Annotated in this window: 99 protein-coding genes and 4 tRNA genes (2 of these 103 cut by a window edge); 44 read left to right on the forward strand and 59 right to left on the reverse strand. The window is 63.5% G+C overall.

The features are described 5' to 3' along the window. On the forward strand, positions 1–832 hold the 3' portion of the coding sequence (gene recQ / locus AC19YR_RS01950; RefSeq protein ID WP_500596933.1) for a DNA helicase RecQ. The gene continues 1,295 nt to the left of window position 1, outside the view; 832 of the gene's 2,127 nt are visible here — the last part of the coding sequence; its start codon lies beyond the left edge, outside the window; it ends in the stop codon at positions 830–832. Between the two features lie 120 nt (positions 833–952). Further along, positions 953–1,387, forward strand: a complete 435-nt coding sequence (locus AC19YR_RS01955; protein ID WP_095107365.1) for a MarR family transcriptional regulator — start codon at positions 953–955, stop codon at positions 1,385–1,387. A gap of 56 nt (positions 1,388–1,443) precedes the next feature. Here AC19YR_RS01955 and AC19YR_RS01960 read toward each other — a convergent pair whose 3' ends face one another. Beyond that, the gene (locus tag AC19YR_RS01960) at positions 1,444–1,959 is read right to left on the reverse strand and encodes a cytochrome b (RefSeq protein ID WP_095107366.1); all 516 of its coding nucleotides are present in this window, start codon (positions 1,957–1,959) and stop codon (positions 1,444–1,446) included. Positions 1,960–2,354: 395 nt separating this feature from the next. Then, complete coding sequence (locus tag AC19YR_RS01965) at positions 2,355–4,544, reverse strand: patatin-like phospholipase family protein (protein ID WP_095107367.1); 2,190 nt, start codon at positions 4,542–4,544, stop codon at positions 2,355–2,357. 71 nt (positions 4,545–4,615) lie between these two features. On the opposite strand from AC19YR_RS01965, the gene AC19YR_RS01970 reads away from it, so the two are divergent. Next, positions 4,616–4,903 carry an Rdx family protein gene (locus tag AC19YR_RS01970; RefSeq protein WP_500596936.1) on the forward strand — a complete coding sequence of 96 codons (288 nt, stop codon included), beginning with the start codon at positions 4,616–4,618 and terminating at the stop codon, positions 4,901–4,903. Between the two features lie 41 nt (positions 4,904–4,944). Here AC19YR_RS01970 and AC19YR_RS01975 read toward each other — a convergent pair whose 3' ends face one another. Both AC19YR_RS01975 and AC19YR_RS01980 read right to left on the reverse strand, forming a co-directional pair. Next, positions 4,945–5,235, reverse strand: a complete 291-nt coding sequence (locus AC19YR_RS01975; protein ID WP_500596937.1) for a hypothetical protein — start codon at positions 5,233–5,235, stop codon at positions 4,945–4,947. 151 nt (positions 5,236–5,386) lie between these two features. Continuing rightward, positions 5,387–6,271, reverse strand: coding sequence for a DMT family transporter (locus AC19YR_RS01980; protein WP_500596938.1), 885 nt, complete (start codon positions 6,269–6,271; stop codon positions 5,387–5,389). A gap of 192 nt (positions 6,272–6,463) precedes the next feature. On the opposite strand from AC19YR_RS01980, the gene AC19YR_RS01985 reads away from it, so the two are divergent. Beyond that, entirely contained in the window at positions 6,464–7,285 is an 822-nt protein-coding gene (locus tag AC19YR_RS01985) for a UDP-2,3-diacylglucosamine diphosphatase (RefSeq protein WP_500596940.1), read from the forward strand. On the opposite strand, the gene AC19YR_RS01990 is transcribed toward AC19YR_RS01985, so the two are convergent. Then, the gene (locus AC19YR_RS01990) at positions 7,282–7,593 is read right to left on the reverse strand and encodes an Mpo1-like protein (RefSeq protein WP_095107372.1); all 312 of its coding nucleotides are present in this window, start codon (positions 7,591–7,593) and stop codon (positions 7,282–7,284) included. The two genes, AC19YR_RS01985 and AC19YR_RS01990, sit on opposite strands and share 4 nt — an antisense overlap. Before the next feature lie 166 nt (positions 7,594–7,759). Between AC19YR_RS01990 and AC19YR_RS01995 the strand changes: the two genes are divergently transcribed. Beyond that, positions 7,760–8,821 (forward strand): AraC family transcriptional regulator, encoded by a 1,062-nt coding sequence (locus AC19YR_RS01995; RefSeq protein ID WP_095107373.1) that lies wholly within the window; start codon positions 7,760–7,762, stop codon positions 8,819–8,821. On the opposite strand, the gene AC19YR_RS02000 is transcribed toward AC19YR_RS01995, so the two are convergent. Next, on the reverse strand, positions 8,778–10,232 hold the full coding sequence (locus AC19YR_RS02000; protein WP_095107374.1) for a TrkH family potassium uptake protein: 1,455 nt from the start codon (positions 10,230–10,232) through the stop codon (positions 8,778–8,780). The genes AC19YR_RS01995 and AC19YR_RS02000 overlap by 44 nt on opposite strands. Positions 10,233–10,352: 120 nt before the next feature. Here AC19YR_RS02000 and AC19YR_RS02005 point away from each other — a divergent pair, with 120 nt between their 5' ends. Then, complete coding sequence (locus tag AC19YR_RS02005) at positions 10,353–10,925, forward strand: nitroreductase family protein (RefSeq protein ID WP_500596942.1); 573 nt, start codon at positions 10,353–10,355, stop codon at positions 10,923–10,925. Positions 10,926–11,044: 119 nt separating this feature from the next. On the opposite strand, the gene AC19YR_RS02010 is transcribed toward AC19YR_RS02005, so the two are convergent. From AC19YR_RS02010 to AC19YR_RS02035, 6 genes are all read right to left on the reverse strand, one after another. Beyond that, positions 11,045–12,388, reverse strand: a complete 1,344-nt coding sequence (locus AC19YR_RS02010; protein ID WP_500596944.1) for a sensor histidine kinase — start codon at positions 12,386–12,388, stop codon at positions 11,045–11,047. A gap of 106 nt (positions 12,389–12,494) precedes the next feature. Beyond that, positions 12,495–12,932, reverse strand: a complete 438-nt coding sequence (locus AC19YR_RS02015) for an LTXXQ domain protein (protein ID WP_500596946.1) — start codon at positions 12,930–12,932, stop codon at positions 12,495–12,497. A 180-nt stretch (positions 12,933–13,112) separates the two neighbouring features. After that, complete coding sequence (locus tag AC19YR_RS02020; RefSeq protein WP_095107378.1) at positions 13,113–13,790, reverse strand: response regulator transcription factor; 678 nt, start codon at positions 13,788–13,790, stop codon at positions 13,113–13,115. A gap of 7 nt (positions 13,791–13,797) precedes the next feature. Continuing rightward, on the reverse strand, positions 13,798–14,208 hold the full coding sequence (locus AC19YR_RS02025; protein ID WP_500596948.1) for an SH3 domain-containing protein: 411 nt from the start codon (positions 14,206–14,208) through the stop codon (positions 13,798–13,800). Positions 14,209–14,317: 109 nt separating this feature from the next. Further along, positions 14,318–14,617, reverse strand: a complete 300-nt coding sequence (locus AC19YR_RS02030; RefSeq protein WP_095107380.1) for a YciI family protein — start codon at positions 14,615–14,617, stop codon at positions 14,318–14,320. Between the two features lies 1 nt (position 14,618). Then, entirely contained in the window at positions 14,619–15,215 is a 597-nt protein-coding gene (locus AC19YR_RS02035) for a septation protein A (protein ID WP_095107381.1), read from the reverse strand. Positions 15,216–15,302: 87 nt separating this feature from the next. Here AC19YR_RS02035 and AC19YR_RS02040 point away from each other — a divergent pair, with 87 nt between their 5' ends. The 8 genes from AC19YR_RS02040 (at position 15,303) to arfB (ending at position 23,016) form a co-directional block, all read left to right on the forward strand. Continuing rightward, positions 15,303–16,166, forward strand: coding sequence for a PHP domain-containing protein (locus AC19YR_RS02040; protein WP_095107382.1), 864 nt, complete (start codon positions 15,303–15,305; stop codon positions 16,164–16,166). Positions 16,167–16,179: 13 nt separating this feature from the next. Continuing rightward, on the forward strand, positions 16,180–16,809 hold the full coding sequence (locus tag AC19YR_RS02045) for an L-threonylcarbamoyladenylate synthase (RefSeq protein WP_095107383.1): 630 nt from the start codon (positions 16,180–16,182) through the stop codon (positions 16,807–16,809). Then, positions 16,810–17,628 carry a segregation and condensation protein A gene (locus AC19YR_RS02050; RefSeq protein WP_095107384.1) on the forward strand — a complete coding sequence of 273 codons (819 nt, stop codon included), beginning with the start codon at positions 16,810–16,812 and terminating at the stop codon, positions 17,626–17,628. It abuts the gene before it with no gap. A 12-nt stretch (positions 17,629–17,640) separates the two neighbouring features. Continuing rightward, the gene (gene scpB, locus AC19YR_RS02055; RefSeq protein WP_500596951.1) at positions 17,641–18,591 is read left to right on the forward strand and encodes an SMC-Scp complex subunit ScpB; all 951 of its coding nucleotides are present in this window, start codon (positions 17,641–17,643) and stop codon (positions 18,589–18,591) included. A 5-nt stretch (positions 18,592–18,596) separates the two neighbouring features. Beyond that, positions 18,597–18,788 (forward strand): DUF1289 domain-containing protein, encoded by a 192-nt coding sequence (locus tag AC19YR_RS02060; RefSeq protein ID WP_500596952.1) that lies wholly within the window; start codon positions 18,597–18,599, stop codon positions 18,786–18,788. Between the two features lie 142 nt (positions 18,789–18,930). Further along, positions 18,931–20,133: a 23S rRNA pseudouridine(2605) synthase RluB gene (rluB, locus tag AC19YR_RS02065; protein ID WP_500596954.1), complete on the forward strand. Its 1,203-nt coding sequence runs from the start codon at positions 18,931–18,933 to the stop codon at positions 20,131–20,133. An 874-nt stretch (positions 20,134–21,007) separates the two neighbouring features. Further along, positions 21,008–22,429: an amino acid permease gene (locus AC19YR_RS02070; protein ID WP_500596955.1), complete on the forward strand. Its 1,422-nt coding sequence runs from the start codon at positions 21,008–21,010 to the stop codon at positions 22,427–22,429. Positions 22,430–22,602: 173 nt separating this feature from the next. Next, positions 22,603–23,016 (forward strand): alternative ribosome rescue aminoacyl-tRNA hydrolase ArfB, encoded by a 414-nt coding sequence (gene arfB / locus AC19YR_RS02075; RefSeq protein WP_095107389.1) that lies wholly within the window; start codon positions 22,603–22,605, stop codon positions 23,014–23,016. Positions 23,017–23,078: 62 nt separating this feature from the next. Here arfB and AC19YR_RS02080 read toward each other — a convergent pair whose 3' ends face one another. The 5 genes from AC19YR_RS02080 to phhA form a co-directional block, all read right to left on the reverse strand. After that, the gene (locus AC19YR_RS02080; RefSeq protein WP_095107390.1) at positions 23,079–23,255 is read right to left on the reverse strand and encodes a hypothetical protein; all 177 of its coding nucleotides are present in this window, start codon (positions 23,253–23,255) and stop codon (positions 23,079–23,081) included. 71 nt (positions 23,256–23,326) lie between these two features. After that, positions 23,327–23,458, reverse strand: a complete 132-nt coding sequence (locus AC19YR_RS02085) for a hypothetical protein (RefSeq protein ID WP_256576508.1) — start codon at positions 23,456–23,458, stop codon at positions 23,327–23,329. 149 nt (positions 23,459–23,607) lie between these two features. Further along, the gene (locus AC19YR_RS02090; RefSeq protein ID WP_500596957.1) at positions 23,608–24,804 is read right to left on the reverse strand and encodes an amino acid aminotransferase; all 1,197 of its coding nucleotides are present in this window, start codon (positions 24,802–24,804) and stop codon (positions 23,608–23,610) included. Further along, positions 24,804–25,160: a 4a-hydroxytetrahydrobiopterin dehydratase gene (locus AC19YR_RS02095; protein ID WP_095107392.1), complete on the reverse strand. Its 357-nt coding sequence runs from the start codon at positions 25,158–25,160 to the stop codon at positions 24,804–24,806. The genes AC19YR_RS02090 and AC19YR_RS02095 overlap by 1 nt, the downstream gene beginning before the upstream one ends. Positions 25,161–25,266: 106 nt before the next feature. Further along, positions 25,267–26,052, reverse strand: a complete 786-nt coding sequence (phhA, locus tag AC19YR_RS02100; RefSeq protein WP_095107393.1) for a phenylalanine 4-monooxygenase — start codon at positions 26,050–26,052, stop codon at positions 25,267–25,269. 370 nt (positions 26,053–26,422) lie between these two features. Between phhA and AC19YR_RS02105 the strand changes: the two genes are divergently transcribed. Next, positions 26,423–27,973: a sigma-54-dependent transcriptional regulator gene (locus AC19YR_RS02105; RefSeq protein ID WP_095107394.1), complete on the forward strand. Its 1,551-nt coding sequence runs from the start codon at positions 26,423–26,425 to the stop codon at positions 27,971–27,973. A gap of 227 nt (positions 27,974–28,200) precedes the next feature. On the opposite strand, the gene AC19YR_RS02110 is transcribed toward AC19YR_RS02105, so the two are convergent. Next, positions 28,201–31,671: a hybrid sensor histidine kinase/response regulator gene (locus tag AC19YR_RS02110; RefSeq protein WP_095107395.1), complete on the reverse strand. Its 3,471-nt coding sequence runs from the start codon at positions 31,669–31,671 to the stop codon at positions 28,201–28,203. Between the two features lie 187 nt (positions 31,672–31,858). On the opposite strand from AC19YR_RS02110, the gene AC19YR_RS02115 reads away from it, so the two are divergent. The 3 genes from AC19YR_RS02115 to AC19YR_RS02125 all read left to right on the forward strand — a co-directional run bounded on the left by AC19YR_RS02115 (position 31,859) and on the right by AC19YR_RS02125 (position 35,386). Beyond that, entirely contained in the window at positions 31,859–32,170 is a 312-nt protein-coding gene (locus tag AC19YR_RS02115; protein ID WP_500596959.1) for a cupin domain-containing protein, read from the forward strand. 104 nt (positions 32,171–32,274) lie between these two features. Beyond that, the gene (locus AC19YR_RS02120; protein WP_500596961.1) at positions 32,275–33,426 is read left to right on the forward strand and encodes a TDT family transporter; all 1,152 of its coding nucleotides are present in this window, start codon (positions 32,275–32,277) and stop codon (positions 33,424–33,426) included. 85 nt (positions 33,427–33,511) lie between these two features. Beyond that, positions 33,512–35,386: an MFS transporter gene (locus AC19YR_RS02125; RefSeq protein ID WP_500596963.1), complete on the forward strand. Its 1,875-nt coding sequence runs from the start codon at positions 33,512–33,514 to the stop codon at positions 35,384–35,386. Positions 35,387–35,441: 55 nt separating this feature from the next. On the opposite strand, the gene sugE is transcribed toward AC19YR_RS02125, so the two are convergent. Beyond that, positions 35,442–35,759: a quaternary ammonium compound efflux SMR transporter SugE gene (gene sugE, locus AC19YR_RS02130; protein WP_095107399.1), complete on the reverse strand. Its 318-nt coding sequence runs from the start codon at positions 35,757–35,759 to the stop codon at positions 35,442–35,444. 116 nt (positions 35,760–35,875) lie between these two features. After that, positions 35,876–36,796 carry a recombination-associated protein RdgC gene (gene rdgC / locus AC19YR_RS02135; RefSeq protein ID WP_095107400.1) on the reverse strand — a complete coding sequence of 307 codons (921 nt, stop codon included), beginning with the start codon at positions 36,794–36,796 and terminating at the stop codon, positions 35,876–35,878. 160 nt (positions 36,797–36,956) lie between these two features. Between rdgC and AC19YR_RS02140 the strand changes: the two genes are divergently transcribed. The 9 genes from AC19YR_RS02140 (at position 36,957) to AC19YR_RS02180 (ending at position 40,418) form a co-directional block, all read left to right on the forward strand. Further along, positions 36,957–37,032, forward strand: a tRNA-Val gene (locus tag AC19YR_RS02140). A 19-nt stretch (positions 37,033–37,051) separates the two neighbouring features. Then, a tRNA-Asp gene (locus AC19YR_RS02145) sits at positions 37,052–37,128 on the forward strand. Positions 37,129–37,315: 187 nt separating this feature from the next. After that, positions 37,316–37,391: transfer RNA gene (locus AC19YR_RS02150), tRNA-Val, on the forward strand. A gap of 19 nt (positions 37,392–37,410) precedes the next feature. After that, positions 37,411–37,487 (forward strand) — tRNA-Asp (locus tag AC19YR_RS02155). Between the two features lie 251 nt (positions 37,488–37,738). Beyond that, on the forward strand, positions 37,739–38,452 hold the full coding sequence (bamJ, locus tag AC19YR_RS02160; protein ID WP_095107401.1) for a BamJ family beta-barrel-assembly machinery protein: 714 nt from the start codon (positions 37,739–37,741) through the stop codon (positions 38,450–38,452). A 285-nt stretch (positions 38,453–38,737) separates the two neighbouring features. Continuing rightward, positions 38,738–39,193, forward strand: coding sequence for a YkvA family protein (locus AC19YR_RS02165; RefSeq protein ID WP_500596965.1), 456 nt, complete (start codon positions 38,738–38,740; stop codon positions 39,191–39,193). A 113-nt stretch (positions 39,194–39,306) separates the two neighbouring features. After that, the gene (locus AC19YR_RS02170; protein ID WP_095107722.1) at positions 39,307–39,648 is read left to right on the forward strand and encodes a helix-turn-helix domain-containing protein; all 342 of its coding nucleotides are present in this window, start codon (positions 39,307–39,309) and stop codon (positions 39,646–39,648) included. Further along, entirely contained in the window at positions 39,645–40,016 is a 372-nt protein-coding gene (locus AC19YR_RS02175; RefSeq protein WP_003179080.1) for a hypothetical protein, read from the forward strand. Before AC19YR_RS02170 ends, AC19YR_RS02175 begins: the two co-directional genes overlap by 4 nt. Next, positions 40,017–40,418 carry an SEL1-like repeat protein gene (locus tag AC19YR_RS02180; protein ID WP_095107403.1) on the forward strand — a complete coding sequence of 134 codons (402 nt, stop codon included), beginning with the start codon at positions 40,017–40,019 and terminating at the stop codon, positions 40,416–40,418. It abuts the gene before it with no gap. On the opposite strand, the gene AC19YR_RS02185 is transcribed toward AC19YR_RS02180, so the two are convergent. Further along, positions 40,384–42,195: a bifunctional diguanylate cyclase/phosphodiesterase gene (locus AC19YR_RS02185; RefSeq protein ID WP_500596966.1), complete on the reverse strand. Its 1,812-nt coding sequence runs from the start codon at positions 42,193–42,195 to the stop codon at positions 40,384–40,386. The genes AC19YR_RS02180 and AC19YR_RS02185 overlap by 35 nt on opposite strands. Before the next feature lie 122 nt (positions 42,196–42,317). Then, a complete protein-coding gene (locus AC19YR_RS02190) occupies positions 42,318–44,393 on the reverse strand; it encodes a carboxy terminal-processing peptidase (RefSeq protein WP_176465046.1) in 2,076 nt (691 codons plus the stop codon). A gap of 139 nt (positions 44,394–44,532) precedes the next feature. Here AC19YR_RS02190 and AC19YR_RS02195 point away from each other — a divergent pair, with 139 nt between their 5' ends. Next, entirely contained in the window at positions 44,533–45,495 is a 963-nt protein-coding gene (locus AC19YR_RS02195; RefSeq protein WP_095107406.1) for a zinc-binding dehydrogenase, read from the forward strand. Between the two features lie 128 nt (positions 45,496–45,623). Here AC19YR_RS02195 and AC19YR_RS02200 read toward each other — a convergent pair whose 3' ends face one another. The 6 genes from AC19YR_RS02200 to AC19YR_RS02225 all read right to left on the reverse strand — a co-directional run bounded on the left by AC19YR_RS02200 (position 45,624) and on the right by AC19YR_RS02225 (position 50,943). Next, the gene (locus AC19YR_RS02200) at positions 45,624–46,277 is read right to left on the reverse strand and encodes an HAD family hydrolase (protein WP_500596968.1); all 654 of its coding nucleotides are present in this window, start codon (positions 46,275–46,277) and stop codon (positions 45,624–45,626) included. A 34-nt stretch (positions 46,278–46,311) separates the two neighbouring features. Beyond that, entirely contained in the window at positions 46,312–47,301 is a 990-nt protein-coding gene (locus AC19YR_RS02205; protein WP_095107408.1) for an ABC transporter ATP-binding protein, read from the reverse strand. Continuing rightward, positions 47,298–48,098, reverse strand: a complete 801-nt coding sequence (locus AC19YR_RS02210; protein ID WP_095107409.1) for an ABC transporter permease — start codon at positions 48,096–48,098, stop codon at positions 47,298–47,300. Before AC19YR_RS02210 ends, AC19YR_RS02205 begins: the two co-directional genes overlap by 4 nt. Then, on the reverse strand, positions 48,085–48,930 hold the full coding sequence (locus AC19YR_RS02215) for an ABC transporter permease (RefSeq protein ID WP_500596970.1): 846 nt from the start codon (positions 48,928–48,930) through the stop codon (positions 48,085–48,087). Before AC19YR_RS02215 ends, AC19YR_RS02210 begins: the two co-directional genes overlap by 14 nt. Next, positions 48,927–49,733 (reverse strand): alkaline phosphatase family protein, encoded by an 807-nt coding sequence (locus AC19YR_RS02220; RefSeq protein WP_500596971.1) that lies wholly within the window; start codon positions 49,731–49,733, stop codon positions 48,927–48,929. The genes AC19YR_RS02215 and AC19YR_RS02220 overlap by 4 nt, the downstream gene beginning before the upstream one ends. 142 nt (positions 49,734–49,875) lie before the next feature. After that, positions 49,876–50,943, reverse strand: a complete 1,068-nt coding sequence (locus tag AC19YR_RS02225; protein WP_500596972.1) for an ABC transporter substrate-binding protein — start codon at positions 50,941–50,943, stop codon at positions 49,876–49,878. 326 nt (positions 50,944–51,269) lie between these two features. On the opposite strand from AC19YR_RS02225, the gene AC19YR_RS02230 reads away from it, so the two are divergent. After that, positions 51,270–51,983, forward strand: a complete 714-nt coding sequence (locus tag AC19YR_RS02230; protein ID WP_095107413.1) for a UTRA domain-containing protein — start codon at positions 51,270–51,272, stop codon at positions 51,981–51,983. Here the strand turns inward: AC19YR_RS02230 and AC19YR_RS02235 are convergent. From AC19YR_RS02235 to minC, 12 genes are all read right to left on the reverse strand, one after another. Continuing rightward, positions 51,959–54,325, reverse strand: coding sequence for an efflux RND transporter permease subunit (locus AC19YR_RS02235; protein WP_500596973.1), 2,367 nt, complete (start codon positions 54,323–54,325; stop codon positions 51,959–51,961). The genes AC19YR_RS02230 and AC19YR_RS02235 overlap by 25 nt on opposite strands. Before the next feature lie 19 nt (positions 54,326–54,344). Next, a complete protein-coding gene (locus AC19YR_RS02240) occupies positions 54,345–55,526 on the reverse strand; it encodes a hypothetical protein (protein ID WP_500596974.1) in 1,182 nt (393 codons plus the stop codon). Beyond that, complete coding sequence (locus AC19YR_RS02245; RefSeq protein WP_500596976.1) at positions 55,523–56,326, reverse strand: outer membrane lipoprotein-sorting protein; 804 nt, start codon at positions 56,324–56,326, stop codon at positions 55,523–55,525. The genes AC19YR_RS02240 and AC19YR_RS02245 overlap by 4 nt, the downstream gene beginning before the upstream one ends. A 55-nt stretch (positions 56,327–56,381) precedes the next feature. Next, on the reverse strand, positions 56,382–57,677 hold the full coding sequence (locus tag AC19YR_RS02250) for an aminotransferase class I/II-fold pyridoxal phosphate-dependent enzyme (RefSeq protein WP_500596977.1): 1,296 nt from the start codon (positions 57,675–57,677) through the stop codon (positions 56,382–56,384). A 25-nt stretch (positions 57,678–57,702) separates the two neighbouring features. Beyond that, a complete protein-coding gene (locus tag AC19YR_RS02255) occupies positions 57,703–63,780 on the reverse strand; it encodes an SDR family NAD(P)-dependent oxidoreductase (protein WP_500596979.1) in 6,078 nt (2,025 codons plus the stop codon). Positions 63,781–64,258: 478 nt separating this feature from the next. Beyond that, positions 64,259–66,412 carry a mechanosensitive ion channel family protein gene (locus AC19YR_RS02260; RefSeq protein WP_500596980.1) on the reverse strand — a complete coding sequence of 718 codons (2,154 nt, stop codon included), beginning with the start codon at positions 66,410–66,412 and terminating at the stop codon, positions 64,259–64,261. Positions 66,413–66,487: 75 nt separating this feature from the next. After that, entirely contained in the window at positions 66,488–66,664 is a 177-nt protein-coding gene (locus AC19YR_RS02265) for a hypothetical protein (protein WP_500596981.1), read from the reverse strand. Positions 66,665–66,757: 93 nt separating this feature from the next. After that, positions 66,758–68,047, reverse strand: a complete 1,290-nt coding sequence (locus tag AC19YR_RS02270; protein WP_095107420.1) for a M18 family aminopeptidase — start codon at positions 68,045–68,047, stop codon at positions 66,758–66,760. An 85-nt stretch (positions 68,048–68,132) separates the two neighbouring features. Further along, a complete protein-coding gene (locus tag AC19YR_RS02275) occupies positions 68,133–68,768 on the reverse strand; it encodes an RluA family pseudouridine synthase (protein WP_095107421.1) in 636 nt (211 codons plus the stop codon). Positions 68,769–68,901: 133 nt separating this feature from the next. Further along, positions 68,902–69,156 (reverse strand): cell division topological specificity factor MinE, encoded by a 255-nt coding sequence (minE, locus tag AC19YR_RS02280; RefSeq protein ID WP_019693048.1) that lies wholly within the window; start codon positions 69,154–69,156, stop codon positions 68,902–68,904. After that, complete coding sequence (minD, locus tag AC19YR_RS02285; RefSeq protein WP_020295538.1) at positions 69,156–69,968, reverse strand: septum site-determining protein MinD; 813 nt, start codon at positions 69,966–69,968, stop codon at positions 69,156–69,158. The genes minE and minD overlap by 1 nt, the downstream gene beginning before the upstream one ends. Before the next feature lie 191 nt (positions 69,969–70,159). Further along, complete coding sequence (gene minC / locus AC19YR_RS02290; protein ID WP_095107723.1) at positions 70,160–70,897, reverse strand: septum site-determining protein MinC; 738 nt, start codon at positions 70,895–70,897, stop codon at positions 70,160–70,162. Between the two features lie 119 nt (positions 70,898–71,016). Here minC and AC19YR_RS02295 point away from each other — a divergent pair, with 119 nt between their 5' ends. From AC19YR_RS02295 to AC19YR_RS02305, 3 genes are all read left to right on the forward strand, one after another. Next, positions 71,017–71,946 carry a lipid A biosynthesis lauroyl acyltransferase gene (locus AC19YR_RS02295; protein ID WP_095107422.1) on the forward strand — a complete coding sequence of 310 codons (930 nt, stop codon included), beginning with the start codon at positions 71,017–71,019 and terminating at the stop codon, positions 71,944–71,946. Between the two features lie 30 nt (positions 71,947–71,976). Next, on the forward strand, positions 71,977–73,128 hold the full coding sequence (locus AC19YR_RS02300; protein ID WP_500596984.1) for a patatin-like phospholipase family protein: 1,152 nt from the start codon (positions 71,977–71,979) through the stop codon (positions 73,126–73,128). A gap of 95 nt (positions 73,129–73,223) precedes the next feature. Then, on the forward strand, positions 73,224–75,953 hold the full coding sequence (locus AC19YR_RS02305; protein WP_500596986.1) for an RHS repeat domain-containing protein: 2,730 nt from the start codon (positions 73,224–73,226) through the stop codon (positions 75,951–75,953). Between the two features lie 119 nt (positions 75,954–76,072). On the opposite strand, the gene AC19YR_RS02310 is transcribed toward AC19YR_RS02305, so the two are convergent. The 8 genes from AC19YR_RS02310 to puuE all read right to left on the reverse strand — a co-directional run bounded on the left by AC19YR_RS02310 (position 76,073) and on the right by puuE (position 84,159). After that, the gene (locus AC19YR_RS02310) at positions 76,073–76,858 is read right to left on the reverse strand and encodes an outer membrane protein OmpK (RefSeq protein ID WP_500596988.1); all 786 of its coding nucleotides are present in this window, start codon (positions 76,856–76,858) and stop codon (positions 76,073–76,075) included. A gap of 383 nt (positions 76,859–77,241) precedes the next feature. Further along, a complete protein-coding gene (locus AC19YR_RS02315) occupies positions 77,242–78,027 on the reverse strand; it encodes an outer membrane protein OmpK (RefSeq protein WP_500596989.1) in 786 nt (261 codons plus the stop codon). Positions 78,028–78,159: 132 nt separating this feature from the next. Further along, positions 78,160–79,518 carry a nucleobase:cation symporter-2 family protein gene (locus AC19YR_RS02320; protein ID WP_095107427.1) on the reverse strand — a complete coding sequence of 453 codons (1,359 nt, stop codon included), beginning with the start codon at positions 79,516–79,518 and terminating at the stop codon, positions 78,160–78,162. A 142-nt stretch (positions 79,519–79,660) separates the two neighbouring features. After that, positions 79,661–80,962: a urate hydroxylase PuuD gene (locus AC19YR_RS02325; RefSeq protein ID WP_500596991.1), complete on the reverse strand. Its 1,302-nt coding sequence runs from the start codon at positions 80,960–80,962 to the stop codon at positions 79,661–79,663. A 51-nt stretch (positions 80,963–81,013) separates the two neighbouring features. Next, a complete protein-coding gene (locus AC19YR_RS02330) occupies positions 81,014–81,517 on the reverse strand; it encodes an ureidoglycolate lyase (protein WP_095107429.1) in 504 nt (167 codons plus the stop codon). A 120-nt stretch (positions 81,518–81,637) separates the two neighbouring features. Continuing rightward, positions 81,638–82,633, reverse strand: coding sequence for an allantoicase (gene alc / locus AC19YR_RS02335; RefSeq protein ID WP_095107430.1), 996 nt, complete (start codon positions 82,631–82,633; stop codon positions 81,638–81,640). 87 nt (positions 82,634–82,720) lie between these two features. After that, on the reverse strand, positions 82,721–83,236 hold the full coding sequence (gene uraD / locus AC19YR_RS02340) for a 2-oxo-4-hydroxy-4-carboxy-5-ureidoimidazoline decarboxylase (RefSeq protein ID WP_095107431.1): 516 nt from the start codon (positions 83,234–83,236) through the stop codon (positions 82,721–82,723). Further along, positions 83,233–84,159: an allantoinase PuuE gene (gene puuE / locus AC19YR_RS02345; RefSeq protein ID WP_095107432.1), complete on the reverse strand. Its 927-nt coding sequence runs from the start codon at positions 84,157–84,159 to the stop codon at positions 83,233–83,235. The genes uraD and puuE overlap by 4 nt, the downstream gene beginning before the upstream one ends. A gap of 434 nt (positions 84,160–84,593) precedes the next feature. Here puuE and uraH point away from each other — a divergent pair, with 434 nt between their 5' ends. The 3 genes from uraH to AC19YR_RS02360 all read left to right on the forward strand — a co-directional run bounded on the left by uraH (position 84,594) and on the right by AC19YR_RS02360 (position 94,518). After that, on the forward strand, positions 84,594–84,947 hold the full coding sequence (uraH, locus tag AC19YR_RS02350) for a hydroxyisourate hydrolase (RefSeq protein ID WP_500596993.1): 354 nt from the start codon (positions 84,594–84,596) through the stop codon (positions 84,945–84,947). Positions 84,948–85,130: 183 nt separating this feature from the next. Then, positions 85,131–90,338 (forward strand): dermonecrotic toxin domain-containing protein, encoded by a 5,208-nt coding sequence (locus AC19YR_RS02355; protein ID WP_500596995.1) that lies wholly within the window; start codon positions 85,131–85,133, stop codon positions 90,336–90,338. 91 nt (positions 90,339–90,429) lie between these two features. Then, positions 90,430–94,518 (forward strand): dermonecrotic toxin domain-containing protein, encoded by a 4,089-nt coding sequence (locus AC19YR_RS02360; protein ID WP_500596997.1) that lies wholly within the window; start codon positions 90,430–90,432, stop codon positions 94,516–94,518. A gap of 6 nt (positions 94,519–94,524) precedes the next feature. On the opposite strand, the gene AC19YR_RS02365 is transcribed toward AC19YR_RS02360, so the two are convergent. The 3 genes from AC19YR_RS02365 to AC19YR_RS02375 all read right to left on the reverse strand — a co-directional run bounded on the left by AC19YR_RS02365 (position 94,525) and on the right by AC19YR_RS02375 (position 97,340). Beyond that, the gene (locus AC19YR_RS02365; protein ID WP_095107436.1) at positions 94,525–95,151 is read right to left on the reverse strand and encodes a LysE family translocator; all 627 of its coding nucleotides are present in this window, start codon (positions 95,149–95,151) and stop codon (positions 94,525–94,527) included. A gap of 78 nt (positions 95,152–95,229) precedes the next feature. Further along, complete coding sequence (locus tag AC19YR_RS02370; RefSeq protein ID WP_095107437.1) at positions 95,230–96,579, reverse strand: NCS2 family permease; 1,350 nt, start codon at positions 96,577–96,579, stop codon at positions 95,230–95,232. A gap of 326 nt (positions 96,580–96,905) precedes the next feature. Next, complete coding sequence (locus AC19YR_RS02375; protein WP_095107438.1) at positions 96,906–97,340, reverse strand: MarR family winged helix-turn-helix transcriptional regulator; 435 nt, start codon at positions 97,338–97,340, stop codon at positions 96,906–96,908. 83 nt (positions 97,341–97,423) lie between these two features. Here AC19YR_RS02375 and AC19YR_RS02380 point away from each other — a divergent pair, with 83 nt between their 5' ends. Then, a complete protein-coding gene (locus AC19YR_RS02380; protein ID WP_500596999.1) occupies positions 97,424–98,581 on the forward strand; it encodes an aminotransferase-like domain-containing protein in 1,158 nt (385 codons plus the stop codon). Between the two features lie 40 nt (positions 98,582–98,621). Here AC19YR_RS02380 and AC19YR_RS02385 read toward each other — a convergent pair whose 3' ends face one another. From AC19YR_RS02385 to AC19YR_RS02405, 5 genes are all read right to left on the reverse strand, one after another. Further along, the gene (locus AC19YR_RS02385) at positions 98,622–98,993 is read right to left on the reverse strand and encodes a glutathione S-transferase N-terminal domain-containing protein (RefSeq protein ID WP_095107440.1); all 372 of its coding nucleotides are present in this window, start codon (positions 98,991–98,993) and stop codon (positions 98,622–98,624) included. 101 nt (positions 98,994–99,094) lie between these two features. After that, positions 99,095–99,640: a GTP cyclohydrolase I FolE gene (gene folE / locus AC19YR_RS02390; RefSeq protein ID WP_003204506.1), complete on the reverse strand. Its 546-nt coding sequence runs from the start codon at positions 99,638–99,640 to the stop codon at positions 99,095–99,097. 76 nt (positions 99,641–99,716) lie between these two features. Then, positions 99,717–100,274: a Smr/MutS family protein gene (locus tag AC19YR_RS02395; RefSeq protein ID WP_095107441.1), complete on the reverse strand. Its 558-nt coding sequence runs from the start codon at positions 100,272–100,274 to the stop codon at positions 99,717–99,719. A gap of 73 nt (positions 100,275–100,347) precedes the next feature. After that, positions 100,348–100,668: a hypothetical protein gene (locus tag AC19YR_RS02400; RefSeq protein ID WP_095107442.1), complete on the reverse strand. Its 321-nt coding sequence runs from the start codon at positions 100,666–100,668 to the stop codon at positions 100,348–100,350. Between the two features lie 133 nt (positions 100,669–100,801). Further along, positions 100,802–101,392, reverse strand: coding sequence for a cysteine hydrolase family protein (locus AC19YR_RS02405; RefSeq protein ID WP_095107443.1), 591 nt, complete (start codon positions 101,390–101,392; stop codon positions 100,802–100,804). A gap of 236 nt (positions 101,393–101,628) precedes the next feature. On the opposite strand from AC19YR_RS02405, the gene prmB reads away from it, so the two are divergent. Beyond that, entirely contained in the window at positions 101,629–102,537 is a 909-nt protein-coding gene (gene prmB / locus AC19YR_RS02410) for a 50S ribosomal protein L3 N(5)-glutamine methyltransferase (RefSeq protein ID WP_095107444.1), read from the forward strand. A gap of 89 nt (positions 102,538–102,626) precedes the next feature. Here the strand turns inward: prmB and AC19YR_RS02415 are convergent, their stop codons facing one another. Then, positions 102,627–104,021 (reverse strand): class II fumarate hydratase, encoded by a 1,395-nt coding sequence (locus tag AC19YR_RS02415; RefSeq protein WP_095107445.1) that lies wholly within the window; start codon positions 104,019–104,021, stop codon positions 102,627–102,629. Positions 104,022–104,213: 192 nt separating this feature from the next. Here AC19YR_RS02415 and AC19YR_RS02420 point away from each other — a divergent pair, with 192 nt between their 5' ends. The 7 genes from AC19YR_RS02420 (at position 104,214) to AC19YR_RS02450 (ending at position 112,018) form a co-directional block, all read left to right on the forward strand. Further along, entirely contained in the window at positions 104,214–104,729 is a 516-nt protein-coding gene (locus tag AC19YR_RS02420; RefSeq protein WP_095107446.1) for a DUF2059 domain-containing protein, read from the forward strand. A gap of 8 nt (positions 104,730–104,737) precedes the next feature. Beyond that, positions 104,738–105,037, forward strand: coding sequence for a BolA family protein (locus AC19YR_RS02425; protein ID WP_095107447.1), 300 nt, complete (start codon positions 104,738–104,740; stop codon positions 105,035–105,037). Between the two features lie 102 nt (positions 105,038–105,139). Beyond that, the gene (trhO, locus tag AC19YR_RS02430) at positions 105,140–106,078 is read left to right on the forward strand and encodes an oxygen-dependent tRNA uridine(34) hydroxylase TrhO (protein WP_095107448.1); all 939 of its coding nucleotides are present in this window, start codon (positions 105,140–105,142) and stop codon (positions 106,076–106,078) included. A 36-nt stretch (positions 106,079–106,114) separates the two neighbouring features. Next, on the forward strand, positions 106,115–106,717 hold the full coding sequence (locus AC19YR_RS02435) for a DsbA family protein (RefSeq protein WP_176465063.1): 603 nt from the start codon (positions 106,115–106,117) through the stop codon (positions 106,715–106,717). Next, complete coding sequence (locus AC19YR_RS02440; protein ID WP_095107450.1) at positions 106,710–108,521, forward strand: ABC transporter ATP-binding protein; 1,812 nt, start codon at positions 106,710–106,712, stop codon at positions 108,519–108,521. The genes AC19YR_RS02435 and AC19YR_RS02440 overlap by 8 nt, the downstream gene beginning before the upstream one ends. 207 nt (positions 108,522–108,728) lie before the next feature. Then, the gene (locus AC19YR_RS02445) at positions 108,729–111,188 is read left to right on the forward strand and encodes an EAL domain-containing protein (protein WP_500597002.1); all 2,460 of its coding nucleotides are present in this window, start codon (positions 108,729–108,731) and stop codon (positions 111,186–111,188) included. 77 nt (positions 111,189–111,265) lie between these two features. Beyond that, the gene (locus AC19YR_RS02450) at positions 111,266–112,018 is read left to right on the forward strand and encodes an iron-containing redox enzyme family protein (protein WP_371856218.1); all 753 of its coding nucleotides are present in this window, start codon (positions 111,266–111,268) and stop codon (positions 112,016–112,018) included. A gap of 18 nt (positions 112,019–112,036) precedes the next feature. On the opposite strand, the gene AC19YR_RS02455 is transcribed toward AC19YR_RS02450, so the two are convergent. Together AC19YR_RS02455 and AC19YR_RS02460 are read right to left on the reverse strand one after the other, a co-directional pair. Next, a complete protein-coding gene (locus tag AC19YR_RS02455; protein WP_095107453.1) occupies positions 112,037–112,963 on the reverse strand; it encodes a GGDEF domain-containing protein in 927 nt (308 codons plus the stop codon). A gap of 308 nt (positions 112,964–113,271) precedes the next feature. Further along, positions 113,272–113,658, reverse strand: the 3' portion of a protein-coding gene (locus AC19YR_RS02460) for a YciK family oxidoreductase (protein ID WP_095107454.1). The gene runs 354 nt beyond the window's last position; the window shows 387 of its 741 coding nt (coding positions 355–741); the start codon falls outside the window, past its right edge — the gene reads right to left on this strand; the stop codon is at positions 113,272–113,274.

Consider the following 113,658-nt stretch of genomic DNA (forward strand, 5'->3'; position numbering starts at 1 on the left):
GCTGGGCAAGGACAACGAGAAAATCCGCAGCTTCGGCCATCAGCATCTATCGGTGTATGGCGTCGGCAAGGCCCGCAGCGAAGGTGAATGGCGGTCATTGTTCCGACAGTTGGTGGCGCGTGGTCTGGCGGATATCGACCTGGAAGGCTACGGCGGCTTGCGCTTGAGCGACAGTTGCCGGCCCCTGCTCAAGGGCGAAGTGACCCTGGAACTGCGCCGCGACCTCAAGCCGCAAACCACCACCAAGACCAGCACCAGCCAGGCCAGCCAACTGGTGCGCGGCGAAGAGCGCGAGCAATGGGAGGCGTTGCGCGCCCTGCGGCGCAAACTGGCCGAGGAGCATGGCGTGCCGCCCTATGTCATCTTCCCGGACTCGACCCTGCTGGAAATGCTGCGCAGCCAGCCCACCTCCCTGGCGGACATGGCCCGGGTCAGCGGTGTCGGCGCACGCAAGCTGGAGCGTTATGGCGAAGCCTTCCTGCAAGTGCTGGGCGGCGCGGCCGAGGCGCCTGCGGTGGTCGCCGACATTCGCCACGAACTCATCACCCTGGCCCGCGCCGGGATGACGCCGACCCAGATCGCCGGGCAATTGCAGTGCTCGGAGAAAAACGTCTACACCTTGCTGGCCGAGGCCATCGGCAAGCAGCAGTTGAGCCTGGAGCAAGCGCTGGATCTGCCGGAAGACCTGCTGGGGGAAATCCAGGACGCTTTCCTCGACGGCGAGGGCGAGCTGCCCCCCGCGGCCGAGGTGATGGCGCTGTTTGCCGGGCGCGTGCCAGAGGGCGTGCTGTACTGCGTGCGGGCCGCGTTGCAGTCGGAGTTCGAGGTTTAAAACACCTTATAACCAAGATGTAACGATTCAGTACATACCCGACCTTGCCTCGGCTCGGAGGGCATGCTTAGCTGACTAATTATTAGTTTCTATTAATTTCAGTCAGATCATGAGTGTTCTATGCCGTTAACCGATCAACACCGTTTTGGCATGCAGTTGGCGCAGATGTCCCGGGGCTGGCGCGCCGAGTTGGACCGCCGCCTCGCGGGCCTGGGGCTGTCCCAGGCCCGTTGGCTGGTGCTACTGCACTTGGCGCGTTTCGAGGAAGCGCCCACCCAGCGCGAGTTGGCGCAGAGCGTGGGTGTTGAAGGGCCGACCCTGGCGCGGCTGCTCGACAGCCTGGAAAGCCAGGGCCTGGTGCAGCGTCAGGCAGTGGTAGAAGACCGCCGTGCCAAGAAGATTGTCCTCTGCGCCAGCGCACGCCCCCTGATCGAGCAGATTGAAACCATCGCCACCGCGTTGCGCCACGAGCTGTTTGTGGGCGTCAACGAAGAAGACCTGGCCGTGTGCATGCGCGTGCACGGCCATATCCTGGGCAACCTGGAAAAATCCTGAGGTTATGTGAGCGCGAGCTCTTGTCCTGGAGGCGGTACGCACGCAGCCGTATCGCCTCAGCGAAAGCGCATTCGCTCGAGAACGGGTTTGCCGCACATTTCGTGCTTAATCACAGCGGCGATGTGCAATAGAACCAGCAGTGCCAGTAACCCACAGGCCCAAATATGCAGGGTAAAAAACTGAGTGATGAGTACCCGGTCTTTCAAGGGGTGAGGAACCTGGAATAGTCCAAAGACGTTGATCGCCTGATCCATCATTAAGAACCCCGTCAGCATTACTGTGGCGGTGGTGAAATGAATCAGCATGTGGATACTCGATGCCAGATAATCGGCAAATTTTCGGTGCAAGCCTTTCATCTGGCGATAATAGGCCTGCGTCGCGTATAGCCTGGCAATGAAAAAAGGCAAATACACCGTTGTCAGTGAAATGTTAATAAATGACACCCATTCTTTTAATGTCGCCGAGACATTGAATAGCGATACATAAAAGCCACTTGTAAGCGCCCAGATAATCACCGCGGCCGACAGCCAGTGCAGAAATTTATGCACGCGTGAGTACTGCGGTTTACTCATGCTTTGATCCCCGATCGTTAGTAAATAGATGTCGCTTGCGCGGATACTCGTGCGCGATAAGTGCTCATTAGTTTTATGCGCAAGTCATGGTGTTAATGGGTGAGGGGATTCTGTATGAGGAAAATGATCTGGCCTACAGTAAGCATCTTCAGAATTTGTAGGTTGTTTCGTAGATTTTATTCAGAGGTGTGTGGCCTATATGTGGGGGATGTGTTTTCGGTGTCCCATTCCCGGGCGAGCGCAAACATAGCCAACTGAAATCAGGGAGGCTGTTCGGGTTTACGGTCGGCGGCGATTCCTGGAAAACGCCCGCGGGGGTAGTGCCTCGCCGCAGGTCACGCGGCGAGGGGGGGGGGCACGGCTATGGAGTGGGGAAGATTGCGGCAGTACAGCGCCTAGAACGTTTGCCCCAGGTTCAAGTAGAGGGCTTGCTGGTCATCATCGTTAAAGCCATAACTGAAATTCAACGGCCCCAGCGGCGTATCGAAACCCAGGAAAACACTGGCAGCATTGATGTAGCCGCTGTCGAACTCGTTGTCGTTGTTCCACGCTCGGCCCCGTTCCAGGGACGCGCCCAGGTACAGCGGGAAGTCCAGGGGCAGGTAGGCCCTGGGTGTGAGGCGTCGGTAGTAGACGGCGCGGGCGAGGCTGATGTTCTGCCCCGATAGCGCGTCCTGGCGAAAGCCCGACAACTGCCGCGCACCGCCCAACTGGAAGCTGGAAATCACCACCTCGGCGTCATCCAGGGTGCGCCCGTAGCGCCCGCCGAGGATGAAGGTGTTCGGCCCGCTGCTCAGGGCTTTGTCGAACTTGATTTCCCATTGGCGATAACGCTGGTCCGAGCCCAGTTCCGGCTCGTATTGGCGAAAGGCCACGCCCACATCCTTGCCCGCATGGGGGAAGTAGACGTTGTCCAGCGAGTCGTAGGAATACTTGAGTTCGTAGAAGGCTTCAGTGAAGTCCTCGCTAGGTTGGTCGTGGTCGCCGATGCGCACGTCTGCCTTGCCCCAGGTTTCGCCGACGCCAAAGCGTAGTTCGCCGTTGTTGCCGATCTGGCGGCCCAGGTTCAGGCCAAAGCCGTAGCGCTCGAGGCGATATTGGGCGATGGGGTCGTTGTCGAGTACCGCGTCGACGTTGCGCGATTCCATACCGGCATAGGGCGCGACGAAGTAGCGCGAGCCCACGTCCAGCGGCTGGTAGAACTCGCTGTACAGTTCCTGTTCGTTGCCGATCTGCACCCGGGTCAGCCATTCGGCGCCGAGGCGGTTGATGCCGTTGACGCGGTAGCTGGCGCCGATGTTGTAGGCGCTGTCGCCACGCATGTCATCGGACAGGTTGATGCCCAGGCGCAGGTAGTCGGTGCCGCTGCGCTTGCCCCGGGCGCTGATGACCAGGGTCTGTTGCTTGCCCTTGTGCGCCACGCGGTATTGCACCTGCTCGAAGTAATCGAGGCCGTACAGGGTGCCCATGTCGCTTTGCAGGCGCCCCAGGTCCAGGGGTTGGCCAAGCTGCTGGCGGATGTAGTAGCGGATCACGTCGTCGCCGACCTTGGAATCGTTTTCGATCTTGATCGCGGTGATGACCGGCGTGCGCTGGCTCGGCGTACGTGCGGCCACCAATTCGGCGTCCATGCCTTCCTTGGGCCGCAGGCCGGCCAGGCGTGCGTCGAGAATGCGCGTGGCGCGGTAGCCGGCGTCGATCATGTCCTGGGCACGGCCGAAGTCGGTGACGCCGAAACTGGCCAGTGACGGCTGGATCAGTACGTCCTCGGGGCGTAGGGCGGCCAGTTGTTCCTCGGAGTTGCGCCGGGTCATCAGGGTGATCGACTGGTTGAGTACATCCACCACCGTGGCCAGCTGTTTGCGGCTGCGCAGCGGGGTGCCGATGTCGACGACGATGGCCAGGTCCACGCCCATCTCCCGGGCGACGTCCAGGGGAATGTTGTCGGTCATGCCGCCGTCCACCAGCAGCCGCCCGTCCAGCTCCACCGGAGCGAATACAGCCGGGATCGACATGCTGGCGCGGATCACCTGGGGTAAATGGCCTTTGCGGAACACCACTTTTTCGCCGCTGGCGATGTCGGTGGCTACGGCGCGGAAGGGGATCGGCAGTTTGTCGAAGTCCCGGGTGTCGCTGGCGTGGGCGAGCATGCTTTCGAGCAGCAGCGCCAGGTTCTGGCCCTGGATCACCCCCAGGGGCAGGCCCAGGCTGCCGTCGTCGCGGAAACTGAGTTTTTGTTTGACCAGGAAGTCGCGGTCATCTTGCTTGCGGCGAAACGGCACGTCCTCACGCGGCGGGGCGTCGGACAGGGCCTGTTGCCAGTCGATGTTGAGGGCCAGTTTTTCCAGCTCGTCGATCTTGTAGCCGGAGGCGTAGAGCCCGCCGATCACCGCGCCCATGCTGGTGCCGGCAATGGCGTCGATCTTGATGCCTTGCTCTTCCAGGGCCTTGAGCACGCCGATGTGGGCCAACCCGCGGGCGGCACCGCCGGACAGCACCAGGCCGACTTTGGGCCGCGGCGCTTCGCCGGCGTGCAGGATCACGGGCAATAGGCACAAGAACAGGCAAGACAGCAGACGGCGCATCACGGGACTCGGGCTGGGCGAAAAAAGGCGGCTATTATAGCGGCCCATCGCGTCCAGGAGACTTCTCGAACATGAGCGCCCAAAAACCGCACATCGTCATTACTTACTGCACCCAATGCCAATGGCTGCTGCGCGCTGCGTGGCTGGCCCAGGAGTTGCTCAGCACCTTTGGCGACGACCTGGGAATGGTATCCCTGGTGCCGGGCACGGGCGGGGTGTTTCACATCCAGTGCGATGGCGTGCAGATCTGGGAGCGCAAGGTGGATGGCGGGTTCCCGCAGGCTCAGGTGCTCAAGCAACGGCTGCGCGACCAGATCGACCCCGAACGCGACCTGGGGCACAACGAAGCCAAGGTCTGAAGGGGGCGCGGCAGGGCCTTGGCTGGCCGTGCCGCGCACCTTTACTTGGGCGCGAGTTTGGACTTGATAAGGCCCACGACGAAGGTCAGCACCGCGCCGCCGATACCGCCGCCGGCGATGCTGCTGATGATGGCGGGTAGGTCCAGCGCGCCGCCGGCGGTGGCCGCCGTAGGCTCGCCGGTGATGGCGGCCAGGATCTGCCCCAGCACCACACCGCCCACGCCGCCGACGACAGAGTTGAGCGCCGGGCCCATGCCTTGTTTGCTCATGCCGGCCACGTTGCCGCCGACCACACCGCTGATGATCTGAATAATCAGGCTGACGATATCCATAGAAAACCCCTTGTAGAGCGTTGATGGAGGACGACTCGCATCCAGCTACTTCAAGGGGTGGCGCCGCTGTATCGAGCTGTCGGTATCCGGAGAACGACGGCGAACTGTTGCGGATGCCTGGAGTATAGGTATAGCAAAGTGCCTGCGCCAATCAGGTGGCGGCGGCCCCGCGTTTGCCCGGCCCTGCGGCGCTTTGGCGGCTGGAAATGACGATAGCGACTACGATCACCGCGCCGCCGATCAGCATGCGCAGGGTGGGATTTTCGCCAAACAGCAGCCAGGCCACGGTGATGCCGTACACCGGCTCCATGGCGAACACTACGGCCGCGGTGCGCGCCTTGACCACCGTGAGGCTGGCGACGAACAGGCTATGGGCCAGCCCTGTGCAAAAAACGCCGAGCAGGCCAATCCACAGCCAGTCAAGTGCACGCACCTGGGGCAACTGAGGCGCGGCGAAGGGCAGCAGGCACAGGGCGACCACCAGGTTTTGCCACAGTGCGGCCTGCACCGCCGGCACCTTGCCGGAGCCGGCGCGGTTGGTCAGCGACAGCAGGGCGAACAGCAGGCCCGAAGCCACGGCCCAGAGCAACCCGGCAGTGGCTTCGCTGGCAAGGTCAAAGGCCGGGGTGACCAGCACCAGGCCCACGCTCACTGCCAGCACCAGGAACAGTTCATTGGCGCGGATCCGCTCGCGGAAAATCAGCCCTTCAAGCAGCACAGTAAAAGCCGGGAAACTGGCAAAGCCTAAGGTTGCAATCGCCACGCCGGCCACCTTCACGGCAATGAAAAAACTCACCCAGTGCCCGGCCAGCAGCAGGCCACCGAAGGCCAGGCGCAAGCCGTCGGCCAGGGTGAGCCGATGCCAGCGGGTCTGGCGGGCGAAACTGGCGAAGCAGGCCAGGGCCGCCACGGCAAACGCGGCCCGGCCAAAGGTAATAACGGCGGGGGAGGCGGCGGCGAGTTTGCCCAGCACGCCGGTCAGGCCGAACATCAGTGCGCCAATGTGCAGGGCGCCAAGGGCGGTACGCGGCGTCATTGCAATCCTTACCGGGGGCGGAGCGACAGGGCGGCCATTCTAGAGCCTCGCACTGTTGCCGTCTGTCGCCATTGCGGTTTTTTTTGGCCAGGGGTTAAGGCCATGGCGCGCTGTCATCGCCGTGCCGCATTTCTGTCATGGGCGCTTCACCGCCCGGGTGCAAGCTCGCGAAAACCAGCCCGGAGCCTGCCCATGACCAGTGCCGAACGTGCCAGACCCAGCCGTAAACAGCGGGTGCGCACCCTGTGGATCTCCGATGTGCACCTGGGTACCCGCGATTGCCAGGCCGAGCACCTGTCGCAATTCCTCAAGGGCTACCACGCCGACCGGGTGTACCTGGTGGGCGACATTATCGACGGCTGGAAACTGCGCAGCGGCATGTACTGGCCCCAGGCCCACACTAACGTGATCCGCCGCCTGCTGACCATGAGCAAGCGCGGCACCGAAGTGATCTACGTCACCGGCAACCACGACGAATTTCTGCGCCGCTATTCCAAGCTGATCCTGGGCAACATCCAGTTGGTGGATGAGGCGGTGCACGTGACCGCCGACGGGCGCCACTTGCTGGTGATCCACGGCGATCAGTTCGACGTGATTACCCGCTATCACCGCTGGCTGGCGTTTTTGGGCGACTCGGCCTACGAACTCACCCTGACCCTCAACCGCTGGCTCAACCATTGGCGCGCCCACTATGGCTACGGCTACTGGTCGCTGTCGGCGTACCTCAAGCACAAGGTGAAAACGGCTGTCAGTTTTATCAGTGACTTCGAAGAAGCCATCGCCCACGAATGCACCAAACGGGGCCTGCACGGGGTGGTGTGCGGGCACATCCACCATGCTGAGATGCGTAAGGTCGGCGAGGTGGATTACCTCAATTGCGGGGATTGGGTGGAGTCCTGCACGGCGTTGATCGAACACTGGGACGGCTCGATTGAATTGTTCCGCCTCGCCGACGCCCAGGCCCGGGCGGCGCAGTTGCTGGCCCAAGCGCTGGAAGAAGCCCAGCCGAGCTAGAAAGGCACCTTGCCCAGGATCATGTCGCGGTACATCACGAAATCCCCCAGCAGGCTGTAGAACGGGTGCTGAAAGGTGGCGGGGCGGTTCTTCTCGAAGAAAAAATGGCCGACCCAGGCAAAGCCGTACCCCGCCACCGGCACGGCCAGCAGCCAGGGCCAGGCACCCTTGCCGATGACAAACGCCAGAATCACGATCACCAGGGTGGTGCCGATAAAATGCAGGCGCCGGCAGGTGCTGTTGCCGTGCTCCCTGAGGTAGTACGGGTAAAAATCCTTGAAGCTATTGAAATGCTTGGTGTTTTCCACGGTCGGCGTCTCTGCGGTTATTGTTCTGATTGCCAGATGCTCGGCGGGTAGCCTGAATGAGTCTAGAGTCATCGGGGGCTGTGGCCAGTGACAATGGGCGCCACTTTAGTATCCTTGCAAATCCGCCGCATCCGGCGGTTCACCTGTCATAAGTTAAGCAAACACCATGAGTGAACGAACGACCTCTGCAAGCTGGGCGATGGGAATTGTCAAAGCGCTGGAAATGGACGGCCTGGATTGTCGTGTGCTCTTCAAGCAATTGGGGCTCGATTACGCCGCGCTGGACGACCCGGACGCGCGCTTTCCCCAGGACTCGATGACGCGCCTGTGGCAGCGGGCGGTGGAGTTGTCGGGCAACCCGGCGATCGGCTTGAACATGGGCAAGGTGGTGCGCCCGGCGTCTTTTCATGTGGCCGGCTATGCATTGATGTCCAGCCAAACCCTGGCCGAAGGCTTTCAGCGTTTGGTGCGGTACCAGCGAATCATTGCCGAAAGCGCCGACTTGAGCTTCCGACTTTTACCCGAAGGCTATGCCCTGATTCTGACGGTGCACGGCGATCACCTGCCGCCGACCCGGCAAAGCGCCGAAGCCTCGCTGGCCTGTGCCCTGGCGCTGTGCGGTTGGTTGACCGGGCGCAGCCTGCAACCGCGTAAGGTCATGCTGCAAGGCGACCAGCCGCTGAACCAGGAGCCCTACAAACAAGCCTTCCATGCGCCGCTGGTGTTCAACGCGCCTTACGACGCGCTGATTTTCGAGCGCGCCGACATGGAAGCGCCGCTGCCCACCGCCAACGAGGCCATGGCCCTGCTCCACGACCGTTTTGCCGGGGAATACCTGGCGCGGTTTTCCGAGAGCCGGGTGACCCACAAGGCCCGGCAGGTGCTGTGCCGCTTGCTGCCCCAAGGCGAGCCCAAGCGCGACGCGGTGGCGCAGACGCTGCATCTGTCCCAGCGCACTTTGCAGCGGCGTTTGCAGGAGGAGGGCACCAGTTTCCAGACGTTGCTCGACGATACCCGCCGCGAACTGGCCGAGCAGTACCTGGCGCAGCCGCGCATGACTTTGCTGGAAATTGCCTACCTGTTGGGCTTTGCCGACCCGAGTAACTTCTTTAGAGCGTTCAGGCGCTGGTTCGACGTCACGCCCGGCGAGTACCGGGCGCGGTTGACAGGCACGCCCGAGGCTATCAATGACGCCAGAACGCCGGAATACACAGCACGAACACCGTGATGATCTCTAACCGGCCCAGCAGCATGCCCAGGGACAGGATCCACTTGGCGGCGTCCGGCAAGGTGGCGAAGTTGCCCGCGGGGCCGATTGTCTCGCCCAGGCCCGGGCCTACGCCGGACACGGTGCTGGCAGCGCCGGTCAGGGCGGTCATCCAGTCCACGCCCAGCAGCGACAGGGCCAGGGCGATCACGCAGATGGTGATGGCGAAGAAGAATGAAAAGGTCAGGATCGAGCGCACGATCTCTTCGTCGAGGCGATGGCCGTTGTACTTCTGCTTGATGACCGCCCGTGGATGAATCAGTTGATTCAAGTTGGCCTTGAGCAGGATGTAGGCCACCTGGAAGCGGAAAATCTTGATCCCGCCGGCCGTCGATCCCGAACAGCCGCCGATGAAGCCCAGGTAGAAAAACAACATCAGTGAGAAATTGCCCCACAGGCTGTAGTCACCCAGGGCGAAACCGGTGGTGGTGACCACCGAGGTCACGTTCAGCGCCACGTGGCGCAGGGCGTCGAGCCAATGCAGTTGGGTGGTCCACCAGTACCAGGTGCCGAGCACCAACCAAGTGGCCAGCAGCAGTGCCAGCAGGCCCTGCACCTGTTGGTCCTTGATAAGCGCCCGGCGATGGCCGCGCAGGGTGGCCACGTACAGGGTGAAGGGCAGGCTGCCGAGGATCATCACCACAATCGCCACCCAGTGCACCGCCGGTTGGCTCCACTTGGCCAGGGACTGGTCGGAGGTGGAAAACCCGCCCGTGGAAATCGCCGACATCGCGTGGTTGATCGCGTCGAACAGGCTCATCCCCGCCCACCAGAACGCCAGGCTGCCGAGGATGGTGATGCCCACGTAGGTGGCAACGATCAGCCGCGCCACCATGTGCGAGCGCGGCATGACCTTCTCCGAGCGGTCCGAGGACTCGGTCTGGAACAGGCGCATGCCGCCGATGCGCAGCAGCGGCAGGATCGCCACCGCCATGCCGATAAAGCCGATGCCGCCCAACCAGTGCAGCAGCGAGCGCCAGATCAGGATGCCCGGCGACATGTCGTCCAGGCCGCTGAGCACGGTGGCGCCGGTGGCGGTGATGCCGGACATGCTCTCGAAGAAGGAGTCGGTGTAGCTGATGTGCTGGGTCAGCAGGAACGGCAGCGCGGCGAACACACACACCACCACCCAACTGCTCACCGTCAGCAGGTACATGTCCCGCGGGCGCAGGTGCACATGCTCGGGGCGCCCGGGGATCACCAGTGCCAGGCCGGCGAGGAAGGTAATCAGGCTGGCCCACAGGAAGGAGGGCAGTTCGCGGGTGCGCTCGAAGAACACCAGTGTCGCCATGGGCACGACCATGGCGACGGCCAGGGTAATCAGGAAGATGCCGATAATGAAACCGATGATGCGTAGGGTCGGCAACGCCATGAAGTGGGCTCGGGCTGGTGGGCAAGGGCGCCATTCTACCTGCGGGGCGAGGCATGTAAACCGGCACCTTGCGCGGCGTTGCCGCTAGAATGGCGGCACATTTTTCTCAGGAGGTGGCCGATGCAGGCTCTCGACGCTTTGCTCAACCGTGTTTCCGTACCGCGCCTGCTCGACCCGGCGCCCAGCGCCGCCCAGCGCGAAGTGCTGTTTGCCGCGGCGTTGCGGGCGCCGGACCACGGCCAATTGCGGCCGTGGCGCTTTTTGACCGTCGAGGGCGCGGCCCGCGAGCAGATGGGCGAATTGTTGGCCCAGGCCGCGTTGCTCAATGACCCCCAAGCCCCCGAAACGGTGCTGGACAAGGCCCGCAAAGGCCCGTTGCGCGCGCCTTTGGTGGTGGTGGTCGTGGCGCGCCTGCAAGAGCACTTCAAGGTGCCCAAGGCTGAGCAGCTGTTGGCGGCCGGTTGCGCGGCCCATGGCATTCTGCTGGCGGCTTATGCCCAAGGCATTGGCGCGGTGTGGCGTACCGGCGAGTTGTGCTACTCGCCCCACGTCGCCAAAGGCCTGGGCCTGGCGCAAGGGGAAGAAGTGATCGCATTCCTGTACCTGGGCACCCCGCAGAACGAACCGCGTGTGGCGCCCAAGGTAGACGTCGCGCCATTCGTCAGTGCCTGGTCGGGCCGTTCCGACACCTGAACCCCTTGGGAGCCTTCGTGGGAGCGAGCCTGCTCGCGATGACGGTCGTTGGGCCGGTGGCTGTGCCGGGCCCATCGCGGGCGGGCCCGCTCCTACACCGGGCTTAGTGCAGGCCCCATTCAGGGTTGGCCGGCGGCCTTGGGTGTGAGAGGCAGTTCCAGGCTGGCGACAAAGCCGCCCTCTGGGTGGTTGGCCAGGACCAGGCTGCCGCCATGGCGCTCTGCCGCCCGGCGTGCGATGGCCAGCCCCAGGCCATGGCCGGCCGCGGTCTGCCCCGGCGCGCGGTAGAAGGGCTCGCCCAACTGGCTCAAGTGCTCGTCGGCCACGCCTGGGCCGTGATCGCGCACACTGATGACGATTTTCTCGCCCTCGCGCCATGCGCTCATCTCGATCGGTTGCCCGGCCGGGTTGAAGCGCTGGGCGTTGCGCAGCAAGTTATCCACAGCCCGCTCGATCATGGTGGGCCACCCCTTGAGCTGCAATGGCGACGGCGCCTGTAACTGCACGTTGGCGTCGACGGTGTTGAACTGCGCTTCTTTTTGCAGGGTGGCGAGCAGGGCGCTGAGGTCGATATCTTCGGCGCTGGCGTTGTCGGCATCGACCCGCGCCAGAACCAGGATTTCGCTGATTAAGGCTTCCAGGCGATCGCATTCGCGGGTCAGGCGCGGCCAGAGTTTTTCCCGCTCCTGGGGGCTGGCCCGCTCCGCTAGGGCCAGGGCGATGCGCAGCCGCGCCAGGGGCGAGCGCAGTTCATGGGATACGTCGCGCAGCAGTTGGCGCTGGCTGCCGATCAGGCTTTGCAGGCGTGCGCCCATGCGGTTGAAGTCGTTGGCCAACACGCCGAATTCATCGCGCCGGTTGGCCAGGCGCGCCAGGCTGTTTTGCTGATACGTGGTCTGGCCCAGGTCATGCACGGCGCCGCGCAAGCGGCTCAAGGGGCGGGTGATGGACAGGGTCACCAGCAGGCTGAACAACGTCAGCACCACCAATGCAATCCCCAGGGCACTGAGGGGCCAGAGCAGGCTTTCGCGATGCCAGGCGTCGAGTTCCGGGTGGGCGATGCGGTAGATCAGCAGGTAGGTGTCGCCGGTGGAGGGGCTGGTGTATTCGGTGGTCAGGCGCCGCCAGGGTAGGTTGCGGTCGTTGTGGTCATTCTGGCGGGCTTCGAACGCCGCCGCGCGGCGCGGGAAAGTGCCATGCACCACCGGCTCGCCGCTTTCGTTGAGTACCTGAACGTCAATGCGATAGCGCCGCTTGCGGTTTTCCAGCAGGCGTTGGGCGGCGTCCTCGCCCTGCGTTTCGTAAACCTGGGTCCACTTCTGGGCCAGGGTGCTCAGGCCCGGGTGGCGGCTGAGAATCCAGGCGTCCTGGTTGAGCATGTGCCCCAATGCGATGGATAACCCTGCGACCAGGGCAATAGCCAGCCAGAAGCTGGCAAGGATGCGCCAAAACAGTGATCGCACGGGGTGTCCTCAAGCAGAGAAAGCCCGATGGCGGGGACCATCGGGCTCTGGGGGGGCTGTGTCGCCAGGGAGGTCAGCCGACGTGGCTGGCCGACCCGGTGGCGGGTTATTGCGCCTTTTGCGCTTGCTGAGCTTTCCAGGCCTTGAACTGGGCCCATTCGGCGCGGCGCTCGGTTTGCTTCTTCTGGATTTCGTCGAACTGCTTCTGCTGTTCAGGCTTGAGCAGGCCACGAATCGCTGTGTCGGTTTTCTGGTGGGTGGCGGCCAATTGGTCCTTGAGGGCCTTTTGCTCGGCGGCCGGGAGTTTTTCCAGGTAGGTGTCGACCAGTTGCTTGCGCTCGCGCATTTGCTCGCCCATCAACTTGCCGATCTGCTGGCGCTGTTCGCGGCTCAGGTCCAGTTCGCTGTAGGGGCCTTTGCCGTGCATCTGGCCGCCGTGGCGCGGGCCGTCATGGCCGGTCATCGGGCCTGCGCCTTCAGGCATGGCCATGGCAAGGGTGGGCAGTGCCGCGGCGAACATCAGAGCGATCAGGGTCTTGCGCATGGTGTATCTCCTTGTCTCGTTCCCGGTCAGTTCCGGATGTCTGCAGATTACGCAGATCAAGGTCAGCGGCGGTCAGGGCAAGGTAAAGATAGGGTAAAGAGGAGGGCAAGGGGTAAGCGGCAAGCTTCAAGCTGAAAGAGGGAGAGGTCATGCTTTTACTTGCCGCTCCCAACTTGTCGCTCAAGGGCTGTAATAGTAGCCGCGGCTGCGCAGGGCGACGATGCGCGGGCGGCCGTCGGCGTGGGGGCCGATTTTTTTGCGCAGGTTGCTCACGTGCATGTCCAGGCTGCGGTCATAGAGGGTCAGTTTGCGGCCCAGGGCGATCTGCGCCAGTTCCTGTTTGTCCAGCGGTTCGCCCGGTTGCTTGAGCAAGGCTTCGAGCAGACGGCTTTCAGAGAGGGTCAGGGTGAATTCCTGAGCGTCGATGTTGACCACGCCACGCACGGGGCTGAAGCATAGGTCGCCCAACTCCATCTGGCTGGACACGGCGGCGGGGTGGCTGCGGCGCAGCACGGCACGCAGGCGTGCGGTAAGTTCGCGGGGGTCGCAGGGCTTGGCCAGGTAGTCGTCGGCGCCCAGTTCCAGGCCGAGGATGCGGTCCAGGGGTTCGCCGCGGGCCGAGAGCATCAGCACCGGCAGCTCGGGGTGGTCGTGGCGCAGTTGCTTGAGCAACTCCAGGCCGCTGCCGTCGGGCAGCATCACGTCCAGCACGACGGCGGCCGGGGCGGCCTCGGCCAATGCCGCGCGGGCGCTCAGGCCATCATGGCAGGCGCGTACCGCAAAGCCTTCCTGGCTGAGCCAGCTCGACAGCAGTTCGCACAGCTCCTGGTCATCGTCAATCAGTAACAGGTCGCTCATGACTCACTCAATTTAGCCATTGTCGGCGTTGTCTACGCCCGCCACTGGCGAAGATACCGCACAGCAACGCCAACAGCGCTACGCCGCCGCCCGTGACGAACCACTGCTGCTGATCGGTCAGCAGGCGCGGGCCGGCATTGGCCTGCAACTCTTTGAGTTGCAGCTTCAGGCGCTGGTTCTCTTGGCGCAGGCGGGCGAGTTGGGCGCTTTCGCGCTCGCCATCGGCTCGTTGCAGTTGGATGTTTAGCTCATCGCGCAGCCGTTCGCTTTCTTTCAAGCGCTGCTGCAACTCGGTGATCTGGGCGCCGGCGCTCAGGGACAGGGGCGTCGAATTGCCCGCATCCGTACCGGGTTCGGCTTGGGCGTAAGCCCCGATCGACAACGTGACCAACAGCAGACACAACGGACTTAAGCGCATCGGAACTCCTGATTCCAAACGAGTGTTGGGCAGGTTGTCGGCCGCGGAACGAGAATAATGAGCGATTGAGAGGCCGATGAGCCCATAAGGTTCATCGGCCAGTGTTTTTTTACGGCAGCACTTGCTTGAACGGTTTGACCGTAACGCTGGCGTAGACGCCTGCGCTGATGTACGGGTCGGCGTCCGCCCAGGCCTGGGCCGCGCTCAGGGAATCGAACTGGGCCACGATCAGGCTGCCGGTGAACCCGGCGGCGCCGGGGTCATTGCTGTCCACGGCCGGGTTGGGCCCGGCCAGTACCACGCGGCCTTCGGCCTTGAGCTGTTGCAGCCGTTCCAGGTGGGCGGGGCGGGCAGCGAGGCGGTTTTCCAGGGAGTTGGCGACGTCGGTGGCAACGATGGCGTAGAGCATGTCAGTCCTCGGTTTTTGGCGTGGTGGGGTCGGCGTCATGCAGGTGGCGCGACAGGTAGATGCCCTGGCCGACCAGGAACAGCACGGTCATGCCCAGGCTGCCGAACACCTTGAAATCGACCCAGATGCTCTGGAAGGTGAACGCGACGAACAGGTTGGCCGCGCCGCAGAACAGGAAGAATGCGATCCAGGCCAGGTTCAGGCGCACCCAGACTGGCTCCGGCAGGGTCAGCGCGTGGCCCATGATGCGTTTGATAAGCAGGCGGTCGCCGATGAAATGGCTGCCGGCAAAGGCCAGCGCGAACAGCCAGTTGACCACCGGCGCCTTCCATTTGAGGAAGGTTTCGCTGTGGAAGGCCAGGGTCAGGCTCCCGAACACCAGGCAGGCGATCAGGGTCAGCCATTGGCTTTTTTCCAGTTTGCGTTGGGAGATGAACAGCGCGCCGTAGACCACCAGGGAACTGACGATCAGCATGGCCGTGGCGCTGTAGATGCCACCGACCGTCAGCTCATGGCCGGCAATATCGACGACCCGTGGGTCGATTTTGTAGACGATGAAAAACAGGAGCAGCGGGATGAAGTCGATGAATTGTTTCACAGTGGCAGCCAGAAGCAGGATGTGGCGGCATAATAACAAACATCCATGACAGCGATAGCGCTGGCTAATTTAAGGTTGAACCCTCCCGTGAATGTTGATTTGCACTGCCATAGCACGGCCTCCGATGGCGCATTGGCGCCTGAAGTTCTGGTGGCGCGTGCCTTTGAAAAAGGCGTGCGAGTGCTGGCCCTGACCGACCACGACACCCTCGAAGGCCTGCACGAGGCCCGTGTGGCGGCCCAGGCGTTGGGCATGCAACTGGTCAACGGCGTTGAGCTGTCGTGCACCTGGGGCGGTGCCACCATCCACATTTTGGGCTACGGCTTTGACGTCGATGCGCCGCCGCTGGTGGACGCCATTGCCCAGTTGCACGACGGCCGCTGGCTGCGTTCCGAAGAGATCAGCCGCAAGCTCGCGCTTAAGGGCATGCCCGGTGCGCTCGACGGCGCCCGCGCGATCCAGCAGGAACTGGGCGACAGCGGCAATGCCCCGGCCCGCCCGCATTTCGCCGACTGGATGGTGCGTGAAGGTTTCGTCAAGGATCGCGCCGAAGCGTTCCGCAAGTGGCTCGGCGCCGGTAAGCTGGGGGACGTCAAGCAGCACTGGCCGACTCTGGAAGATACCGTCGCGACCCTGCGTGCCGCCGGCGCCTGGGTCAGCCTGGCCCACCCCTGGCATTACGATTTCACCCGTAGCAAGCGCCGCAAGTTGATTGGCGACTATATTCAAGCGGGCGGCCACGCGATCGAAGTGGTCAATGGCCATCAGCCTGCCGAACAAGTGGGCAGCCTGGCCATCCTGGCCCGCGAGTTTGGCCTGCTGGTCAGCGCCGGCAGTGATTTCCATGGCCCTGGGGGCTGGTCGGAGATTGGGGAGTACCGTCCGCTGCCAGACGATCTGCCACTGCTTTGGTCCCGTTTCAAACATGAGCCAGCCGTTATCGCCGTCTGAACAGGTAGACAATGTGAGTCAATTTTTCCAGATTCATCCGGAAAACCCGCAAGCGCGCCTGATAAAACAGGCGGTGGAGATCATCCGCAAGGGCGGTGTGGTCATCTATCCAACCGATTCCTCCTACGCCATTGGCTGCCAGATCGGCGACAAGAACGCCGTGGAGCGGGTGCGGCGCTTGCGCCAACTGGACGATAAGCACAACTTTGCGCTGATCTGCTGCGATCTGTCGCAATTGGGCTTGTTCGCCAAGATCGATACCGGCACCTTTCGCCTGCTCAAGGCTCACACGCCAGGGCCCTACACCTTCATTCTCAACGCCACCCGGGAAGTGCCGCGCCTGTTGCTGCACCCGAAAAAACGCACCATCGGCCTGCGCGTGCCCAGCCACCCCATTGCCCTGGCGCTGCTGGCGGAACTGGGTGAGCCTCTGATGAGCGTGACCCTGATCCTGCCCGGCGAGACCGAGCCCCTGGAAGACCCCTACGAAATGCGCCAACTCCTGGAAAAACAGGTCGACCTGATTATCGACGGCGGTTTCGGCGGCAATAAGGCTTCTACCGTCATCAACCTGGCCGACGGCGAGCCCGAGGTGATTCGCGTCGGTTGCGGCGACCCGGCGCCGTTTTTGGTCGAGGCCTAGATGTCGGCGGCGGAAACTGTCGATAGCCAGGCCGGCGCCCAGCAGGAACTGCCGTTCGCCATGGTGTACGGCCAGGCTGTCCTGGAAATGCCCCTGGACCTGTACATCCCGCCCGACGCCCTGGAGGTGTTCCTTGACGCCTTCGAGGGGCCACTGGACTTGCTGCTGTACCTGATCCGCAAGCAGAACATCAACATCCTCGACATCCCCGTGGCGGAAATCACCCGCCAGTACATGGGCTATGTCGAACTGATGCAGTCGGTGCGCCTGGAACTGGCCGCCGAGTACCTGGTAATGGCCGCCATGCTGGCGGAGATCAAGTCACGCATGCTGCTGCCGCGCTCGGCCGAAGTGGAGGCCGAGGAAGACGACCCCCGCGCCGAACTGATCCGCCGCTTGCAGGAATACGAGCGCTTCAAGGCCGCCGCCGAAGGCATCGATGGCCTCAGCCGGGTCGGCCGCGACGTGGTGGTGCCCAAGCTCGACGCCCCCGAGGCGCGGGCGCGTAAGCTGCTGCCGGACGTCAGCCTGGAGGAGCTGCTGATGTCCATGGCCGAAGTGCTGCGCCGTGGCGATATGTTTGAAAGCCACCAGGTCAGCCGCGAGGCGCTGTCCACCCGCGAGCGCATGAGCGATGTGCTCGAACGCCTCAAGGGCGGCGGTTTCGTGCCCTTTGTCGAGCTGTTCACCGCCGAGGAAGGGCGCCTGGGTGTGGTGGTGACCTTTATGGCGGTGCTTGAACTGGTCAAGGAATCCCTGGTCGAGCTGGTGCAGAATGACGCCTTTGCACCCATCCATGTGCGGGCGCGAGCCGAATAACGAGCCAAATCCATGAACCTGAACGAACCCCGCGAGCTGGCGCCCCTGCTTGAAGCCTTTCTGCTGGCCTCGGGAAAACCCCAATCCCTGGAACGCCTGTTCGAGCTGTTTGAAGAGGGCGAGCGGCCCGAGCCGCCGGTATTCAAGAAAGCCCTGACCCTGCTGGCCAAGTCCTGCGAGGGGCGTGCCTTCGAGCTTAAAGAGGTGGCCTCGGGCTATCGCTTGCAGATCCGCGAGAAATTCTCGCCCTGGGTCGGCCGCTTGTGGGAAGAGCGGCCGCAGCGTTACTCGCGGGCGATGCTGGAAACCATGGCGCTGATCGCTTATCGCCAGCCGATCACCCGGGGCGAAATCGAGGACGTGCGCGGCGTGGCGGTCAACAGCCACATCGTCAAGACCTTGCTGGAGCGCGAGTGGATCCGCATCGTCGGCTACCGCGACGTGCCCGGTAAACCGGCGATGTTCGCCACCACCAAGGGCTTTCTCGACCACTTCAACCTGAAGAACCTCGACGACCTGCCGCCCCTGGCCGAGCTGCGCGAGTTGGAGCCCGACCCGGTCCTGGACTTCGACGACGCCCCTGTGCCCCAGGCCCTGCAGGCCTTGGCCGACGCCAGCGCCGAGGCGGACGAACCCAAGGACGAAACCAGTTTCCACACCCTGTTGCTGGAACTGGACTCGATGGAAGAGGGGATCAAGACCGATTTCGACGACTTGCTGCGCGATGGCGCGGGCGAGGCGCAGGCCGAGGTGGACGTGGCTGAAGTTGAACATCCGGCCCCGGCCCAAACGCCACAGGCGCAGGAAGACGACGTGCTGGGCGTGGCTCAGGCCCGGGAACAACTCCTGGCCGCCGTCGCCGCCCTGGAGCAACCCAAACCCCAGCTGAGCGACGAAGAAGCCGAAGCCTTGGCGCTGGCCGAAGCTATCGAAAACGAACGACGCCAGTTCGACGACGAATGACCTCCATGACCTCAACCAAAGACCCGTGCATCAGCGTCTGCAAGTTCAGCGACGATATCTGCGTGGGCTGCGGGCGTAGCAAGCGGGAAATCAAGGCCTGGAAGAAACTCGACAAGGCCGGCAAACGCGCGATCCTCGCCGACGCCGCGCTGCGTCTGCTGGCCCTCAAGGCCACCGGCCGGCGGAAAAGCAAATAAGCCGGCGCTTATCCACTAGTCTGTGATGCGCATAGGCCTGCATGGGCGTATGATTCGCGACCCTTTGGCGATCCCTTCGCCAGACGACCAGATTCCAACGCTTCAGGCCAGGCCTGAACAGACCACACCGGGAGGTGCCCAGATGAGTATCAACGACCAGAAAGACGACCAGGAAATCGGCCCCGCAGGCGAAAAACTGCAGAAGGTATTGGCCCGTATCGGCGTCGGTTCGCGCCGCGACGTCGAAGCCTGGATCAGCCACGGCCGCATCAAGGTCAACGGCAAAGACGCCACCCTGGGGCTGCGCGTTGACATGCACGACGCCATCACCATCGACGGCAAAGTCATCAAGCGCGAAGAGGCTGCCGAATCGGTGCGCCGCGTCATCATGTACAACAAGCCCGATGGCGAGATCTGCACCCGCGACGACCCGGAAGGCCGCCCGACGGTGTTCGACAAGATGCCGCGCCCTAAAGAAGGCCGCTGGATCAACATCGGTCGCCTCGACATCAACACCACGGGCCTGTTGATGTTCACCACCGACGGTGAGCTGGCTAACCGCCTGATGCACCCCTCCTATGAGATGGACCGTGAGTACGCGGTGCGTGTGCGTGGTGAAGTCGACGACGAGATGATCGAACGCCTGAAGGCGGGCGTGGTGCTCGAAGACGGCCCGGCCAAGTTCACCGACATCAAGCAAGCGCCGGGTGGCGAAGGCTTCAACCACTGGTACCACTGCGTGGTGATGGAAGGCCGCAACCGCGAAGTGCGGCGCCTGTGGGAATCCCAGGGCCTGGTGGTCAGCCGCCTCAAGCGCGTGCGTTTCGGCCCGGTGTTCCTCAACTCCGACCTGCCGATGGGCCGCTGGCGCGAAATGAGCCAGTACGAGGTGGACATCCTCGCCGCCGAAGTGGGCCTGACCCCCGTGGCCATGCCGCAGATGAACGCCAAGAGCAAAGACAAGCTTGAGCGGATGCAGCGTAAGTCGTCCCGCCCGGTGGGCAAGAGCGAGCGTCTGCGCACGCTGCGCCCGGTGGCCGGAACGCCGGCGACTGGGCCACGCCCAAGCCGCGAGCCGCAGATCGAAGGCGAGCGGCCGGCCCGCAAGCCCGCGCCACGCCAGGACGGCGAACGCGCACCACGCCCAGCCAAGGGCCGCGGTGCCCCGGCAACCGGGCGCGGCACGCCGGTGGCCGATCGTCCCGCCGACACCAAACGCCCGGCCAAGCCAGGTGCCAAGCGCCCAGGCATTGCCCTGGTCGACCGCGACGCACCGTCCGGCAAGCGCCGCGGCGCACCGGCAGGCTCCGGCCAGCGCCCGGGGTTTGGGCGTAAGAAGCCTTGAGGGCAGCGGCTAGGGTTTAGCGGCAAGCGGCAAGAGAGAGCGCCAACCTTTGGGTTGGCGTTTTTTTTGGGCTGGCGCAATGGCTTTTGCCAGCCAGATATGTTCTCCGGTGGGGCACTTCCCCTCTGTGGGCTGGGTCCGGGCGGCGATCCGAGGTTGGCGCTGGTATACCCGGCAGTGATATTGGCCGAACTGGCGCCATCGCGAGCAGGCTCGCTCCCACGGGTGTGGGCGATGGAAAGTTATCGTGACGCCCCGTAAAGGCTGCTTGACGAAGCTCCCCGCGCTGCCAGGTCGCTGCGGCATTTGCGCGCAGCTGTAAGCAAAAGCTGCCAGATATGACCTTCAGTAAAGTTCCGCGCCGCTCGGGCGTGCTTGTTTCACCGGGCCTTCCCCGGTCTGATGCGCGCTAAGCCTGGTGTGCAGGCATATAACAAGAAGGAGGCGCAATGAACGCCGTGTATCCATTTCCTCTCTCCCCGTGGGGCCGCTCGTGCGTGGCTCCCGTCCCCGGCTCGCAAGGGCCTGACTGCGTTTTTGCAGGTGCCCGAGGCTGTCGTGGCGCCCACAGGCAATCCCGGCAAGGGCCGCGCTGATTTAGCGAGGCCTGGCAACAGGGGGTTACAGGTGTACAATGCGCCGCGTTTTAGCTGTGACCCTCTGCGTTTTCGCCAAAACTCAGGCTACCCGCCTTGGTAACTCCGCCGCGCCACAAGCGTGACGGGTTCGATTTCGTCACAGATAAAAACAAACAGGTGACGTATGACCGTTAGAAAAACGTTGGATTCCTGGTGCCTGCGCTGGGGTTTGAGTCGCTTCTCTGTCAGCGGCGACGTGAAGCGATCCTCATCAAACCTTGCGTGAGACTCTTTCCATGAGTGGACAAAATGCCCCTTCAGGCGAACTGAAACGCGGCCTGAAAAATCGTCATATTCAACTGATCGCCCTCGGTGGCGCGATCGGTACAGGCTTGTTCCTGGGCTCGGCGGGCGTGCTGAAATCGGCCGGCCCTTCGATGATCCTGGGCTACGCGATCTGCGGTTTCATCGCGTTCATGATAATGCGCCAACTGGGCGAAATGATCGTCGAGGAGCCGGTGGCCGGCTCGTTCAGCCACTTCGCCCATAAGTACTGGGGCGGTTTCGCCGGCTTCCTGTCGGGCTGGAACTGCTGGATTCTCTACATCCTGGTGGGCATGTCGGAGCTGACCGCGGTCGGCAAGTACGTGCACTACTGGTGGCCGGAGATTCCGACCTGGGCCTCGGCGGCGGTGTTCTTCCTGATGATTAACGCCATCAACCTGGCCAACGTCAAAGTGTTCGGCGAGGCGGAGTTCTGGTTCGCCATCATCAAGGTGGTGGCCATCGTCGGCATGATCGCCCTGGGCAGCTACCTGCTGGTCAGCGGCAGCGGCGGCCCGCAGGCGTCGGTCAGCAACCTGTGGGAGCACGGCGGGTTCTTTCCCAATGGCGTCAGTGGCCTGGTGATGGCCATGGCGATCATCATGTTCTCCTTCGGCGGCCTGGAAATGCTCGGCTTCACCGCTGCCGAGGCGGACCAGCCCAAAACCGTGATCCCCAAGGCCATCAACCAGGTCATCTACCGCATCCTGATTTTCTACATCGGGGCCCTGGTGGTGCTGCTGTCCCTGACCCCATGGGATAGCCTGCTGGCGACCCTCAATGCCTCCGGCGATGCCTACAGCGGCAGCCCGTTCGTGCAGGTGTTCTCGATGCTGGGCAGCAACACCGCGGCGCACATCCTCAACTTCGTGGTCTTGACCGCAGCCTTGTCGGTGTACAACAGCGGCACCTATTGCAACAGCCGCATGCTCTTGGGCATGGCCGAGCAGGGCGATGCCCCCCGTGCCCTGGCCAAGATCGACAAGCGCGGCGTACCGGTGCGTTCGATCCTGGCCTCGGCCGCGGTGACCTTCGTGGCGGTGCTGCTCAACTACCTGATCCCGCAGCATGCCCTGGAGTTGCTGATGTCCTTGGTGGTGGCCACCCTGGTCATCAACTGGGCGATGATTAGCTACTCGCACTTCAAGTTCCGCCAGCACATGAACCGCACCGCGCAGACGCCGCTGTTCAAGGCCCTGTGGTACCCCTACGGCAACTACGTGTGCCTGGCGTTCGTGGTGTTCATCCTGGGCGTGATGCTGCTGATCCCGGGTATCCAGATTTCCGTCTACGCGATCCCGGTGTGGGTGGTGTTCATGGGTGTCTGCTATTGGATCAAGAACAAGCGCAGCGCACGCCTTGCGCTGGAGGCGGCGGTGCCGGCCATGAAGTAACGGCCCCACACCTCCCGGCAAACCCCCTGTGGGAGCGGGCTTGCTGGCGATAACGGACCTCCAGTCAACCTCAAGGTTGGCTGGCAGGCCGCCATCGCCGGTGGGTCCGCTCCCGCATTCGTTTTACCTGCGGCTCGCGCTATCCTGTGCACCCTTCACCCGGACCCTCTTCCATGCTGGTGATTTCCAACAACGTGCATCTGCCGGATGCCGAGATCGAGTTGACGGCCATTCGCGCCCAGGGCGCGGGTGGGCAGAACGTCAATAAGGTCTCCAGCGCCGTGCACCTGCGCTTTGATATCCCGGCGTCGTCCTTGCCCGAGTTCTACAAGGAGCGCCTGCTGGCGCTGCGTGACAGCCGTATCACCAGTGATGGCGTGCTGATTCTCAAGGCCCAGCAGTACCGCACCCAGGAGCAGAACCGCGCCGATGCCCTGGAACGGTTGGTGGAGTTGATCCACAGCGCCACCAAGGTGGAAAAGAAACGCCGCCCGACCAAGCCCACCCTGGGCTCGAAAAAGCGTCGGCTGGAATCCAAGACCAAACGCGGCAGCATCAAGGCCGGGCGCGGCAAGGTGGATTTTTAGCCATCGGCGCGCAGCCCTGGCTTGCTACAGGGAGGCAGTGTTTTTTCGGGCGTCTACAACGCCTACAAAGGCGCGAGGAGACGGGTGGCGATGAGGGCGGCCAGGGCGTTTTCCGGGGTGCCGAAGCGCTGGAGCAGGGCGGTTTGTTTTTCTGTGCTGAGGCGGCTCCAGATCTCGACCATTTGTTGGGCGGTGTCGATCAATTGGCTGGCCTGGGTGTCGCTGAAGGTATCGGTCATGGGGCGGGGTCCGGCGGGGTTCAGGCGGTGTGGAAAGCGCGTAATACAGCGCTTTCCACACGGTCTGGGTTTCACTCTTCGCTGTCGGCCTTGTGGCTGTCGGCTGCTTCTTTACGCTCGGGCTGTTGGGCGCCGGCTTGTTGCGGGGTTGTCTGCTCAGTCTCGTGCAGGCTTGGGAAGGGGAGATTAGGGATTTCGTGCATCGTCGTCGCTCCTCGCAAGGTCTGTTTTTAAATCGCTGGTAGATCCGCGCTTTTAAAAAGCTTGGGCAGGATACAGCAGCGAAGATGACAAACAGACTTTTATCTTGGTGGGGGAGATGAAAGGGTCAGCGGCCACGGCCGCTGACGATTCAGCTCACGCAGACGTCAGCAATGGCCACGGCCAGCAGGTCCAGGCGTGTGGCGTCGATGCCGGCGACGTTGGCCCGCCCGGAACTGACCATGTACACGCTGTGTTCTTCTCGCAGGCGTTTGACCTGTTCGGCACTGAGGCCGGTGTAGGAAAACATCCCGCGTTGCACGCCGATATGGGCAAAACGTTCGCCCAGGCCGTGTGGCCCCAAGGCCTCCACCAAGCCGCTGCGCAATTGTGCGATGCGCAGGCGCATGGCTTCTACTTCGTCGGCCCACAGGCTTTTCAGCTCGGGGTCGCCGAGGATGGTGGCCACTACTGCGGCGCCGTGATCCGGTGGCGTGGACCACAGGTTACGGGCCAGAAACGCCAGTTGGCTGCGGATATCCAGCAGCTTGTCGGCGCTGCCGGCGCAGACGATCAGCGCGCCGGTGCGGTCGCGGTACAGACCGAAGTTTTTCGAGCAGGAGCTGGTGATAAGCAACTCGGGCAACTCCCGGGCAAACAGGCGCACCGCCCAGGCGTCTTGCTCCAGGCCATCGCCGAAGCCCTGGTAGGCGAAGTCGATCAGCGGCAGCAGTTCGCGGCGGCGCACCACGTCCAGCACCCGGTGCCAGTCGTCCTGGCTCAGGTCGAAACCGGTGGGGTTGTGGCAGCAGGCGTGCAGCAGCACCACGTCGCCCTTGGGGATCAGCTCCAGGGTGGCGAGCATCGCCTCGACGTCGAGGCGGTTGTCGCTGCCTACGTAGGGGTAGTGGCTGACCTTGATGCCGGCCGCCGCGTAGAGGGTTTCGTGGATCGGCCAGGTCGGGTTGCTCAGCCAAATGCCACGGCCCGGCAGGCAATGGGCGATGAAGTCGGCGCTCAGGCGCAAGGCCCCGGTGCCGCCCGGGGTCTGGGTGGCACCGGCGCGTTGCTGGCCGATCAAGGCGTTGTCGGCGCCCAGCACCAGGTCATTGATGACCTTGCCGAACGCCGCATCGCCGTGGCCGCCGATGTAGGTTTTGGTGGTCTGGCGTTCTACCAGGCGCTGCTCGGCGAGTTTCACCGATTGCAGGATGGGCGTCAGGCCCAGGGCATCCTTGTACACGCCCACGCCCAGGTCGAACTTGCGCGGGTTGCTGTCGGCCGCGTAGGCCTCCATCAGGCCCAGGATCGGGTCGCCAGGCACCCGGCCAATGGCATCGAAGTGCATTATTTACGGCCCTCGGCGTCCTTGGCCACGTCATCGGTGCGCGCGGCCATGATGAAGTCGTTGCGGTGCAGGCCTTTGATGGAGTGGCTCCACCAGGTCACGGTAACTTTGCCCCACTCGGTGAGCAGGCCAGGGTGGTGGCCTTCGGCCTCGGAGATTTCGCCCATGGCATTGGTGAAGGCCAGGGCAAATTTGAAGTTCTTGAACAGGAAGACTTTTTCCAGCTGCATCACGCCATCGCGTACTTCGATGTTCCAGTCCGGGATCTGCTTGATAAGGCTCGGCAGTTCTTCGTCGCTGACTTGGGGCGCATCGGCACGGCAGGCTTCGCAATGGGCTTGGTTGAGTGTGTTCATGGTGTATTCCTGAATTCGATTGTTATGGGTGCAGCAGGGGCCGGTTGCCCACGCTAGAGCAAATCGGCCCGTTAAAAAAGACTCACCCGCAGGTGAAAGTCGCGGTTCACGCCGCCTTGGGCGGGAATTTCGGGCTGTGCAGGCCCAGGGCGCGGCCTTGCTGGACCATCCCCATGATGTCTTCGTGGGCCAGGTCGAACAGGCGTTTCATGTTCGGTAGCACGAAATACAGGGGCTGGAGGATGTCGATGCGGTAAGGCGTACGCATCGCTTCGAGTGGGTCGAAGGCTTGGTGCTCGGGCTCGGAGGAGAGGCTGTAGAGGGTCTCCTTGGGCGAGGAGAGGATGCCGCCGCCGTAGATGCGCAGGCCCTCTGGCGTGTCCAGCAGGCCGAACTCGATGGTCATCCAGTACAGGCGCGCCAGGTAGACCCGTTCTTCCTTGCTGGCTTGTAGGCCGAGTTTGCCGTAGGTGTGGGTGAATTCGGCAAACCACGGGTTGGTCAGCAGGGGGCAGTGGCCAAAGATCTCATGAAAAATGTCCGGCTCTTGCAGGTAATCCAGCTCTTGGGGCGTGCGAATAAAGGTCGCCACGGGAAACTGCTTGTTGGCGAGCAATTCAAAGAAGGTCTGGAAGGGAATCAGCGCCGGCACCCGGGCCACTTGCCAACCGGTGGTGGCGCCCAGCACTTGGTTGATTTCGTCCAGTTGTGGGATGCGGTCGTGGGGCAGGGCGAGTTTTTCGATGCCGTCCAGGTATTCCTGGCACGCGCGGCCTTCCAGCAGTTTGAGTTGGCGGGTAATCAGGGTGTTCCACACGGCGTGTTCTTGCTCGCTGTAGTGGATAAAACCCTGCGCATCGGGCTCGCGGGCCACGTAGTGCGTCTGTTTCATGCTGCTCTCCTGCAAGGGATACGTTCTTGTTATGTGCCGCTATGGCTATTACAGATACCGCAGTGGTGAACGGCTTGCAGTGGGGCGTCAGTCTTGGGTGTAGGATAAATCTGGTTTTTTCGTAAAGTAATCGTTACGTTTTGCCAGGCGGCCATCGGCTATGGGGCGTTGCGGGTTTGGAGGGTGGCTCGTTCGTAACGTAATATTTACGACTAAATGTGCGGGTGGCCAAAAAATTTGGCAAACCCGCCTTCCCCCTTCCTGTGGGAGCCTGCTCGCGATAGCGGTGTACTTGACGTTGCGCCATCGCGAGCAGGCTCGCTCCCACAAAGGAGACGGGTTGTTTCTCTCACCTTTGCCAGGCCTTTTTATGCGTATCAAAGTTCATTGCCAGAACCGCATCGGCATCCTGCGCGACATCCTCAACCTGTTGGTGGAATACGGGATCAACGTCGCCCGTGGCGAAGTGGGGGGCGAGCACGGCAACGCCATCTACCTGCTGTGCCCGAACCTGGTGAACCTGCAATTCCAGGCCCTGCGCCCCAAGTTCGAGGGGATTGCCGGGGTGTTTGGGGTCAAGCGTGTGGGCTTGATGCCCAGCGAGCGCCGGCACATGGAGCTCAATGCGCTGTTGGGGGCGCTGGAGTTTCCGGTGCTGTCCATCGACATGGGCGGCTCCATCGTCGCCGCCAACCGCGCCGCCGCGCAATTGCTGGGGGTGCGGGTGGATGAGGTGCCGGGCATTGCCCTGTCGCGCTACGCCGAGGATTTCGACTTGCCGGAACTGGTGCGCGCTAACAAGTCGCGGATCAACGGTTTGCGGGTCAAGGTGCGGGGCGACGTGTTCCTGGCCGATATCGCGCCGTTGCAGTCCGAACACGACGACAGCGAAGCCATGGCCGGCGCCGTGCTTACCCTGCACCGCGCCGACCGCGTCGGCGAGCGCATCTACAACGTGCGCAAGCAGGAGATGCGCGGCTTCGACAGTATTTTCCAGAGTTCCAAAGTGATGGCCGCGGTGGTGCGCGAGGCCCGGCGCATGGCGCCCCTGGATGCGCCGCTGTTGATCGAGGGCGAGACCGGCACCGGCAAGGAACTGCTGGCCCGCGCCTGTCACCTGGCCAGCCCGCGCGGGCAATCGCCGTTGATGGCGCTCAATTGCGCCGGGTTGCCCGAGTCCATGGCCGAGACCGAGTTGTTCGGCTACGGGCCTGGGGCTTTTGAAGGCGCGCGGGCCGAAGGCAAGCTCGGGCTGCTGGAATTGACGGCGGGCGGCACGTTGTTTCTCGATGGCGTAGGGGAAATGAGCCCCCGTTTGCAGGTGAAGTTGCTGCGTTTCTTGCAGGACGGCTGCTTTCGCCGTGTGGGCAGCGATGAGGAGGTTTACCTGGACGTGCGGGTGATCTGCGCCACCCAGCTCGACCTGTCGCAGTTGTGCGCCGCTGGCGAGTTCCGCCAGGACCTCTACCACCGCCTCAACGTGCTGTCGCTGCATATCCCGCCGCTGCGCGAGTGCCTCGATGGCTTGGAACCGTTGGTGGAACACTTTCTCGACCAGGCCAGCCGCCAGATCGGCTGCGCCTTGCCGGCCCTGGCCCCGGCGGCGATGGAGCGGTTGCGCCACTACGACTGGCCGGGCAACGTGCGGCAACTGGAGAACGTGCTGTTCCAGGCGGTTTCGCTGTGCGAGGGCGGGGTGGTCAAGGCCGAGCATATCCGCCTGCCGGATTACGGCGTGCGCCAGCCCCTTGGCGATTTTTCCCTGGAGGGCGGTTTGGACGCGATTGTCGGCCGCTTCGAGAAAGCCGTGCTGGAGCGCTTGTACGCCGACCACCCGAGCAGCCGGCAACTGGGCAAGCGTTTGGGGGTGTCCCACACGACCATTGCCAACAAGTTGCGTGAGTACGATTTGGGTAAGTGATTGGGGAGCCGCCATCGCGAGCAGGCTCGCTCCCACAGAGGAAAGATCAAAATCCCCCCACACCACTGTTCAACTGTGGGAGCGGGCCTGCCCGCGATGAGGCCGGTACAGCCGATGCCCCTCTAGCGTTTGCAAGGCCGCCATCGCGGGCGGGCCCGCTCCCACAAAAAAACCGGCAACGCGGCCCCTGTGGGAGCGGGCCCTCACAAACCCTTGCACAGTGGGCCTCAGAGCGGTAAATGCCGGCTCAGCAGCGCCCGCAGGGCCGCCGGTTTCACCGGTTTGGCCAGGTAGTCCAGGCCGGCGGCGTGGACTTGGGCGATCATTTCCGGGCGCCCGTCCGCGCTGATGACCACGCCGGGCACCGGTTCGCCCAGTTCGGTGCGCAGCCAGGCCATCAGCCCGGTGCCGGTTTCGCCGTCGTCCAGGTGATAGTCCACCAGCGCCAGGTGCGGGCGCAGCCCATCGTTTATCAGTGCCGCGCATTCTTCGCGGTTACGCGCCGTCCAGACTTGGCAGCCCCAGCGCGTCAGCAGGCTGTTCATGCCGATCAGGATGCTGTCTTCGTTGTCCACGCATAGCACCCGCGCGCCATTGGGCAGTTGGCCGTTTTGCTCGGCGACTTTCGCCGGTGCGCTGGCCTGGCTGCGGGCCAAGGGCACGCTGACGCTAAAGAGGCTGCCCTTGCCCGGCCAGGAGCGCACTTGCAGGCTATGCCCCAGCACGCGGCATAGGCCGTCGGCAATCGCCAGGCCCAGGCCCAGGCCTTTTTCGGCGCGGGTCTGGTGGCTGTCCAAACGCTTGAATTCCTCGAAAATCACCTGCCGCTTGTCTTCCGGAATGCCCGGCCCGCGGTCCCACACTTGCAGGCTCAGCTCATTGCCGCGGCGGCGCACGCCTAGCAGTACCGGGCCTTTGGCGTAGCGGAAGGCGTTGGTGAGGAAGTTTTGCAGGATGCGCCGCAGCAACTTGATATCACTGTCCACGCGTAAACGGCTGCCCCGCAGGCGGAAGGTCATTTGCTGTTCGCGGGCCAGGGCCTGGAACTCGGCGCCCAAGGTGTCGAACAACTCGTTGAGGGCGAAGGGTTTGCGGTCGGGGTTGATCTTGCCGTTTTCCAGGCGGGAAATGTCCAGCAGGTCGCTGATGAGGTCTTCGGCCGAGCGCAGCGAACTGTCCAGGTGCTGCACCAGTTTTTGTGCTTCTGCCGATAAGCCGTCGTCCTGGTGGGAGAGGGCGGCGGAGAACAGCCGCGCAGCGTTCAACGGCTGCATCAGGTCGTGGCTGACGGCGGCCAAAAAGCGCGTTTTGGACTGGTTGGCGGATTCGGCGGTGCCCTTGGCTTCGGTCAGTGCCACGTTGAGTTGGGACAACTCGTGGGTGCGCTCGGTGACCCGTCGCTCCAGGCCTTCGTTGGCTTCGGTGAGGGCTTGCTCGGCTTCGCGGAACGCGGTGATGTCGGTAAAGCTCATGACGAAACCGCCGCCGGGCATGGGGTTGCCGATCAACTCGATCACCCGGCCATTGGGGAACAAACGTTCGGAGGTGTGGGCACGGCCCTGGCGCATCCAGTGCAGGCGGCGGGCCACATGCACTTGCGCCTCGCCCGGGCCGCATAGGCCGCGTTCGGCGTTGTAACGGATGATGTCGGCAATCGGCCGGCCCACGCTAATCAGGCCTTCGGGGTAGTTGAACAGCTCCAGGTAGCGGCGGTTCCAGGCCACCAGTTTCAGCGATTGGTCGACCACGCTGATGCCTTGGGTGATGTTCTCGATCGCCCCTTGCAGCAGGGCGCGGTTGAATTGCAGCACCTCCGAGGCTTCGTCGGCGATGCGCACCACATCTTCGAGCTGCATTTCCCGCCCTTCGATGGCGGCTTTCACCACCGCCCGGGTCGAGGAGGCACCGAGCACGCCGGCCAGCAGGCGTTCGGTATGGGCGATCCATTCGCCATCGGCGTTCTGGTTGGGGTTGAAGCCTTTGCCCTGGCGATAGGCGAAGCGGATAAAACTCTGCCGCGCGCGCTCTTCGCCGACGAAGCGGGCGGCGAGGCTCAGCAGGTCGTTGATCTGTACCGCGAGCATGGAGCGGGCGTTGGGCCGCGCGTGGATTTCCTGGCCGATAAAACGCCCGGCCTGCCAGTGCTCCGAAACCCGGGTGCGCGACAGCACCGAGACCCAGGCGAACAGGGTGAAGTTGCCCGCCAGCGACAGCACCACGCCTTGGGTTAGCGGGGTGATCGGCAGGTTCAGCGGGTTGCCATGCAGCCACGCCAGCCCGGGGAAGGTACTCAGCGACCAGCCCAGGCTGTGGGCGGCGATCGGCAGCACCAGGGTGTAGAACCACAGGAAGGTGCCCGCCGCCAAACCGGCGAACACGCCGCGGCGGTTGGCCTGTTTCCAGTACAGCGCGCCGAGCATCGCCGGGGCCAGTTGGGTGACGGCGGCGAAGGCGATCTGGCCGATGGTCGCCAGGCTTGCGGTCGAGCCCAGCAGGCGATAGCTGACGTAGGCCAGCAGCAGGATCACCACGATGCTGACCCGGCGCACCGAGAGCATCCAGTGGCGGAACACCTCGAACGGGCGCTCGGCGTTTTTGCGCCGCAGTAGCCAGGGCAACAGCATGTCGTTGGACACCATGGTGGACAGCGCCACGCTGGCCACAATCACCATGCCGGTGGCCGCCGAGGCACCGCCGATAAACGCCAGCAGGGCCAGCGCCGGGTGGGCCTGGGCCAGGGGCAGGCTGATGACGAAAGAGTCAGGCAGCACCGAACTGGGCAACAGCATTTGCCCGGCCAGGGCAATCGGCACCACGAACAGCGCGGCGAGGGCGAGGTAGGCGGGGAACACCCATTTGGCCAGGCGCAGGTCCGCCGGCTCGATGTTTTCCACCACCGTGACGTGGAACTGCCGGGGCAGGCAGATGATGGCCATCATCGCTACGCCGGTCTGTACCACCATGGAGGGCCAGTTGATGGTTTCCTTCCAGTACTGCTCCAGACGCGGGGCCAGCATGGCTTGGTCGAAGAGGTCATCGAAACCGTCGTAGAGGCCGTAGGTGACAAAGGCGCCGACGGCCAGAAACGCGAACAGCTTGACCAAAGATTCAAAGGCAATCGCCAGCACCATGCCCCGGTGGTGCTCGGTGGCGTCCAGGTTGCGCGTGCCGAAAACGATGGTGAACAGGGCCAAAATCAGCGACACGATCAGCGCGGTGTCCTGGGCGCGGGTGCCCATGGCGTCGGCACCGGCGCCGATCAACAGGTTCACGCCGAGCACGATGCCCTTGAGTTGCAGGGCGATGTAGGGCAGCACGCCCACCAGGCAGATCAACGCCACCACCACCGCCAGGGATTGGGATTTGCCATAGCGCGCGGCGATGAAGTCGGCGATGGAGGTGATGTTCTCTTGCTTGCTAATCATCACCATTTTTTGCAGCACCCAGGGCGCCAGCACCAGCAACAGGATCGGCCCCAGGTAGATCGGCAGGAACGACCACAATTGCTCGGCAGCCTGGCCCACGGCCCCGAAGAAGGTCCAACTGGTGCAATAGACCGCCAGCGACAGGCTATATACCCAGGCGCGCACTCGCGGCGGCAGGGGTTTGCTGCGCCGGTCACCGTAGAAGGCGATGGCGAACATGATGGCCATATAGGCCAGGGCGACGGCGGCAATCAGCCCGCTGGACAACGACATGGAAGCTCCCGGCAAAAGACACCGGGCCTCAAGCCCGGTCGGACAGTCTCGCACGGCCCCGGGCGTTCGTCAGTCTCGACCAAGGTCTCAGCGCGGTGTGGTGTCGCAGCGCTCTGGCCGGTGCGGTGTCGAGTAATTAGTAGCACAATGCCCGGCCCGGTTTCCTTCTTACTCGGCAGGCTTATTCATGCGCGTCATCCGTAGCAAATCCTTCATCGGCGAGCGCCCCTGGGCGGCGTTGGATATCGCCACCATGAACGGCATCACCACGCGCCTGCACTGGACCGACCAGCCTTATAAATGGCACATCAACGATGGCCAGGAAGTCTTCGTGGTACTCGACGGGCAAGTCGAGATGCACTATCGCGAGCAGGGCGTGGAACAACGGGTGATGCTGGACGTGGGGGACATTTTCTACGCCACTGTCGGCACCGAGCACGTGGCCCATCCACAGGGCGTGGCGCGGGTGCTGGTGGTGGAGAGCGAGGGCAGTGTGTAGGGCATATAGGTAAAACAGATAACAGTTAGAGAAATTACCCGTTATATAGATATTCGATTCGGGTCTAGCATGGGCGCTACCTCATCAGAGCAGCGGAGTCGCCCATGACGTGCCCCAATACCCTGGCTCGCAGCTATCGCCCGCTGCGCCATTTGCCCCATCCGCGCGAAGCCATTCGCCAATTCACCCCTAACTGGTTCGCCGCCACCATGGGCACCGGCGTGCTGGCCTTGGCGCTGGCGCAACTGCCGTTGCCTCTGGCGGGCCTGCACGCGGTGGCCGAGGGCCTGTGGTGGCTGACCATCGCCCTGTTCGTGCTATTTTCGGCGCTGTACGCCGCCCGTTGGTGGCTGTTCTTCGACGAAGCACGGCGAATTTTCGGCCATTCCACCGTATCGATGTTCTTCGGCACCATCCCCATGGGCCTGGCCACCATCCTTAATGGCCTGTTGTTGTTCGGCCTGCCACGCTGGGGTGCAGGCGTCGTGCCGCTGGCCGAGGCGATCTGGTGGCTGGACGTGGCCATGGCCCTGGCCTGCGGGGTGTTGATCCCGTTTCTGATGTTCACCCGCCAGGAGCACAGCATCGACCAGATGACCGCAGTCTGGCTGCTGCCAGTGGTGGCGGCGGAAGTGGCGGCGGCCAGCGGGGGCCTGCTGGCGCCGCACCTGGCCGATGCCCACGGGCAATTCGTGATGCTGGTGACCAGTTACGTGCTGTGGGCGTTTTCTCTGCCGGTGGCGTTCAGCATCCTCACCATCCTGGTGCTGCGCATGGCCCTGCACAAACTGCCCCACGAGAGCATGGCGGCGTCGAGTTGGCTGGCCCTGGGGCCGATCGGCACCGGCGCTTTGGGCATGCTGCTGCTGGGCGCCGATGCCCCGGCGATCTTTGCCGCCAACGGCTTGCCCGGTATCGGTGAAATCGCCGCCGGGCTGGGGCTGGTGGCGGGGATCACGCTGTGGGGGCTGGGCCTTTGGTGGATGCTCATCGCCGTGCTGATTACCCTCAAGTACCTGCGCAGCGGTATTCCCTTCAACCTGGGCTGGTGGGGCTTCACCTTCCCGCTCGGGGTGTATGCCCTGGCCACCCTGAAACTGGCCGAGACCCTGCACCTGGGCTTTTTCAGCGTGGTCGGCTGCCTGCTGGTGGCGGCGCTGGCGCTGATGTGGCTGGTGGTGGCCACCCGCACCGTGCAAGGGGCTTATCGCGGTGAGTTGTTCGTCTCGCCTTGCCTGGCCGGTTTGCCCCGCTAGAACGCCGGGGGGTTGGCGAAGTGTGTGGCTTGGGCCAGTATTCGACCCTCTAATAAGGCATCCAAGCCACTCAGGGACATGGACGATGAGTCACCCTTCGCAGTTCACCTTGCTTCGCACGCGGCGTTTCTTGCCGTTTTTCATCACGCAGTCCCTCGGGGCGTTCAACGACAACATTTTCAAGCAGTCGCTGATCCTCGCCATCCTCTACAAATTGGCCATCGAGGGCGACCGCTCGATCTGGGTCAACCTGTGCGCGTTGCTGTTTATCCTGCCGTTTTTTCTGTTCTCGGCGCTGGCCGGGCAGTTTGGCGAAAAGTTCGCCAAGGACGCGTTGATCCGCCTGATTAAACTCGGCGAAATCGCCATCATGGCCGTCGGCGCGGTGGGTTTTCTGTTCAATCACCTGTGGCTGATGCTCCTGGCGCTGTTCGCCATGGGCACCCACTCGGCGCTGTTCGGCCCGGTGAAGTACTCGATCCTGCCCCAGGCCCTGCGCGAAGAGGAGCTAGTGGGCGGCAATGGCTTGGTGGAAATGGGCACCTTTTTGGCGATCCTGGCGGGCACCATCGGTGCTGGCGTGATGATGTCGTCGACCCAGTACGCCCCCGTCGTTGCCACGGCCATTATCGCGGTGGCGGTGTTGGGCTACCTGGCCAGCCGCGCTATTCCGAGGGCTGCGGCCTCTACGCCTGACCTGCGCCTCAACTGGAACATCTTCAGCCAGTCCTGGGCCACCTTGCGCCTGGGCCTGGGGCAGACGCCTGCCGTGTCTCGTTCGATTGTCGGCAACTCGTGGTTCTGGTTTGTCGGCGCGATCTACCTGACGCAGATCCCGGCCTACGCCAAAGAGTGGCTGCACGGCGATGAAACCGTGGTCACCCTGATCCTCACGGTGTTTTCGGTGGGCATCGCCCTGGGTTCGATGCTTTGCGAGAAACTTTCGGGGCGCAAAGTGGAAATCGGCCTGGTGCCGTTCGGCTCCTTTGGCCTGACGGTATTTGGCTTGCTGCTGTGGTGGCACTCCGGCGGTATCCCGGCCAGCGCCTCGGGCCACGACTGGCTCACCGTGCTGGGCTTCGGCCAGGCCTGGTGGGTGTTGGTGGATATCCTCGGGCTGGGGGTTTTCGGCGGCTTCTATATTGTGCCGCTGTACGCTTTGATCCAGTCGCGTACCGCCGAAAACGAGCGGGCGCGGGTGATTGCCGCCAACAACATCCTCAATGCCTTGTTCATGGTGGTCTCGGCGATTGTCTCGATCGTGCTGCTGAGCCTGGCGAAGCTGTCGATCCCCCAGCTGTTTTTGGTGGTGTCGCTGCTCAACGTCGCGGTCAATGCTTACATCTTCAAAATCGTCCCCGAGTTCAGCATGCGCTTCCTGATCTGGCTGCTGAGCCATTCCATGTACCGAGTCGAGCATCGCAACCTGGAGCAGATACCCGACGATGGCGCGGCGCTGTTGGTGTGCAATCACGTGTCCTTTGTCGATGCCTTGCTCATTGGTGGGGCGGTGCGTAGGCCGATTCGCTTTGTTATGTACTACAAAATCTACAACCTGCCGGTGCTGAACTTTATCTTCCGCACCGCCGGGACCATTCCGATTGCCGGGCGGCAGGAAGATATCCAGATCTACGAAAAGGCTTTCACCCGGATCGCCCAGTACCTCAAGGACGGCGAACTGGTGTGCATCTTTCCCGAAGGCAAGTTGACCTCGGACGGTGAGATCAGCGAGTTCAAGGGCGGGCTGACGCGGATTCTCGAAGAAACCCCGGTGCCGGTGATTCCGTTGGCGTTGCAGGGGTTGTGGGGCAGCTTCTTCAGCCGCGACCCGGGCAAGGGCTTTTTCCACCGCATCTGGTCACGGGTGACGCTGGTGGCTGGGCAACCGGTGCCGGTTGCGGACGCCGCGCCTGAGCATCTGCGCGAGTTGGTGGGCGGGTTGCGCGGTAGCCTGCGCTAGGTTTTCGGCGCATACAAAAACGCCCGCGATTGCGGGCGTTTTCATGCCTGGCTACTTAGCTGGCGCTGACTTTCAACCCCACCAGCCCGGCGATAATCAACGCCACGCTGGCCAGGCGAAACAGCGCCATGGATTCGCCGAACAGGATGATCCCGGCGATTACCGTGCCGATTGCGCCGACCCCGGTCCAGATGGCGTAGGCCGTGCCCAGGGGCAACTCCTTCATGGCCAGCCCCAACAAACCGAGGCTGATGGCCATCGCGACGATGGTCAGTGCCGTGGGCAGCGGGCGGCTGAAGCCGTCGGTGTACTTCAGACCGACGGCCCAGCCCACTTCAAAAAGACCGGCGAAAAACAGAATGATCCAGGACATGATGCCCCCCTATCCAATGGTGGGGTCGTCCCCGGATTGAACGTTCGATAGAGCCGCGGGGTCGTCCCCGCGGTGGGTCGTATGGTGCCCGGCATTAATCCAGGGGGCAAGTTGGCCTAGATTCCCTGAGGCGTCTCTTCGCCGCCAAGGGCTTCGACCAGGGCCGGGAGGAACTCGCCGAAGGTCAGCATCATCAGGGTGAAACTGGCGTCCTGTTGGCCCAGGGCATCGTCGCCGCCGTCCTGTTCGGCCTGGTCTTGCAACAGGTCCTCGAATTTCAGGCGCTTGACCACCATTTTGTCGTCCAGCATGAACGACAGCTTGTCCTGCCAGGCCAGGGACAACTGGGTCACGACTTTGCCCGTGCTCAGGTGCAACTGGATTTCTTCGCCGGTCAGGTCCTGGCGCTTGCAGCGCACGATGCCGCCGTCTTCGTGGGTGTCGCGCAGCTCGCACTCGTCGAGGACGAAGAAATCGTCCGCGGCTTTCTGGGTCTTGACCCAGTCGGTAAGGGTGGCGCTTGGCGCAACCTTGACGGTCAACGGGCGCACCGGCAGGGAGCCGATCACTTCACGCAGGGTCGAGAGCAGGTCTTCGGCGCGCTTGGGGCTGGCGGAGTTGACGAGGATCAGGCCCTGTTTCGGCGCAATCGCGGCAAAGGTGGACGAGCGACGGATAAAGGCGCGGGGCAGGAAGGCCTGGATGATTTCATCCTTGAGCTGGTCGCGTTCCTTCTTATAGACCTTGCGCATTTGCTCGGCTTCGATCTCGTCGACTTTTTCCTTCAAGGCATCGCGCACCACGCTACCCGGCAGGATGCGTTCTTCCTTGCGTGCGGCGATCAACAGGAAATCCTGGCTGACGTGGACAAGCGGGGCGTCTTCGCCCTTGCCGAACGGCGCGACGAAACCGTAGGTGGTCAACTCCTGGCTTGCACAGGCACGGGCCGGTTTGGTCGCCAGTGCAGTTTCCAACGCCTCGGCATCAAAAGGCAGATCTTGGGTCAGGCGATAGATAAGCAGGTTCTTGAACCACATGGGGCGGGTCTCTCCTTTATACAAAGGTGCGCATTATTCGCTTCCAATTCCGATAGGCCAACCCTTCGCTAAGCCTTTGGAAGGCCTGAAAAAATTATTTTAAAAAGTGCTTGCCAGAGTAGGGGGTGCTCCGTAGAATGCGCGCCACACCGAACGTGAAGGGTGATTAGCTCAGCTGGGAGAGCGTCTGCCTTACAAGCAGAATGTCGGCGGTTCGATCCCGTCATCACCCACCATTCGCATTCAGTGTTACGCGCAGCGGTAGTTCAGTCGGTTAGAATACCGGCCTGTCACGCCGGGGGTCGCGGGTTCGAGTCCCGTCCGCTGCGCCATATTCGGTAACCTGGAACGCTGAACGCCAGGTCACCACAGAGAAGCCCGCTCACGCGGGCTTTTTTATGTTCGAGGTTTGTGTAGGGCGCGTCGATTCACGATTTTTCCGTTTTTTTAATAAATTTATTAATTAAATCAACACGTTATGAAAAACTGTGGCACAATGCGCCCCGCATCGAAGGTAAAGGGTGATTAGCTCAGCTGGGAGAGCGTCTGCCTTACAAGCAGAATGTCGGCGGTTCGATCCCGTCATCACCCACCACTTGCTTTCAACGCTACGCGCAGCGGTAGTTCAGTCGGTTAGAATACCGGCCTGTCACGCCGGGGGTCGCGGGTTCGAGTCCCGTCCGCTGCGCCATATTCAAGTTTCCTGGCCCTCTGAACGCCAGGTCACGCTAGAAAGCCCGCTCAATGCGGGTTTTTTTTCGTCTGTGGTTTGGCTTTTTCAGTTCGCTCCTAACGAAATTATCGCGATGCCCTCAAATGCGCGGCAATGCCTGAACTTATCAGCCATATCCGGCTCTTATGCCGGTAGCCATTGGTCGTGGCCGCCTGATAAGCTCGCGGCTTTACTCGATTGCCCTCTCGGCGCATGAACAAGGAAATAGCATGAAACAGCATCGGTTGGCGGCGGCGGTTGCCCTGGTTGGCCTGGTTCTGGCGGGTTGTGACTCGCAGACCAGCGTAGAGCTGAAAACCCCGGCGCAAAAAGCTTCCTACGGTATCGGCCTGAACATGGGCAAAAGCCTTGCCCAGGAAGGCATGGATGACCTGGACTCCAAAGCGGTAGCCCAGGGCATTGAAGATGCCGTCGGTAAGAAAGAACAGAAGCTCAAGGATGACGAACTGGTCGAAGCCTTTGCTGCCCTGCAAAAGCGTGCTGAAGAGCGCATGGCCAAGTTGAGCGAAGAGTCGGCAGCCGCCGGCAAGAAGTTCCTTGAAGACAACGCCAAGAAAGCCGGCGTGGTCACCACCGCTTCCGGCCTGCAGTATGAAGTGGTGCAGAAGGCTGACGGTGCCCAGCCTAAGCCGACCGACGTAGTGACCGTTCACTACACCGGCGCACTGACAAATGGCAAGGTGTTCGACAGCTCCGTCGAGCGCGGCAGCCCGATCGATCTGCCGGTCAGCGGCGTGATCCCAGGTTGGGTCGAAGGTCTGCAACTGATGCATGTCGGTGAGAAGTACAAACTGTACATTCCAAGCGAACTGGCCTATGGCGAGCAGAGCCCGAGCCCGGCGATCCCGGCTAACTCGGTGCTGGTATTCGACCTGGAACTGCTGGCAATCAAGGATCCGGCAAAGCCGGAGGCCGCCAAGTAAGCAGCCGCGTCTGAGTCCACGACAACGCCCCGTTCCTGCGGGGCGTTGTCGCATCCGGCGTATGGAAAAACGAACCGATGGCACGGATAGGAGTCACAGGGAGAACTGGCGCCGCGCTAGAGGGTGATGGGCGCCAAGTCAATGAAATATTGGATTTTTTTATGTGAGTGAAAAACGCCCGATCTGAGTCTGGCCCTTGTAAAACGGGGCTCTCAGCAGGTTTATGAGGCTCTGTTCACAAGGTTATCCACAATTTGTGTGGATAACATTTCAGTGGGAGAAATGATGAAAACACCCTGGAGTTTCGCCCGTTTCCTCCCTATGGCTGGTCGGCTCCTGAGCCGTGGCCGTTTGCCTACCCTGTTGTTCGCCGTGGCCAGCAAAGGCGCGAGCCAGGGCAATCGCCTGGGCAAGCTCAAGGACGATCTGCGCTTGCTGCAGGCGCTGTGCCTGGCCTACTGGCGGGGCGAGTACCGCGCCATTAGCCCCAAGGCTTTGCTGTCGGTGGTGGCGGGGTTGATGTATTTCCTGAGCCCGGTGGATGCGATCCCGGATTTCATTCCGATGTTTGGCATGCTCGATGATATCGCCGTGCTGGCCTGGCTGATGAAAACCCTCACTGGCGAACTCAATGCCTTCCGTGCTTGGCGCAGCCGTCAAGCGCCGGAAAAACTGGCGGTGGTGGAGCGGTTGCCTGATACGCCGCAGCAGTTGCAACTGGAGCGGCCGAAAAAAAATTGATGGGTTTTCGCAACGGTTTGGATTGATCCCCCATTACGCTCTTGGCCGCTGTTAGGATTACACTCCTAAGGAAAGTGCTGACGCGCTAAGTGTTGTTGTCCTACGGGGTGGTAATGGATATTCAGATAATCGCACGCGATGGCGAGCCCGAGTACGCAGTGGTGCCATGGGCTCAGTATCAGGCTTTATTGAAGGCCGCCGGCCAGGACCCGGCACCGCCACAACCCGCGCCGGCCCGTCAAGCGCCAGCGCCAGACCAGGTTCTGCCGAGCCTGGGTCAACTGCGCAGTCTGCGCGAAACCAAGGGCATTGCCATTGAGGCGCTCGCCCGTACCGTCGGTATCAGCCCGTCCTACCTGGCCTTGATTGAAAGCGGCGAGCGTCTGCCCGACGCGGCGATTCGCCGGAGCCTGGCGTGGGAATTGACGGTGCCAGGATGGAGAGACGAGCTATGAGCGTGCGCATCAGTCGACAGCATTGGGACGGTTTGCTGGGCGAGTTGGACCAGGCCCGCCGCCAGCGCCACTTACTGACTTACCGCGCCCTGTTGGAGCGTCTGCAACTGCCCAGCCCGGCGATGCAGACCCTGACTGCCGCCTTGGAGCATTTGGCGGCGCTGGACGCCCGGGCGGAGCAGCCGCTGCGCAGTTCCCTGGTCATCAGCCAAGGCGCCAGCCGTTTGCCGCGCACCGGTTTCTTTGAGTGTGTGGAGCGTCTGGGGCGGTTCTCCGGCCCTTCCGATGGTGTGGCTGCCGCGTCGTGGCACGCCTCGGAAGTGGTGCGGGTTTTTGAATATGAATATCCCGAATCGGCGGAGGCTTAAGTGTTCTTGCGACTCAAAGCACGTGTCAGCTATTGGCTGGCGCGCCGGCTGTTTCATTGGTCCTGGCTGGTTCGCCAGCCGCGCGGTTGGAGCTGGATGGAAGGGCAGTTCGCGCGCATGGCCAACCTGGGGGATGTCGGCGCCCAGAGTTTCTATGGCCATATCCTGGCCTTCCGTGGCCAGGGTTTGGGCGCACGGGAGGAGGGCGTGCGCCTGCTGCGCTTGGCAGCGCTGGCCGGTGACGGCAAGGCCGCGTATCAGGTGGGCGTCTTCAGCCTGGCGGGAACGCCTAGCAAAGCGCCGGACCCGGCCGAAGCCGCGCGTTTCTGGAGCCTGGCGGCCAAGGCCGGGCACCCGTTGGCTGAGCTCAAGCTGGCGCAGTTGGCAGCGTCCGCGCACTAGGTGCCGGGTGGCTGTCCCGCGGTTTCAGGGCCAGGCTGTCGATCACATGGATGCTATGGCCGGGTACGTTCTTGGCGTGGTGCTTGGCTTGTGACGCCAGCTCGGCCAATTGGCTGGCGTCGAGGTGCTCGCAGGCCTGCGGGTACAGGTGCACGACGCCGATGGACAGCGACAGCAGGGCAAATTCCTGACGCACGCCTTGGCGGTTGGGCGCGATAAAGCAGCCGGCCTCCAAGTGCTCGCTGCGATAGAAACGCCGGCACTGGCTGTGAAAATCCTCCAACAACTGGTTCAAGCGTTTGCGCCAGTCTTGCGGCCCCAACACCAGCAAGAAGTCATCGCCGCCAATGTGCCCGACAAAGTCGCGGCTGGGGTCGATGCGGTCGTTCAGGCATTGAGCGAGGCACAGCAGCACTTCGTCACCACGGCCGTAGCCGTAGATATCGTTGAAGGGCTTGAAGCTGTCGATATCCACATAACAGATCACCGATTCGCGTTGCTGCTGGAGTAGCCGCGTCAGGCACTGCTGGATCGGCACGTTGCCGGGTAGCAGGGTCAGCGGGTTGGCGTAGCGCGCCTGTTGGATTTTCAGCTCGGTAATCAGCTTGAGCACGTCGATTACCCGGCCCAGGCCCAGGTAACTGCCGTTGAGGGTGATGATGAAATCCTCCTCGATGCGCTGGCGGGCGCGGCTGGTTATCAGGCGGCTGACCTGTTGCAGCGACTGGCTCAGCTCCACGGCGAGAAAGTCGTCGTTCATCAGGCGGCTGATGGGCTTGCGGGCAAACAGGTCGGTGGCGAAGGGCTTGAGCAGGGCGTCGGACAGCGAATGGCGGTGGACGATGCCGCAGGGTTGGTCCAACTCGTCCAGCACCGCCAGGGAGTTGAGGTTGGCCTGGCGGCGAAAGGCCTCCAGTACCGTGGCGGTGGGTGTGTCGCGGGCCACGGCGGGTTGTTCGTTGAGCAGGGCGCTGAGGTCGCCGGCCTCTTCGGTCAGTGAGGCCGCCGGGTTGTCGAGCTTGGGCATCATGGGGTGGGCGTCCCGCGGCGGCTGTTCCTGGGGCCGGCAGAGCAGATACCCCTGGACCAGGTCCACGCCCATTTCGGTCAATACTTCCAATTCTTCCGGCAGCTCGATGCCTTCGGCGATCACCTGTGCCCGCGAGGCCCTGGCGATTTGCAGAATGGAGCCGACGAACTCGCGCTTGAGGGCGTCCTGGTGGATGCCGTCGATGAAGTGTCGATCGATCTTCACGTAATCGGGGCGTAGTTCCGACCACAGGCGCAGGCTCGAATAGCCGGCGCCCAAGTCGTCGAGGGCAATCGAAAAACCCATGGCGCGGTAGTGATGCAGGGCCTTTTGCAACAGTTGAAAGTCGTCGATGGGGGTTTGTTCGGTCAGCTCGATCACCACCTGGCTGGGTGGGATGCTGAAGTCCTGGAGCAATTGCAGGGTACGCCCGGGTTGGTGGGCGGCTTCCAGTAGGGATTCGGGGGAGACGTTGAGGAACAATTTGCCGGGCAGTTGCTGCTCATTGAACCGCCGGCAAGCACTGCGCCGGCAGGCCATTTCCAACTCGCTCAGGCGCTCGGCCTGGCGGGCCACGGCGAACAGGGCGATGGGGGAGTGCAATGGGCTGTTGGACGGGCCGCGGCTGAGGGCTTCATAGCCGACGATGCGCCGCGCCGACAGCGAGACGATGGGCTGGAACAGGCTGTGCAACGCCCCTTGCGCGAGAATTGAACTCAGGGCGCTCAGCTGTTCGGTCGTGGTCATGGCGATCTCTGTCGAAAAAAAAGGACCGGGCTCCTTGGGGAGCCCGGTCCTGTATTTCACGACAGGATGATGACTGTTTAATGACGCTCCACTGGAGCGCCAATATTAAATTGCCACTACTGTCAGTGCTTGGCGATCGCCGTGTTCAACTTGAGGTAATCGAGCAGGATGCGCCCGGTTTCGCTCAGGTAGGCATCGTCTTCGGGCTTGGTTTTATCAGGCTCGGCGGCGATCACGTCTTCGTCTTCTTTCTTCAGTTCCTTGAGCGGCGCTTCGCCCTTGGCCTTGCGCCGGATGTTTTCCATCACCAGTTGCTGGGCTTCGATATCGGTGTGCTGGGCGCGGCGTTCGGTTTCGTTGAGGCTGACGGTTTTTTCCGCCATCAGCTTCTGGGCCAGGGCCAGCTTGTCGCGGATGAACACGAACTCGGCGTCTTTGGCCGAACGGCTTTCATGCTCGGCCTTGAGCTGGGCCAGGAACGGCTTGAACGGGTCGAGCGCGGGGCGGATGGCCGGGCGGATGGTGTCCCACGGCATGGCTTCGGGCAGGGCGCTTTCGCCGATTTCCTTGGTGTCGATCAGGGACGGGAAGTCCAGGTCTGGCAACACGCCCTGGTGCTGGGTGCTCTGCCCGGAAACCCGGTAGAACTTGGCCAGGGTCAGTTTCAGCTCGCCATGGTTGAGCGGCTGGATGGTTTGCACCGTGCCCTTGCCGAAGGTCTGGCCGCCGATGATGAGCGCGCGGTGATAGTCCTGCATGGCGCCGGCGAAAATCTCCGAGGCCGAGGCCGAGAGGCGGTTGACCAGCAGCGCCATCGGGCCTTTGTAGAAAGCACCGGGGTTTTCGTCTTCGAGCACATCGACCCGCCCGTCGGCATTGCGCACCAGCACGGTAGGGCCCTTGTCGATGAACAGGCTGGTCAGCTCGGTGGCTTCCTGCAACGAGCCGCCACCGTTGTTGCGCAGGTCGATAACCACGCCATCGACCTTGTCTTTCTGCAACTCGGTCAGCAGTTTCTTGACGTCGCGGGTGGTGCTCTTGTAGTCCGGGTCGCCCGCGCGGAACGCCTTGAAGTCCAGGTAAAAAGCCGGGATCTCGATCACGCCCAGCTTGTAGTCGCGGCCGTCCTGCTTGAGGTTGAGCACCGATTTTTTCACAGCCTGGTCTTCAAGCTTCACCGCTTCGCGGGTGATGGGCACGATCTTGCTGGTTTGGTCGTTGGGCGCGTTGCTGGCGGGGATCACTTCCAGGCGTACCACGGTGCCCTTGGGGCCGCGGATCAGCTTGACCACTTCGTCCAGGCGCCAGCCGACCACGTCCACCAGCTCTTTGTCGCCCTGGGCGACGGCGATGATCTTGTCGGCGGGGGCCACTTGCTTGGTCTTGTCTGCGGGGCCCGCGGGCACCAGGCGCACAATCTTGACTTGATCGTTGTCGCTCTGCAGCACCGCGCCGATGCCTTCCAGCGACAGGCTCATGTTGATGTCGAAGTTTTCCGCGTTATCCGGCGACAGATAGTTGGTGTGCGGGTCGTAGGACATCGCGAAGGTGTTGATGTATGCCTGGAAGATGTCTTCGCCGCGGGTCTGGTCCAGGCGCACCAATTGGTTCTTGTAGCGCTTGGTCAGCAGTTCCTGGATGGCCTTGGGTTCCTTGCCGGCAATCTTCAGGCGCAGGACCTCGTCCTTGACGCGTTTGCGCCACAGGTCGTCGAGTTCGGCGGTGTTTTTCAGCCATGGCGCGTCCTTGCGGTCGATCAGCAAGGTTTCCTTGGCATTGAAGTCGATCTTGTCCACGCCTTTGTTCAGTTCGGCCAGGGCGAAGTCCAGGCGCGACTTGACGCGGTCCAGGTAGCGTTTGTAGATGGTGAAGCCCGGGTTCAGGTCGCCGCTTTTGAGCAGGTCGTCGAACTGGGTCTTCCACTTGTCGAATTCGCTGATGTCGCTGGCCAGGAAGTAGCTGCGCGAAGGGTCCAACAGCTTGATGTAGCTGTCGTAGATGATGACCGAGCGGGCATCGTCCAGCGGCGGTTTGCTGTAATGATGGCGTTTTAGCAACTCGACGACGTTAAGGCTGGCAATCACCTCGTCACGATCGGGCTGAAGTTTGTCCCAGCTGTTGGCTGCGAACGTTTGGCTGGGCAAAAGGCCCAGGCCAATGAAAAGAGCGAGTGCGGTGCTGGGGAACAAATGCTTCATGCTGATTCGACGCGGGGGCAATTGATAACGCATATTAGGCCGTCTTTGAAGTCGCCGGTTCCATAGGGGCCGGTCGCATAATGCAAAAAGCCCGACGCTACAGCGAACGGGCTCAGTCCAGACTCACTATGGAGGCACTGTGAAGGCATTGCAAGGCGTTGAAGGTCATGTGGAGTGGGTTCAAAGCCCGCGTCCTACCTGTGATGTAGGGCAAGTTCGCATCCGTGTGGCGGCGGCGGGTTTGAATCGCGCCGATTTGCTGCAACGCGCGGGGCTCTATCCGCCGCCGCCCGGCGCTAGCCCGGTGCTGGGCCTGGAATGCTCCGGGGTTATCAGTGAAGTGGGCGCCGGGTCGTCCTGGCAGGTAGGTGACCGGGTATGCGCGCTGCTGGCCGGCGGCGGTATGGCCGAGGAAGTGGTGGTGGACGGCCGCCATGTGCTGCCGGTGCCCGAGGGCTTGTCCCTGGCCGAAGCGGCGGCGTTGCCGGAGGTGTACAGCACGGCGTGGCTGAACCTGTTCCGCTTGGCGGCGTTGCAACCGGGCGAAAAAGTGCTGCTGCACGCCGGCGCCAGTGGCGTGGGCTCGGCGGCGATCCAGTTGTGCAAGGCGTTCGGCAACCCGTGCTGGGTCAGTGTCGGTTCGGCCGACCGTTTGGCGTACTGCGAAACACTGGGGGCCCAGGGCGGCGTGGTGCGCACCGATGGCCTGGAAGGCTTGGGGGACTTCGGCCCGTTCGACGTGATCCTCGACCCGGTGGGTGCCAACTACGCCCAGCTCAACCTCAAGTTGCTGGCCCAGGATGGCCGCTGGGTGTTGATCGGCCTGATGGGCGGCCGCGAAGCGCCGTTCGACCTGGCGCAGGTGCTGGCCAAGCGCGTGCAGTTGCTGGGCTCGACCCTGCGCAGCCGCGACGAGCAGTTCAAGGCAGACCTGCTCAGCGACCTGGGCCGCCAGGTCTGGCCGCTGTTCAGCGAAGGCCGCCTGAGCCCGCAACTGGCCCGCACCTTCGCCATCCACGACGCCGAAGCCGCGTTCGCGCAACTGGCGGGCAACCAGGTGTCGGGCAAGTTGGTGTTGGTGATTGACGATAGTTTGGTGTGAGTTAACCCCAGCGGTTGGCTGTGGGAACCGTGGGAGCGAGCCCGCTCGCGATAGCAATGGACCGGCCCCTTAAGAGTTGACTGACAGTCCGCCATCGCGAGCGGGCTCGCTCCCACAATGCACGCCAGCTACTTCCAGTGATGCACCGGCCACCCCGCCTGTTCGGCGTGGGCACGCAGTACCGGGTCGGGATTGACCGCGTGGGGGTGGTCGACCTTGCGCAGCAGCGGCAGGTCATTGCGCGAGTCGGAATAGAACGCCGCGCCTTCCAGGTTTTCCTCTTCCTCATCCAGCCATTGCAGCAAACGGGCGATCTTACCTTCGCGGTAGGTCAGGGTGCCGACCGTGCGCCCGCTGTAGACGCCCCTGGCCACTTCCAAGTCGATCGCCAGCACTTCGTCGATGCCGATGCGCGCGGCAATGGCGCTGACCAAGTGGGTGCCCGAGGCGGAGATCACCAGGATGCGGTCGCCGGCCTTGCGGTGGCGGGCGATGGTGGTGGTGGCGTCGCTGTAGATCAGCGGCTCGATGACGTCTTCCACCCAGGGTTCGACCAAGTGAGTGATTTCCTCGGGGGTGCGGCCGATCATGGGTTCCAGGCTGAACGCCATGTAGTCCTCCATGGCCAGTTCGCCGCGGCTGTAGGCGTCCATCAGCTCATTGTTGCGGCGCATGAAGGGCTCGGGGTCGACCCAACCCAGGCGCCCCATTTGCTCGCTCCATAAGGTGGCGCAGTCGCCGTGAATCAAGGTGTCGTCCAGATCGAAAATTGCCAACGCCATCAGTGCGGTTCTCTCTTAAAAAGCGCGAAGGCCATCAGGCTACCTCACACAGGGCCGAAGGATCGATGCTCAATGCCAGGCGCTGACCGTCGGCATAGAGGTCCGCCGCCGAGCGGTTGAGCACGTCTACCACCAGTTCCACGCCACGGGCTTCGATGCGGTAGCGGATGACGTTGCCCAGTAGGCTGTGGCTGCGTACCTGGGCATCGAGGTCGCCGTGCAGGCTCAGGGCGATGGCTTCCGGGCGTATCGCGATGCGGCTGGCGATGGGCCGTTGCAGCAGGCTGCTGGCGCTGGCGGCGTCGAGCAGGTTGTAGTTGCCGATAAACCCGGCGGCGAACAGGTCCACCGGCGCCGTGTAGAGGGTTTCGGCATCGCCGCTCTGGACGATGCGGCCCTGGTTCATCAGGAAGATACGATCTGACATGGTCAGGGCTTCTTCCTGGTCGTGGGTGACGAAAATCGTGGTCAGGCCTAGCTCACGCTGGATCTGGCGGATCTGTTCGCGCAGGTGCTTGCGGATGCGCGCGTCCAGGGCCGACAGCGGCTCATCGAGCAGCAGCAGGCGCGGGCGGGTCACCAGCGAGCGGGCCAGGGCCACGCGTTGGCACTGGCCGCCGGACAGTTGATGGGGGTAGCGGCTGGCGAAGTCGTTGAGTTCCACCAGGCGCAGCACCTCCTGTACCCGCTGGCGGCTGTCGTCGGCCTTGACCTTCTGCATGCGCAGGCCGAAGGCGACGTTTTGTTCCACGGTCATGTTGGGGAACAGCGCATAGCTCTGGAACACCATGCCGATCCCGCGTTTCTGCGGGCTCAGGGGCACCAGGTCCTGGCCATCGAGGAGGATCTGCCCGCCGTCCACCGCCGTCAGCCCGGCGATGCAGCGCAGCAGGGTGGATTTACCGCAACCGGAAGGGCCGAGCAGGGTGACGAATTCGCCCTTGGCGATTTCGCAATTGATGTCACTGAACACCGGGGTGCCGGCGTAACTTTTTTGCAGGTGTTGGACGCTGACAAAACTCATTGGCTTTTGTCCTTGTTCAAGATGTTCGCCGCCCAGGTCAGAACCAGCACGAAGAGGAAGTAGGAAATCACCACGGCACTGGTGAAGTGGCCGCTGCTGTTGCGCATGTTGTTGAGGAACACCTGCAGGGTTTCGTAGCGCGTGCCCACCAGTATGTTGGCGAACACGAACTCGCCGAACAGGAACGAGAACGACAGCAACAGCGCCACCATCAGGCCTTTGCGCAGGTTGGGCAGCACCACCAGAAACGCCGCCTGCCAGGTGCTGGCGCCGAGCAGTTGGGCGGCGTCCATCAGGTCGCGCAGGTTGATCGCTTGCAGGTTGTTGGTGATCGCCCGGTACATGAACGGCAACGCCACGGTGAAGTAGCAGCCGATCAGGATCCACGGCGTGCCCACCATCGCCAGCGGCCCGGAACCGTAGAGCTGCAACAGCCCCACCGAGGACACCACCGGCGGCACCGCAAAGGGCAGCAGGATGAGGATGTTCATCAGCGCATCGAGCCTGGGGAAGTGGTAATGCACCACGAACAGCAGCGGCAGGATCAGTACCACCGACAGCACCAACGCGCCGACGCACACCAGCAGCGACTGGCCGAACGCGGCGAGAAAGCGCGGGTCGCTCCACAACTGGGTGTACCACTTGAGGGTAAAGCCGCTGGGCAGGATGGTCGCCGACCAACTGCTGGCCAGGGAATACACCAGGGTGCCAGCCAGGGGCAGCAGCAGGATTATCAACAGCACATAGACCACGGTGCGGTGATACAGCGTGGCAGGGCCACCTTCAACGCGAGACATGGTAGCTCCTCTTCAACAGCAACTGATGGACGATGGTCACCAGGGTCATCAGCGCCACCAGTACCACGGCCAGGGCGCTAGCCATGTTCGGGTCCAGGGAGATATCGCCCGACACCATCGCCGCGATGCGGATCGGCAGCACGTTGAAATTGCCGGTGGTCAGGGCGTAGACCGTGGCATACGCGCCCAGGGCATTGGCCAGCAGGATCACGAAGGTGCCCAGCAGCGCCGGGGTCAGCACCGGCAGGCCGATGTGGCGCCAGAACTGCCAACTGTTGGCCCCCAGCAGGGCGGCGGACTCGCGCCAGTCCTCGTGCAGGGCGTCGAACGCGGGAAACAGCAGCAACACACCCAAGGGAATCTGGAAGTAGGTGTAGAGAATAATCAGCCCGGTCTTGGAGTAGAGGTTGAAGTCCTGAATGATCCCGGCCTGCTTGAGCATCAGGGTGAAGGTGCCGTTGAAGCCCAGCAGGATGATGAAGGCGAAGGCCAGCGGCACCCCGGAAAAATTGCTGGTCATGTTGGCGAACGCGGTGACGAAGTTGCGCAGCCGCGAATCGACCCGGTGCAGCGAATAGCTGCCCAGGATGGCGATGATGATGCCGAACAGGCTCGACCAGAAGGCCAGTTCCAGGCTGTACCGGATGGCCTGCATATAGAAGCGCGAACTGAATATCTTGCTGAAGTTGGCCAGGCCCCAGCCGAACGCTTCGGACTGCACGCTGTGGATCATCACCCAGGCCAGCGGCGCGATCTGGAACACGATAAAAAACAGGGCGAAGGGCAGCAGGCACAACACGGCCAGCCACTTGCCACGGGTGATGGCGTTCACTTGAGTAGCCCCCGGCATACAGGTTTGTCGTGGGTGACGCCCAGCAGTTCGCAGACCGTGCCGCACAACTCCACCTGCCGGGGCGCGGCGCCGGGGTCGAGGCTGAAGGCATCGCCCAGGACAAACAGCGGCACCTGGCGTTCCTCGGCCAGCAGGCCATTGTGGGAGCGGTCGTTGTTCATGCCGTGGTCGGCGGTCACCAGCACCTGGTAGCCGGCGTCGAGCCAGCCTTGCAGATAGTCGGCCAGGATGATATCGGCCGAGCGGGCGCTGTTGCGGTATTGCGGGGTGTCGAGGCCGTGCTTGTGGCCGGCGTCGTCGATGTTCATGGGGTGCACCAGCAGAAAGTTCGGCGCATGGCGCAGGCGCAAGTGCTCGGCGTCGGCGAACAGGTGGGCGTCGGGATAATGGTCGCTCCAGTAGAAGTGGCCGTGCTGGATCGCCAGGCTCGGGTCGTCGGTGTGGCGGTCCCGTGCGGCGTTGAAGGGCGAGCGGTTGTACAGCTCGCTGACCCAGTGATAGGCCGCCGCCGCTGTGGTCAAACCGGCCGCGCGGGCGTAATGGAAAATGCTGCGTTGGCTCGACAGGCGCGACACCTGGTTATGCACGATACCGCTGTCGATGGGCGCCACGCCGGTGAGGATGCACTCGTAGAGCGGTCGCGACAGGGCCGGCAATTCGCAGTCGAGCCGATAGAGCGCGGCGCGCCCGGCACCGACATAGGCCTGTAGATGGCCCATGGCATGGCGCGCGACCTCATGGTTCAAACCGTCGAGCACCACCAGGATGACGTTGTGCTGCATGGGTTGGGGGCTCCGTGACAAAAAGAGGAATCGCAGTAGCGGTGTGCGGGAGCGGGCCGGGCGGCGCCCGCGAGGGCGGTGTATATGACCCACCGCCCTCGCGAGCAGGCTCGCTCCCACGGGCTCGGTGTGGCTAACCGCCTTACGGCATTTCGACGATGACCTGTTCCTGCCATTGCTGCGGCAGGGCCTTGGAGGTTTTTTCCCAGGCGTCGGCGTCCTTGATCGGCGTGACTTTTTTGTACTGCTCGTTGGGCAGCAACTGCGCCTGGACGTCGGCGGGCAGGGTCAGGTGTTCGGCGCGGATCGGCCGGGCGTTGCCGCGGGCCAGGTTGGTTTGTCCGGCGTCGCTGAAGATGTACTCACGGGCCAGTTTCGCGGCATTGGGGTGCTTGGCGTACTTGTTGATGAGGGTGGTGTAGCCGGAAATCACCGAGCCATCGGCCGGGATCAATACGGTGTAGTCATCCGGGTTGGCCATTTTGGCTTTGTAGCTCAGGCCATTGAAATCCCAGACCACGCCCACTTCCACTTCGCCCTTTTCCATGGTCGCGATGGTCGGGTTGGCCAGGGACAGACGCCCCTGCTTGGCGATCTCGGCGAACATCAGCAGCGCCGGTTGGATGTTCTTTTCATCGCCGCCCTTGGCGATGGCCGCAGCCAGCACGCCGTTGGCCGCTTGGGCGGCGGTGCCGACGTCACCGATGGAAACCTTGTACTTGCCCTTTTCCAGGTCGGCCCAGTTCTTCGGCGCTTCGGAGCCGTGCAGCAACTTGTTGTTGATGATGAACGCGATGGTGCCGGTGTAGGCCAGGGCCCAGTGGCCGTCGGCGTCCTTGGCCCACGCCGGGACCTGCTCCCAGGTGCTCGGTTTGTACGCCTGGGTCACGCCCTGCTTGACCGCGATGGGGCCAAAGGCGGCGCCGACGTCACCGATGTCGGCGCTGGCGTTGTCTTTTTCGGCGGCGAACTTGGCCACTTCCTGGGCCGAGCTCATGTCGGTGTCGATGTGCTTGAGGCCATAGAGCTTGGCCAGGTCGTCCCAGGTGCCTTTCCAGTTGGCCCAGTTGTCGGGCATGCCGACGCTGTTGACTTCACCTTCGGCCTTAGCGGCGGCTTCCAGGGTTTTCAGATCGGTTCCGGCGGCCAGGGCGGCGGTGCTCATGGCAAGGGTCGTGCCTAACAGTGAAGCCAGGAAAAGCTGTTTCATCGAAAGCTCCTTTGGGCGTTTTCACGCGGCGTACTAGCGACAGCTGGGGTGGGGTTGGTCTAGGTCAGCAAACCTTGAGCCAATTTAGGCGTGTTGGATGACACTTTGATGTCGGCGGCCCGGCTCGCGGGCAATGCGAGGTAAGCGTAGACCATGGCCGCACGGCCGCAGCGCCTGGACTTGGCGGCGGTTTTGCAGGCAAATGGCGGGCGCCTGTCATGGATCAGTCACATGCCGTGCCTAGGCTGGCGGCAGGCCTTTCGGGGCATTCGAGAGGGCGAGGGTGCCCTGAAACAGTGCTGGTCTAGTCCAGATAGGTAACGTTGATGCGCGTCGATGCCAGTAAAACGGTGACAACCATAGGCCAAGCCCTGCAAGAGCAGATCGACCACGGCTTGCTCGCCCCGGCCAGCCAATTGCCGGCCGAACGCAAGTTGAGCGAGTTGTTCGCCACCACCCGCATCACCGTGCGCGAAGCGCTGTTGCAGCTCGAAGCCCAGGGCCAGATCTACCGCGAAGAACGCCGTGGCTGGTTCGTCTCGCCGCCGCGCCTGGCCTACAACCTGATGCAGCGCAGCCACTTCCACGCCATGGTCAGCGCCCAGGGCCGCAGGCCGTCCACCGAGGTGATTTCGGCGCGCCTGCAACCGGCGTCGGCGGCGGTCTGCGCCTGGCTACGGATGCCGGCGCTGTCGAGCGTGATCCAGATCCGCCGCGCCCGGCGCATTGACGAGCGCCTGGTGCTGTACGTCGAGCACTACCTCAACCCGCAGTATTTTCCCGGCATCCTCGATTTCGACCTTAACCAGTCCATCACCGAACTGTATGCCCGCCACTACGACCTGCACTACGGCCGCGTGCGCTTCGAGATCGTGCCCACTTCACTGCCGGTGGAGGCCGCCGCCGCGCTCAAGGTCTCGGCGGGCAGCCCGGGCCTGCGCATTGCCCGGGTCAATTACGACCAGCACGAACGCCTGATCGACTGCGACCTGGAGTTCTGGCGCCACGACGCCATTCACGTCGGTGTGGACGTGGTCTGAGCCGCGCCCCTGCGCCGACACACCAGCAGCACGCAGGGGATGAACAGCACGTCGAACACCAGGGCAATAAGGATGGTGATAGACGCCATCAAACCCATCCAGGCGTTGATCTGGAACCCGGAAAACGCCAGGCAGGCAAACCCGCCGGCCAGCGCCAGGGTCATGGCGATCATCCCGGCGCCAACCTGTTTGAAGGTGACGTGTAGGGCCTCTTCCACCGCCAGGCCCTGGCGGCGCAGGCGTGCATAAGCAGTGAGCAGGTGGATGGTGTCGTCCACCACCACGCCGAAGGTCACCGAAGCCACCGTCGCCACCGCCATGCCCACTTCGCCATTGACCAACGCCCACACCCCCAGGGTCGCCAGGGACGGCACGATGTTGGCGACGGCGCCCACCAGGCTCAGGCCCAGGGAGCGGAACGCGCCGAGGAAAATCAGCCACACCACCACAGCCGCCACGGCCATGCCCTGGTACATCTGCTTGATATTGCGGTTGCCGATGTGGGCGAACAGCACCGAGGTGCCGGTGGCCTTGGCGCTCGCTGCCAGCAACGGCGTGTGCTCGTTGGCCCAGGCCTGGGCGCTGGCCTGTAACGCGGCGATGGCGGCGGTGGACATATCGTTAAGGCCCACGCTCAGACGGCTGCTGCGCTTGTCGGCGCTCACCAGGTTTTTCAGGTCGGCGCCGGCGGGCAGGGACATTTCATACAGGGCCAGGAACTGCGCGGCGTTGTCCCGCGACTCGGGCAGGCGAAATTGCGCCGCGCCACCGCCGTGCAAAGCGCGGTTCACGGTTTTGAGAATGTCCGTCAGGCCATGCACGTGGGTCACCCCCGGTTGCTGGCGCAGCCATTGGCCAAATTGCTCGGTTTGGTGCAGGTACTCGGGGGCCCAGATGCCCTCGGCCTCCTGGGCATCGAGGGAAAACTCCAGTGTGTAGAACCCGCCCAGGGCCTGGTTCAAACGGTCGGTGGCCTGGCGAAACTCATAGCGCTGGTCGAAGTAGCGCACGTAGCGGTCATCCAGCGTGTTGGAAAACGCAAAAGCGCCTAACACACCGCCGGCCAGCACCACGCCCGCCAGCGCCTGGCGTGGCCGGCCCAGCACCTGGCGGGCCAGCCACAGGCTCAGGGCCTGGGCCGGTGCCGGGCGGGTCGAGCCTTGCCACGGCAACACGCACATCAGCGCCGGCAGAAAGCTCAGGCTCAGCAGCCAGGCCAGCAGTGCGCCGATGGCGACAATCGCCCCCAGGTGGGCAAACGGTGGCACCGCGCTGAACAGCAACGACAGAAAACCCGCCGCCGTGGTCAGGGTGGTCAGGGTCACCGGCCACCAGCACTCGACCAGCACCTCGCGCACCGCCTCGCGCCGGCTCAGGCCTTCACCGCGCAGGCGCAGCATGCCGGCGCACAGGTGCAGGCAATCGCAGCAGGCGATGGTGAGGATGATGTTGGGCGCGATCACGCTGGGCGACGACAGCGGCACCCCCAGTAGCGCCGCGGTGCCCAGCGCCGCCAGGGTGCTCATGAGAATTACGCTGAACGTGGCCAGGGCCCCGGCGAACGAGCGCAGCACCAGGACGATGATGCCCAGCAGCACCAGCACCATGATCGGCAACAGCACGCTGCTGTCGAAGGTGCTCGCCTCGACGAATGCCTGGTCCAGGGCCACCGAGCCCGACAAACCGATGTGCAGGTCTGGGTGCTCGGCCGCGAACCGGCCCATCAGCGCTTGGGCCGCGGCCATGGCCTGCGCAGCCTGGTCCGCACCCTGAGTGGCATCGAGGCGCAGGTTGGCGGCCACCAAGGCCAGGCGCGCATCGGCGGACAACAAGCGGCCGACTAGCAGGGGCTCATCGTTGATCTGCTGGCGCAAGTCGCGGGCCTGGTTGTCGCTCAGGCGATCGCCGGAACGCAGCAATTGGTCGATGTGGATATCGTCCGCCAGGGCCTGCACGCGTTGGAAATTGGTCAGCGAATCGACGCGTTTGACCTGGGGCAAGTGCCACGCGGCATCCGTCAATTGGCTGATGGCGTGTAGGCGCGCGGCGCTGAACAGGTCGCCGTCGCGGGCGCTGACCACGAACACCAGGGTGTCGTCGCGGCCGTAGGTTTGCTCGAACTGTTCCAGCGCTTGCAGGTCGGCGTTGTCCTGGGCGAAAAACACCCGGCTGTCGCTGCGAAAACTCAACTGCGCCATGCCTAGGCTCAGGGCGACGACCAGCAGCAACGACGCCGCCAGCACCCACCACGGGTGGCGGGTGACCCCGCTCGCGTAGGCGTGCAGGAGGGCGGTGAACCGGTGCTGCGCGCCGAGGGGCGCGGCTGCGGGGGGAGTGTGCATCGAAGGGGTTCCTAACAAATCAGAAGTACCAGGCCAATCCCAGCTTGAGGTAGGTGTCGTTGCCATAGCCGTTCAGCGCGGGATCGCGCCGGGCCTGGCTGGGCGCGAGCAACGCGGCGGAGAACACCGTGCTGGCGAACACCCGCCGGCTGGCGCGCAGTTCGAACAGGTGCGAGGACCACTGCAGGTCGTGGCTGGCGCGCAGTTCCAGGACGCTGTCCTGGGGGTCGTTGAGGCTCAGGCGCGCGCCAAAAAACAGGTCGCGCTGAAACGGCGTGACCGGTGCGTCGGCACTGCGGGCGTCGTAGTAGAACTCGCTGTAAAGGGTCAGGTCCGCCGTGCTCGCCCCGACACGGCTGAACGTCGTCTCGGCGCCCACGCCACCGCCCCAGAAGCGCTCGCCGGTGCCGCGCTGGTGGATGACTTCGCTCTTGAGCACGCTGTCGCCCACCACGTACTGGGCTTGCAAAGCGGTTTGCTCGATTTGCGCGTAGGTGGCGCGAAAGCCGCGCAGGCCCCTGGCATCGACCAGCGGTTGCAGCAGCGGCTCGCGGGCGTGGCCGCGGTAATGGGACAGCGCCAGCTCCAGGTCGCTGCCCAGTTTGAACGCGGCGCGGGCAGCGAAGCCGGGGGCCCAGCGGCCGTCCTCGAAGGCTTCTTCGCGCACGGCGGCCGGCAGGCTGCGCAAGCGGTCGCGGCCCTCGCCCAGGCGCTGGCCACGGGCGTAGGTCAGGGCGTACAGCGACAGCACCGTGTCGTCCAGGTTGAGGCTGACCATCGCCCCGGGTTGGCCCAGTTTGGCTTTGCCTTGGAAGTCTTCGGCGAGGTCGCGGACGTTGATGACGTCCACCGGGTTCCACGCTTCGAGCACGCCCCAGGTCTGGCTCAGCACCCCCACTTGCCAGTCGCTGGCATCGCTGCGCAGGTTCCAGGTGGCTTGGCGCAGGTCTGCGCTCCAGGCCTGTTCAGCATTGGCCGAGGCGCGGCTGAACAGCTCCAGGTGGTAGTCGCGGTCGCTGAGGGTCAGGTTCAAGGTGGCCGCGGCGTTGCGGTATTCGTCGGCCTGCCCGGCAAACTGCGGCGGTTCGGCGAATACCAGGCTGTCGAGCCCCAGGCTGCCCCGCAGGCTGGCCCCCTGGGCCAGCGGCAGGCACAGGCTGGCCGCAAAGGCCAGGCACAGGAGGGAGGCGGGCCGGCTCATCGCGACCATGAAGGCAGGCGGCTGTCGGTCATGTCGGCGGCTTTGAGGCCGGTGTTGAAGCGGTAGTCGTCCCAGATGATTTGCGAGCTGGCGTTGTCCTGCAGGTTGGTCATGACAATCCGCCCTGGCCGCCAATACGTGCCGTACTGCTGGTAGTCATGGAAATCCAGGCGTTTGGCGGCTTGGCCGACCTTGTCGTAGTAGACGATGCGCACCGGTTGCCAGATGCGTGGGTCGATGGTTTCCACCAAGCGCGAGTAGCCGGAGTGAGCGTATTTGGGCAGGTTGGCGATGGTGTGGCAGGTCGCCTGGGGCTCGCCGCAGGGTTCGTCCTGGACGAACTCGTAGTCGTAGTTTTCGACCTGCCAGGTGGTGATGTCTTCGTAGGTGAACTCCGATCCGCCGAAGGAGCCGGTCTTGTCCCGTGCCGCCAGGCGCTTGACCCGTTTGACGGCAGGCAGGTAGATCCATTGGTCATCGGCGGCCTGGGCGTTGCTGAAGGTGAGCGAGGCGAACCCGGCCAGATCGCGCGGCTGGGAAAACACCACCAGGCGTTTATCGCCCACGGTGTCGCCTTCCAGGGTGCTCATCTGGAAGCTGCGTTCGGTGCTGCGCCCGTCGGGGCGGTTGAGGGTCATGCGCCCGTTGACTACGTAGTCGCCGTAGCCACTGTCGTTGCGGTCGACGGTGAGGGCAATTTCCCGGCCCCGCTCACGCAGCTCGGGGGTGCTGGCGCTGACGGTCGGGGCGAGCAGCAGGTGGCCCGCCGCCAGGGCGAGCAGGGGAGGCAAAGTGTTCATCGGTGTTCCTTGGATACGGCGCTCGACCCTGTTGCGGTCGAGCGCGGCGTTGGGCTTAGAGAGGTTGGGTGAGCAGGTCGAGGGTGTGGGCGATCATCGCTTCGTCGTGCTCGCTACTGATGAAGCAGCGCAGCCGCGCCTCGTTGTGCGGCACCACCGGGTGCATCACGGCGTGGGCGATCACGCCGTGGTCCAACAGCCTCGACATCAGGCGCAGCGCCCGGTCGTCGTCGATCATCAGCGGCACGATGGGCACCCCGGGCACTGCACTGCCGCACTCGAAGCCGCGCTGGCGGGCCTGTTCGACGAAATGCCGCGCATTGCTTTGCAGGCGCGCCACCCGCTGTGGCTCGGCGCAGGTCACGCGCAGGGCGGCCAGGGCGGCGGCGGTATTGGCCGGGCTGATGCCGGTGCTGTAAAGCTGCAGGCCGGGGCAGAAGTGATGGAGCAGGTCGATCCATTCCTTCTTCCCGGCGACAAACCCCCCGCAACTGGCAAAGCTCTTGGACAGGGTGCCGACGATCAGGTCGACCTCCGCCGGGGCGATGCCGAAGTGCTCGCACACCCCGCGCCCGGTGGCGCCGACGGTGCCGCACGAGTGCGCCTCGTCGATCATCAGCCAGGCGTTGTGACGCTTTTTCAGGGCCACCACTTGGGGCAGGTCCACTAGGTCGCCGTCCATGCTGTAGGCGCCTTCGACCAGAATCAGTACGCGCCGGTAGCCGTCGCGGTGCTCCTTGAGCAGGGCCTCCAGGGCGGCCATGTCGTTATGGGGAAAGGCGATGCGCCGCGCCCCGGACATCACCGCGCCCATCAGGCCGCTGTTGTGCATGTATTCGTCATGCAGGATCAGGTCGCGTCGGTCCAGCAGGTAGCCGATCACGGTGACGTTGGCGCTGTAGCCGCTGACGCTCACCGTGGCCGCTTCGCACCCGATGAAGCGGGCCAGTTCGGTTTCCAGTTGGGCGTGCAGTTCGATTTCGCCGCCCACCATGCGCGCGGCGCCTGCATGGCAGCCGTAGCGGTCCACCGCCTCGTGCACCGCGTGCTTGACCCGAGGGTCGTTGGCCAGGCCCAGGTAGTTGTAGTTGGAGAAGCTGATGTAGTCGCGCCCGGCCATCTGCAAGGTCGCGGCCACGTCGCCGCTGCGCGCGCGAAAGTACGGGTTGATAAGCCCGTTGCCCTCCTGATAGCGAGCGCGCAGGCCCTTAAGCATGGCGTACTCGGGCGACTCGGTGAGGTTGCCCGACTCGCCCGGCGCCACCCTGTGCGGGGCGGGCTGCTGGCTGGTGATGTTGGCGCGCATCTTGGCCATCAAGGTGTCGACGGCGGCATTGGAAGAACGGTTCATGGGTAAAGGTTTCCTTTTGGAAAAATCAGGCCGCGCTGGCCAGTTCGATCTTGCTGCGCACCTCGCTCAGGGCCCGTTGGGCGAGCTTGGCGATGGTGGCCTGGCCTTGGAGCTCGATCACCGAGTAGGTCACGCCCAGCTGCTGCTCCAGGAGGAACTTGATCTCGGTGGAGAGCAGGGAGTCGACGCCAAAGGAATCAAACGACTGCTCGGGTTTGAGGCGCTGGGCGCTGGTCTTGAGGCCGGCCGCCACGCACTCGGCAATCAGGCTTTGCAGGACGCCGCTGGCCTCGTTGTCATCGACACTGGCGACCACCGCGTGCAGTTGCTCCACCAGGGAGCTGTTGTCGCTCTGGCTGGCGCGGCTGGCCTGGACCAGTTCGGCGAAGGTCGGCGAGGCGCCGCCGACGCTTTCGTATACCGCCCACTTGCCCCAATCGGCCTGCTCGGACACCGCCACCTGGGCCAGGCCCTTGGCCAGCGCCCGGCCAAGGCCGCGCAGAGCCACGTGCACGTCCAGCGGGGTGAGGCCGATTTGCGTGAGGTGCTGGCCGATGCGCTCGTCGCTTTCGAGCATGCCGACACCGGCGATGGCCCCGAAGTTAATGCTCAAGGCCGGCAGGCCCTGGGCGCGACGCAGGTGCGTGAGGCCTTCGAGGAAACCGTTGGCGGCGCAGTAGTTGGCCTGGCGGCTGTTGCCCACCAGGCTGGCGATGGACGAGAACATCACGAACTGCTCCAACGGCGCGCCGATGGCCAGGGCGCCTTGGTGCAGGGCCCAGGCTCCGCCGGCCTTGGGTTGCATGACGGTGCTGACGTGGGCGGGCGTCATCTGCTCCAGCAGGTGGTCCTGCAACACGCCGGCGGCGTGGTAGATGCCCAGCAGCGGTGCCTGCGGTTGGTGCAACTGGCCCAGCAGGCGCTGTACCTGGGCCGGGTCGCTGACGTCCAGGGCATGGGCGCTGGCCTGGGCACCGAGGTTGTGCAGGTGCGCCAGCAGGGCTTGGGCCTGGGGCGTGTCGGCGCCACGCCGGCCGACCAGGGCAATGTGCCCCGCGCCGTGGCGGGCCAGCCAGCGGGCCAGTTCCTGGCCCAGGCCGCCGAAGCCACCGGTGACCAGGTAGACCCCGTCACGGCGCAGCGCCGGCGTGTCGCTGGCGGCTGCCGTGAACGGTCGTTCGTCCCCGCCCACTTGCAGCTCGATCCAGCCATGCAGCGCGCTGCCGTCCAACAGGTCGGCGAAGCCGGGCAGTGCTGTGGCGAGCGCCGCGGGCGGGGTGGCCAGGGCGCTGCGCAGGGCGGCGCGGTAGGCCTCGTCCTGGCGGCACGCCGCAAGGTCCAGGGTGGCGCGGATCAGGCGTTGGCACTGTACCGGCAAGGCGAAGGGCGCCGGGTCGTTGCCCAGGTCGAGCAACTGCCCGCCCGTGGCCAGGGCGAAGAAACCGGCCTGATGGCTCCACTGCGCCAGGTCGGCGGCGATCAGGTCAAAGCCTGGTGCGTTGGGCAGGTCACTCAGGTCCGCCGCGACGCGGGTGACGACGGCGCCGTGCTGGCTCAAGGCCGCGCTCAGGGCATCGCCCAGCACACCTTCGACCACCAGGGCACGCGCCCCGGGGCGCAACGCGCAGGTGCGGGCCAACGCCACGGCGCGGGCCTGGATGGGCGCGATCAAGGCCGAGGGCGTGTCGTGCTGGCCGATCGGTGCCAGCACACACTCGGCGGGGCGCAAGCTCAACTCGGTGCCAAGGTGGCGCGGGGCCAGAGCGACGATCCGCTCACCCACGCTGAACCCGCTCAGTGCCTGGCCAACGGCGGTCACCACCGCGACCACACCCATGGGCTGTTCCGGGTGTTCCAGGGCCACGGCCAGGCGTTCGACCCGCACCTGCAAGGCCTCGGGGTCCAAGGCTTGCGGTATTTGCAGGTGGGCGCTGAAGGCGCTGTGGTGCTGGCGCAGGCTGATGGCCTGCGGCCCGGTGCAGCGGCTCGGCACGTGCCCTGGTTGCTGCAACAGCCCGCTGGCGATCAAGTGGGCGCCGTAGCGCTGCTGCTCGCGCAGGGCCACTTCGTCGATCAACTGATCGGCCATGACCTCGGCGAACAGTGCCGCCAGCCCTTGACCTTCGTCGATGTCCACCAGCGCCGCGTCCAGCGATGGCTGCTCGTTGCGCACCACCCGCACGAAACCGGCCACCGCCGCTTGCGCCGGTTGCACTGGATCGTCCTCGCGCACCCCATGGGCGCCCCGCGTCACGACCCGCAGCGGCAACGGCCGGCCCTGGGCCGCGAGGGCCTGGACCGCCAGCAGCAGCTCGCGCAGTTCATCTTCGCCGGTCACCGCCATGGCGGCATTTTGCCCGGCCCAGGACAAACCGATCACCCGGTCTACCGCGCCGAGGCCAGGGTGGGCCGGCACTTGGGCCCAGGTGCAGCGCTCGCAGCCCAGGCCGCGTTCGCCGGCCAGTTGGGCGAAGCGCACCGCCAACGGGTCGTCGCCGTGGGCCACCAGCAGCAGCCGTTGCGCGCTCATGGGTGGGTTGGCGAGGGCGGGCAATTCGCGCCAGGTGCGCTGATAGTCGCCGGCCGGGAACACCTGGGCCTTACCGCGGCCTTGCAGGGAGCGGCAGGTCAGGCCCTGTAAGTGGGCCAGGACAGCGCCGTGGCGATCGGTCAATTGGAAGTCGCAGACGATGCGCGAGGCGTCGCGCTCGACGATCTGCACCCGGCAGTCAATCGCCTCGGGCAAGGGGCCGTAGACGTGCAGCGCCGCGAGGCTCACCGGCAGGAACACGCCCTCCTCGGGGCGCATCAGTGCCAGGGCCGCTTGGAAGCAACCGTCCAGCAGCGCCGGGTGCAACAGGTAGGCCGGCGCGTCAGCGGCCAACTCGACGGGCAGGCGCAAGTGTGCCTGGGCCAGGCCCTGTTCGAGGTCGCGGTGCAGGCGGCGGATCGACTGGAAGGCCGGCCCGTACTGCAAGGATTGGCCGTGGAGTTGGGCATAGAAGGCGGCCGGCTCCAGTGCCTGGAGATCGCCGGTGGCCAGCAGCGCAATGGCCGTCGGGGCGGGTGTCGCCAGTGGGTGCAGGGTGGCCTGGGCATGCACCAGGGGCGCGGCGTCTTCGGCGATATCGTGGGAGGCGAGGGTGGCGCGATGGCGCGTGGCGTCGAACTGCACGTGCAGGCGCAGCTCACGGGCGTGGTCGAGCAGTAGCGATTGTTGGATATCGACGTCACGTACGCTCAGGCCCGTGCTGTGCGGCCAGCGTTCGCGGGCCTCTTCGCACAGGGCTTCGAGGAACCCCGCGGCGGGCATGATCGGCGAACCGTCGACGATGTGGTCGTAGAGGTAGTTGAGGCGCCGCAGGTTGAGGTCGATACCGCTCTGGTCGGCGTGCAGCGGCCAACCTTGGGCGTTGAGGCGGTCGTCGCGCTGCCATTGTGCTTCGCGCCACAGCAACTGGCGCTGCCACGGGTAGGTGGGCAATTGCACCTGTTGGCCGGCGGGCGCGCGCGCGGCCCAGTCGAGGTCGGCACCCTGGGCGTAGATGGCGCAGACAGCGCGGCGCAGTGCGTCGGTTTCCGGCTTGTTCATCGCCAGGGTGGCGCTGGCGCGGATCTCGATGTTGCGGGCGCTGGCGGTTTCCTCCAGGGAGCGGCGCAGCACCGGGTGCGGGCCGACTTCGACGAAATGGGTGTAGCCGTCGTCCAGTAGCGCGGTGATGGCGTCACAGAAGTACACCGGGTTGCGCACGTTGTCGCACCAGTATTGGGCGTCGTACAGGCGTTCGCCGTTCAAGCCGCCGCTGACGGTGGAGTACAGCGCCGTGGTCGCGGGCACGGGTTGCAGGCCGGCCAGGGCTTCGCGGATCTGCGGCTTGAGGGCCTCCATCAGCGGGCTGTGGTAGGGCACTTCAACGTCGAGCATCTTGGCGAACACCTTGCGCTCGCCCGCCTCGGCGAGTAGGGCCTGCAAGGCCTGGCGGTCGCCGGCGATGGTCACGCTGCGCGGCGAGTTGATGGCGGCCAGGGAGATCAAATCGCCATGGGGCGCCATCAGTTCCAGGGCCTGCTCGGCGCCCAGGCCCACAGCGAGCATCGCCCCGGTGCCGGCGGCCGTGGCCTGGATGCGGCTGCGTTCGCGGCTCACCCGCAGGGCGTCTTCGAGGGTCAACATGCCGGCGGCCCAGGCCGAGGCGACTTCGCCTACCGAGTGGCCGACCACCGCATCGGCCACTACGCCTTCGGCCTTGAGGGCGGCCGTGAGGCCGATCTGGATCATCAGGTTGGCGGGTTGGGCGAACTCGGTGTGCTTGATTCGCGAGGTTGCTTCATCGCGCAGCATTTCTTCCAGGATGGAGAACCCGGCAATGCCCTGGAACACGCTATCGGCTTGCTCCAAGGTGTGGCGGAACACCGGGTTTTCGCTTAGCAACTGGCGGCCCATGGCCCACCACTGCGGGCCCATACCGGTGTAGACGAAGGCAATGCGCGGGCTGGCGTTGAACGGGCGCGCCCCTTCAACGCCGGGGAAGTCCCCGCTGTCGGCGGCAAACGCGCGCAGGGCGCTGGCCAGTTGCCCGGGGGTATCGCCCCACACCGCGACGCGATGGTCGAGGTGGCTGCGGCGCAGGGCAGTGGTGAACAGCACATCGTTGAGGGCGGGGGCGCCGGCCGCCTCCAGCATCTGGGCCAGTTGCCCGGCGCGTTCGCGCAGGGCCTGGGTGTCGCGGGCACTCAGCGGCAGGATGGCCACCGAGGGGGCGCAACCAGGCTGGGGCACGCGCGGCGTGGTGGCGGGCGGCGAGCTGAGGATGGCATGGGCGTTGGTGCCGCCGTAGCCGAACGAGTTGATGGCGATGCGCCGCACCTGTGCGGGGTCGCCCAGGGTCTCGGTACGCCGGGGCAGGTCGATTTCCTCTGGGATTTGCGGGTTGACCACCTCCAGCCCCGCCACTTCAGGTACCTGGTTGTGGCGCAGCATCATCATCGACTTGATGACGCTGGCCACGCCGGCCGCGGCTTCCAGGTGGCCGATGTTGGCTTTCACCGAACCCACCCGGCAGCGCCCGCCCTGGGCGTAGACATCGGCGATGGCGCGGGTTTCCAGGGGGTCGCCCACGGGGGTACCGGTGCCATGGGCCTCGACGTAGTTCACCGACGCGGCGTCGATACCGCTTTGGGCCAGCACCTCTTCCATCAACTGGCGCTGGGCCTGGGGGTTGGGCACGGTGATACCGCTGGTGCGGCCATCCTGGTTGACGCCGGCACCGTCGACCAGGGCAATGATTTCGTCTCCGTCCCGCAGGGCGCAGGCATAGTCCTTGAGCACCACGACGCCACAGCCCTCGCCCCGGCCATAGCCATCGCCTCGGGCATCGAAGCTCTTGGAGCGGCCGTCCTTGGCGAGGAAACGGCCCTTGGCCATGGCCACCATGTACTCAGGACGCAGCATGAAACTGGAGCCACCGACCAAGGCTGTTTCGCATTGCCATGTAAGAATGGCGCTGACGCCCTGTGCGAATGCCACCAGGGAAGAAGAGCACGCGGTATCGACCGACAGGCTCGGCCCTCGGAAATCGAAGGCGTAGGAAATGCGGTTGGAGAGCATGGTCAGGGTCGAGCCTGCCGCACTGTGGGCACCGATCATGCCGCGGGCATGGCTGCCGAACTGGTTGAGTAGGTGGTCGACAGTGAAGCCGCCGACGAACACGCCGGTCTGCGAACCCGCCAAGGCCTCGACGCACAGCCCGGCGTTTTCCATGGCTTCAAAACTCAGTTCCAGCAACAGGCGCTGCTGGGGGTCGAGGAATTCGGCTTCGCGGGGGGAAAAGTTGAAAAAGTCCGCGTCGAAGCCACGAAAGTCGTACTCCTCGAGAAAGTGCCCGTGGCCGACGTAGGTTTTACCGCACACGTCCTGTTCATTCAGATAAGTATCGTTCGACCAGCGATCCGCAGGCACCGGGCGCACATAGTTGCGGCCACTCAATAGGCTGTCGAAGAACGCTTGCGGTGTGGTTGAACCACCCGGAAAGCGGCAGGCGGAACCAATGATGGCAACTTTGCGAGCAAGTGGAGTTGTCGGGTTATTGCGGGTGTTGGGCACGTAGATGCCTCCTGAGTTGTCAGAACTGATATTGCAACTTGTAAGTTGTTTATCTGGCTTTTGTAGGTGGCGGATTCTAACGAGGGGTATTTAGTGCGGGTAGATATCAATTTGACAAAAGCGGGAGTTTGTACAGGTCGTGTGTGTGCGGATATTAATGAATGTAGGAATAATTACTATACTCTGAGTTACTTGTGAGTTGCTTACGTAGTCATGTTTACGGGGTGTGGGTGATGTTTCTGAATGTGCTGGTAAGTTTGGCGCTGTGTCTTGACTTATACCTCGCCTTGGTATTTGTGCAGCTTCGCGAGTTGCGAATGAAAGTTTGGGGTTTTGGATAGAGGGCGATGTCTTGAATTAACTTTAAAGTTTGTGGCGTTTTATAACGCCTGGCGTTGTGGGGGGCATACGCCAGCAGCCCGGCAGTATTAATTGTCGGGCTGTGTTTTAGGCGTGGCGATGTAGAAGGGGCGTAGCGTTATTCCTTGGCCGGCCCCGCGCTGGTGGTCACCACTTGCACGCTCAGGCGTGGGGTGGCCAGGTCGAACCCGGCTTCATCGAGGTGGCGTTTGAGGGACAGGTTGAACGCCCGCGACACTTCCCATTGTTTGATTGGCGCCGTCTTGAAGCGCGCGCGCAGGATGGCGCTGCCGGACTCGAAGCTCTCCACGCCCTGGATTTCCAGGGGCGACCAGATATTGCGCCGTTGCAGCGGGTCGGTGCGCATCTTCTGGCCGACGTCGCGCATCAGCTTGATGGCGTCGTCGATGTCCATGTTGTACGGCACCGCCACCCGGAAGATCGCGTAGCCGAACTCGCGGGAGTAGTTCTTGATGCTCTTGATTTCGCTGAACGGGATGGTGTGTACGATGCCGTCGATGTCTCGCAGGCGCACGGTGCGGATGGTCAGGCCTTCGACGGTGCCCAGGTGGCCGCCGACGTCCACATAGTCGTCGATGGCCAGGGAGTCTTCGATGATGATGAACAGCCCGGTAATCAGGTCGGCCACCAGGGACTGGGCGCCAAAACCGATGGCCAGGCCGATCACCCCGGCACCGGCCAGCAGCGGCGTGACGTTCATGCCCATGTTCGCTAGGGCGACGATCAGGGCAATGATGAAAATCGCCACGAACAGCACGTTGCGGATCAGCGGCATCATGGTTTGCGCCCGGGCATTGGCCAGGCCTTTGCGCGAGCGGGTGAGGGCGTGGTGCACGGCGGTGTCGCTGAGGATCCAGACCAGCCAGGCGAAAATCAGCGTGCCGGCTAGGCTGAACAACTTGACGCTGATTTCATGGCCGTCGCCCTCGGTAAAGCGGATCAGCGACATGCCCCACACCCGCAGGCCCAACTCGATGAACACCAGCCACACCACCAGGTGCACGAGGGTGTAGCAGAAGCTTTTCAGGCGTTCGGAATACAGCGCATGGCGCTTGTGCCCGCGTTGCGGCTTGAGGGCGTGGCGCCGTACCAAGCCGTTGATGACCATGCACACCACCAGCAGCACCGTGCAGATCAGCGCCTGGCGCAGGGCGGTGCTGGTGTCGCCGGCGGAGACGAAGGTGGCGAACAGGGAGATGCCCACCAGCACCAGTGCCGGCAAGTACCAGAAGGTGCCGATGATTTCGATGGTGTCGCTCAGCGCGCGGCGGGTCAGGCGCCGGGACAGCGGCTGGTTGCGGATCAGGTGAGCGATGGGGCGGCGGAAACGCAGGATGAACACCCCGGTGGACAACGCCGCCAGCACATTGGCGCAGGTCGCCGCCGCGTGGGCCAGGTGCGCGCCCAGGCTGGCCACCAGGCGCGGGTCGCCCAGGGCCTCGCCGAACGCGGCGAAACTGCCGATCAGCCACAACGGGCGGAAGGCCTGGTGGCGCAGGATGTACAGGGCGCGGTGGCGGTGCGGGCCGTCGAGTACGGAAAACGCCACCACGCAGATCGCCGAAAAACAGGTGCCGATTACCAGGGCATAGGCCAGCACCATCGCCAGGACTTTGCCCAGGGACGAAGGCAGGGCGTAGCTCAGGTACACGGTGATGACCAGTGCCACCAGCCACGGCCCGAGTTTGCGCAGGGCAAAGCGCAGCAGGTCCCAGGGCTTGGGGTGCTGGGGCAGTTCTTCGGTGAGGCCAAAGCGCCGGCGTACATGGTTGCCGACCCAGATCAGCGCGGCGGCCAGCAGGCTCCAGAGCATCAGGATCAGGGCGAAGGCAAAGATGATCGGCCCCCATTCGCTGGCCGGCAGCAGCAGGGCATCGAACTCCTCGCGGGCCAGCTCGAACTCGGCGGTCCAGCGGTTGAGGGGGCTGTCGGCGCCGGTGAACTGTTTCTCCAGGTCGGCCAGGGTGCCGCCGATCAGGCCCAGCACGCCGATTTCTGCCGGGGGTTGAGCCTGTTTCGTGGCATCGCGCAGTTTTTTCAGGTCGGCCAGCAACTTGCTGCGTTGCTGGTCGTTTTCCAGGGACTTGATGACTTCGTCCAGGGATTGCCCCAGGGGCTCGCTCGCCTGCGCCTGTTTGGTGGGGCTGGCGAGCAGGCCCGGCAAGCCGACAGCCTGGGCGCCGGTGGCGGGCAACAGCGCCATCAGGCACAGCAGAAAAACAGTCGGCAGGGACAACAGGCGAGCAAGCACGGGGCGGTCAACCTCAAACGGGGGGATTGACCGAGTGTACGAGTGGGGCAAACCCAATGCGAGCGTGGTGGGGTTTTATTCGTTGAGCTTGGCCAGGATCTTGTAGACCACCGTGGCCAGGATCAGCAGCATGCCCACCCACATGCTGAACACGCCCGCGTTCTTGTCGCGGAAGTTGAACCCGATGGCCAGCAGGAGCATGCCGGCAAGGATCGGGATAAGCATGGAGTGGAACGCAGACATCGAGATCATGGAGACAGCCTTGTCAGAAAGGATAAATAGAGTCTAGGCCGGTTCGCCCCGGCCCAGGTTGACCTGTATCGCCTGGTGTAGCAAGCGGGCGCACTAGGGCAAATCACGGCAGGCGTAGAACGCGCTCAGCACTTTGACCAAGTGGGCCAGGTCGTGGCTGCCGCACAGTTCACGGATCGAGTGCATGGCGAACGTCGGTAGGCCGATGTCCACGGTGCGCACACCCAGGTGGCTGGCGGTGATCGGGCCGATGGTCGAGCCGCAGCCCATGTCGCTGCGCACCACGAAGCTTTGCACCGGTACTTCTTCGGCCATGCACAGGTGGCGGAAGAACCCGGCGGTTTCGCTGTTGGTGGCGTAGCGCTGGTTGCTGTTGACCTTGATGACCGGGCCGGCGTTGAGCTTCGGGCCGTGGTTGGCGTCGTGCCGGTCGGCGTAGTTGGGGTGAATGCCGTGGGCGTTGTCCGCCGAGACCAGCAGGGATTTCTGCATCGCCCGCACGAACGCCTCGCCTTCGGGCAGCAGGCGGCGCAGGGTTTGCTCCAGCATCGGGCCGTCGGCACCGCAGGCGGAACAGGAGCCGACTTCCTCGTGGTCGTTGGCCACGAACACGCAGGTTTCCTCGCTCGGGGCAGTGAGCAATGCTTGCAGGCCGGCGTAGCACGACAGCAGGTTGTCCAGGCGCGCGCCGGCGATGAAGTCACCGTGCAGGCCAATCACCGCGGCGCTTTGGGTGTCGTAGAAGCTCAGCTCGTAGTCCAGCACCACGTCGGCGTTGAGGCCGTGTTCCAGGGCCAGTTGGTTGGTGAGCACGGCGCGAAAATCCACCCGCTCATCACCGGCGAACTGGGCGAGGATCGGCGGTAGCTCGGTTTGCGCATTGATCGCCCAGCCCTGGTTGGCCTCGCGGTTGAGGTGGATGGCCAGGTTGGGAATGGTGGCGATCGGTGCCTTGAAGTCGATCAACTGGCTCTCGACCTTGCCGTCGCGGCGGAAGGTCACGCGCCCAGCCAGCGACAGGTCGCGGTCGAACCACGGCGCCAGCAGCGCGCCGCCGTAGACTTCCACCCCCAATTGCCAGAAGCCCTGGCGTTGCAACTCCGGCTGCGGCTTGACCCGCAGGCACGGGCTGTCGGTGTGGGCGCCGACCATGCGGATGCCGTCCTGCAGGGGCGAGTGGCGGCCCATCTTGATGGCGACAATCGAGGAGTCGTTGCGGGTCACGTAGTAGCGGCCGTTGGCTTCGGTGGCCCACGGCTCGCGCTCGTCGAGGCGCTGGTAGCCGGCGGCTTCCAGGCGCTGTGCCAGGCTGGCGGTGGCATGGAATGGGGTGGGGGAGGCCTTGAGGAAGTCGATCAGGCCTTGGTTCAACTCTTCGCGCATAAGTAGCTCCAGACAGCAATGGGCGCGAGTTTAACGTATTGGACTTGGCTTTTGTGGGAGCCAGCGGCTAGCTCCCACACGGGGGCTAAAACGGTGCCGGGCACTCGAAGCGCAGCCGCTCGCCACTTTGCGGGTGGGTGAAGCTGAGCATGCTGGCATGCAGACACAGGCGCGGCCACGCGGCCAGGGCCTGTGGGTGGGCGTACAAACCGTCGCCCAGCAGCGGGTGGCCGATGGACAGCATGTGCACGCGCAACTGGTGCGAGCGGCCGGTGATGGGGGTCAGCTCGACGCGGCACCAGTCGCCACAACGCTCCAGCACTTTCCAGAAGGTCAGGGCGTGCTTGCCGAACTCGTGGTCCACCACATGCCGCGGTTTGGTCGGCGGGTCATAGCGCAGGGGCAGGTCGATGCTGCCGCTGTCCAGTTCGGGTTGGCCCCAGCACAGCGCGGTGTAGGCTTTTTCGGTTTCGCGGTCGTGAAACTGCCGGGACAGTTCGCGGTGGGTGTCCGCGTCACGGGCCAGCAGGATGATGCCGGAGGTTTCCCAATCCAGGCGATGGACGATCCGGGCTTCGGGGTAGCCGTTTTCTTGCAGGCGGGTGATAAGGCAATCCTTGTTGTCTTCGGCCCGGCCGGGCACGGAAAGCAGCAGGGTTGGCTTGTCCACCACCAGCACACCAGCGTCCTGGTGGATGATGCGGATATTGGACAACGGCATTACAACAGCCTCATGACAAACGTATGGGAGCGGGCCTGCCCGCGAAAAGGTCGGTGACGACGCCTTCGCGGGCAGGCCCGCTCCCATATTGGATCAGCAGGTGTTCAGCCTGCTGTGGCCTCCACCGGTTCGATCAACGATCCGGCAGGGTGATGTTCAGTTCCAGGATCGAACAGCTGCCTTGGTTTTCCAGGGCAACGTGCACATCGTCGGAGCCGATGTTGACGTACTTGCGGATCACTTCCACCAGTTCCTTCTGCAGGGCGGGCAAGTAGTCCGGGGTGCTGCGCTGGCCGCGTTCATGCGCCACGATAATCTGTAGACGCTCTTTCGCTACCGACGCGGTGCTTACTTTTTTGTTGGCACGAAAGAAGTCAAAAAGATTCATTATCTACCTCCAAACAGGCGCTCGAAGAATCCCTTCTTCTCGACATCAAGGAACCGATGTTCCACGGTTTTGCCCAGCAAACGATCGACCGCATCGCTGTACGCCTGGCCGGCGTCGCTCTGGTCGTCGAGAATCACCGGCACGCCCTGGTTGGAGGCCTTGAGCACCGCTTGGGATTCGGGGATGACACCCAGCAGGGTGACGGCGAGGATTTCCTTGACGTCTTCAACGCCCAGCATTTCGCCGTTGCTCACGCGCTCGGGGTTGTAGCGGGTCAGGAGCAGGTGTTCCTTGATCGGGTCTTCGCCTTTCTCGGCGCGCCGCGATTTGCTCGCCAACAGGCCCAGCATGCGGTCGGAGTCACGCACCGAGGACACTTCCGGGTTGGTCACGACAATCGCCTCATCGGCGAAGTACATGGCCAGGTGGGCGCCTTTCTCGATGCCAGCAGGGGAGTCGCAGACCACGAACTCGAAGGTTTCCTTGAGTTCCATCAGGACCTTTTCCACGCCTTCGACGGTCAACGCGTCTTTGTCGCGGGTCTGGCTGGCGGCCAGGACGTAGAGGTTCTCCAGGCGCTTGTCCTTGATAAGGGCTTGCTGCAGGTTGGCCTCGCCGTTGACCACGTTGACGAAGTCGTAAACCACGCGACGCTCGCAACCCATAATCAGGTCGAGGTTACGCAGGCCCACGTCGAAGTCGACGATCACTGTTTTGTGGCCGCGCAGAGCGAGGCCGGTACCGATAGCGGCGCTGGTGGTGGTCTTACCCACACCACCCTTGCCGGATGTAACCACGAGAATCTTGGCCAAGGTGTTTCACCCCTAAGGAAAAAGGACTTTTAGCCCCTGAAAAACATCTCTGGAAAACGCCAACTGCCGAACAACCTTGGCTGAAATTTGAGCAAAAGCGCTATTAACGGCCGGCTTTGGGTCAATTTCCTACTTCGTTTGGGCTGTTTTCGCTACGCGTTAGAGATGTTTGGAAAATGCGGCAGTATCCGTTAAAGCCCAATGATGTTCAACACATCACCCGACAGACTGATCTGCACGCCAGAACCCCACAGCGGGTCGCGCCGCAGGTCTTCGCAAACTTTGTATTGGCCGGCAATCGACACCAGTTCGGCGCTCAATTGCTGGCAGAAAATCCGTGCCTTGGTATCGCCCTTGACGCCGGCCAGCGCCCGGCCGCGCATGGGGCCGTATACATGGATGTTGCCGTCGGCGAGAAGTTCCGCCCCCGGGCTGACCGAGGAAATCACCACCAGGTCGCTGCCCTGGGCGTAGATCTGCTGCCCGCCGCGCACGGGGGAGGTGATGATCTTGGTCGGCTTGATGGTGGGTTCTGGCGGTTTTTCCGGCTTTTTACGCGCCACGCCTTCCTGCGGGTCGAGCGGCCGCTCGCGGGCGCCGGAGGGGGGCAGCACGGGCAGGTCAACGGCAATGGCGGCGGCGATGTCTTCGATGCGGCTGGCGCGGATGGCCAGGGTCCGCAGGCCATGATGGCGGCAAATGCGCATCAGGCCGGGCAGGTCCACCGCGCCTTCCTGGGCCGGGAGTTTGTCCAGGGCCAGCACCAGCGGGGCGTTGCTGAAGAAATTCGGGGCCTGGGCGACCTTCGCGGCCAATTGGCGATCCAGCCCCTCAAGGTCATTGCGGGCCAGTTCCAGCACCGTTATGGCGAGCATGCTGCCCTTCAACTGGAACACAGGATCTTGGTCTAGCGGTTCGGTTTGGCTCATGGTCGGCATTAAACGGCTTGTCACTAAAAGTGCCGAGACTTATAACGAGAACGCCCGCGAGCCGCAACCCGCTGCGAACCGATGTAGAATGCGCGGCCTTTGTCTTGACGGAATCTTTAATGGATCGCCCGCGTTTACGAGCCGAATTTTTTCTTCCGCGTTTCTGGCCACTGTGGCTGGGCCTGGGGCTGCTGTGGCTGATCGTGCAGTTGCCGTACCCGCTGCTGCTCAAGATCGGTCGCGTCCTGGGCGCCCTGATGTACCGGGTGGCAGGCGACCGGCGGCGCATCGCCCAGCGCAATCTGGAACTGTGTTTCCCGGAAAAAACCGCCGCCGAGCGCAAGCGCTTGCTCAAGGAAAACTTCGCCTCCACCGGCATTGCCTTCTTCGAGATGGCGATGAGTTGGTGGTGGTCGCGCGCCCGTTTGGCACGCCTGGCCCATGTCGAAGGCCTGGAGCACCTCAAACAGGCTCAGCGCGAGGGCAAGGGCGTGATCCTCATGGCCCTGCATTTCACCACTCTGGAAATCGGCGCGGCCCTGTTGGGCCAGCAGCACACCATCGACGGTATGTACCGCGAGCATAAGAACCCGCTGTTCGACTTTATCCAGCGCCACGGCCGCGAGCGCCACAACCTCGATTCCCTGGCGGTGGAGCGCGACGATGTGCGTGGCATGCTTAAGCTGCTGCGCGCCGGGCGGGCGATCTGGTACGCGCCGGACCAGGACTACGGCGCCAAGCAGAGCATTTTCGTGCCGCTGTTCGGCATTCAAGCCGCGACGGTGACCGCCACTAGCAAATTCGCGCGCCTGGGCAAGGCCCTGGTGGTGCCCTTCACCCAGGAACGCCTGGCGGACGGCAGCGGTTATCGCCTGGTGATCCACCCGCCATTGCAGGGTTTCCCCGGCGAGTCCGAAGAGGCCGACTGCCTGCGCATCAACCAGTGGGTCGAAGCTTCGCTGCGCCAGTGCCCCGAGCAATACCTGTGGGCCCATCGCCGCTTCAAGAGCCGCCCGCCGGGCGAGCCGAAACTCTACGCCCAACGCTGATCCCTTCTTGACCTGCCCTGGAGCCTTGCAATGAGTCGTGCCGAACCGGTAACGGGTTTGATTCTTTCCGGGGGCGGGGCGCGGGCGGCGTACCAGGTGGGCGTGCTGGCGGCAATTGCCGAGTTGCTGCCGGCGGGGGCGGCCAACCCGTTCCCGGTGATCGTCGGCACGTCCGCCGGGGCGATCAACGCTGTGAGCCTGGCCAGTGGCGCGATGGACTTTGGCGCCGCCATCGAACGCCTGACCGCGTTCTGGCAAAGTTTTCGCAGCCATCAAGTGATGCGCAGCGACTGGCCGGGGGTGATCCGCCAGGCCAGCCGTTTTGTCGGCCATAGCCTGCTGGGCCTAGGCGCCCAGGTGCCGGTGGCGCTGCTCAACAGCAGCCCTTTGCGCGACTTGCTGCAAGAGCGCATTCACCTGGGCGGCATCGACGAGGCGATCAAGGCGCGGCAACTCAAGGCCGTGGCCGTCACCGCGTTTGGCTACGAGTCCGGCCATGCGGTGACCTTCTATCAGGGCGGCGGCACCATCGATGCCTGGTTGCGCCATCGCCGCATTGGCCTGCCGACGCCGTTGAGCGTCGAGCATTTGCTGGCCAGTTCGGCGATCCCGCTGCTGTTCGCGCCAGTGAAGATCGGCGACGAATTTTTTGGCGATGGTGCCGTGCGCCAATCGGCGCCCATCAGCCCGGCCCTGCACCTGGGCGCGAGTCGGGTGCTGGTGGTGGGCGTCAGCGGCAACCCGCGCGGCGCTGACCCCCAGCACCCTTTGCAGCGCAGCTACACCGGGCAGCAGCCGACCCTGGCGCAGATCGGCGGGCACCTGCTCAATAGCACCTTCATCGACAGCCTCGAAGGCGATATCGAGCTGTTGCAGCGCCTCAACCAGTTCGGCCACCTGCTGCCCCACGGCACGCCCACCCGCAGCCTGGGCGCGGCGCCGGTGGACGTGCTGGTGATCGCCCCCAGCCAGCCCATCGACGAAATCGCCGCCCGTCACCGCCAGGAACTGCCGCGGGCCTTGCGCATGTTCTTGCGCGGGCCTGGTGCCACCAAGACCAGCGGGGCCGGGGTGCTCAGCTACTTGTTGTTCGAGGCCGGGTATTGCAGCGAGTTGATCGACCTTGGGCGGCGCGACGCGCTGGCCAAGGCCGATGAGTTGAAGCGCTTCCTGGGGCTGTAGGGCCTCTACCTACCTGTAAGTTCTGACAGTATCCGTGCCTCGATCCGTCAGGCATCGTAGGGCCTGTGTTCAGCCTGATATGAACGAGGCGTCGCATGCCCCGCGCAACCCGGCTCCATGCCCACACCCCGACCCTGTCGGCGGTTGACCCGCGAGGCCTGCCGGTGCGCACAGTGGCCTATTGCCGCGAGCTTTCGCGGCAAGCCGCCGAGGCGCGGATCACCCGCCAGGTGTACGACGGTGCCGGGCGCCGCGTCGGCAATTGGGACCCGAGACTGTGGGGCCTTTCACCCAAGCCCAACCTGACCTCGGTGTACAGGTTATCCGGCCAGCCATTACTGACTGACAGCCTTGACGCCGGGTGGCAACTGAATTTGCCCGCGGTGGCGGGCCAGGTGCTGTCGGCGTGGGACAGCCGGGGCAGCCAACAGCATACCCAGCACGATGCGCTGCTGCGGCCGCTGGCGGTGCGCGAGGCTGTGGCGGGCGAGGCGGCCCGGTTCGTCGAACGCATGACCTACGCCGGCACCGATGCGGCGGCCCATAACCAGTGCGGCCGGTTGATTCGCCATGACGACCCGGCAGGCACGTTGCACCTGCGCGATTACGGGCTCGATGGCACGGCGCTGGCGGAGCAGCGCCAGTTCCTCGCCAGCCTGGAGCCGCCCGACTGGCCCATCGGCACCGGGCAGCGTGATGACCTGTTGGAGCCCGGGCCGGGTTTTATCAGCAGGCAAACCCACATCGCCACCGGCCAGTTGCACAACCAGACCGACGCCATGGGCCACCTGCGTTCGTTCACCTACACCCGGGCGGGGCAGTTGAAGTCTGCCAGCCTGCGCCTGGTGGGGGCGGGCCAAGTGCCACACCTGCTGGTCAGCGCGCTGGCCTATGACGCCTTCGGCCAAGTCGAGGAAGAAACCGCCGGCAACGGCGTGCATACCCGGGCCGAGTACGACCCTCGGGATGGTCGCTTGCTGCACCTGCGGGCGGCCGCTGCCCAGGTGCTGGCGGATGTGCATTACACCTACGACCCCACGGGCAACGTCCTCAGTATTGAGGATGTTGCCCAACCCGTTCGCTACCACGGCAACCGGCGCATCGAGCCGATCAACCGCTACCAGTACGACACCCTCTATCAACTGGTGCAGGCCAGCGGCCGCGAAGTCATCACCCCGGCCTATGGCCCGCAACTGCCGGCGTTGCAACCTTTGCCGGCCGACCCCAACCAACTGCGCAACTACACCCAGGCGTTTACCTACGACGCGGCGGGTAACCTGCTCAGCCGCCAGCACAGCGGCGCGCCCACCTTCGTCATGGCCGTTTCCCAGCGCAGCAACCGCAGCCTGGCCCAGCGCCCGGACGGCGGCCTGCCCGGCGAGGACGACATCGCCCAGGGCTTTGACGCGCAGGGCAACCAGCAAACCCTGCAACCCGGCCAAGCCCTGCACTGGGACGCCCGCAACCAGTTGAGCCGGGTTACCCAGGTGCAGCGCCCGGACGGTACGGACGACGAGGAGCATTACGTCTACGACCGCCCCGGCCATCGCCTGCGTAAAGTCCGACTGGCCCAGGCGCACCGTCGCACCCTGCGTGGCGAAGTGCGCTACTTGCCCGGGTTGGAAACTCACCAGCACGGTGCCGAGCGCTACCACGTCATCCACCTTGAGGCCGGGCGCAACAGCGTGCGGGTGTTGCACTGGGAAACTGCGCCGCCGGCGGGTGTCACCAACGATCAATTACGCTACGGCATCAGCGATCACCTGGGCTCCTGCACGTTGGAGGTGGATGAACACGCTGCCCTTATCAGCCAGGAAAGTTACTACCCCTTTGGTGGCACGGCGTGGTGGGCGGGCAGAAGTGCGGTGCAGGTCAAATACAAGACCGTGCGTTATTCAGGTAAAGAACGCGACGCCACGGGGCTTTATTACTACGGTTATCGCTATTACGCGCCGTGGTTACAGCGGTGGTTAAGTGCAGATCCGGCGGGGGAAGTCGATGGGCTTAATTTTTATTGGATGGTCAATAATCGGCCCACTTATTTGACTGATAAGAAGGGGTTGGTAGGGGGGAATGACTTGCCCGTGCCTGCGCAACAGTTGGGCCGCTGGAAGTTGGAGAAACTTGAGTTGTCACATTCAGCTTTGAAGTCTCGGGAGTCTGAAGGGCATGATCTCAAGGTGAGGTTAGTATTGTCTTATAAGGGCAGGTGGTTGGATAAGGTAAGAGGCCGTATGGAAGAGCCACCTGCGTTGACTTGGGATGAAAGTATTCATGTAAATGATCTGGAGAAAAAAGAGTCCTGGCAATTCAATGTGAATATGTATGAACACAACCCGTCCAGCCGGACCCTTGAGGCTTGGCCAAGGAGGTACATCGAAGCCTATAACACCGCTGCGGGCCAGCCAGGACTACAACGGGGAAGTGTCCGTCTATTGGATGTCAATGATTCGCCGGTGAGTATCGCGAAACTGGGTGAAGGGGTCGAGGGTAATGAAAATAAAGCCAATGCGGTCAGGTCATATTTAATTGCTTCGGGTGGAAAGCTGGAATTTGAGATTCATGATGTTCCATCCATTGTGCTACGGGAAAATACGCACAAGGAACGCTTGCTTCAAATCAGTATTGGATTGCAAGGTGCGCAGGGGAGGGCGTTATTTAGCCAATATTTGCTCGTGGATAATACCCATGGAGAGGTTAGGCGCGAGAGTACAGTGAATGCCGAGTACATTAGGATGGACCGCGCCGGGCTGGTGAAAGTCGAGGCGCCAAGCATCGTGAGAACACCCAGAGCCTATATTCGCATGCCAGGGGAGTATGTTTGATGTGCTGCTTGTGCGTTAGTCGGCTGAGCAAAGCGGGAATTTTTAATTTTAGAGGTCACGAGTTTTTGTCGCAGGAGTAGCCAGCGGGCAGGCCCGCTGGCTATAGACGAGAATGTTGTTTAGAAGTGCAACTTCACCAACAAGCTCGCGGTGTTCTGGTCGGTGTCGAAGTAGTGGCTGTCGTTGATGCCGTACTTGTTCTTCCAGTAGTCGTATTCAATACCCACGTACAACTGCTTCTCGCCGAAGTTGAGCGCTTTGCCCAGGTCGTATTTGATTTGCGGGTTGATGTGCAAGTTGGCGTGGTAGGTGCCCTTGCTGTTCTGGTCGTTGTCCACGACCCAGTCGATAAAACCGTCGATCAGGATGTCGGACTTGCCCACGGGAATGGTGTAGGCCCATACCGGGGTGATCTGCCAGACGTTGTCGCCGGCGCGCGGGCCTTCGGTCTGGCGGTTGTAGAAGTTCAACTGGAAGAAGTCGAAACCGGGGATGGCCAGGTCGAAACCCGGGCCGATCAGGTAGGACTCGTTGTCGCCTTCGCCAAACTCGTAGGTCATGGCCAGCAGCACGTCCTTGATCGGGCCGAACTCGATTTTCTGGTCGAAGATCTTGCCGAACGACAGGCGTGGGCTGAACTCGCCGTAGTAGGTGTTGGGGCCCGAGTTACTGTCTTTTTTACCGTTGTAGAAGATCTTGTCGACGAACAGGAAGTTGTCGCCGTACTTCCAGCCATCGGCGTGTTCGAAGGTGAAGGTCTGCTGTGTTTCGGGGTTGACTTCGAAGTTTTGCCCATACAGGTACGTCAGGCTGTTGTTCTGCCATTGCAGCAGGTCGCCCGCCATGGCCTGGCCGCCGGCCAGCAGGCCGGCAGCGAGCATCACACTGTTTACGGTACGTTTCATTCGGTTGCTCCCAAAAGTTGGTGGTTCTACGTTGTTCTTCAGTCAGCGCTCTGCTGTGGCGCCTGTTTTCACTGCAGTTAAAAGTTATCCGGTTGGTCAGCTTTGCTGTGCTTTGCAAGCGCTGAGCCAAGGTGAAGCGAAAACCAAACAACGCCCGTCGGCTGTCCGCAAAACAACCGAGTGGGAGTGTTTTTTTGTTGTGTTCGGGACGCCTTCGAACTAACCGGGGCCTGGATAAGTTGGCTGCCCGGTCAGGTTCGGGCGGTACGGCGGGGTCAGCCGTGCCGCGGCGCGGGCGCGGAGAATACTGGCTCCCACGGCCCGGCTCAAGTGCCCTGCAACAGCGCACCGCCAGCAATGTGGGCGCGCTATTGCCGGGCATTTTAGAAATGCACCTTGAGCAGCAGGCTCGCGGTGTTTTGGTTGGTGTCCAGGTTGGCGCTGTCGGCGATGCCGTACTTGTTTTTCCAGTAGCTGTACTCGGCGCCGACATAGACCCGTTTTTCGCCCCAGTTCAAGGCTTTGCCCAGGTCGTATTTGATCTGCGGGTTGATGTGCAGGTTGGCGTGGTAGGTGCCGCGCGCGTTCTGGTCGTTGTCCACCACCCAGTCCAGGTAGCCGTCGATCAGCAGGTTGGAGCGGCCCAGGGGGATGCTGTAGGACCAGGCTGGGGTGATTTGCCACACGCCATCGCCGGGGCGTGGGCCTTCGGTCTGGCGGCGGTAGAAGTTGAGGGTGAAGTAGTTGAAACCCGGCACCGCCAGGTCGAAGCCCGGGCCGATCAGGTAGGCCTCGCTTTCGCCTTCGCCGTACTCGTAGGTCATGGCCAGCAGTACGTCCTTGATTGGGCCGAGCTCGAACCTGCGGTCGAAGATCTTGCCCATCGACAGGCGCGGGCTGAACTCGCCGTAGAAGGTGTGCGCGCCTTTGTTCCGGTCTTCGGCGCCGTTGTAGAAGATTTTGTCGACGAACAGGAAGTTGTCGCCGTACTTCCATTTGTCGGCGTGCTCGAAGGTCACGGTTTGCTGGATCGCGGGGTTGATGGCGAAGTTCTTGCCATACAGGTAACTCAGGCTGTTGGTCTGCCACAGCAGCAGGTCGCCGGCCATGGCCGGGCCGGCCGCCAGCAGTGCGCCGCCCAACAACAGGCGTGAGGGGGTGAGTTTCATCGGTGTGCTCCCTGATTGTTTTTATTGTTAAAGGCGCAGGCAGACCGCTGACCGCGTGCGATCAAGCGCCGTCATGGGTGTTGCAGGTGGAACCGGTGGCGATGCGGGGCGCGTTTGCCGCGCCCGGGTCGATCAATGGGGGTGGGCGCTGCACTCACTGGCGGCGGCGCGGTGGCTGCCGCCGAGGATGTTGAACAGCAGGTTCAGCGCCAATGCGCTGAGGGTGGCCATGGCGATGCCGCTGTGGGTGATGGGGCTCATCCACAGGGGCAGGTGCGCGAAAAAGTCCGGGCGCACCACGGGGATCAGGCCCATGCCGATGCTCACGGCCACCAGCAACTGGTTTCGGCGGTCGGCGATGTCGGCTTCCTGGAGGATCTTGATGCCCGTGGCGGCGACCATGCCGAACATGGCGATTGCCGCGCCACCCAGCACCGCCGGGGGAATCGACGCCACCAGGAACGCAGCCTTGGGCAGCAGGCTGAGGAGGATGAGAAACAGCCCGGCGACGATGGTCACCGAGCGGCACCGCACCCCAGTCATCTGCACCAGGCCGATGTTCTGGGCGAAGGAGGAATGGGTGAAGGTGTTGAAGAACCCGGCGAAGAACGACGCGCCGGCGTCGCACAGCAGGCCCCGGCGCAGCATGCGCGGGGTGACGTCCTGGCCGGTGATCTTACCCAGGGCCAGGAACATCCCGGTGGATTCGACGAAGATAATCACCACCACCAGGCACATCGACAGGATCGGCGCGAGGTGGAACTGCGGCAGGCCGAAGTGCAGCGGGGTGACGAATTGCAGCCACGGCGCCAGGGCCATGCCGCTCAGGTCGACCATGCCCAGCGCGCCGCACAGTACGTAGCCCAGGGCCATGCCGATGAGCACCGAAATGTTCACCCAGAAACCGTGCATGAAGCGGTGGATCAGCAAAATAGTGCCCAGCACCAGGGCGGCGATGGCCAGGTAGATCGGCGAGCCGAACTCGGCGGCGGCGTTGCCACCCCCGGCCCAGTTCACCGCCACCGGGAACAGCGACAGGCCGATGGAGGTAATGACGGTGCCGGTGACCAGGGGTGGGAAGAAGCGCACCACCTTGGACATGAACGGTGCGATCAGCATGCCGAAGAAGCCGGCAGCGATGGTCGCGCCGAAAATCCCCTGCAAACCGATGCCCGGCATGCCGGCCATGGCCACCATGCTGCCGACGGCGGCGAAACTGGCGCCCATCATCACCGGCATGCGAATGCCCATGGGGCCGATGCCCAGCGACTGCACCACGGTGGCGATGCCCGCCACCAGCAGGTCGGCGTTAATCAGGAAGGCGATTTCTTCGCGGCTCAGGCCCGCAGCCTGGCCAACAATCAACGGCACCGCGATGGCGCCGCCGTACATCAGCAGGACGTGTTGCAAGCCCACCAGGATCAACTGCAACAGCGGCAGACGTTGGATGGCAGGCGCGTCGGCGACGTGCGTGGGGGATAACACGGACATGCAACACCTCGGATCTTTTTTTATTTTTGTAGGGTTTGGCCTGCAGCGGCTGGCGCCTGCCTGTCAGGGGAAGGCAGGCGTGCCAGGGCTAATGGTGGGGGCGGGCCTGCCCCCACAATAAATCACCCTCGCCAGGGGGCGATCAGTTCGTGGGCGCCCCCTGCACAATCCAGGCGCCGATCAGGTCACGCTCCTGCTGGGTCATCTGGGTGATGTTGCCCAGCGGCATGATTTGCGTGGCGACAGCCTGGGCCTGGATGCGCGCAGCCTGTTGCTGGATTTGCTGCGGGGTATCGAACATCACCCCGCCCGGCGCGGCGCTGAACAGTGGGCTGGTGGGCTTGGCCGAATGGCACACGGCGCAGCGTTCCTGGATCACGCTATGCACCTTGCTGAAGTCGCCGCTGCCGGCCTGGGCGTTGGCCGCTTGCGGTTGCTGCGCCGGGGCCGCGGCCGCGGCAGGTTTGGCGCCGCCACCCAGGGCGGTTTCCGGCAGGGGTTGGTACTCGATGGCGGCCGGGGCCTTGGCGGTGTCCGGGGCCAGGGCCACGGGTTTTGGCCCGGTGACGTAGGCCAGGCAGATCATCGCCAGTGCGCCGGCCGGCAGGGTCCAGGCGAACTTATTGCTGTTGTGGCGGGTGTTGAAGTAATGGCGCACCAACACCGCCGCCACCGCGATCCCGGCCAGGATCAGCCAGTTGTACTGGCTGCCGTAGGTGCTGGGGAAGTGGTTGCTAATCATGATGAACAGCACGGGCAGGGTGAAGTAGTTGTTGTGCCGCGAACGCAACAGGCCCTTGGCCGGCAATGCCGGGTCGGGGCTGCGGTTCTCGGCGATGGCGGCCACCAGCGCGCGCTGGGCCGGCATGATGATGCGGAACACGTTGCCGACCATGATGGTGCCGATTACGGCGCCCACGTGCAGGTACGCGCCACGGCCGCTGAACACCTTGCTGAAACCGTAGGCTGCCGCGATCAGCAGCACGAACAGGATCAGGCCGAGCAGGGCAGGGTGCTTGCCCAGGGCCGAGTCGCACAAAAAGGAGTAGACGAACCAGCCGACGAACAGCGAGCCCAGGCCCAGTAGCACGCCTTCGGGGCCGCTCAGGCTGCTGCCCGGGGCCAGGAGGTAGAGCGTGGGGTTGGCGTAGAACACCACGCACAGCAGCGCGACGCCCGACATCCAGGTGAAATAGGCTTCCCATTTGAACCAGTGCAGGTTGTCCGGCATGGTCGGCGGGGCCAGTTTGTATTTTTCCAGGTGGTAGATACCGCCACCGTGGATCGCCCACAGATCGCCCGCCAGGCCATCCTTGGGGTTGACCCGGTTGAGGTTGTTCTCCAGCCAGACGAAGTAGAACGAGGCCCCGATCCAGGCCACGCCAGTAATCATGTGAACCCAGCGCACGCTCAGGTTCAGCCATTCCATCAAATGTGCTTCCACAGTGCTTACCTCTTGCCCGACACCCTCGTCGTGGGGTGTGCGGGCCTTCTCTTATTGGTGGGGGGCAAGGATCAACCGCTCATCCTCTTTGAAAAAATGCTCATCGCAGTTATTGCCTGTGCCACTGCGATCAACCACCAGGAAGTCATCCCGCTTTTCGATCGTCAGCACCGGGTGGTGCCAGACGCCGCGATGGTAATTGATGCCCTGCCTGCCATTGGTGCGGAAGGCGCGGACCAAGCCTGATACAGGTGCATCGCCAACGGGCGCGACCACGATCAGAAAGGGGTTGCCGAGCAGCGGGATGAAAGCCTGGCTGCCCAGCGGATGGCGCTCCAGCATGCACAGGGTCAACGGCATGTCCTGCGCCTCGGCGCGGAAGATGCTGATGATCGCCTTGTCTTCGGGCAGGGCCGTTTCAACCTCGGCCAAGCGGTGGAAGCGCAGGGTCGAACCGTTGTTAATCATGAAGTGAGCACTGCCGTCGGTTTCGATCACGTCACCGAAGGGGGCGAAGGCTTCTTTGCTTAAGGGTTCGATCGTGAGTGTGCGCATGCTGTTCTTCTTATTCAGGGTTCTGTGTTGTTTGCTCTGGTGCTATCGCGAGCAGGCTCGCTCCCCCAACTGGAATTCATTCCCCTGTGGGAGCGAGCCTGCTCGCGATCGGGTTGTCGCTTACTTGGCCACCTTGCCCAGGATGCGCAAGCGGCTCACGCCACCGTCCGGGAAGATGTTGAGGCGGATGTGGGTGATCGGGCCCAGGGCCTTGATCTGCTCGGCGAAGGTGTGTTCGGCGTGCATTTCCAGCTTCTGGCTGGGCAACAGTTCCCGCCAGAACAGCGATTGGGTTTCGATCTGGCTGTCGGTGCCGCCCTTGACGAATGCGCCCTGGATCGAGCAGCTATCAGGGTAGTTGCCCTTGAAGTGCAGGGTGTCGACGACGATTTTTTCCACTTCGCCGGCATGGCCCAGGGCGACGATCACCCAGTCATTGCCCGGCGTGCGGCGGCGTGCGGTTTCCCAGCCGTCGCCCATGTTGATGCCACGGCCCGGGTTGAGCAGGTTGCTGATGCGCCCGAAGTGCTCGTCGGAGCAGGCCAGGGCCCGGCCGCCGTTGAGGGCGCTGGCCAGGTCGAGCTGTTCGTTGTCGCCCACCGCCGACCAATCGCGGAACGGAATGCCGTACACCCGCAGGCGCGCAACGCCGCCGTCGGGGTAGATGTTGAAACGCAGGTGGCTGAACGCCTGCTCGTTGTTGATCTCGTGGTAGTGGTGGCTGTTGCCCTGCAACTCCACCGCCGACAGCACTTCGCTCCACTGGGTGTTTTCGCCCGGCTCGCCGTCGGCCAGGAAGCAGCCTTCCAGGGACGCGGAGGGCGGGAAGTTGCCGGTGAAGAATGAAGTGTCGATGTCCAGGCCTTTGATCTGGCCCGGCACGCCGAGGCGGATCACCGCGCTGTCGTAGCCTTCAAAGCGCTTGCGGCGCGACTCCCAGCCGTCCATCCACTTGCCGTTGTCATCGAAAACGCCCTCCTTCCATACGGCCGGGGTCGGCTGGAACATGCGGTTGGCATCGGCGAACCAGTCATCGGTGACCGAAACGATCTTGGTGCCCAGGCGGGCATCGGCCAGGTTGACGAACTTCTCGAAAGGTACGGCGTAAGCTTTCATTCTTCTTGTCTGCCTTTAATAAAGTGGCTTGGGATGCTTGCAGGGCCCTGGGCGACGGGGCGTTGTGTGCCGCTCGGGCCAGGCTCGCTATAGGGTCAGTAAACGCAGCAGGGCGATTTTGTTGATCTCGCTCAGCGCGCACTGGAACTCGGTGTCTACCGGGTTGTGGATGCGCGTTTCGAACGCCGCGAGGATCTGGTGCCGGTTGCTGCCTTTTACCGCCATGATGAAGGGAAACTTGAACTTGGCTTTGTAGGCCTCGTTCAACTCGGTGAAGCGCTGGAACTCATCGCTCGAGCATTGGTGAATACCGGCGCCAGCCTGTTCGCTGGTGCTGGCTTCGGTCAGTTGGCCCTGGATGGCCGCTTTGCCCGCCAGGTCCGGGTGAGCGTTAATCAGCGCCAGTTGCCTGGCGTGGTCGGCGCTCAACAAAATGTCGCTCATGCGCTGGTGCAGGGTTTCGATCTCGTCGATCGAAGGGTCCTGGCCCAGCTCGAAGGCCTTTTCGGCCACCCATGGCGAGTGTTCGTAGATGTCGGCAAAGGCCTCGACGAAGGCCTCGCGGCTCAACGTCGAAGGCTTGAGGGTTTGGAAAGCGGTCATTGCGCGGCCCCTTGGAATGGGTGGACGTCGTGCCAATGGCGGGCGATATCGACGCGGCGGGTGAACCACACCTGCTCGTGGCCCTTGGCGTATTCGATAAAGCGCTTGAGGGCGGCCAGGCGCGCGGGGCGGCCGATCAGGCGGCAGTGCAGGCCGATGGAAAGCATCTTCGGCGCCTCGCTGCCTTCGGCGTAGAGCACGTCGAAAGCGTCCTTGAGGTAGTTGAAAAAGTCGTCGCCGGTATTGAAGCCCTGCACCTGGGTGAAGCGCATGTCATTGGTGTCCAGGGTGTAGGGGATCACCAGGTGCGCCTTGCCGGTGGGGTTGCGGCTTTCCCAATAGGGCAGGTCGTCGTCGTAGGTGTCGCTGTCGTAGAGGAAGCCGCCTTCTTCCATCACCAGGCGCCGGGTGTTGGGCCCGGTGCGGCCGGTGTACCAGCCCAGCGGGCGTTCGCCGCTGATGTCGGTGAGGATGCGGATGGCTTCGAGCATGTGCTCGCGCTCCTGGGCCTCGTCCATGTACTGGTAGTCGATCCAGCGGTAGCCGTGGCTGCAGATCTCGTGGCCGGCGGCGACCATGGCGCGGATCACGTCCGGGTGGCGCTGGGCAGCCATGGCCACGGCGAACACGGTGAGCGGGATGTCGAATTGCTTGAATAGCGCCAGAACCCGCCACACGCCGGCACGGCTGCCATACTCGTACAGCGACTCCATGCTCATGTTGCGCTCGCCTTGCAGCGGCTGGGCCGAGACCATCTCCGACAGAAAGGCCTCCGACTCCTTGTCACCGTGCAGGATGTTGCGCTCGCCGCCTTCTTCATAGTTAAGGACAAAGGACAGGGCGATACGGGCATTGCCCGGCCAGTGTGGGTGCACGGGGTTGGGGCCGTAGCCGATCAGGTCGCGTGGGTAGTCGGCGCTCACTGCGTGGTTCCTTCTTGTGCGTGGCTAGGTCAGTAGCAAAGGGTGGCGTGGCGGCCTGACGGTGGAGGGGCAGGCTGGCGTCACAGCGATGGGCTGATTGTATACAAGTTTATATTCAATTTGTAAGCCTGTTTTTTCCCCAATTTCATTTTCGGGTTGGCCGGGGAGCACTGCAAGAAACCTGCCTCGTTAGTCAGTTGTTGGACGAAAGGTCTGGGCCGCCTGTGGCGGGGGGCTGTCTCCCGGTGACGGCAGCCCTGGGTTGAAGCGTGGAAAAAAATCTGGATCTATTGTGTACAATTTTTGTTGAAAGTGTCTTAATCAGCTCCGCGCCGCACCTTTTCACGATCTGAAACGGTGCGGCCTCCACATTTCACTGACTCCGGGAGGCGCGAGGCCTGGCGGTACACACCGCACAAGGGCCCGCAGAATCAATGGGACGTTTGACTACTCACGTATTGGATGCCGCACACGGTTGCCCTGGCAGCTCGATCAAGGTCGAGCTGTATCGGGTCGAGGGTTCGCAGCTGGAATTGGTCGCCAGCACGCTGACCAACGCCGATGGCCGTTGCGACGCGCCGCTGCTGCAAGGCGAGGACTACCGCACGGGCGTTTACCAACTGCAATTCCATGCCGGCGATTACTACCGCGCCCGTGGTGTGGCACTGCCCGAGCCGGCGTTTCTGGATGTGGTGGTGCTGCGTTTTGGCATCAGCGCCGAGCAGGAGCACTACCACGTGCCGCTGCTGATTTCGCCCTATAGCTATTCGACCTACCGAGGTAGCTAAACCCCAAGCTAGCCATCTCACTTAAAGAAGCTTTCGCGCATCGAGCTTCTCTGGTCTTTCGCCCGCTCACACTGCGGGCTTTTTTCGCCCGGGATTTACCGTGGCCCAGGCGTTAACTATCTAGGGCACGGCGCGCTGCGTGGGGTTTTAGGCTCGGGTTTTGACTGCGCGAAGAGGCCCGACATGACCCCACCGACCACGCCTTTGGCCGAGCCCGGCGACCACCTGCCGTGGCTTGAGCACGACGGGTTTCAGGCGCGCGTGCGCGATTGCCTGACCCGCCGCCTCGAAGAGGCCGCCCACCCCAGCCGCTTTATCAACGACCTGCACGCCGCGCACCTGCGCTGCAGCGAAGCGGCCCGTGCCCTGCGGCGCCTGATCGAGCGGGCGCCGCGTATCGCAACGTGGGTGGGCGAGGCGGTGCAACAGCACTTGGGCCTGGCTCCCGAGACGGTGTTGTTTCTGGAACCCGATGCCCCTGACGCCCCCCGGTTATCGGCAAGCGCCTTAGAGTGGGCGTTGCGCCTGATGCGCCAGCCTCCCGGGGACGAGACTGCGCCCGAAGGCACCCGCGCCCGCCTCCTGGCGCTGGATTTACGCACGCAGGTGCAGGCGGCCACCGACCAGTATTGGGCGCAACTGGCGGACGGCGCCCGGCATTCGCGCACGGCGCAATGGCGGGCGTTGTACCGCAGCCTGTTGGCGGACAAGGCGTTTATCGCCCACCAGTTGTACGAGTTGTCCGAGACCGGGTTCGACCTGGTCCAGCGTTTGCTCGACGCCCCCACGCCCGAGGATCGCGCCCTGGCCGGCGGGCCCTGGGCCCAGGTGCAGGTGCGCGAGTTGGTATGGGCTGGGGAGGGCCAGGCCCGGGTGGCCATTGGCGGTGCGCTGCATATCGCCTATGCCCCCGGCGCCGAGCACAGCCAGCAAGTGGTGTACGTGCCAGGGCTGACGCGCGAGTTCCATGAGTTTGCCTCCCTGGCCGAGCTGGAGTTCAAGCTGCCCGCGTTGCTCAATGGCCACGATCAGGCCCGGCTGTGGCAGCGCCTGCCCCTGCGTTGGCGTACTGACCTGCTTGATGCTCGCTTCCGCCAGCCGATGCCGTTCAGCTTTACCCCGGTGGCCTTGATTGCTGGCGACGCCGTGGGCGACAGCGCCAGTAGCCTGCTGCACCTGCAAAGGGACAACGAACTGGCCTGTGCCCTGGGCATCGACCTGGCCTGGCTGAGCATCCGCGGCGACACGCCCCCGGAGCAGGGATTGGCCCCGCTGATCGCCCACGTAGAGGCCGACCGCAGCGCAGGCGTGGGTTGTCCGAACCTGCGTCGGGCCTTGGAGCGCCTCCTGGGCTGGGACGAGCAACGCCGCGCGCCGGAGATCAGCTTCGATGCCCTGGCCGCGAGCCTGGCGGTGCGCACCCGCGAGCACGCGGTGCGGCGCTACGAAAACGGCCTGCTGGGCCTGCTGGACAGCGCTGACCCGGCGGCCGAGACCGAAGCCTTCAGTCAGTGGGTGGTCTTGCAGGAGCACTGGCAGGCGCGAGTGACGCAATTGCATGACTACATCGAGCAACAGGTCGCGCGCTTCGATCAGCGCCCGTTCTGGAATGAAAAGGCCAAGGCCGGGCATAGCCACGCGGTGCTGCACCTGGTGTTGCAACGCCAGGCCCTGCGAGATGAGATGCGGCTGCAACAGCGCCTGAACCTGATCGACAGCGCAGCGTTGGGCCTGCTGAGCGAAGTGCTCGATGAGTCGTTCGCCACTCGCCGTCCGGCCAGTGATACCCGCGCCCTGCACATCAGCGTCGGCCAACCGTTGTGCCAACTTACCGGCGCCTTCGTGGTGACCACCGCCCAGGCACTGGCGGACCACAGCGTGGGGCAACCGGTGCTGTTGTATGTGGGGGGCGGGCAGGGTGGCCTCACCCCATTCGCCTCGCTGGCGCAACTGAGCAGCGCCCTCGACGCCAGCCTTAACAGCCCCGACGGCTCGGTGCTGTGGGATTGCATCGGCCGCCATGAACGCGCTGGCGTGCGGGTGCAGGTCGCGGCGTTGGGCGCTGGGCGAAAACTGGAGGTGGCTTATGGGGTGATCGAGGAACAGGTGCTGGGCTATAGCTTCAAAGGGTTGGTGAAGGGCTTTTTCAAGACTCTCAAGTGGCTCGACGAGGGTGGCCAGCCCTTCAGTGAAGTCAGCGACGCCAGCTTGGCGTTGGGGTTGTTGCGCCGCGAACTGGCCGAGCGCTTGGCGGCGCCGAGCAGCGCCGCGCGGGATGTGGCGCTGGTCAACGTGCGCCTGCTGCGGCTCGCCGCCGAGCACCGCAAGACCCTGGCACCGTGGTTTGCAGGCGCCGACGCCGCGACGCGCCGGCGCTACCGGCATCTGTTGCAGCACTACCTGGCCAACGCCCAGGCACTGGAACATGAACTGCTGGAGCGTCTACCGGGTTTCGATACCTATGCCCGCGCGGCCTTGCTCGCGCGCCTGACCCGGGACGGGCTCTACCCCGGCCTGGATATCGACCAGCCTCTATTCGACATGCCTGACGATGTCAGCCGCCCCTGGCAATCCCACCCACAAAGCCCCGCCGGGGACTCGGGGCCGGTGGAGCGGGTCAGCCAGGAGCGCACCACCTACAGCCTGTTGCAACTGGCCGTGCATAACCTCGACCCTGCCGCGCCCTGGACCCTATGGCGCCTCAACCACACGGTGTACCTGGACCCGGCCTGGAAAACCCGGCTCTCGCCTGCGTACTTGATCGACACCCTGTCGGACCTGAACCTGAGCGGGCGCTATGAACGCCTCATCGAGCAGGCCTTCTACGGCGATGGCACGGCAGCCGCGGGCGAGCCGCTGGTTAAGGCGCTGCTGCAGCGGGTCTTGAAGCAGCGCGCCCAGGTGGAGTTGTACAGCGCCCGGGAACAAGGCCTCTCGGCCAACGCTCAGAGCCTGTTCACCACTGCCCTGGCGGCGCGCACCGCGGCGGACCTGGAGCGCAACGGCCATCGCCTGCAATTGGCGTTTATCCACCTGGCCGGCGCCACGTCGCAAAAGGCGCGACATGTGGCGGAGGTGCTACTGATTCACGACCAGGTGTCATCCGTGTGGGTGCTCTATTGGCCGGGGGTTCAAGGCCATCCGGCCATCACCGCCCACGCCAGTGAGCAAGAGGCCTTGCAGGCACTGATGCAACGCTGTGCCGCGCCGCCCTATGTCACGGAGTTGGCCCAGCGGGTGGCCGCCGGTTGGGAGGCGCAGGCCATCGAGAGTTATCCGGGGACGGTCCGCACGGTCGCCCCGCCCTTGGCCTGGGACCAGGAACTGGAGCAACTGCGGCGGCTGCTTTTTCCCAATCATTTGGACAGGATGTGGATGGTGGCCAAGTCCACATCGCTGTGGTTAAACGATGTGAATGTGTTCCCGGTGGTCACCCTGCAAGACATCGAAAACGAGATCGCCAAGCAGCGGGCCAACGCCCCCGGCCAGTGGCTGGGCGTCACACCGACCAGCGGCCATGACGTGCTGCAGGTGTTGGCCCACGCCCAGGTGCTCAAGCGCCAGCGGCGCGTGCGCGCAAGTGGTAACTCGGGCCAAGCGCTGGATGAGTACCGCGAGTGGCGTCTGGACGAGCAATCGGCGGCGCGGGTGCGTGGGCTACTGGGCCTGGTGCCGATACTCGGATCGCTGGTGCAGGTTTACGAATTGCTGCTGGCGATCCGCCGGCTGTATCACAGCGGCAATGCCCACGATGGCGTGGACGTGGTCTACCTGGCGCTCATGGTGGCCGTCGACCTGGCGCTGATCCTCTATCCACCGGCCAAGGCCGGTACAGCGGCCAAATTGCGCCCAGCGCCCGCCCTAAGCCTGCTGCGCAAACGCCAGGCGTTGCACAACCAGGGCCATTCCAGCCTGGCGGTGCCGACGCGGGCCAAGCCCCTGCCAGGACTGCAACGCTATCAAAAGTCCCTCGACGCCGAGGGCGCCATCGTCCTGCGCGGCCCTTTCGACAAGGGCACCCAGGTCAAGCATGGTCAGCAGTTTCTGGTCGATGGCGACGCCCGTTACCCGGTCTACCGGCGCAAGGGCGAGCCCTTTGTGCGCTTGAGAAAAACCGACGCCAGCAGCGCTGATGAACTGATTCTGTACATCGACGAACCCGGTGAACGGCTGCTGGGTGCCGATGCCCCCGAACCTCAACCTGGGTCCAGCCGCGCCGTGACGCGCCAGGCTACCCCCGGTTGGCGGCCCTGGGACAGCCCCACCACCGGCACCGAATGGCGCATGCCCGCGCAGCCGCCAGTGTTGCGTGTGTGGTTGCAGCCGCCCCTGGCATCGACCCATTGGCACGCCTGGGGGTTGACCCTGGCCGACAACCCGCCCCACGAAGTCCTGCCGGCGCGCCAGTTGTTCCGGGTGATGGGGCGTCGGCCCTATGACGCAGTGAAGATCGGCGAGTATTACTATGAAGTGCTGCCCAACGGCTCGAAAATCCCCGAAAAAACCCTTTTCCTCAGGCGAACCGAAACCACAAGCGGCAATGCCATCAATGATTTGAGTCGCTGGCTGGGGCGCGACACCGCTCAGCAAGCCATTCCCATGACCTTTGAAAGCAATGGCCAGTGGCAGGCCCGTACGCCGTTGTTCACCAGCACCATCAGCGACTCGGTGCGGGGGGCGTTCCCCGGGATAACCCGGCTCAGTGGCCGGTTTGCCGCCGAGCGCCTCATCGAACAAGCGGACTACGGGCGCCTGAGCACCGCCACGCGCCTGCTCAACCTTCGCGACACCCTCGACCGCTGGCAGGCGTCCATGGTCGCAGGCACGGCCCAAACCGACGACCTGCTGCGCCTGCTCAGGCCCACCGACCGCCAGTCGAGAACCGGTATCTACATGGGCGCGGCGACGGACGGCCCGGGTTTTCATCGCCTGGATTTCGACCTGCCGCTGCCGTTGCCTAGTGCACAGGAGATGCAGTTGCCGCGCTCGCAGGCAAGGTCCATGGCGGCCCAGGACGCCGTCAGGACCATCCTGCAACGCCAAGGCTTCGTGGTGCGGGACGTGTTCAAGGGCTACTCATCGACGCTGGTCAATTTTGTCTGCACCCACCCGGCGTCCAACAATCTCTATTTCATACTCACTCGCTGGGTCGACCGGGGCTGGGTTGACCTGACCTCCCGCAACGAGTTTTTCCAGCTTTCCAATGGGTGGTTCGAGCTGCAGTTTCGCTCCCGGCGTAGATCCATCGACGATGTGTGGGGCCCGGTGAAAGAGGCGATGGAGCAACAGCGCCTGGTCAGGCTTCTGGGTGGCATCCATGGCGGCCCGGACCCGAGCTACGCCACGGTGTACTTCGTGAAAATGGGCAGCACCGATTATCGGCCGCTGTGACGGGCGGACCCTGGCGATATCTATGTAAAGACCTTTGGCGAAGCGGCGTCGGCATGCTGAACGGACTTAACCTCGTTTAGGGATTTTGAACATGACGACACCTTCCGTTTTGCCGGCCGCCCCCATCAAGGTTTCTGCCCTGCGCAGTGCCTCGACCCAGGTGCGCCTGTTGGACACGTTGACGCGCCTGGATGGCGAGTTACGCACGCTGCTGGCGGGGCAGCCGAGCTTCGACAGCATGGCGCAAGAGGCCTGGGCGATGACCTTTTCGCGGGCGCCATTAATGAGCCAGTGTTTTGTCTGGCGCGAACTCAAAGAGTTGGGCGACAGCGTGAACGAACTGCGCGAGGTCATGCAGGCGCCCCGGGTGACGGACGAGTTGCATGAGCGCATGCGCCTGGGGCGACCGCAGACCTACGCGGCGACCGCGACCCAACTGCTCGATACCCAGGGCGAGGCCATCGCGGATCTGGACATGGCGGCGTTCGAGAACTTCATCAACCGCCTTGGCGGCGATGCCGCGGGCCACTATCGCCAGGCCCTGGACCGCTACTGGAGCGCACCGCGGGCACCGTCCTCGGCGCAGACCCGCCAGGCGCGGCTGCTGGAGATCCGCCGCGAACAGTTACAGGCTGAAGTCGACCTGCTGTATGCCGATGAAACCCTGGCGGCGCCCAACAAGAGCCTGGCCGAGCAGGTGCTGATGTACCCCTCGGCGGCTGTGCGCAAGGCCTTGCCGGTGTCGTTGCGCCCCGCACTCTATGAGGTGGCATTGCAGGTAGGGGAGCGGCGTATGCCTGTGGCGGGTGCCTTTATCATCACCGAGCGCGATGGCAATGCGGTCAAGGACATCAGCGGTGTGTATTCCATCGCGCAAACAACGGTCGCCAGCGACTTGGCGCCGGAAGCGGACACCGGCGCGGCGCTGCTCTACAGCCCAGGCCGGGGCCTGGAGGAGTTTGACTCCCTCAAGGCCCTGGACGAGGCCCTCAAGCGGCGCTGGCAGGCCGCGAGCGAGTTCGAGTTCGTCTTCCAGTCGCTGGCCCGCGCCGACGTTGCGCGGGTGCAAGCGTTGGCCGCGCCGGCATTGCGCTACCGCGAGCTGGCAGAAGATGTGTTCGAGCAAACCTGGCAAACCCTGCGCGCCACCCAACTCGCTAACCTGAGTCACGCCCTGGAGCAGGCCCATAGCGACCCGGACGCGGACTGGGAGCAGGCCCTCACCCAAGCCGTTGCCATGGAACACACCTTGCAAGGCCGCGATGTGCTGGCGGCCCGCGAGCAAAAACGCCTGGCCAAGGGCCTGGCGGGTTGGCTCAAGGGGGCTTCGGCCGAGGACCGCGACCAGTGGCTGAACGCGGTGGCCGACTACCGCGAGCAGGTACAGGGCACGGAGCTGCAGGGCTTGCCTTCCCTCGCCCAATTCGGCGACCGCGCCTTGCTCCTGGCCTATGCCCGGCAGGAAGTGATGCCCTATGTGCAACTGCATTACGGGGTGCAGATCGACCCGGACAAGGTGCTGATTACCACCACCAAGGCCTACCAGACCGGGCCGCTGATCCCGCCCGGCGCCTCGGCCTACAGCACGGCCATGAGCCTGGACCGCACCGGGCCGACCCTGACCCTGGTGCACAACACCCGCAGCCTGACGGCCCTGCTGCTGGAGAATGTGGGCGCACTGGACATCGACTACGCCTTGACTGCGCGCATTTCTGGCGACGCCAAGGGGTTGTCTAGCGCCGAGGTGAAAGACATCGTGCGGGCGCTGAACATCGGCCAATCCTACGAGCGCTTCCTGCGTGAACGCCTGCTCCATGGCCCCCAGGCCCAAGCGGACCAGGAGCGCTTCGCGGCGCTGATGGCCGCGCAACTGCGGGTGGACCTGTTGGAGGCGAAAATCAGCGGGGCGTTCGCCCATGACCGCCAGGCCCGAGGGTTCGGTTGGGTCAACAGCGTGCTGGAGCACCCGGTGGACGATGACCGGCGCCTTGCGGTCGAGGGCCATCGCATCCAGGTCCAGCAGTTGCTGGTGCAGGGCGCGACCTTGCTTGACGTCCTGGTGTTCGCCCCGACGGCGGTGCAGTCGGTGCCGTCGCTGGTCATCTATACGCCTCAGGCACCGGGCGGCGTGCGTTTTCGTGAATACGAAAGCCGTGCGGCCCTGGTCGCCGGGTTGTTGTCTGACAGCCACCTGCGGGACTACTTCGTCAGCCGTGCGGCGCTGACCGCCCGCCCCGAGGTGGCGCGCCTGTTACAACGAGGCGTGCGGGGCACGGAGTTGGCCTTGCAACCGATCAAGGGGGATTTTCTGCACCAGGCCTACGCGGCGCAGGTGGAGCGCCTGCTCGCCGATGTCGACGCCCAGAGCACCACCACCGGGGAAAGCGACCGCGATACCAGCCTGGATGTACTGGAAGCCGTGTTGGACGTGGTGTCGTCTGCATTGCCGCTGAAAATCCTCGCGCCGCTGGCGCTGGGCCGCAGCCTGTTGGCGGTGTGGAATGGCATCGACGCTTTGCGCCGCGAACAGTACGAGGAGGCCCAGGGCCAGTTCTTACGGGTCATCACCCACTTTGCCGATCTTGCGTCCGATGTCGCCCAACCGCCCACCGGCCGGGTCCGCCGCCCGACCGTCCTGAACCCGCGGTTCGCAGTGGGCAAGAAGCCCGAACCCCTGACCCTGCGCAGCGATGGTGTCTACGAAAACCTGCCCGCCCAGGGTGGTTTCGCCCGTTACTTCATCGAAGACGCGGGGCGTTGGTTCCAGCTCCAGCGCGATGACCTGACCTGGCGCCTGGTGGATATGCGCCGCCCCGGTGCCTATTACAAACGGCCCGTGGCCCGCCAGGCCGACGGCACCTGGCGCTACGCCGATGCGCCGGGGCTCAAGGGCGGTGGTAAAAGCTTTATCGCCCCCACGCGGTTACAGGTGGCCTTTCCGCGGTTTTCCTTGAAAGAGGCGCGGGTCTACCTCGATCAGTTCCGCTTTCCCGAGGCCCGCCAGCGCCGCATGGAGTTGGACCTGGCCGAGGACCTGATCCGTACCCGCGGCACCCTGCCGGATTGGGCCAAGCCGTACTTTCATGGGCATGTCAGCCAACCCCAGCCCTCCACCAGTGCCGGCCCCTCCAAACGCCCGGCCTTGCCAGCGGTGGTGACGCCGCCCAAGCGGCCACGGCCCGACACGGGGCAAGATTGGACCACTTGGGGGCAGGTGCTGGAGGGGCGTGACCTGAACCGGGTCAGCGACTTGGAAACGGCTATGCCGGTGTATCGGGTGGTGAGCAAGGATGGTATTTACCCGGCGATCGAAATTGATGGCAGCTACTACGAAATCCTTCCCGACGGCCCCAGCCCCAGGGCCGGTAGCGTGTTTCTCAAGCCGCCGTCCTGGGCCGGCGACGACCTGCAAGGCGTGTGGCAAAAAGTGGCGCTCGACCCCAGCGACCAACCGCGCCTGGTGACTTTCAAGGCCGGTGTCGGTTGGAAGGTGGCGCTGCCGCTGTTCCACAAGCCTTTGCACAGGTTCATCGATGACCTGTACCCCAACTTGACCACCCAGTCCCTCTGGGTATTGGCCGAACGGCTGTTTCAGGTGGCAGACGCCGAGTCTATCGGGGAATTGACCGCCACGCGCCTGCTCAACACCTCCTACACCCTGCATGCCTGGCGGGCGAAGACAGCCGCGCCGGTGGCGAGCATGAGCGATCCGTTGACCTTGTTGGCCGAAGCGCGGCTGCTTTCGGGGCGCACGCACTCCATCAGCTCCGAAAGCCGCCTCGACACTTTTCGTCGGCTGAACTTCCGTCTCGACGAGGAGGACATCAAAGCACAGGGCTACCTGCCGATGGGCGATATTGGCTTTACCGACCGGATTTTGAGCCGCAATGGCTATCAGCTGCAGGCCGGGGTCACCGACTTGAACATGATGATGTTCACCCGCCCAGGGTCGCAGACGGTGTACCTAATGTTGTTCCGCGACATCATCGGCCGGGGCCTGTACGTACCTATCGTGGGGCGCTGGGTCGAGGCATTCGTCGAAAAATGCCGCAACCCGGACGCCGTACAAAGGCTGCGCACGGCTCAGAGCGAGGGCCGCGTGGCCAAGTTCATGGTTGGTGTGCAAACCGTGGAAGAGCCGGTCTTCTTTGTGGTGCGTGTCGACGACAGCCTGTCCTGACGTGGCCTAGCGGCTGAGCAGCGAGGCCGCCCCGGCCCCGCTGAACAGCCCGGCGCTGACGCGGTTGAACCAACTCTGGCCCTTGCCGCTGCGCAGGTAACGCGCAGCGCCATGGGCCCCCAGGCCATAGGCCAGCTTGCACAGCAGGTCGAGCACGGTCCAGGTGGCGATCATCACCAGCAACTGCGGCAAAAAGGCGTGTTCGGCGCTGAGAAACTGCGGCAAAAATGCCGCAAAAAACAGGATGTCCTTGGGGTTGCTGGCCCCCAGCACAAAGGCGCGGCCAAACAGGCTGCGAAAACGCGGGGCGATGGCGGCTTGGGGCACCTGGGCCGCCCGGGCCGGTTGCCGCGACTGCTGCCAGCTCTGCCAGGCGAGGTAGAACAGGTACAGCGCGCCAACGATTTTCAGGGCGCTGAACAGCTGCTCCGAGGCCAGCAACAGTGCGCCCAGGCCCAGGGCCGAAGCGCTCAACAGGCAGATCGACGCCACCACACCCCCGAGAAACGCCGGGTACGAACGCAGCAAACCGTAGTTCAGGCTGTTGCCGATCATCAGCAACGACAGCGGGCCGGGGATGAGAATCACCACCAACGCCGCGCCACTGAACAACAACCAGGTTTCCAGACTCATAGCATTACTCCAGCTTTTAGTTGTGAGCGGCAAGCGGCAAGTTAAGCGCTTGCGGCGTGCCGCTGCCTTTTCCCGTTTTTAAAGAAAGACGAATTTGGCGATGAAGATTGCGCACAGCACCCACAGGCTCACCGAGATTTCCTTGTGTTTTCCGGTGCCGGCCTTGAGTGCCACGTAGGTGATAAAACCCAGGGCGATGCCGTCGGCCACCGAGAAGGTCAGGGGCATCATGATTGCCGTGACGATGGCCGGGATGGCGTCGGTGGCTTCGTCCCATTCGATATGGGCCATGCCGCCCATCATCAGCATCGCCACGTAGATCAGTGCGCCGGCAGTGGCGTAGGCGGGGATCATCCCGGCCAGTGGGGCGAAAAACATCGCCGCAATGAACAGCACGCCCACGGTGACGGCCGTGAGCCCGGTGCGCCCCCCGGCGGCCACGCCGGCGGCACTTTCCACGTAACTGGTCACCGGCGGCACGCCGACCACCGCGCCGAACACGCTGGAGGCGCTGTCGGCCTTCATGGCGCGCGAGAGGTTTTCGATGCGCCCTTGCGCGTTCACCAGCCCGGCCCGTTGCGCCACGCCCATCAGGGTGCCGGCGGTGTCGAACATGTGCACAAAAAGGAACGCCAATACCACGCTAATCATGCTGATATTGAATACACCGGCCACGTCCATGGCCATCCAGGTCGGCGCCAGGCTCGGCGGCGCCGACAGGATGCCGCTGTACTGCACCAGGCCCAGGCCCCAACCCGCCAGGGTCACGGTGATGATGCTGATAAGGATGGCGCCGAACACCCGGTGGTAACTGAGGATGGCGATCATCAAAAAGCACACCGCCGCCAGCAGCGGGCCGGGTTCGCGCAGGGAGCCGAGCTTTATCAGGGTGGCCGGGCTATCGACGACGATGCCGGCGGTTTTCAGGCCGATCAGCCCCAAGAACAGCCCCACGCCGGCGCCCATGGCATAGCGCAGGCTGACCGGAATGCTGTTGAGCAGCCATTCGCGGATGCGTGAAAAGGTCAGGAACATGAACAGCACGCCGGAGACGAACACCGCGCCCAGGGCCGTTTCCCAGTGGTAGCCCATGGTGCCGACCACGGTGTAGGTGAAAAACGCGTTCAGCCCCATGCCCGGCGCCAGGCCGACCGGCCAGTTGGCGTACAGGCCCATCAACAGGCAACCGAGGGCGGCGGCGATGCACGTGGCGACGAAGGCCGCACCGTGGTCGATGCCGGCGTCGGCCATGATGTTGGGGTTGACGAAAATGATGTAGGCCATGGTGATGAACGTGGTCAGCCCGGCGATCAGTTCGGTTTTCACCGTGGTGCCATGGGCGTTCAACTTGAACAGGCGTTCCAGCCAGCCCTGGCGTAGCGGCGGCGAAAGATCCAGCGTCGGGGATTGGGGTTTGCGGCTATCCACAGCGAGTACTCCTCAAGCGTTTTATTGTTATTTCCAGAGCCGGGCACGCACGGGTGGGCAGCGGCTCTTTGAGGTGAGCATGGCTGGCGGGTTTTATTGACTTATTGGTCAGGAACTCGCACGAAGCGAATTATGCTTTTGTATACAAATAAAGCAATTAATGTTTTAGATTGTGTGTCCGAAAAATGACGAAAGGCCAACCCTCTGTAGCAAGCGGGCTTGCCCGCGCTCGGCCGCGTAGTGGCCGTAAACGCGCTCGGCTTGAAAGGGATTGGGGCTGCTGCGCACCCCAGCGCGGGCAAGCCCGCGTGCTGCACGGCGCCGGTTCAGGGGCGTTCGGCGAGGGCTTTGTTCACCGTCAACCAGCCATCCACCGCCGCTTCGCCGGCCTGGGCGAACACCCGCTCCAGCAGTTTCACTTGTTCACGGCGCAGGGCCTGCTCGAAACGGGCGCCGTCCTCGGTCAACTCCAGCAGGCGTTTGCGCTTGTCGGCCTGGCTGGCGACGCTGCTGACCAGGTGCATTTCCTGCAATTGGCGCAACGGCATGTTTAGCGCCTGCTTGCTCACCCCCAGCAGGGCCAGCAGTTGGGTGACGCTCAGGTGGGGGTGCAGGGCGATGAAAAACACGATGCGCTGATGTACCCGGCTCAGGCCCCGGCGTTCGAGCATTTCGTCGGCCTTGGCGGTAAACGCCTGGTAGCCGAAGAAAAACGCCTGCATGGCGGCTTGTTGCGAGGCGCAGTGTTTAAGGTCAAGCATATTGACGTATCCGTGGCGGGCGGCGTAATTTCGGTCAAGCAGTTTGACGTATTTTTCTCCGCCTTCGCTACCGGTGACTCTCCATGGCTTTCTCTGAACGTGTGTCGCGCCTTAAAGGTTCCTTGATCCGTGAAATCCTCGCTGCGGCCCAGCGCCCGGAGGTGATGTCCTTCGCCGGTGGGTTGCCGGCCGAAGCCATGCTGCCCCAGGTGCAATGGCAGGACATGCCGCGCAGTATCGGCCAATACGGCATGAGCGAAGGCGAGCCGGCCCTGCGCGAACTCCTCGCCGCCCAGGCGCGGGCGCTGGGGGTGCCGTGCGAGGCGAGCCAGGTGCTGGTGGTCAGTGGTTCGCAGCAAACCCTGGACCTGGCCGCCAAGCTGTACATCGACAAGGGCACCGAAATCCTCCTGGAAGCGCCGACCTACTTGGCGGCGTTGCAGATTTTCCAGCTGTTCGGCGCCGACTGCCTGACCGTGCCCCAGCAGGCGGACGGCCCGGACCTGGCCTGCCTGCGCGAACGGCTGGAGCGCTATCGCCCGGCCTTCATCTACCTGATCCCGACCTTCCAGAACCCCTCGGCGGTGCGTTACAGCGAAGCCAAGCGCGATGGCGTGGCGGCGTTGCTCGATGAGTTTGGCGTGACCCTGATCGAGGACGAGCCGTACCGCGAACTGACCTTCGACGGTGGCCAGGCCACGCCCATTGTCAGCCGCTTGAAAAATGCCAGTTGGATCTATACCGGCACAGTGTCCAAGACCCTGCTGCCTGGGCTGCGGGTGGGTTACCTGATCGCCAGCCCGGACCTGTTCCCCTATCTGCTCAAACTCAAGCAGAGCGCTGACCTGCACACCAACCGCGTCGGCCAGTGGCAGGCGCTGCAATGGTTGGGCAGCGAGAAATACACCGAACACTTGAGTGAGCTACGCAGCTTTTACCGTGTGCGCCGCGATGCCTTCCAGCAGGCGTTGGAGCGCCACTTCGCCGACCTGGCTGACTGGCAGGTACCGCAGGGGGGGCTGTTTTTCTGGTTGACCCTCAAGCAACCGCTGGACACGCGCACCTTGCTTGCGGCGGCGCTGGCGGCGGACGTGGCGTTCATGCCGGGCGAGCCGTTCTTCCCGCAGCCGGAGGAAAACCTGGGGCACCTGCGGCTGAACTTCAGCCACATCGCCCCTGAGCGCCTGGACGAGGGCCTCAAGCGTTTGGCGGCGGTGGTGCGCCAGGGGTTGTTGCAGTAGCAAGCGGGCTTGCCCGCTTGCTACGACGAGAAGGGGGTAGTCAAACCGCCGCGAAGCGCTTGTCCAGGTAGTCGATGATGACCTTGGACTCGTACATCCAGGTGACTTGGCCGTTTTCTTCGATGCGCAGGCATGGCACTTTGACCTTTCCGCCGTGTTCGAGCAGGGCCTGGCGGTCCTGTTCGTTGTTCTTTGCGTCGCGCAGCGCCACCGGCACGTTGAGGCGGCGCAGGGCGCGGCGGGTTTTTACGCAAAACGGGCAGGCGTGGAACTGATACAGGGTCAGGTCCTTGGCGGCGGCATTGACCTGAGCCTGGACGGCGGCGGGGCGCTGCTTCTTGCCGGGGCGGGTGAGGAAGTCGATGAAGATAATGATCTGGCCGAGGCCGACTCGAAGGGCTTTGACGAACACGATGGTGGCCTCACGGGGCAGGGTTTGCGGGGGCGCAGCTTACCTGATTTTTCAGGGGCGAAAAAAAACCGGCGCTCGATGCCGGTTTTTTTTGGGGCGTATCACTTGATAAGGCTGAGGAACTCGCTGCGGGTGGCGGCGTTTTCGCGGAACTCACCCAGCATCACCGAGGTAATCATCGACGAATTCTGTTTCTCCACACCGCGCATCATCATGCACATGTGCTTGGCCTCGATCACCACGGCCACGCCCAGGGCGCCGGTCACTTGCTGCACCGCGTCGGCGATCTGGCGGCTGAGGTTTTCCTGGATCTGCAGGCGGCGGGCGTACATGTCGACGATCCGCGCCACCTTGGACAGGCCCAACACTTTGCCGCTGGGGATGTACGCCACATGGGCCTTGCCGATGAACGGCAGCAGGTGGTGTTCGCACAATGAGTACAGCTCGATGTCCTTGACCAGGACCATTTCGCTGTTATCGGAGCTGAACAGGGCACCGTTGGTGACCTCTTCCAGGGTTTGCTCATAACCACGGCAAAGGTACTGCATGGCTTTGGCAGCGCGTTTTGGCGTGTCGAGCAGGCCTTCGCGAGAGACGTCCTCGCCCAATTGGCCGAGGATCGCCGTGTAATTCTGTTCCAGGGACATGAAACTACCTGTGGTTTTTACGCAAACGGCAAGGGTACGGGGGCGGGGCGGGCGCTGCAAGCCTGGTGATACGGCTTTACTCGTCGCGGCCTTCCATCATGGTGCGCTTGAGCATCACGTACACCGCGCCGGCGCCGCCGTGGCGGGCCTGGCAGGAAGCGAAGCCGAGCACCTGGGGGTGCTGGCGCAGCCAGGTATTGACGTGGCTCTTAATCATCGGCCGCTTGCCGTCCAAGCGCACGGCCTTGCCGTGGGTCACGCGGGCGCAGCGGATCTCGAACTGGGTGGCTTCGGCGAGGAACGCCCACAGGGTTTCGCGGGCCTTTTCCACGTTCATACCGTGCAGGTCGAGGCTGCCCTCGAATGGGATCTGGCCGGCCTTGAGCTTGCGCATCTGGCTGTCCTGGACGCCGTCGCGGGCCCACATCAACTCGTCTTCTGGGCCGACGTCGATCACGAATTGATCGGACAAGCCGTCCACGGTGGTGGCATCGGTGCGGATGGTCGCCGCTTGGCGCAGCTTGGCGATCTGCGCGCGGTCGGCCTTGGGTTTGCCTGTTTCGGCGCGGTCGTGCTTGATCGGCTTGACGCCTTGGATCGCGCTTTTGAACAGGGAAAAATCGTCGTCTTGCATGTCAGCCTCCGCGAAGGGCGGCTAGTCTACCCAACTCCCGCGCGATCGCGCAGGACAAAACGCAGCGCCGCCCTCAGTCATTCTTTTTCATCAGGTGCGGGGCCATGTTCAGTTCGTGGTAGCGGCGGCGATGGCGACGGCAGCGGCGCCACAACCAGACCCCGACGTACAACAGCACCAGGCCCAAGCCCAGCAACACGCCGGAACCGGCCGCGCTGGCATTCAACTCGCCCAGCGCGGGCGGGCGGCCCAACAGGCTGGCGGCCCCGGCCATGGCCAGCAGCACGCCGAACGTTGCCAACAGCGCGGCAAAACCGGCGCTCAGGCGAAAACGCCAGTTGCTCGGGCCTTTTGGGCGCAGGCGGCGGGCGTCAAATCCATCGGATATTTTCATTCCGACCATTCCTCAATGGGTATCGGCCCTTCGACCGGAAGTCGTGCGGGTGGTTCCTGAAGCTAAGCCATTTGGCGGGAATGAGAGGCTTTTGCGGATGAGCGGCCAGCGTGCCGCTCACCGGGGGAGGCGGTCAGATCAGGTCTTTGGTCTGCGCCAGGGTGGCGAAGTTGTCGGCCATGATCGCCATTTCAGTCTGCTGCACGTGCTCGGCCGTCAGCACACCGCCCTTGTAGGGCAGGTCGCGGGTGGCGCAGGCGTCTTCGACCAGGGTGCAGCGAAAGCCCAGGTTCTTGGCGGCGCGCACCGTGGTGCTGACGCTGGAGTGGCTCATGAAACCGCAGACGATCAGGTCCAGGGAGCCCAGCTCTTGCAGGCGTTTTTCCAGCTCGGTGCCGTGGAAGGCGCTGGGCAGCAGCTTACCGATGATGGTTTCGTCGCCTTGCGGCTCCAGGCCCGGGATGAATTCACCGCGCTCGCCCTGGGGGTCGAACAGGCCGCCGACGGTGCCCAGGTGGCGCACGTGCACCACCGGCCGGCCGGCAGCCCGGGCGGCGGCGAGCAGTTGCTGGATGTTTACGACGGCAGCGTCCATGCCGGACAGGGCCAGGGGGCCGCTGAGGTATTCCTTTTGAGCGTCAATGATGACCAGGCTGGCATGGCTCAAATTGGCCGGTGCGTAACCGCGGCCGCTGAGTTGAAACATCGTCTTTGGAACGGACATTCTGGGGCTCCTTCGGGTGGGGCTTTTGGGGCATTGTCCTCTGGCTGAGCGGTTCTGTGAATCGCTACCAACGTAAGCTACGTGGTTGTTGGCTTACAGCGATGTCAAGGGGCGCTTGCGTTCAACCAAAAACGGCTGCCTGGGATTTTTCCTACTTTTCTCGAGCTGTTTTCATGCGTCGTCGGCGGACGTTTTGGCTGTTAGAATCACCGGTCGTTTTTTCTGGAGTCTGTTCCGTGATTACTTCCCGTCTGCGCACGTTGCGCGACCACATCCGTTGGGCCGTCAGTCGTTTTCATGGGGAGGATCTGTTTTTCGGCCATGGCACCGACAATGCCTGGGACGAAGCCCGCCAACTGGTACTCGGTGCCGTGCACCTGCCCTGGGAAATCGCGGACAGCTACCTCGATTGCCGCCTCGAAGACGACGAACTGATCCACGTGCAGCACCTGCTGCACCGGCGTATCGAAGAGCGCGTGCCCACCGCCTACCTGCTGGGCGAGGCGTGGTTCTGCGGCCTGTCGTTCATCGTCGATGAGCGCGTGCTCATCCCCCGTTCGCCCATCGGTGAGTTGATCGAAAAACGCTTCGAGCCCTGGCTGGGCAGCGAGCCGGCCCGCATTCTCGACCTGTGCACCGGTTCCGGTTGTATCGGTATTGCTTGCGCCTATGAGTTCCAGAACGCTGAAGTGGTGCTGGCCGATCTGTCGTTCGAGGCCCTGGAAGTGGCCAACCAGAACATCGAGCGCCATGGCGTGGATGAGCGGGTATTCACCGTACAGGGCGACGGCTTCGACGGTTTGCCGGGGCAGCGTTTCGACCTGATCGTGTCCAACCCGCCGTATGTGGATGCCGAAGATTTCGCCGACATGCCCGACGAGTACCAGCACGAACCGGAACTGGCCCTGGCCTGTGGCGACGATGGCTTGAACCTGGTGCGGCGCATGCTCAGCGAAGCGGCGGACCACCTCACCGAAAAAGGTCTGTTGATCGTAGAAGTGGGCAACAGCCAGGTGCATGTTGAGGCCTTGTACCCGGGCGTCGACTTCGCCTGGCTGGACTTCGAGCGTGGCGGCCACGGTGTGTTCATGCTCACCGCCGAGCAATGCCGCGACCATCAGGCGCTGTTCGCCTCCAAGGTGTAAGTGCGCAACGCCTGCGTGCCTCGTGAACGAGGCGCAAAAAAAGAGGCTGCCACGGTAGTGGACGGCCTCTTTTTCATTCCCTCAGGGCTTCAGCCCTGTTTGCCGGCCTCCAGCATGTGTTCTGGTTTGACCCATTCGTCGAACTGCGCATCGGTCAGGTAGCCCAACTGCAACGCCGCTTCGCGCAGGGTCAGGTTTTCGCCATAGGCTTTCTTGGCGATCTCTGCGGCCTTGTCGTAGCCGATGTGCGGGTTCAGCGCGGTGACGAGCATCAGCCCGCGTTCCAGGTGCGCGGCCATTTGCACCGGGTCCGGCTCCAGGCCCGCCACGCAGTGTTCCTGGAAGTTGCGGCAGCCGTCCCCCAAGAGGCGGATCGATTGCAGCAGGTTGTGGATGATGACCGGTTTGAACACGTTCAGCTGCAAGTGCCCTTGGCTGGCGGCGAAACCGATGGTCACGTCGTTGCCCAGCACCTGGCAGGCGAGCATGGACAAGGCCTCGCACTGGGTCGGGTTGACCTTGCCCGGCATGATCGAGCTGCCCGGTTCGTTGGCCGGTAACTTGACCTCGGCGAACCCGGCCCGTGGCCCCGAGCCCAGCAGGCGCAGGTCGTTGGCGATTTTCATCAGGGCCACCGCCAGGGTTTTTAGCGCCCCGGAGAGGGCGGTCAGCGGCTCATGGCCGGCCAGCGCAGCGAATTTGTTCGGCGCGGTGATAAACGGCAAGCCGCTCAAGGCCGCCAGTTCGGCGGCGATGGCCTCGCCAAAGCCGTGGGGCGAGTTGAGCCCGGTGCCCACCGCGGTGCCGCCCTGGGCCAGTTCGTACACCGCCGGCAAGGCGCCGCGCAGGGCGCGTTCGGCGTAGTCGAGCTGGGCGATGAAGGCCGAAAGCTCCTGGCCGAAGGTGATGGGGGTGGCGTCCATCATGTGGGTGCGCCCGGTCTTGACCAGTTTCATGTGCCGCGCCGACTGCTCGGCCAGGCCCCCGGACAACTCGCGCAGGGCCGGCAACAGGTGCTCGTGCACCGCTTGCGCGGCGGCGATGTGCATGGCGGTGGGGAAGCAGTCGTTGGAGCTCTGGGAGCGGTTGACATGATCGTTGGGGTGCACCGGGCTCTTGCCGCCACGGGGGTTGCCGGCCAGTTCGTTGGCGCGCCCGGCGATCACTTCGTTGACGTTCATGTTGCTCTGGGTGCCGCTGCCGGTCTGCCAGACCACCAGGGGGAACTGTTCATCATGCTGACCGTCGATCACTTCGTCGGCGGCCTGTTCGATCAGGCGGGCGATATCGGCGGGCAGGTCGCCATTGCGGTCGTTGACCCGCGCGGCGGCTTTCTTAATCAGCGCCAGGGCGTGCACCACGGCGATGGGCATGCGTTCCTCGCCAATGGCGAAATTGACCCGCGAACGCTGGGTCTGCGCGCCCCAATAGGCGTCATCCGGGACTTCAACCTGGCCAAGGCTGTCAGTTTCGATACGGCTCATGGGTCTTACTCCTGTAGGTCGGGTTGCGCAGCTTAGGCTGCATGGGGTTGCCGGGGTTCCATCGGTCGCCTTTTGCGCCGTTGGCGCGTTGCAAATGAGAAGCGCCCCGCCCCGGGGTTGAGTGGCGGTGATTGTTAGGCGCAGAATGGTCGCCCTTGGGGTTTTACCTCGTCTGCTAGAAAAGGAAACTTGATGACTCGTCTTCGTGCGATCTGTACCGCGGTTGTTCTGGTTTGCGCAAGCGGCCAGGCGCTTGCCGACACCGCCAGCCACAACGCCAGTGCCGAGGCCTTCCTGACCCTGGCACACGCTGACAAGCTCGGCACGCCGGTGTACATGCAAGTGCAGCAAATGTTCGCCCAGCGCTTCGAGCAAACCAAGGCCCCGGCCTCCAAGCAAGCCCTGCTGGAAACCTATCAGGCCAAGGCCAATGCCGCCCTGGACAAAGCCATCGGCTGGAACAAGCTCAAGCCGGACATGGTCAAGCTCTACACCAGCAACTTCAGCGAGTCCGAGCTCAAGGACCTGGTCGCGTTCTACCAATCGCCGCTGGGCAAGAAAGTCCTGGAAAAAATGCCGCAGCTGACCCAGCAATCGGCCCAGTTGACCCAGGCCAAGCTCGAAAGCGCGGTGCCGGTGGTCAACAAGCTGTTGGCTGACATGACCGCCGAGCTGGAGCCTAAAGCCGCTCCCGCGAAGAAAAAGTAAGCAGGCCTATGAACATGCAGCAACGTATCGAAGCGGCACTCGCGGCCCTGAACCCCGAGCACCTGCAAGTGTTGGACGAAAGCCACATGCACAGCCGTGGGTTGCAAACCCACTACAAGGCCGTGCTGGTCAGCGAGCAATTCGCCGGGCTCAACAGCGTCAAGCGCCACCAGAAGGTCTACGCCACGTTGGGTGACCTGATGGGCCAATTCCATGCGTTGGCGCTGCACACCTATACGCCCGAAGAATGGGCACAGACCGGCGCGGCCCCGGCCTCGCCCACCTGTGCCGGCGGCAGCAAGCACTGACCTGGGGTTTTTGCTAGACTGCGCCACGCGCCGCTCAGTCGGCGCGTTTTTTTTGTCTATCCGGTTCACCCCTTGCGCGGGTAGCCACCTGGAGAATCACCCATGACACACCCCATTGTCGTGGCGGCACTGTATAAGTTCGTCACCCTCAACGATTACGTCGCCCTGCGCGAGCCACTGCTCAAGGCCATGGTCGATAACGGCATCAAGGGCACCCTGCTGATCGCCGAAGAAGGCATCAACGGCACCGTCTCCGGCAGCCGCGAAGGCATCGACGGGCTGATGGCCTGGCTCAAGAACGATCCGCGCATGGTCGATATCGATCACAAAGAGTCGTACTGCGACGAGCAGCCGTTCTACCGCACCAAGGTCAAACTCAAGAAAGAGATCGTGACCCTGGGCGTCGAAGGGGTAGACCCGAACCGCCAGGTCGGTACTTACGTCGAGCCGCAGGACTGGAACGCGTTGATCGACGACCCCGAAGTGCTGCTGATCGATACCCGCAACGACTACGAAGTGGCGATCGGCACCTTTGAAGGCGCGATCGACCCGAAAACCACCAGTTTTCGCGAATTTCCCGACTACATCAAAGCCAACTTCGACCCGGCCCGCCATAAGAAGGTCGCCATGTTCTGCACCGGTGGCATCCGTTGCGAGAAGGCCTCCAGCTATATGCTCAGCCAGGGTTTCGATGAGGTGTTCCACCTCAAGGGCGGCATCCTCAAGTACCTGGAAGAAGTGCCCCGCGAAGAAACCAAGTGGCAGGGCGACTGCTTCGTGTTCGACAACCGCGTCACCGTGCGCCACGACTTGAGCGAAGGTGACTACGATCAATGTCATGCCTGCCGCACACCTGTTAGCGTCGAAGACCGGGCCAGCGAGCACTATGTGGCCGGCATCAGTTGCCCCCATTGCTGGGATAAGCTGAGCGAGAAAACCCGGCGCAGCGCCATCGACCGGCAAAAGCAGATCGAACTGGCCAAGGCCCGCAACCAGCCACACCCCATTGGCTACAACTACAAACAACCGTCCGAGGCCTGAACCATGTCCGCGCGCTTGCTCTATGTAATGGACCCCATGTGCTCCTGGTGCTGGGGTTTCGCCCCGGTCGCCGAGGCGTTGGTAGAGCAGGCCCAGGCCGCGGGCGTGGAGCTGCACCTGGTGATGGGTGGTTTGCGCAGCGGCAGCGGTTCGGCCCTGGAGCCGACCACCCGGCGCTACATCCTCGAACACTGGCAAGCAGTTAACGAGGCCACCGGCCAGCCGTTCAAGTTCGACGGCGCGCTGCCTGAGGGGTTTGTCTACGACACCGAACCTGCCTGCCGTGCCCTGGTCACCGCCCGGGGCCTGGCACCGGATTGTGCCTGGGCCCTGCTCAAGCTGATCCAGCAGGCGTTTTATGCTCACGGCCGCGACGTCACCCGCGCCAGCGTGCTGGTGGAATTGGCGGAGCAGGCCGGTTTGCCGCGCATTGAGTTCGCCGCCGCGTTCGACCGGATGGAGCAGCACACCGCCACCCTGGCCGACTTCGCTTGGGTCCAGGACCTGGGCATCGCCGGTTTCCCCACCTTGCTGGCCGAGCGTAATGGCCAACTGGCCTTGCTGACCAATGGCTATCAGCCGCTGGAGCAGTTGTCGCCGCTGTTGGGCCGCTGGCTGGAGCGCGCGGCCTGTGCATGATGGCGCCGAGCAACCCCGGCGCGCCGATCGGTTGAGTTGGGCGCACATCCGGCGCCTGGCCCAGCAGCATAAAAAATCCCTGTGGCTCGCCAACGGCGTCGCCGTGCTGGCGACCCTGTGCAGCGTGCCGATTCCGCTGCTGTTGCCGTTGCTGGTGGACGAAGTGCTACTGGGCAATGGCGACGCAGCCCTCAAGTTGATGAACCACGGCTTGCCGCAGGCCTGGCAGACCCCCGCCGGCTACATCGGCCTGATGCTCCTGGCCACCCTGACCCTGCGCTGTTTCGCCCTGGTGCTCAACGTGGTGCAGGCGCGTTTGTTCGTCGGCCTGGCCAAGGACGTGGTGTACCGCATCCGCCTGCGCTTGATCGAGCGCCTCAAGCGTATTTCCCTGGGCGAATACGAAAGCCTGGGCAGTGGCACGGTGACCACGCACCTGGTCACCGATCTGGACACCGTGGACAAGTTCGTCGGCGAAACCCTCAGCCGTTTCCTGGTGGCCATGCTGACCCTGGTGGGCACCTCGGCGATCCTGTTATGGATGCACTGGCAACTGGCGCTGCTGATTCTGCTGTTCAACCCTTTGGTGATCTACGCCACGGTGCAATTGGGCAAGCGGGTCAAGCACCTCAAGAAACTGGAAAACGACAGCACCTCGCGCTTTACCCAGGCCCTGACCGAAACCCTGGATGCCATCCAGGAAGTACGCGCCGGCAACCGCCAGGGCTTTTTCCTCGGCCGCCTCGGCCAGCGGGCCCGGGAAGTGCGCGATTACGCGGTCAACTCCCAGTGGAAGAGCGACGCCAGCAGTCGGGCCAGTGGCTTGCTGTTCCAGTTTGGTATCGACATCTTCCGTGCGGCGGCCATGCTCACCGTGCTGTTTTCCGATCTGTCCATCGGCCAGATGCTCGCGGTGTTCAGCTACCTATGGTTCATGATCGGCCCGGTGGAACAACTGCTGAACCTGCAATACGCCTACTACGCGGCGGGCGGTGCCATCACGCGCATCAACGAACTGCTGGCCCGTGCCGATGAGCCCCAGTACCCCGGCGGCGTCAACCCGTTCCAGGGCCGCGAGACGGTGGGCATCGAAGTGCGCGGCCTGAGTTTTGGTTATGGCGATGAACTAGTGCTGGACCAGATGAGCCTAGCCATTGCTCCCGGCGAAAAAGTCGCCATCGTCGGCGCCAGCGGCGGCGGCAAGAGCACCTTGGTGCAGTTGCTGCTGGGCCTGTACACGCCGCAGGCGGGGAGTATCCGCTTCGGCGGCGCGAGCCAGGAGGACATCGGCCTGGAAACCGTGCGCGAAAACGTCGCCGTGGTCCTGCAGCACCCGGCACTGTTCAACGACACGGTGCGCGCCAACCTGACCATGGGCCGCGAACGCAGCGACGAGGCCTGCTGGCACGCCCTGGAAATCGCCCAGCTCGACGGCACCATCCGCAACCTGGCCCAAGGCCTGGACAGCGTGGTCGGCCGCTCCGGGGTGCGTTTGTCCGGCGGCCAGCGCCAGCGCCTGGCCATCGCCCGCATGGTGCTCGCCGAGCCCAAAGTGGTGATTCTCGACGAGGCCACCTCGGCCCTGGACGCCGCCACCGAGTACAACCTGCACCAGGCTATGGCGCGGTTCTTGAGCGGGCGCACCACCTTGATAATCGCCCATCGCCTGTCGGCGGTTAAGCAAGCAGACCGGGTGCTGGTGTTTGACGGCGGGCACATCGCCGAAGATGGCGACCATCAGCAACTGATCGCCGACGGCGGCCTTTACGCCAAGCTCTACGGGCATTTGCAGCAGGTTCGCTGAAGCCCTTCGAGGGTGCCGCTCGCGCCCTAACTCCCTGAATACATGATGCAAACCTGGCGCTGGAATCCTGGCGCCTGACTGTAGGAGTTAAATCCATCTCGTGTCAGATATCTTGCCTTTGCATTACTGAAAACTAGCCTAGGCTGTGCTGATTAGGAGAAAGAACCTCTCGGGTGTTCATCTGGCAGTGCTTATGCAAGGGACGTCATGAAGCAAAAGCGGACTCTCGGAACGCCGCGGTTGTTGGGCATCGTCTGGCCATTTATTACCGCGGTGCTGTTTCAGGCATTGCTGGGTGGTTTCAGCCTGTATGTCCTGTCGGCCGTGCGCGGTTATGTGGCGGGCGAGAGCTTGTGGTCCAAGGGCCAGAAAGACGCCATCTATTACCTGAGCCTCTACGCCGACGTGCGCGATGAGGCGGTCTGGCTCAAATACCGCCACGCCATCGCCGTGCCCCAGGGCGGCCATGAGTTGCGCGTGGCCCTGGACCGCCATCCGCCGGATCTGGACGCGGCGCGCCAGGGCATTCTCAAGGGCGGCAACCACCCGGATGACGTCACCCGGCTGATCTGGCTGTACCTCAACTTCCGCCATTTCAGCTACCTGGAAAAAGCCATCGACCTGTGGGCCGAGGGCGACGGCTACCTGGTGCAACTGGACGCCGTGGCCCGGGAGATGCACGAGAAAATCCTCGATAACCGCGTTAGCGCCGCCGATGTCGCCCGCTGGAAAAACCTGATCCTGGCCATCAACGAAGGGGTGACCCCGGCGGCCAAGGGCTTTAGCGATGCGCTGGGAGAGGGCTCGCGGGTGATGCTGCGCCTGCTGCTGACTATCAACCTGGCCACCGCCCTGGGCATGATCGCCCTGGCGCTGTTGCGCACCCACAAGTTGCTGACTCAGCGCCACGCCTTTGCCGATGCTCTGCAAATGGAGCGCGAGCGAGCGCAGATTACCTTGCAGTCCATCGGCGACGGGGTCATCACCACTGACGTAGAAGGCGCCATCGCCTACATGAACCCGGCCGCCGAGGCGCTGACCCATTGGAAAGCTTCCCAGGCCACAGGCCTGCCGCTGGCGGCGCTGTTCAACCTGTTGGATGAAAATGCCCAGGCCGAAGGCTTCACCCTGATCGAGCACATTCTCAACGGCCAACTCGGCGGCGGTAGTGAGCATGCCAAGCTGATCCAGCGCCTCGATGGCAGCACCGTTTCGGTAACCCTGGTGGGTGCGCCGATCCTGAATGCCGGCAAAGTCAGCGGCACCGTGCTGGTGCTGCACGACATGACCCAGGAACGCCAGTACATCGCCAACCTCTCATGGCAGGCGACCCACGATGCCCTCACCGGGCTGGCCAACCGCCGCGAGTTTGAGTACCGCCTCGAACAAGCCCTGCACGGCTTGCTCCGCCACCCGGGGCGCCACGCGGTGCTGTTTTTGGACCTGGACCAGTTCAAATTGGTCAATGACACCTGCGGCCACGCCGCGGGGGACGAGTTGCTGCGGCACATCTGCGCGCTGTTGCAGTCGGGCCTGCGTGAGGGCGACACCCTGGCACGACTGGGCGGCGACGAGTTCGGCATTCTGCTGGAGAACTGCGCCCCCGAAGCCGCAGAGAAAATCGCCGAAGGCTTGCGCCAAACCGTGCAGAACCTGCATTTCGTGTGGAAGGGGCGCCCGTTCGTGACCACCGTCAGCGTGGGCCTGGTACATATCAGCCAGGTGCCGACCACCCTGGAAGCCTCCCTGCGCGCCGCGGACATGGCCTGCTACATGGCCAAGGAAAAGGGCCGTAACCGGGTGCAGGTGTACCACGCCGACGACTCGGAACTGTCCATGCGTTTTGGCGAGATGGCCTGGGTGCAGCGCCTGCACCTCGCTCTGGAGGAAAACCGCTTCTGCCTCTACGCCCAGGAAATCGCCGCCCTGGGCCTCACCGAACGGGGCGGCGGCCATGTGGAAATCCTCCTGCGCCTGCATGACGAAGCGGGCCGGATGATCTTGCCCAGTAGTTTCATTCCGGCTGCTGAACGTTATGGTCTGATGCCTTCGTTAGACCGTTGGGTAGTTCATAACGTATTCAAGATCATTGCTCAATGTATTGCTCAGGAACGCCCGGGAACAATGGCGATGTGTGCGATTAATCTGTCAGGTATTACTATCGGAGATGAGAGTTTTCTGGACTTTCTGCGGGAGCAATTCAAAACTTACGATATTCCACCAGAAATGATTTGTTTTGAAATAACTGAAACAAGCGCCATCGCCAATCTCGCTAGCGCAATTAGATTTATCAATGAACTCAAGCGCTTAGGTTGCTTTTTTTCATTGGATGATTTTTGTGCCGGGATGTCTTCGTTCGCGTACCTAAAACATTTACCTGTAGACTTCCTGAAGATCGACGGAAGTTTCGTGAAGGATATGTTGGACGATCCGATCAATCGCGCCATGGTCGAAGTTATCAATCACATTGGCCATGTCATGGGTAAACGCACTATTGCCGAGTTCGTTGAGTCACCCCAGATCGAACAAGCGTTATTGGAAATCGGTGTGGACTTTGCTCAGGGTTATATTATTGAGCGCCCACAACTATTTACCTGCGACAGCCTGTTGTGCCGCCCTGTGCGGCCGCAACCGTTGTTGTTCAAGGCGCCCGGCACCTTTCGCTGAACTTACGGCTGATCTTCATCATCACCATCAAAAGGAGCTCGACAGTGATCGATACATTCAACCGCACCGGCCCGCTCATGGACGCCGCCAGTTACCCCGTCTGGGCCCAGAAGCTGATCCGCGAATGCAGCGAGAGCAAGCGCCGGGTCGTCGAGCACGAGTTGTACCAACGCATGCGCGACAACAAGCTGGGCGCCAAGACAATGCGCCATTACCTGATCGGCGGCTGGCCGGTGGTTGAGCAGTTTGCCTTGTACATGGCGCAAAACCTGACCAAGACCCGCTTCGCCCGCCACCCCGGCGAAGACATGGCGCGCCGCTGGCTGATGCGTAACATCCGTGTGGAGCTCAACCACGCCGATTACTGGGTCAACTGGAGCCGCGCCCATGGCGTGACGCTGGAGGATTTGCAGGCGCAACAGGTGGCGCCGGAGCTGCACGCCTTGAGCCACTGGTGCTGGCACACCAGTTCGGCCGATTCGCTGATCGTGGCCATCGCGGCCACCAACTACGCCATCGAAGGCGCGACGGGTGAATGGTCGGCGTTGGTGTGTTCCACCGGGGCCTACGCGGCAGCGTTCCCCGAAGAGGCGCGCAAGGGCGCGATGAAGTGGCTGAAGATGCACGCCCAGTACGACGACGCGCACCCTTGGGAGGCGCTGGAGATCATCTGCACCCTGGCCGGAATGAACCCCTCGGCGCAGTTGCAGGTGGAACTGCGCCAGGCCATTTGCAAGAGCTACGACTACATGTACCTGTTCCTGGAACGCTGCATGCAGTTGGAAAAAGCCCCGGTGGCTCGCGCGTGCTTGGCCCTGGCCGACGACTGAAGTGGCCTGGCGGGGTGCCTACCCCGCCATCGCCAAGCGGTTGCGGCCTTCGCGCTTGGCCACGTAGAGGGCGCTGTCGGCGCGGCGGATCAGGCTTTCGGCGGACTCACCGGGCAGCAGGGTGGAGCAGCCGAGGCTGACCGTCAGTTCGATGGGCACCGTGTCGGCCCGATAGTCCTGGGCTTGCGCGGCGTGGCGCAGACGTTCGCCCACCAGGGCCGCGGCTTCGCGGCTGGTGTTGGAGAGCAGGATCAGGAACTCTTCGCCGCCGAAGCGGAACACCATGTCCACATTACGCAACTGGCCCTTTATCGCCGCGGCCACGGCTTTGAGCACTTTGTCGCCGGCGTTGTGGCCGTGGCTGTCGTTGACCCGTTTGAAGTGGTCGATGTCGAGCATCAGCAGCGACAGCGGTTGCAGGTGGCGGCGCGCCATGTCGATTTCCCGTTGCAGGGTCTGGTCCATGGCGATGCGGTTGCCGGTGCCGGTCAATGGGTCGCGCAGGGCGCTCTGGGTGGCGGCGCGGTAGAGCAGGGCGTTGCGCATCGGGTAGAGCAGGCAGGACAGCAGCGACTCCAGGCTGGCCAACTCTTCCTCGCTAAAGCGCTGGTTACGGCGAAATACCAGTTCACCCAGGTGCTCGCCTTCGTGGCTGAGGCTGTAGCTGACGCAATGGTGGCCGCGTTGGCCGAACTCCAGGCGCAGGTCGCTGGCCTGGTGTTCGTAGCTCAGGGCGTGCAGCGGCACCAGGCGTTGGATCTCACGGAAAAACAACCCCAGGATGCGCTGCGGCTCCAGGCTGGTCTGTAATTGCAGGCCCAGTTGCTGGCGCAGTTGACCCAGGCTGATCGTGCGCTGCACCAGAGGCGATTGCTGCCCAAAGCCCAGGCGCTGCAATTTGGCGCTGTCGAAGTCGATGGCGTGGGTCTGGGTGGGTGATTTCATATGGCACGGGCCCCTGAGCACGAAATGCTGTCTTACAGGCCGAGTGAAAGCTTTGTATCCACTGATCCATCAGTCCCGTAGGACAAGTGCTATCAGTCTAGTCGGACTCGCTGCCACGCGGCGTGTTTGCAGGGTTTAGAGCGAAAGTCGTGCCATTCGGTTCAGTTTGATAAAACTCGTTTCAATTCAGATGCTTGGATTATTTTGCGGAACACGGCGAGAAGCGCAGTGGCAGAAACTTGGCTGAGATAGGCGCGGGGGGCGGGGAGGGGCGAGCAGCGCGCCGGTTTACCGGCGCGCCACGGGGGTTACTGCGCGTCGAACGCCTGGCCGTTGATCCCGGTGCTGTCCGGGCCCATCAGGTACAGGTAAACCGGCATGATTTCCTCGGGCGTAGGGTTGTTGCCCGGGTTCTCGCCTGGGTACGCCTGGGCGCGCATGCTGGTGCGGGTAGCGCCGGGGTTGATGCTGTTGGAGCGGATCGGCGCCACGGTGTCCACTTCGTCGGCCAGGGTTTGCATCAGGCCTTCGGTGGCGAACTTCGACACCCCATAGGCGCCCCAATACGCGCGGCCCTTGCGCCCGACGCTGCTGGAGGTGAACACCACCGAGGCGTCCTGGGACAGCTTGAGCAGCGGCAGCAGGGTGCTGGTGAGCATGAACATGGCGTTGACGTTGACTTGCATCACGCGCAT

It is taken from the genome of Pseudomonas sp. MF08817, assembly GCF_059862705.1.

Coding starts and splice junctions, on each gene's coding strand:
- AC19YR_RS02210 (WP_095107409.1), bottom strand. CDS start 48,098: ATGTCTCGCGTTGAAGGTGGCCCTGCCACGCTGTATCACCGCACCGTG.
- AC19YR_RS02200 (WP_500596968.1), bottom strand. CDS start 46,277: ATGGCGTTGGCAATTTTCGATCTGGACGACACCTTGATTCACGGCGAC.
- AC19YR_RS02050 (WP_095107384.1), top strand. CDS start 16,810: ATGTCGGCGGCGGAAACTGTCGATAGCCAGGCCGGCGCCCAGCAGGAA.
- AC19YR_RS02110 (WP_095107395.1), bottom strand. CDS start 31,671: ATGTCGTTGTCCAGCGGGCTGATTGCCGCCGTCGCCCTGGCCTATATG.
- AC19YR_RS02310 (WP_500596988.1), bottom strand. CDS start 76,858: ATGAAACGTACCGTAAACAGTGTGATGCTCGCTGCCGGCCTGCTGGCC.
- AC19YR_RS02365 (WP_095107436.1), bottom strand. CDS start 95,151: ATGAGTCTGGAAACCTGGTTGTTGTTCAGTGGCGCGGCGTTGGTGGTG.
- AC19YR_RS02360 (WP_500596997.1), top strand. CDS start 90,430: ATGACGACACCTTCCGTTTTGCCGGCCGCCCCCATCAAGGTTTCTGCC.
- trhO (WP_095107448.1), top strand. CDS start 105,140: ATGACACACCCCATTGTCGTGGCGGCACTGTATAAGTTCGTCACCCTC.
- AC19YR_RS02105 (WP_095107394.1), top strand. CDS start 26,423: ATGCGTATCAAAGTTCATTGCCAGAACCGCATCGGCATCCTGCGCGAC.
- alc (WP_095107430.1), bottom strand. CDS start 82,633: ATGAAAGCTTACGCCGTACCTTTCGAGAAGTTCGTCAACCTGGCCGAT.
- AC19YR_RS02305 (WP_500596986.1), top strand. CDS start 73,224: ATGCCCCGCGCAACCCGGCTCCATGCCCACACCCCGACCCTGTCGGCG.
- AC19YR_RS02250 (WP_500596977.1), bottom strand. CDS start 57,677: ATGAACCGTTCTTCCAATGCCGCCGTCGACACCTTGATGGCCAAGATG.
- AC19YR_RS02220 (WP_500596971.1), bottom strand. CDS start 49,733: ATGCAGCACAACGTCATCCTGGTGGTGCTCGACGGTTTGAACCATGAG.
- phhA (WP_095107393.1), bottom strand. CDS start 26,052: ATGAAACAGACGCACTACGTGGCCCGCGAGCCCGATGCGCAGGGTTTT.
- AC19YR_RS02005 (WP_500596942.1), top strand. CDS start 10,353: ATGCAGGCTCTCGACGCTTTGCTCAACCGTGTTTCCGTACCGCGCCTG.
- AC19YR_RS02355 (WP_500596995.1), top strand. CDS start 85,131: ATGACCCCACCGACCACGCCTTTGGCCGAGCCCGGCGACCACCTGCCG.
- AC19YR_RS02070 (WP_500596955.1), top strand. CDS start 21,008: ATGAGTGGACAAAATGCCCCTTCAGGCGAACTGAAACGCGGCCTGAAA.
- sugE (WP_095107399.1), bottom strand. CDS start 35,759: ATGTCCTGGATCATTCTGTTTTTCGCCGGTCTTTTTGAAGTGGGCTGG.
- AC19YR_RS02120 (WP_500596961.1), top strand. CDS start 32,275: ATGACGTGCCCCAATACCCTGGCTCGCAGCTATCGCCCGCTGCGCCAT.
- folE (WP_003204506.1), bottom strand. CDS start 99,640: ATGTCCCTGGAACAGAATTACACGGCGATCCTCGGCCAATTGGGCGAG.
- AC19YR_RS02375 (WP_095107438.1), bottom strand. CDS start 97,340: ATGCTTGACCTTAAACACTGCGCCTCGCAACAAGCCGCCATGCAGGCG.
- AC19YR_RS02435 (WP_176465063.1), top strand. CDS start 106,115: ATGTGCTCCTGGTGCTGGGGTTTCGCCCCGGTCGCCGAGGCGTTGGTA.
- AC19YR_RS02015 (WP_500596946.1), bottom strand. CDS start 12,932: ATGCGCAAGACCCTGATCGCTCTGATGTTCGCCGCGGCACTGCCCACC.
- AC19YR_RS02275 (WP_095107421.1), bottom strand. CDS start 68,768: ATGCCGTTGTCCAATATCCGCATCATCCACCAGGACGCTGGTGTGCTG.
- AC19YR_RS02380 (WP_500596999.1), top strand. CDS start 97,424: ATGGCTTTCTCTGAACGTGTGTCGCGCCTTAAAGGTTCCTTGATCCGT.
- AC19YR_RS02170 (WP_095107722.1), top strand. CDS start 39,307: ATGGATATTCAGATAATCGCACGCGATGGCGAGCCCGAGTACGCAGTG.
- minE (WP_019693048.1), bottom strand. CDS start 69,156: ATGAATCTTTTTGACTTCTTTCGTGCCAACAAAAAAGTAAGCACCGCG.
- scpB (WP_500596951.1), top strand. CDS start 17,641: ATGAACCTGAACGAACCCCGCGAGCTGGCGCCCCTGCTTGAAGCCTTT.
- rluB (WP_500596954.1), top strand. CDS start 18,931: ATGAGTATCAACGACCAGAAAGACGACCAGGAAATCGGCCCCGCAGGC.
- AC19YR_RS02315 (WP_500596989.1), bottom strand. CDS start 78,027: ATGAAACTCACCCCCTCACGCCTGTTGTTGGGCGGCGCACTGCTGGCG.
- AC19YR_RS01995 (WP_095107373.1), top strand. CDS start 7,760: ATGAGTGAACGAACGACCTCTGCAAGCTGGGCGATGGGAATTGTCAAA.
- AC19YR_RS02030 (WP_095107380.1), bottom strand. CDS start 14,617: ATGCTCTACGCCATCGTTGCCACCGACGTCGCCAACTCCCTGGAAAAC.
- AC19YR_RS02265 (WP_500596981.1), bottom strand. CDS start 66,664: ATGATCTCGATGTCTGCGTTCCACTCCATGCTTATCCCGATCCTTGCC.
- AC19YR_RS02245 (WP_500596976.1), bottom strand. CDS start 56,326: ATGAACACTTTGCCTCCCCTGCTCGCCCTGGCGGCGGGCCACCTGCTG.
- AC19YR_RS01955 (WP_095107365.1), top strand. CDS start 953: ATGCCGTTAACCGATCAACACCGTTTTGGCATGCAGTTGGCGCAGATG.
- AC19YR_RS02185 (WP_500596966.1), bottom strand. CDS start 42,195: ATGACCACGACCGAACAGCTGAGCGCCCTGAGTTCAATTCTCGCGCAA.
- AC19YR_RS02060 (WP_500596952.1), top strand. CDS start 18,597: ATGACCTCAACCAAAGACCCGTGCATCAGCGTCTGCAAGTTCAGCGAC.
- AC19YR_RS02400 (WP_095107442.1), bottom strand. CDS start 100,668: ATGAAAATATCCGATGGATTTGACGCCCGCCGCCTGCGCCCAAAAGGC.
- AC19YR_RS02235 (WP_500596973.1), bottom strand. CDS start 54,325: ATGCACACTCCCCCCGCAGCCGCGCCCCTCGGCGCGCAGCACCGGTTC.
- AC19YR_RS02165 (WP_500596965.1), top strand. CDS start 38,738: ATGAAAACACCCTGGAGTTTCGCCCGTTTCCTCCCTATGGCTGGTCGG.
- AC19YR_RS02095 (WP_095107392.1), bottom strand. CDS start 25,160: ATGAACACACTCAACCAAGCCCATTGCGAAGCCTGCCGTGCCGATGCG.
- AC19YR_RS02415 (WP_095107445.1), bottom strand. CDS start 104,021: ATGAGCCGTATCGAAACTGACAGCCTTGGCCAGGTTGAAGTCCCGGAT.
- minC (WP_095107723.1), bottom strand. CDS start 70,897: ATGAGCCAAACCGAACCGCTAGACCAAGATCCTGTGTTCCAGTTGAAG.
- AC19YR_RS02115 (WP_500596959.1), top strand. CDS start 31,859: ATGCGCGTCATCCGTAGCAAATCCTTCATCGGCGAGCGCCCCTGGGCG.
- uraH (WP_500596993.1), top strand. CDS start 84,594: ATGGGACGTTTGACTACTCACGTATTGGATGCCGCACACGGTTGCCCT.
- AC19YR_RS02445 (WP_500597002.1), top strand. CDS start 108,729: ATGAAGCAAAAGCGGACTCTCGGAACGCCGCGGTTGTTGGGCATCGTC.
- AC19YR_RS01975 (WP_500596937.1), bottom strand. CDS start 5,235: ATGGATATCGTCAGCCTGATTATTCAGATCATCAGCGGTGTGGTCGGC.
- AC19YR_RS02405 (WP_095107443.1), bottom strand. CDS start 101,392: ATGTCCGTTCCAAAGACGATGTTTCAACTCAGCGGCCGCGGTTACGCA.
- AC19YR_RS02420 (WP_095107446.1), top strand. CDS start 104,214: ATGACTCGTCTTCGTGCGATCTGTACCGCGGTTGTTCTGGTTTGCGCA.
- arfB (WP_095107389.1), top strand. CDS start 22,603: ATGCTGGTGATTTCCAACAACGTGCATCTGCCGGATGCCGAGATCGAG.
- AC19YR_RS01985 (WP_500596940.1), top strand. CDS start 6,464: ATGACCAGTGCCGAACGTGCCAGACCCAGCCGTAAACAGCGGGTGCGC.
- bamJ (WP_095107401.1), top strand. CDS start 37,739: ATGAAACAGCATCGGTTGGCGGCGGCGGTTGCCCTGGTTGGCCTGGTT.
- AC19YR_RS02395 (WP_095107441.1), bottom strand. CDS start 100,274: ATGCAAGACGACGATTTTTCCCTGTTCAAAAGCGCGATCCAAGGCGTC.
- AC19YR_RS02320 (WP_095107427.1), bottom strand. CDS start 79,518: ATGTCCGTGTTATCCCCCACGCACGTCGCCGACGCGCCTGCCATCCAA.
- uraD (WP_095107431.1), bottom strand. CDS start 83,236: ATGACCGCTTTCCAAACCCTCAAGCCTTCGACGTTGAGCCGCGAGGCC.
- AC19YR_RS02020 (WP_095107378.1), bottom strand. CDS start 13,790: ATGAGCGACCTGTTACTGATTGACGATGACCAGGAGCTGTGCGAACTG.
- AC19YR_RS02190 (WP_176465046.1), bottom strand. CDS start 44,393: ATGAAGCATTTGTTCCCCAGCACCGCACTCGCTCTTTTCATTGGCCTG.
- AC19YR_RS02000 (WP_095107374.1), bottom strand. CDS start 10,232: ATGGCGTTGCCGACCCTACGCATCATCGGTTTCATTATCGGCATCTTC.
- AC19YR_RS01965 (WP_095107367.1), bottom strand. CDS start 4,544: ATGCGCCGTCTGCTGTCTTGCCTGTTCTTGTGCCTATTGCCCGTGATC.
- AC19YR_RS02205 (WP_095107408.1), bottom strand. CDS start 47,301: ATGAGTTTTGTCAGCGTCCAACACCTGCAAAAAAGTTACGCCGGCACC.
- AC19YR_RS01970 (WP_500596936.1), top strand. CDS start 4,616: ATGAGCGCCCAAAAACCGCACATCGTCATTACTTACTGCACCCAATGC.
- AC19YR_RS02225 (WP_500596972.1), bottom strand. CDS start 50,943: ATGAAACAGCTTTTCCTGGCTTCACTGTTAGGCACGACCCTTGCCATG.
- AC19YR_RS02175 (WP_003179080.1), top strand. CDS start 39,645: ATGAGCGTGCGCATCAGTCGACAGCATTGGGACGGTTTGCTGGGCGAG.
- AC19YR_RS02125 (WP_500596963.1), top strand. CDS start 33,512: ATGAGTCACCCTTCGCAGTTCACCTTGCTTCGCACGCGGCGTTTCTTG.
- AC19YR_RS02025 (WP_500596948.1), bottom strand. CDS start 14,208: ATGCGCTTAAGTCCGTTGTGTCTGCTGTTGGTCACGTTGTCGATCGGG.
- AC19YR_RS02230 (WP_095107413.1), top strand. CDS start 51,270: ATGCGCGTCGATGCCAGTAAAACGGTGACAACCATAGGCCAAGCCCTG.
- AC19YR_RS02450 (WP_371856218.1), top strand. CDS start 111,266: ATGGACGCCGCCAGTTACCCCGTCTGGGCCCAGAAGCTGATCCGCGAA.
- AC19YR_RS02425 (WP_095107447.1), top strand. CDS start 104,738: ATGAACATGCAGCAACGTATCGAAGCGGCACTCGCGGCCCTGAACCCC.
- AC19YR_RS02300 (WP_500596984.1), top strand. CDS start 71,977: ATGAGTCGTGCCGAACCGGTAACGGGTTTGATTCTTTCCGGGGGCGGG.
- AC19YR_RS02270 (WP_095107420.1), bottom strand. CDS start 68,047: ATGCGCGAAGAGTTGAACCAAGGCCTGATCGACTTCCTCAAGGCCTCC.
- AC19YR_RS02080 (WP_095107390.1), bottom strand. CDS start 23,255: ATGACCGATACCTTCAGCGACACCCAGGCCAGCCAATTGATCGACACC.
- AC19YR_RS02085 (WP_256576508.1), bottom strand. CDS start 23,458: ATGCACGAAATCCCTAATCTCCCCTTCCCAAGCCTGCACGAGACTGAG.
- rdgC (WP_095107400.1), bottom strand. CDS start 36,796: ATGTGGTTCAAGAACCTGCTTATCTATCGCCTGACCCAAGATCTGCCT.
- AC19YR_RS02240 (WP_500596974.1), bottom strand. CDS start 55,526: ATGAGCCGGCCCGCCTCCCTCCTGTGCCTGGCCTTTGCGGCCAGCCTG.
- AC19YR_RS02455 (WP_095107453.1), bottom strand. CDS start 112,963: ATGAAATCACCCACCCAGACCCACGCCATCGACTTCGACAGCGCCAAA.
- AC19YR_RS01980 (WP_500596938.1), bottom strand. CDS start 6,271: ATGACGCCGCGTACCGCCCTTGGCGCCCTGCACATTGGCGCACTGATG.
- AC19YR_RS01960 (WP_095107366.1), bottom strand. CDS start 1,959: ATGAGTAAACCGCAGTACTCACGCGTGCATAAATTTCTGCACTGGCTG.
- AC19YR_RS02090 (WP_500596957.1), bottom strand. CDS start 24,804: ATGCACTTCGATGCCATTGGCCGGGTGCCTGGCGACCCGATCCTGGGC.
- AC19YR_RS02295 (WP_095107422.1), top strand. CDS start 71,017: ATGGATCGCCCGCGTTTACGAGCCGAATTTTTTCTTCCGCGTTTCTGG.
- AC19YR_RS02330 (WP_095107429.1), bottom strand. CDS start 81,517: ATGCGCACACTCACGATCGAACCCTTAAGCAAAGAAGCCTTCGCCCCC.